This window comes from Thermaerobacter sp. FW80 (assembly GCF_004634385.1).
In the GTDB taxonomy this organism is placed as follows: Bacteria; Bacillota; Sulfobacillia; order Thermaerobacterales; family Thermaerobacteraceae; genus Thermaerobacter; species Thermaerobacter composti.
The window spans coordinates 576,714-692,056 of record NZ_CP037895.1 but is presented as its reverse complement, the minus strand read 5'-3'; the positions used below and the strand labels follow the sequence as shown (position 1 = coordinate 692,056).

Below are 115,343 nucleotides of genomic sequence, written 5' to 3'. Positions count from 1 at the left end.
CGATGCGGCCTTCGTGGAGATCGACGCCACCACGGCGCGCTTCGACGAGCGCGGCATCGCCGACCCGCTGATCGGCTCGGTCCACGACCCCATCTACCAGGGGGCCGGGCCGCTGGGGGTGGCGGGCATCCCGCAACCCAAGCCCGGGGCGGTCACGCGGGCCCACGGCGGCATCCTGTTCATCGACGAGATCGGCGAGCTGCACCCGGTCCAGATGAACAAGCTGCTCAAGGTGCTCGAGGACCGCAAGGTGATCCTGGAGAGCGCCTACTACAACCCCGACGACCCCAACCTGCCGCCCCACATCAAGGACGTCTTCGAGAACGGGCTGCCGGCCGACTTCCGGCTGGTGGGCGCCACCACCCGGATGCCCGACGAGATCCCGCCGGCCATCCGCTCCCGCTGCGTGGAGATCTTCTTCCGGCCGCTGACGCCGGAGGAGGTGGGGCTCATCGCCCGGCGGGCGGCGGCGCGCCTCGACATGCCGATGGACGAGGGCGCCGTGCGGGTCATCGAGCGCTACGCCCGCAACGGCCGCGAGGCGGTGAACATCGTCCAGATCGCCGCGGGGCTGGCGGACACCGAGGGGCGGCGCCGGGTGACCGCGGCCGACGTGGAGTGGGTGGTCAACACCGGTCAGTATGTGCCGCGGCCGGAGCGGCGCATCGCGGACCGGCCGCAGGTGGGCGTGGCCCACGGCCTGGCGGTGTACGGGCCCAACCTGGGCACGCTGATCGAGATCGAGGCGGTGGCCTCCCCGGCGGCCGCCCCGGGTCAGGGCCGCATCACCCTGACGGGCGTCATCGACGAGGAGGAGTTCGGCGGCGGGGGCCGCCCCTTGAAGCGGCGCAAGAGCACGGCCCGCGGCTCGGTGGACAACGTGCTGACGGCGCTGCGGCGGCTCTTGCCGGTCCACCCCGCCGACTACGACCTGCACGTCAACTTCCCCGGCGGCATCCCGCTGGACGGGCCCTCGGCCGGCGCCTGCCTGGCCGCCGCCCTCTACTCCGCCCTGACCGGCCTGCCCGTGGACAACCAGGTGGCCATCACCGGCGAGGTCACGGCCCGCGGGCTGGTGCGGGCCGTGGGCGGCATCCAGGCCAAGGTGGCCGCCGCGCGGCAGGCGGGGGCGCGACGGGTGATCCTGCCCCGGGAGAACTGGCAGGAGTCCCTGGACCGCTGCGGCCTCGAGATCGTGCCGGTGAGCACCGTCGAAGAGGTGCTCCGGGCCGCCCTGGTCCAGGACGAACCGGCCCGGCACGGTGGCCGGGAGGAGCTGCCGGCCGCGGTGCTGACGGCGGCGGCGCGGGGCCTCACGACCTGAGGGCGGCCGCGCCGCCCGCGGCGTCGCGGCGGGCCGTGGCTGCGTCGCGCCGCCCGCTCCGGGCGCGCCCGGCCGACCCTGGCGCCGGCGCCGTCGGCGTTCCCTGGCCCGGGCGCGCCGCCCGGGCCGGTTCGTCCCCGTCGCCGGGCCGGTCCGTCCCGGGCCGGCGTCCCCTGACGGTCCTTCCGCAAACTGCTTGTGCCCGTCCGGCAGGAAGGTCGCCCCCCGGTCCCGAACCCAGGCCGCCGCGAGATGCGGCGGCGAGGGGGCTCCCCCGCCGCCGCGGCCCTTGGGAACGAGGGGAACCGGGTCGTGGCGAGCGGCATGCCGATCCGGGGGCGGCGGGTCGCCCTCACCCCGCTGGCCCCCTCCGATCTGCCGTGGCTGGTGGGCTGGGAAGCGGACCCCGAGGTGACCCGCTTCGCCGGACGGCGCTTCCGCGACACGGCGGAGGCGCTGGCCTGGTGGCGGGCGGTGCAGGCCGATCCCCGGCGGGCGGCGCTGGCCATCCGCACCGCGGCGGGCCGCCTGATCGGCGACGTGGAGCTGGTGGAGATCAACTGGGTGCGCCGGGAGGCGGAGGTGCGCATCCGCATCGGCGACCGCGCCCATCGCGGCCAGGGGCTGGGGCGCGACGCCCTGGAGGCGGCCGCCCGCTACGCCGCCGATCTCGGCTTGCGGCAGCTCTTCCTGCGCGTCGACGTGCGCAACGTGGCCGCCCTCCGTTGCTATCGGGCGGCCGGCTTCCACCGTCGGGCGCGGTTGCGGGCCGGACGCCGCCGGGCGGAAGGCGTGGTGGACATGTACCTGATGGTGCGCCTGCTGCCGCCGGCGGCGAGGGAGCGACGGGCGGTCCACGGATGAGGGACGGCGCGGTCCGCGGGCCGGCGGGAGCGGACCCGTCGTCAACGGTCTTGTAAGCATCTCGTAAACCCCCCTCTACAGGATCGCGGCCCCCACGGCCCGTATGGTCCCTGGCGAGGACGATGCGGCGCCGCGCCGTGGCATCGGGCCGCGCGAGGGACCGTCGCATCCAGCGCGGGCGGAACCGCCCGGCCACGTCCCGGGGCGGCCGCGGCGGTCGTCCCGCCCCTGGCGGTGCGCCAGGCGTGGGAGAGGAGTGGGGACATGACGCTCGGGGTCCGCGACCTGCGCAAGCGCTTCGGCGCCGTCGAGGCCCTGCGCGGCGTCACCTTCCGCGTGCCGGAGGGGGCGACGTGGGGGCTCCTGGGGCCCAACGGGTCGGGGAAGACCACGACGATGCGCATCCTGCTGGGCATGGTGCCGCCGGATGCGGGGGAGGTGACGTGGCAGGGACGCCCCGTCGCCCGGTGGCCCCGGAGCCTGTGGGGCTACCTGCCCGAGGAGCGCGGGCTCTATCCGAAGCTGCCGGTGCGGGAACAGCTGGCGTACCTCGGCCGCCTGCAGGGGTTGTCCGCTCGGCAAGCCGCCGCCGGCGCCGACCGGTGGCTGCGCCGGCTGGGCATGGCGGACGCGGCCCGGCGGCGGCTGGAGCAGCTCTCGAAGGGCAATCAGCAGAAGGTCCAGTTCGCCGCGGCGGTGGTGCACGAGCCGGCGATCCTGCTGCTGGACGAGCCCTTCTCCGGCCTGGACCCGGGCAACGCCGCCACGCTGAAGGAGGTGCTGCAGGAGCTGCGCGGCGACGGCCGGACGATCCTGTTCTCCAGCCATCGCCTCGACCACGTGCGGGAGCTGTGCGACGGGATCACGCTGGTCCACGACGGCCGGGGGTCCTGCACGGGACCCTGGAGGAGGTGGTCGCCCCCTTCCGCGAGCCGCGGATCCGCGTCCGGCTGGCGCGGCCGCTGCCGGCCGACGCCCTGGCGCGGTTGCCGCTGTCGCCCCGGCCGGTGGAGAGCGAGGTCCTGGCCTTCGACCTGCGCGACGGAGCGGGGGCGCGGGGAGCGGGGGCGGCGGGGCCGGCCCCCTGGCAGGATCCCGCGCTGGCCGACCTGTGCTGGCGGCTGCTGGCCGCCATCCTCCAGCACGTCCCGGTGGTGCGGTTCGAGTGGGAAGAACCGGACCTGGAGGCGATCTACATCCGGCTGACGGGCCGGCGCCCCGGCGCGTCGGCCCCGCCGGACGGGGAGGGCGAGGCCGGTGTCGCGTGAGCGGGCGCCGGTCCCGGGGGTGCGGCGTCCCCGGCGGGCGCCACGGACCGCCGTCGTGGCGGCCCACGAGTTCCGCGCCATCGTGCGCAGCGGCGCGTTCCTGGTCGCCGCCCTGGCGGGCGTGGCGCTGATCGCCCTGATGAGCTTCGCGCCGGCGATCCTCGCCTTCTTCGACCGCAAGGGGGTCCGCGACGTGGCGGTGGTCGACCCGGGGGGCGCCACCTACGAGGCCTTGGCGGCCGCCGTGGCCACCGCGGGTCCCGAGGAGCTGGGCTTCCGGGTTCGTCGCGAACCGGGACCCGCCACCCCCGAGCGGGTGCGCCAGCTCTTGCGCGACGGCCACGTGGACGCGGTGCTCGCGGTGCGGCCGGGGGAGGGGCCCGCGGGGGAGGCGGCCTTCGTCCTAACGACCGCCACCGCGGACGACGCGCTGGCGCCGCTGTTGCAGCAGGCCCTGACCCCGGTGGTCGGGGCCTGGCGCAGCGCGCAGCTGGGCCTGTCCCCCGACCAGTGGCGGGCGCTGACGGCGGAGCCGGCGCTGCGGGTCGAGGTGCTCGACGGGGGTCCGCGGGCGGACGGCAACCCGGTGGTCCGGTTCTTCACCAGCTACGGGTTGCTGTTCCTCCTCTACGTCCAGGTGGCGGGGTACGGCGCGGTGCTGATGAACGGGATCGTCATGGAGAAGGCCAACCGCGTGATCGAGGTGCTCCTGGCCGCCGTGTCGCCCTCGACGCTGATCTTCGGCAAGCTGGCCGGCGTCGGGCTGGCAGGGCTGGTCCAGGTGCTGGGCTGGGCGCTGGCGGGGCTGGCCGTCGCCGCCTGGCCCGGCGCCCAGCGCTGGGGCGGTGGCGCGGACGGCGGGACGGGCGGGCTGCTGGTGGTGCCGCCGGAGGCGTGGATCGCCTTGCTGGCCGCCTTCCCCCTCGCCTTCCTGATCTACGGGGCGCTGTACGCCGTGGTGGGCGCCATGTCCGGCCGCACCGAGGACGCGGGGCAGCTGCAGATGCCGGTGACCCTGCTCCTGACGGTGGCGTTCTTCGCTGGGGTCAGCGGCCTGGGCAGCCCCGACGGCGCCGTGGTCCGCTGGGCCGCCTGGATCCCGCCCGCAGCGCCCATGGCCCTGCTGGTCCGACTGGTCCAGGGGCGGGCGGCGTGGTGGGAGGTGGCCGGCGCCACGGCGTGGACGGTGGCGGTGGCGGTCCTGCTGCTCCTCTTGGCCGGTCGCGTCTACGCCCGGACCGCCCTGCGCATGCAGCGCACCGGCTGGCTGGAGTTGCTCGGCCTCGCGCGACGGCGCGCGGTCTCCGTCGACCGGTGACGCGGCGATCCTGTGACAGAGCGCTTGGCAGGCCGTGTCCCGGGCACCCGGGCGGGGACGTGGAGGTGCCGTGGACGCTGCCCTGCGGCGGGCGCGGACCTTGACAGGGCCCGCTGCGCTCCCCCTACACTACAGTCAACGTCATGTCGTCGACGGGATGGGGCGTCGTCGCCCGGCGCTGCGGTTCGTCGCCGCGCCGCGGGGCCGGCGGTCGCCATCCGTCGACGGACCGGCGATGACGGGGAGGAGTAGGGGCCGCGCCCCGGCCAGAGAGGGGCGCCCGGGGGCTGGGAGGCGCCCTCCGCAGCGGCGGGCCCCGAAGTCGCCCCGGAGCTCCCGCGTCGATCCCGTCCGCCTGGGCGGTCCGACGACGGCGGCCGTCTCGGGCGGGCGGGGGTAGGCCGGGCGGGTGGCGCCCGTGAGCGCGCCAGCGAGCGCCTCGCCGGCGTCCGTCGCCCCGCACCGGGTCCACCGGGAGGCGGGCGGCTGGCGAGGCGGAAGAAGGGTGGTACCGCGAGAGGAGGGCCTCTCGCCCCTTGTGGCGAGGGGCCCTTTGACTTGGGCCGGAAAGGAGCGGGATCCATGCGGACTCGTGCCGACCGAGGGCCGGAGGCGGCCAGCGGCGGGACCGGCGGGAGCGCCGGGACCGGTGGGGAGTCCCGGGCCGGGTCCGAGGCGGCGGCCACGGCGGAGACGGTCGCCAGCCGGCCGGCCGAGGGGGCGGCGGGCGGGGCGAGAAAGGCCGCGGCGGCCGGCGGGGCGTCCGCTGCCACCCCGCAGGCCACGGCCGTGCTGCCGCCCCGGTATCGTCCCCAGGACTTCGAGGAGGCGATGTATCGCCTCTGGCTGGATCACCGGGCCTTCCACGCCGACCGGGATGCGCCGGGTCCCGTCTTCTCCATGGTGATCCCGCCGCCCAACGTGACGGGCAACCTCCACATCGGCCACGCCCTCAACAATACCCTCCAGGACATCCTGGCCCGCTGGCACCGCATGCAGGGGGACGTCACCCTCTGGGTGCCGGGCACCGACCACGCCGGCATCGCCACCCAGCACGTGGTCGAGGTGCGCCTGGCCAAGGAAGAGGGCCTGCGGCGCCAGGACCTGGGCCGGGAGCGGTTCCTGGAGCGCGTCTGGGCGTGGAAGAACCAGTACGAGGCCAACATCCTCGGCCAGCTCCGCCGCCTGGGCGCCTCGGTGGACTGGGACCGCCTGCGCTTCACCATGGACGAGGGCTGCAGCCGCGCCGTGCGCGAGGTCTTCGTGCGGCTCTACGAGAAGGGCCTGATCTACCGCGGGGACTACATCGTCAACTGGTGCCCCGTGTGCCACACGGCGCTGGCGGACATCGAGGTGGAGCACGAGGAGCGGGAGGGCCGGCTCTACCACCTGCGCTACCCGCTGGTGGACGGCGACGGCGCCATCCAGGTGGCTACGACCCGTCCGGAGACCATGCTGGGCGACACGGCCGTCGCCGTCCACCCCGACGACGACCGCTACCGCCACCTGGTGGGCCGGCGCGTGCGGCTGCCCCTGGTGGGGCGGGAGATCCCCATCATCGCCGACGAATCGGTGGACCCCGAGTTCGGCACCGGCGCCGTGAAGGTGACGCCGGCCCACGACCCCGACGACTTCGCGATGGGGCGTCGCCACGGCCTGGAACGGGTGCAGGTCATCGGCTTCGACGGGCGCATGACCGAGGCCGCCGGGTCGCGCTACGCGGGCCTGGATCGCCAGGAGGCGCGTCGCCGGGTGGTGGCGGATCTGGAGCAAGGCGGCTACCTGGTGAAGGTGGAGCCCCACCACCACAGCGTGGGCGTGTGCTACCGCTGCGGGACCGTCATCGAGCCGCTGGTGTCGCGGCAGTGGTTCATCCGCATGAAGCCGCTGGCCGAGCCGGCCATGGAGGCGGTGCGCACGGGCCGCACCCGCATCGTGCCCGAGCGGTTCACCCGGGTGTACCTCCACTGGCTCGAGAACGTCCGCGACTGGTGCATCTCCCGCCAGATCTGGTGGGGCCACCGCATCCCCGCCTGGTACTGCCAGCGGTGCGGGGAGACGGTGGTGGCGCGGGAGGACCCGGAACGGTGCCCGCGCTGCGGCGGCGCCGAGCTGCACCAGGACGAGGACGTGCTGGACACCTGGTTCAGCTCCGCCCTGTGGCCCTTCTCCACCCTGGGCTGGCCCGACGAGGACAGCCCGGACCTGCGCCGGTTCTACCCCACCTCGGTGCTGGTCACCGGGTACGACATCCTGTTCTTCTGGGTGGCGCGGATGATGGTCATGGGCCTGGAGTTCATGGGCGACGTGCCCTTCCGCACGGTGCTGCTCCACGGCCTGGTGCGCGACGCCAAGGGGCAGAAGATGTCGAAGTCCCGGGGCAACGTGGTCGACCCGCTGGAGGTGATCGACAGGTACGGCGCCGACGCCCTGCGCTTCACCCTGGTGACGGGGCTGGCGCCCGGCAACGACGCCCGCTTCGCGTGGGAGCGGGTCGAGGCCAGCCGCAACTTCGCCAACAAGCTCTGGAACGCCGCCCGGTTCGTCCTGATGAACCTCGCGGACTTCGATCCGGCGCAGGGCGAGCCGGCGCGGGACAACGCCGCCGACCGCTGGATCCTGGCGCGCCTCGACGCGGTGACGGCGGAGGTGCAGCGGCTGCTGGAGGCCTTCGAGCTCGGGGAGGCGGCCCGGGCGCTGTACGACTTCATCTGGGACGAGTTCTGCGACTGGTACATCGAGCTGGTCAAGCCGCGCCTGGCGGACACGGCGGGCGGCGGTCACAGGGCGGCGCCGGGGACGGAGCAGCCCGCGGCACCAGCAGCCGGTGCCGCGGCAGCGACCGGTGGCGCCGCGGCCGCGGTCCCGCCAGCAGCCGCAGCGGACCGGGCCGGGGTGCCCGCGGGATTTGCCACGGGTTCCGCGGCGGGCGCGCCGGCCGCGAGCCGGTACGCCGCCCAGTACACCCTGTGGCAGGTGCTGGAGCAGACCCTGCGCCTGCTCCACCCCTTCATGCCCTTCATCAGCGAGGCCATCTGGCAGCGGCTGCCGCGACCCCAGGGCGCCCCGGCGACCCTGGCGCTGGCGCCGTGGCCGCGCCCGCGGGGGAGGGCGGCAGACGGCGAGGAGGAGGCGGTGATCGCCCGCTTCCAGCGGGTGATCGACGCCATCCACGGCCTGCGCAGCATCCGGGCCGAGTTCCGCGTGCCGCCCGGCCGCAAGGCCCACGTCCTGATCTATGCGGACGAACCGGCCCAGGCGGAGGCCTTCGCCGAGCAGGCCGAGGCGATCCGGCGGCTGGCCGGCGTCGACCGCCTGGAGATCCACACGGGCCGCGGTCCGCGACCGGCCCAGGCGGCCGCCTACGTGGGGCCGGGGGTGGTGGCCTACATGCCCCTGGCGGGGCTGATCGACCTGGAGGCGGAGCGCCGGCGCCTGCGCCGGGAGCGGGAGCAGGTGGAGGCCGGGCTGGCGCGGGTGCGCGCGAAGCTCAGCAACGAGGGTTTCCTCCGCCACGCCCCGGCCGAGGTGGTGGAGCAGGAACGCCAGCGGGAGCGGGAGCTGGCCGCGCGGCTGGAGCTCCTGGGCCAGCGGCTGGCGGAGCTGGGCTAGCAGCGGGTCCGGGCCGAGGGTGCGCTCCAGGCGGCGATGCGGCGGCGGAGGCCACCGGCCTCCGCCGCCGCATCGCGTGCGGGGCCGTCCCGGGGTCGCCCTGGGGTCGCGCGGCGCACGGGCCCAGCCGCCCGCCCCGGGCCCGTCGACGGGTGGGAAGGCGGCACCCCCAGGCTTGTGGAAAACCCTGGAATATCGCAAGATAATGGTGGCCATCATCACTTTTCGACAACCGGGAGGCGACAGCGTGGGCGTACCGAAGAAAGGGACCGGCCTGAGGGCGACGGGAAGGGAGACGGATCGGCATGCGACGGCGGGGTGGCGGGTGGCGCGCGGTGGCCGCCGTGCTGATCGGCAACGGGTTGGGCAACCTGGTGGCCGACCATGCGGCCGGTCTCGGGCTGCCCTGGCTGAGCCAAGGGCTAGGGCCCGCCTTCGGCCCCGCGACGCTGCGCGTCCCCCATCTGGGGGCGGTCACCCTCGGCCTGCACCTGGACGTCACCGCTGGCGGCCTGTTGGGGATCGTGGCTGCCCTGCTCTGGTTGGGGCGACGGCGTTGAGCGCCGCCGGTCGGGCCGCCGGTCGCGAGGGGGTCGGCATGCACCGGCGGCCGTCGGCGCAGGGCCGGTTCGTCCGGAGTTCGGTCCCGGCTGCGTCCGTGGGGGGGTGGGGCCGGTGAGCGGGATCGGGCCCAGCCGACCGCTGGTCCTGGCGTCCGCTTCGCCGCGGCGGGTCCAGCTCATGCAGATGCTGGGGCTGCCCTTCACCCAGGACCCGTCGCACCAGGAGGAGCCCCTGCCGGAGGCCCTGCCCGGGGCGCTGGATCCCGCCGCCTGGGCGATGCGCCAGGCGGTGAGCAAGGCGCGGGACGTGGCCCGGCGCCACCCCGGCGCCCTGGTCATCGGCGCCGACACCGTGGTGGAGGTGGACGGGCGCCTGCTGGGCAAGCCACGGGACCGCTCCGACGCGGTGGCGATGCTGTCGACGCTGGCCGGGCGCGAGCACCGCGTGGCGTCGGGCGTCGCCGTCGTCGACGCCGCCACGGGGCGGGAGGCGACGGGCAGTCGTCTGACCCGGGTCTGGATTCGCCCCTTGGCCCAGGAGGAGATCGAGGCCTACGTGGCGACGGGGGAGCCGATGGACAAGGCCGGCGCCTACGCGATCCAGGGGCTCGGGGCGACCCTTGTTGCCCGCATCGACGGGTGTTACTTTAACGTCGTTGGCTTGCCCCTCCCCTTGCTGGCCGATCTCTTGGCCCAATTCGGCGTTCGCGTCCTGGCGGTCCGCGGTGCGGCGACGCTGCGGGGAGGCGGCAGCCGATGAGGCGGTCGCCCGGGGGACGAGCCCCCGCTGCCCACCGGCTCCGGCGGCCGCGCATCAAGGACCTGCCCCCGTCGGATCGTCCGCGGGAGCGGTTGCTGGCCGGCGGGGCACCGGCTCTGAGCACCGCCGACCTCTTGGCCATCCTGATCGGTTCGGGCACGGGCAGCGGCGAGTCCGCCCTCGACCTGGCCCGCCGGGTCCTGGCCTACGGCGTCGGCGGCTGGGATGGGCGGGTGGGCGAGCCCGCCGTCCCGCCGGGCGACGGGGGGCGGGCGGCGCGTGGGGTCGCGCCCCGCCGCCGCGCCCACCGGGTGGCAGGCGGCGGGAGGGCCGTCGAGGTGCGAGGTGCCGGCGGCGGAGCTCGGCCGGTGGGGGAGTTGGACGCCCTCCAGTGGCTGGCCGCGGTGCGAGCGGAGGAGCTCTGCCAGATCCCCGGCATCGGCCCGGCCCGCGCCGCCCGCATCGCGGCGGCCGTGGAGCTGGGCCGGCGGCTGGCCGCGGCGCCACCGGCGCGACCCCGCGTGCGGTGCCCGGAAGACGTGAGCCGGTTGCTGATGGCCGGCATGAAGGACCTGGACAGGGAACATTTATACGTGGTCCTCTTGAACACCAAACATTATGTACTAGGTGTGGACTTGATCTCGATCGGTACGCTCAACGGGTCCATGGTGCACCCGCGGGAGGTGTTCCGCGCCGCCATCCGGCGCGGAGCGGCCGCGCTGATCCTGGTGCACAACCACCCCAGCGGCGACCCGACGCCGAGCCCGGAGGACGTCCAGGTGACCCGTCGCCTGGTGGAAGCCGGGCGCATCGTCGGGATCGACGTGCTCGACCACGTGATCATCGGCAACCGGCGATACGCCAGCCTGCGCGAGGCAGGCCTGGTGGGGGAGACCTGAGGCGGGGCGGCGGGGGCCGTGCACCGGAACGGTCGGGGACCGGCGGCACGGCCGCCGGCGGCCGCTCCGCCGCGGGCGCGGCAACGCGGACCACGAGGCAGCACGGTCAGGGGGCGTTGGCGGTGCTGGAGTCGGTATACCGCTACTTCTCGCGGGACATGGGGATCGACCTGGGGACGGCCAACACGCTGGTCTACGTGCGGGGCCGGGGCATCGTGATCCACGAGCCGTCGGTGGTGGCCGTCCAGGCGGAGACCAAGCAGGTGCTGGCCGTCGGGGAAGAGGCCAAGCGCATGATCGGGCGCACGCCCGGCAACATCATCGCCGTGCGACCGATGAAGGACGGCGTCATCGCCGACTTCGAGATCACCCAGGCGATGCTGCGCCACTTCATCGCCAAGGCCCTGCGCGGTCGCCCGCTGCTACGGCCGCGGGTGGTCATCTGCCTGCCCTCCGGGGTCACCGAGGTGGAGAAGCGGGCGGTGGTCGACGCCACGGAACAGGCCGGCGCCCGCAAGGCATACCCCATCGAGGAGCCCATGGCCGCGGCCATCGGGGCGGGCCTGCCGGTCCACGAACCGACGGGGAACATGATCGTGGACATCGGCGGCGGCACCACCGAGGTGGCCATCATCTCCCTGGGCGGCATCGTCACCCACCGGTCGATCCGCATCGGCGGCGACGAGATGGACGAGGCCATCGTCAACTACGTCAAGCGCAACTACAACCTGCTGATCGGCGAGCGCACCGCGGAGGAGGTCAAGATCGCCATCGGGTCGGCCTACCCCATGGACGACGAGGGCTCGGTGGAGATCCGCGGTCGCGACCTGGTCACGGGCCTGCCCAAGACCATCGAGGTGACGGCGGCGGAGATCCGCGAGGCGCTGTCGGAGACGGTGGCGGCCATCGTCGACGCCATCAAGGTGACGCTGGAGCGGACGCCGCCGGAGCTGGCCTCCGACATCATGGACCGGGGCATCGTGATGACCGGCGGCGGCTCCCTGCTCCGGGGGCTGGATCGCCGGGTGGCCGAGGAGACGGGCATGCCCGTGCACATCGCCGAAGACCCGCTGTTGTCGGTGGCTCTCGGGGCGGGCAAGTACCTGGATGTGATCGACAACGTCCAGCGGAGCCTGGCCACCTCGCGCCGCCTGGCCTGATGCCGGCACCGCCGGCGACGGGAGAGAGGGGCGGAGAGCGCCATGGTGCCGTGGCTCCGCAGGTTGCTGGCCCTGGCCCTGGTGCTGGCCCTTGCGGCCGGCGTGATGGCCGCCACCCGCACCCTGCGGCCGCGGCCGACCTTCCTGGAGGGGGCGCTGCAGGAGGTGATGGCGCCCCTGGGCGGCGTGACCTCGCGCATTGCGCGGGGCGCCGGAGAGATGGCGCGGACCCTGGCGGTGCTGGGGCGCCTGGAGGCGGAGAACCAGCGGCTGCAGGCAGAGCTGCAGCGGCTGCATGGCGTCGAGGCCCAGATGCGGCAGCTGGAGCGGGAGAACCGGCAGCTGGAGGAGCTCCTCGGACTCAAGCAGGCGCGACCCGACGCCGCCCTGGCCGCCCGGGTGATCGGGCGCACCCCGGATCGGTGGTACCAGGAGGTCACCCTGGACCAGGGCGCGGCCGATGGCGTCCAGCCCGGCATGGTGGCGGTGGTGCCCGGTGGGGTGGTGGGGCGGGTGACGGCGGTCACGCCGCACACCGCACGGGTGCTGCTGATCACCGATCCGGAGAGCGGCGTCGGCGCCCTGGTCGGCCGCAGCGGCGAGGCGGGCGTGGTCTACGGCCGCGGCGGCGACGCCCCGGAGCTGCTGATGACGCTGTTCGCCCCCGACGCCGACGTCCGGGTGGGCGACGACGTGGTCACCTCGGGGCTGGGGCCGGTCTTCCCCCCGGGGTTGCCCATCGGCACCGTCACGTCGGTGGGCCGCGACCCCACCGGCCTGGGCGTCCAGGCGACCGTGCGGCCCAGCGCGCCCCTGAACCGCCTGGCGGCGGTGCTGCTGCTCCATCCCCTGCGACCGGAGGAGGCCGTGCCGGAGGGCGGCACGGCGTCGGGGCCCGGCCCCACCGGCCGGGGAGCGCTGGCGCGGACGGGGCGGCTGCCCGAGGTGGCCCGCGGAGGGGCGGCGCCATGAGGCGTCCGGCGCGGTGGGCCTTGCTCGCCCTGGTGGCGCTGTGGCTGGAGGCGACCGGGGTTCCGTCCCTGGGGCTGCCGCGGCTGCACCTGCCGCTGCTGCTGGGGGTGGCCGCGGGCCTCGTCTACGGGCCGCGGCAGGGCTTGGCCGTGGGGGGCATGGCCGGCCTGGCGCTGGATCTGTGGACGGGGAGGCTGGTCGGCTCCTGGTCCCTGTTGCACGCCCTGGCCGGGTGGGTGGGCGGCAAGGCGGGGGAGAGCCTCTACCGCGACGTGCCGGGCCTGTCCCCGGCGCTGGGGGTGACGGCCACCTGGCTCGCGGAGACGGTGCGCGGACTCCTGGTGGCGGGGGCGACGGGCATGCCGGTCACCGCTGTCGATCTCTGGGCCTGGTCCCGCACCCTGGTGCCTGAGCTGATCGCGGCTGCCGTGGTGGCGCCCCTGGTGTTCCGGTTCGTCCTCTGGCTGCAGCGCCGGGAACGGGAGGCGCGGGCTTTCGAGACCCTGGGCGGCTGGCGGGGAGGATGGCCATGAACCCGGAGGAACTGGCCCAACGGCGCCGCCTGCGCCGGCGCAACGTGCTGATGGGGCTCCTGCTGGCCTGGACGGTGCTGCTGCTCGGCCGCCTCTACGTCTTGCAGGTGGTCATGGGCGACGAGCTCAGCGAGTACGCCGCCGGCCAACGGCTGCGCAAGGTCTACGTGCCCGCGCCGCGGGGTCAGATCCTGGACCGGCGCGGCCAGGTGCTGGCCACCAGCCTGCCCGCCTATTCGGCGTACCTGGTGTACACCCGCCAGGGGCTGGACCCCGAGGCGCGGCGACTGCTGAGCGGCATCCTCGACATCCCGGTGGAGGCGATCGAAGACGCCGAGGCCCAGCTGCGCCTCAAGCCCGTGCCGGAGATCCCCGTGCGGCTGAAGGCTGAGCTGACGCCGGCGGAGATCACCGCCCTGGCCGAGAACCGCGAGCGGCTACCGGGGGTGATCGTCGAGGCGCAGCCCCTGCGACACTACCCCGGTGGGACGCTGGCCGCCCAGGTCCTGGGCTACGTGCGCGAGGGGCAGCGGCCCTGGCAGCTGCGAGGCGTTTCCGGCATCGAGGGGACCTACGACCAGGAGGTCCGGTTGCCGAGCGGGGGGGTGGTCCGCGGGCTGGCGGGCGTCGACGGCCAGCGCCTGGTGGAGGTGGACGCCCGCGGCCGGCCGCTGGCCGACGTCAGCCAGTACCTGCTGCTGGGGGCCGAGGCGGAGCGGTATGCCGTGCCGCCCCGGCCCGGCAACACCGTGGTCCTGACGCTGGACGCGCGGCTGCAGCGGGTCGCGGAGGAGGCCCTGGCCCAGCGCATCCAGGAGCTCCGCCGGCTGCGGTCCGACCCCTGTCCCTGCCCCGCCCGCAATGGCGCGGCCGTGGCCATCGACGTGCGCACCGGCGCGATCCTGGCCATGGCCTCCTACCCCGCCTTCGACCCCAACGACTTCGCGAGGCAGGCGTTCATGGAGCCCAGCGACCCGCGGTACCCCCAGGTGGCGCGCAGGGTCGGCGCGGTGGTCAACTGGGACGCCACGTACCGCGGGAAGCCGGTGCTGGGTCCCGCCATGAACCTGGCCATCCAGGCGGCGTTGCCGCCGGGGTCCACCTTCAAGCCCATCACGGCGCTGGCGGCCATGCTGCGCGGAGGACTGCCGCGTTCCGTCTCCTGCACCGGTTCGTTCGTCTTCGCGGGGAACGAATTCGGCGACTGGCGGTCCCACGGCCACGTGGACTTCGACGAGGCCATCGGGCGCTCGTGCAACGTGTACTTCTACCAGGCGGGGCTCAACGCCGGCATCGACGCCATCGTCCAGGTGGCGACCCAGTTCGGCCTGGGGCAGCCCACGGGGCTGCGCGACCTGGCGGACGAGGTCACGGGGTCGCTGGCGACCCCCGAGTTGAAGGCCAAGGTCAACGCCCGCGGCCGCCCCGAGGAGCGCCGGTGGTACGGGGGCGACACGCTCAACGCGGCCATCGGCCAGGGGCTGCACGCCTTCACGCCGCTGCAGATGGCCGTCTACACCGCCACCCTGGCCAACGGCGGCACCCGCTACCGTCCCTACCTGGTGCAGGAGATCCGCGACGGCCGCACCGGTCGCGTCCTGTGGAAGGCGCAGCCGGATCCGCTGGGCACCGTCGACCTCCCCACGGCGTACCTGGAACGGGTGCGGGAGGCCATGGTCACCGTGACGCGGGCCAACGGCGGGTGGTCCGGGACGGCCTACGGCGTCTTCCGCGACGCGCCCTACGTCGTCGCGGGGAAGACGGGAACGGCCGAGGTCGGTGCCAACGAGCCGGAATACGAGAACCACGGGTGGTTCATCGCCTTCGCCCCGGCCGGCGAGGGGGAGGAGCCGGAGATCGCGGTGGCGGTGGTGATCCACGCGGGCGGCGGCGGCGCCCTGGCGGCGGGACCGGTGGCCCGGGCGATCCTGGACGCCTACTTCGCCGGCCGCTACGGCCTGCCGGACGACCCCCGGGAGGCGGCGGAGCAGGGCCACGAGGATGCCGCCCAGCGCGCCACCAGCGTGCCGGCCGACTGACCCGCCGCCCGTCGGGGGCGGACGTCCCCGGGACGGCGGCGAGGTCGGCCGACCGGGGGCCATCCGCCGGGGTCCATCCAGCGGGACGGCGACGGGGGCGCATGGCCGGGGCCACCCGCCGGGACGGCGACGCGACCGGTCGGGGGCCACCCGCCGCAGGCCGCCGGGGTCCCGCGCGTGTCGGTGCGTGGCGGGCGCCTTGGCGATGCGGGGCGGAGTTTGCGCCGGCGGGCGCCGCCGTCCGACACCCTTCGCGGCAGGACTTGTCCCCCCCGGGGCGAAGGAGCGGGTCAGCGCCGGTTAGGAAGGGGGGGGCGGCGGTGAAGGGAGCGCCGCAGGTGACGCGGACGGGGGACGAGGTGGTCGTCACCCTGCCCGGCGACCTCGACTTCCCCAGCCTGTGCGCTGCGCTGGAGCGCATGCTGGCGGCCGACCCCGCCTTGCGGGAGGGCCGGGCGCTGGTGCTGGACACGGGCCGCCTCCAGCTCACCGCCGACCAGGTGATGGCCATCGAGGCCCTGGTCAGCCGGTTCGGCGGGGCGCGGCTGCTGCACGTGATCACGGAACACGTGGACGCACGGGTGGACGCGCGGGCCGTGGACGCGCGGTCGCCCCTGCCCCTGGACGGCGATCGGCGTCCGGCGTGGTGGGCCGCACCCGACCCCGGGGCGCACCGGGACGGGGCCCGGGAGGGACCGCCGGAGCCGGGGGCGCCAACCCCTGGGGGCGCTGCGCAGGCCGCCGGCCCGGCCCCGGAGCCGGGCCGGCGGCGGTCCCGGCGGCGGAACCGCCGGGAGACGGCGGCCCCGCCCGCCGCGGCCGGCCCGGCGGCGGAGGCGCCGGCCGTCGGCGCGGGCAGGGGAGCCGGTTCGTCCGCCGATGCCGGTCGGCCCCGGCCGGGGGTGGTGGTGCGCCGAACCCTGCGCTCCGGCCACCGCCTGGTCTACGACGGGGACGTGGTGATCCTGGGCGACGTCAACCCCGGGGCCGAGGTCCTGGCGGCCGGCGACGTGGTGGTGTTCGGCCGGCTGAGGGGCATCGTCCATGCCGGATTCCGGGGCGAGGCCGGCGCGGTGGTGGCGTCGCTGGCCATGGAGCCCATCCAGCTGCGCATCGCCCGCTGGATCGGCCGGGCCCCCGACGAGGAGCCGCCGGGGACCGGCGGACGGCCGTCCGTCGCGCCGGCGGCCGGGCCGGAGATCGCCTACGTGCGGGACGGGCGGGTGGTGATCGAGCCCTTCGACCCCGCCCGCTGGTTCTGGCAGCGGACGGCGGCGCGGCGAACCGCGGGGTAGCCCCCGCCGTCGGGCCGACGGCGGCCGTGCTGGGACGGCGCGCACCGACCCCGGCCGGCGCGGGGCGGCGCGGTGGCGGGGGTCGCAGGGTCCGTGGGGACGCCCGGGATCCCGCTGCGGCGGCTGGCCATCCGGGCCCCCGACGCGGACGAACCGGCGAGGGCAGAGGAGGGGACCCATGGGCACGACGCTGGTGGTGACGTCGGGCAAGGGCGGTGTCGGCAAGACCACCACCACCGCCAACCTGGGCACCGCGCTGGCGTTGATGGGCAAGCGCGTCGTGCTGGTGGACGCCGACATCGGCCTGCGCAACCTGGACGTGGTGATGGGCCTCGAGAACCGCATCGTCTACGACCTGGTCGACGTGGTCGAGGGCTACTGCCGGTTGCGCCAGGCGCTGATCAAGGACAAGCGGTTCGAGGGGCTCTTCCTGCTGCCGGCGGCCCAGACCAAGGACAAGACGGCCGTTCGCCCCGACCAGTTCAAGGCGCTCTGCGAGGAGCTGGCCCAGGAGTTCGACTTCGTGCTGGTCGACAGCCCGGCCGGCATCGAGCAGGGCTTCCGCAACGCCGTCGCCGGCGCCCAGGAGGCCCTTGTGGTCTGCACGCCCGACGTCTCGTCGGTGCGGGACGCGGACCGCGTCATCGGCCTGCTGGAGGCGGAGGGCATGCCCGCGCCCCGGCTCATCGTCAACCGGCTGCGACCGGAGATGGTCCAGCAGGGGCGGCAGATGGGCGTCGACGACGTCCTGGACGTGCTGGCCGTCGAGCTGATCGGCGTGGTGCCCGAGGACGAACAGGTGGTCGACGCGACCAACCGCGGCGAACCGGTGGCGGCCCACGACCGCAGCCGCGCCGGCCGCGCCTACCGCGACATCGGGCGCCGCCTGCTGGGCGAGCAGGTCCCCTTCCCCGACTTCAAGGAAGACCACGGCCTGTTCGGCCGCCTGCGGCGGCTGCTGGGCGGCGCGTGAACCGGCGGGGGAGGGATGGGCCATGCGCCAGCTGCTAGCGCGCGTCCTGGGGCGCGGGGGATCGGGCCTGCCCGGCGCGGAACACCGCGGGGCGGCGGATCGGCCTGCGGTCCCTGGATGGGGCGGCGGCCGGGCCGCCAGCAAGGACATCGCCCGGGAACGGCTGAAGCGCATGCTGGCCCACGACCGGGTGGACATGGAGCCCGAGCTGATGGAGGCCCTGAAGGAGGAGCTGCTCCGCACCGTGTCGCGCTACCTGGAGGTGGACCGGGCGGGGATGGAGGTCGGCCTGCACCGCCAGGCCGCGGCGGTGGCCCTGGTGGCCAGCATCCCGGTCCGGGCGGTGCGGCGGCCGACGGCCTCCGGCGAGGGGCAGGCGTGAGGGGGCGGGCGGACGTCCTCGAGGTGGTCGACAGGAGGACGCGGGCCCGCGTCCTCCGGCGAGGGGTCGCCGTGGGAGCGCCCGGCCGGAGTCGTCGGCCGTCGGGCGGCTTCGTGCGGGGGTGGGCCGTCTCCTCGTTCCCCGCGGCGGGTACGCCGGTCCGCCAGGTGCCGGTCGGCGGTCCGTCCCGGAGGAGGGTCCGGGCCGGCCGCGAGGGGCCCGGCGGGGGCTCGGGGCGCCCGGCGCGGGGTCGGGCACCGAAGCCCGGGGCCAGGGCGATGGGCCCGGGCGACGAGGGCGAGGAGGGAAGGCCCGTGGGCGTGCTGGATCGCCGCCTATTGAAGACCCTGGACCTGCCGTTGATCGCCCTGGTCATGGTGCTCATGGCCTGCGGGCTCGTGCTGATCGCCGTCGCCGTGCGGGCCCGCGGGATGATGGACCTGGTGGAGAAGCAGGCGATCTTCGCCGCGGTCGGGCTCGCCCTGATGCTGGCCCTCACCCTGTGGGTCGACTACCGCGTCCTGCCGCGCATCCAGTGGTACCTCTACGGCGCCGCGGTGGCGGGGCTCGCGGCCATGCTGGTGGTGGCGCCGGAGATCAACGGCTGCCGGTGCTGGATCCAGGCCGGGCCGGTCAGCATCCAGCCCGCGGAGTTCGTCAAGCCGATCCTGATCCTGGTGCTGGCGGACTGGCTGGCCCGGCGGGAGGACCGGCCGTGGACGTGGCTGGACCTGGTGCCCGTCGCGGCGATGGTGGCGCCGCCGGCGCTGCTGGTGCTCAAGCAACCCGACCTGGGGACGGTCCTGGTCTTCGCGGGCATCACCGGCGGCATGCTGCTGATGGCCGGCTACCCCCTCGGCCGTCTGGCGGCGCTGGCCGTCGGCGGGCTGGCTGCGGGGGTGGCGCTGGTGTGGGCGCAGCTCCGCTTCCCCGACAGGATCGCGCTGCTGGAGTCCCACCAGCTGATGCGCCTGGTGGTCTTCCTCAACCCGTACAACGACGGCCAGAACGGGTTGGGGGCCGGCTACCACGTGCTGCAGGCGCGCCTCGCCGTGGGGAACGGCCGGCTGTTCGGCCAGGGGCTGACGGGCCCGACCCAGACGACCACCAGCTTCCTGCCCGAGCCGCAGACGGACTTCATCTTCGCGGTGGCCGCGGAGACCCTGGGCTTCGTCGGCACCACCGTGCTGGTCCTCCTGTTGTTGACGCTGTTGCTGCGCGCCCTCCACGACGCCACCCAGGCGGCCGACACCTACGGCATGCTCCTGGGCGCCGGGGTGGTCGCCATGATGGCGACCCACTTCGTCATCAACGCGGGGATGACCGTCGGCCTGATGCCCATCACCGGCCTGCCGCTTCCCTTCATCAGCTACGGCGGCAGCAACCTGATGACCAACTGCATCGGGTTGGGCCTGCTGATGAGCGCCTACGCCCGCCGCCACAAGATCTTGTTCTGACGCCCCGGCAGCATAGGGGTGGTCGGGCCATCCATATACTGCGGCGGGAGGGACGGCGCATGGCGCGCCCGGACGCAGGCCGGCCGGCAGACGGGCGGGGCGGTGACGCCGCCCGGGCCCCAGGAGCCGCCGACCCCCGCCCCGGTGGTGGAACCGGCAGGGCGGACGACGCCGCGGCCCGCCGGTGGACCGGCCCCGCCGGCTCGGGACCGGCGCCCGCAGGGGAGGGGACCGTCGTCCTGGGCGCCGCGCCGGGCGGCGGCCCCGCGGAGGGCGGCGCGACGGTGGCGCCCCCACCGCCCGGTGGCTGGATGCCCGGCGCCCGCGGGACGGCGGGCTTCCTGGTCCCCGTCTTGCTGGCAGCGGCGCTGCTGGCCGGGCGGTGGCTCCCCGGCAGCGCGGGCGACGGCTGGGAGCGGGCGACCCAGGGCCTGGTGTCGGCGAACTGGCTGGACCGGCCCGCGGTGGCGCGGTGGCTGCAACGGGTGCCCGGCGGCCCGTGGCTGCGCACGGCCTTGCTCGGCCCGGCGGCCGGCGGCACGCCCACCGGCGCGGGGGGTGAGGCGGGCAGCCTGCCGGCGCTGGCCCCGTTGGCGCCGGCCCCGCCGGGGGCCGGCGCCAACGGGGCCAGCGGTGCCGAGGCGGGCGCCCCGCCCGGGGGTTCCGGCGCCGGCGGCGCCGGAACCCCCGGGCGGGGCGGGGCGGCGTCGCCGGGAGCCGGTGGCCAGGGTCCCGCGGTCCCAGGGGGTACGCCGACCCCAGGCGGTGGAGGTGCGGACGACGACGGCGCGGCGACCCTGGACGGGGCCGCCGGCGATGCGGGGGTCGACGCTGCGGGCGACGGGCGCGCCGGCGACGGCGGCCTGGCGCCTGCCGCCGGCCCGGTGCCCGGCGGCGGGCGCGCCCCGGATGCCGGCGGGGACGGCACGTCGGGCAGCGAGGGGGATGCGGCCCGTTCGTCCGCGAGGATGGCCGACGAGCCGCGATGGCGTTGGCCCGTGGAGGGCCGGGTCGCCGAGCCCTTCGGCTGGCGCCTGGACGAGGGGGATGCGCCGCGCTTCCACGAGGGGATCGACATCGCCGCCCGGGCCGGCACGGCGGTCCGGGCGGCGGCCGACGGCGTCGTGGTGCGGGTGTGGTACGACCGGGCGGGACTGGGCTGGCTGGTGGAGGTCGATCACGGCGGGGGGTGGGTGACGCGGTACGCCGTGGTCGACCACGTGGTGGTGCGCGACCGGGACCAGGTGGCCGCGGGCCAGGTCTTGGCGGCGGTGGCGGCCGAGGGGGAGGGCAGCGGCGCCCACCTTCACTTCGAGATGCGCCACCGCGGCCAGGCGGTGGATCCCGAGCTGCACCTCCCGCCGCGCGGCGGGCCGTGAGCCCTGCCAGGCGCCGCGGCGCGGAGCTCGCCGGCACCGCCGGCCACGGGTCGCGGGGCGGGCCGTGACGGCCCCGGAGTCGACGGCTGCCACGCCACCGCTCCGCCCGCCGGCGGCACCTCGCCGCAGCGGCTGCGGTCCGTCGCGCCGTCCGGGTGCCCTGGCCGCCAGCGCCTCGTCCGCCGCCGCGGCCCCTCCCCCTGCCCCGGCCTAGCCGGGCCGGCGCGGCCCGGCTAGGCCGGCAGGCCGCACCGGCGTGGAATCACCGCGGTGCGGGTCCCCTCGACCGCGCTACGCTCCCCAGTCCCCAGCGCGATGCCGGACCGCTCCCGGGCAGCCGGTGAGTGCCGGCCCCGCGCCGGGCTGCGCTCGCCGGCTCCCGGTCGGGGCCTTCGGCGCCGAGCCGCGCGCCGGTCGCCGGCCCCCAGGCGGCCCAAGCGGCTCCGGTCCCGACGCGGCCGCCGGGCCGTCGTCCCCGCGGTATGGCGGCCCCCGTGGTTCGCCGAGTCCGCGCCGCCGGCAACGGCCCACGGGTCGCGGTTGGCCGCCGGCGCCCGCCGCCGCGCGCACCCACCGAGGACGGCCGCAAGGAGGCGAGGGGCCCTGCACCTCGGCAGCATCCTGGGCGTGGCCGTGTTCGTCCATCCCCTGCTGCTGCTCCTGGTGGCCCTGGCGACGGTCCTCGGGCTGTCAGGGCAACTGCTCCTCCTGCTGGCCGTCCTGGCCACCCACGAGCTGGCCCACCTGGTGGCGGCGCGGCTCTGCGGCCTGGAGATCGCGCGCCTCGAGCTGCTCCCCTACGGCGCCGTGGCGGACATCCGCGGACCGGGCCGGCGCGAGCCGCTGGTGGAGGCCGTGGTGGCGCTGGCCGGACCGCTCAACAACCTCCTGCTGCTGGCCCTCAGCATCGCCCTGCAACAGGCGGGCTGGCTCGCCGGCCCGTGGGTCGCTCCCTTCCAGGCGGCGAACCTGGCCATGGCCCTGTTCAACCTGCTGCCCGCCCTGCCCCTGGACGGCGGCCGGATCCTGCTGGCCTTCCTCAGGCGCACTCGCGGCCCGCGTCCCGCCGTGGCGATCCTGGGACGGGTCGGCCGCGCCGTGGCCCTGGTCCTGGCTGGGGCCACCGGCGCGGCGCTCTACTGGCAGGTGCTGGCGCCGCACCTGCTGGCGGCGGCCGCCACCATCTGGGTCGGGACGGCGCGGGAGGAGCAGTGGGTCGGGGTCACCGCCCTGCGGGCCCTGTGGACCAAGCGGGGCCGCCTGCGGCGGGCCGGCCTGTTGCCGGTGCACCGCATGGTCGCCCTGGAGCACACCAGCCTGCAACAGGTGGCGGAGGCCCTGCGCCCGGGCGGCTACCACGAGATCGTCGTCCTGGACGATCGGGAGCGCCCCCTGGGCCAGCTGGACGAGGTGCACCTGCTCCATGGCATCCTGCGGCTCGGGCTCGACGCGCCGCTGCGGGAGCTGTTGGAACGCCGTCGGTGACCCGGGCGGCTGCACCCGGTACCGCCGGCCCGGCGGCGCCGCCTGGGCCGGTGCGCCGGCCGTCGGGCCGGCTCCCGCGGACGACGGGGAGGGATCGTCGCAGGGCGCCCCAGGAAGGCTTGTCCCCAGACAAGTCAGGGGGATCGTGCACCCCGCGCGCGCCGCTGGGGCCGTCCAGCTGGCGGCGACGTGCGCTCGTCGGCTGCTGGGCCGCGGCCATGCATGGGGCTCGACCGATGGATTACACTGAGTTTGTCGCCAGGTTTGGAGTGACTTTTGCATGCGCAAATCCATCCTGATCACGGTGGAGCCCGACGAGACGCGGGTCGCCGTGCTCGAAGACGACCGCCTGGTGGAGGTGTACCACGAGCGTCCCTCCACCCAGCGCGTGGCGGGCAACATCTACAAGGGCCGCGTGGAGAACGTGCTCCCCGGCATGCAGGCCGCGTTCGTCAACATCGGTCTCGAGCGCAACGCCTTCCTCTACGTCGCCGATGCCGTGCCCCGCGGCGAGGAGGCCGAGGACGACGACCTGCCCGACGACCTCCGCCACGCCTCCATCGCCGACGTCCTCCACCCCGGCCAGGAGATCATCGTCCAGGTCGCCAAGGAGCCGACGGGGACCAAGGGGGCGCGGGTGACGCGGCGCATCACCCTGCCGGGTCGGTTGCTGGTCCTGATGCCCGGGGTCCAGTACGTCGGCGTCTCCCGCCGCATCCACGACGAGCGCGAGCGCCAGCGCCTCAAGCAACTGGCCCAGCGCCTGCAGCCGCCGGGCGCCGGCCTGATCGTCCGCACGGCGGCCGAAGGGCGCAGCGAGGCGGAGCTGCGCAGCGACGTGGAGTACCTGACCCGGCTCTGGGCGGACATCCAGCGACGGGCGCGGCGGGAGCGCGCGCCGGTGCTGCTCTACCGCGACCTGGGTCTGGTCTTCCGCGTGGTCCGGGACATGCTGACGCCCGAGGTCGAGCGGGTGCTGATCGACGATCCCGACGAGTACCACCGGGTGCTGGAACTGGTCGGCGCCCTGGCCGCGCCGCTGCGCGACCGGATCCAGCTCTACCGGGACCGGGAGGTCGGCCTGTTCGAGCAGTTCGGCGTCAACGAGGAGATCGAGCGGGCCCTCAAGCGGCGGGTGTGGCTCAAGAGCGGCGGCTACCTGGTGATCGACCAGACCGAGGCGCTGACGGCCATCGACGTCAACACCGGCAAGTTCGTCGGGTCCAAGGATCTGGCGGACACCGTGTTCCGGACGAACATGGAGGCGGCGGCGGAGATCGCGCGCCAGCTGCGCCTGCGGGACATCGGCGGGATCATCGTCATCGACTTCATCGACATGGACGACCCGGCCCACCGCCGGCGGGTGGTGGAGGAGCTGGAGCGGCACCTGGCGCGGGACCCCACCAAGGCGACGGTGCTGGGCATCACCGGCCTCGGCTTGGTGGAGATGACCCGCAAGAAGGGGCGGCGCAGCCTGCTGGAACAGCTCACCCGCGAATGCCCCTATTGCGACGGGCGCGGGCGGGTCCTCAGCGAGGAGAGCGCGGCCCGCCGCATCCGGCGGGAGATCCAGCGGATCCTGCGCCACGCGGCCAGCGAGGCGATCCTGGTCGAGGTGCACCCCTCGGTGGCGTCGCTGCTGATTGGCGCCGGCGGGGCGAACCTGCGCGAGCTGGAGCGGCAGACGGGGCGCAGCGTGTTCATCCGCGGGCGGGAGGACGTCCACCTGGAGGGGATGAACCTGGTGGCCCTGGGCAGCCGCGCGGAGGTGGAGCGGCAGGCCCTGCCCGTCCACGCCGGCCAGCGCCTGGAGCTCGAGGTGGAGGAGCGCCACGCCCACAATCAGCAGGACGGCATCGCGCGGATCGAGGGCTACGTGATCGACATCCAGGGGGCGGGCGACCGGGTGGGCCAGCGGGTGCTGGTGGAGATCACCCGCGCCCACCGCACCTATGCCCGGGCCCGGGTGGTGTCGTGACCGTCGCGGGGCGCGGGCGGCCCGGTCCGCGGCCGCCGCGCCGTGCCGCGGCGCCGGCCCGGTCCCGGGGCCGCAGCGCCGGGCTCCGTCGCCTTGACACCCCCGGGCGGCGGCGACTAGAATACAACCGCCGTGGAGGCCCCGGCAGCGCGGGGTCCCTTTTTCTGCCTTCCTCCTGCCCGCCAGCTGCACGCACGACGCACCGACGCGACGAGGGTGGGCGATGGCGGACGGAGTCCGGTGGAGGCGGGGTGACGCGATGTACGCCATCATCGAGACGGGCGGCAAGCAATACCGGGTGCAGGAGGGCGACGTGCTGCTGATCGAGAAGCTGCCCGCCGCGGAGAACGAGACGGTGGTCTTCGACCGGGTGCTGGCGGTCAAGCAGGGCGACGAGTTCCGCGTCGGGACGCCGGTGGTGGAGGGCGCGCGGGTCACCGGCCACGTGCTGGGTCACGGCCGCAGCCGCAAGATCATCGTCTTCAAGTATCGCGCCAAGGTGAACTACCGGCGCAAGCGGGGGCACCGCCAGCCCTTCACCCGGGTGAAGATCGACCGCATCGAGGCGTGAACCGTGATCCGGGCCGTGTTCTACCGCGACGGCCAGGGCGCCATCACCCGGTTCGAGATCAGCGGGCATGCGGGCTTCGCCGAGCGGGGCGAGGACATCGTCTGTGCCGCCGTGTCCGCCCTGAGCCAGGCGGCGATCCTGGGGCTGGAAGAGGTGCTCGATCTGGTGCCCGAGGTAGAGCTGGACGAGGAGGGCCGCCTCGTCTGCCAGCTGCCGGCGGAGGTGCCGGCCGACGTGGCCCGGGCGGCCCAAGCCATCCTGGAGACGGCACGGGTGGGCATCCAGGCCATCGCCGGCGAGTACGACGACTACGTGCGCGTGGAGGAACGCCGCAGCGGAGGGAGGTGAGGGCCATGCGCCGGATCGACCTGCAGCTCTTCGCCCACAAGAAGGCGGGCGGAAGCAGCCGCAACGGCCGCGACAGCAACCCCAAGTACCTGGGCATCAAGCGGTACGGGGGCCAGGTGGTGCGCGCCGGAACCATCCTGGTGCGGCAGCGCGGGACGCGGTTCCACCCCGGCAAGAACGTGGGCCGGGGCGGTGACGACACGCTCTTCGCCCTGGTCGATGGGGTGGTGGAGTTCGGCACCCGCGGCGGCCGCCGGGTGGTTCACGTCAAGCCCCTGCCCGAGGACGCGACCGCACCCGTCGCCGCCGACTGACCGCCCCCCGCCCGAGGCGCCTCCGCTGCGGCCGGCACCGGTTCAGCGGGGGCCTTTTGCTATCTGGGGGCCGGGAGCGACGCCGGGCTTGGGCGAAGCCGCGAGCAGAGCCGGGGCCGGGTGCGGCGCGCGGGACGGACGCGGCGTCCGGGCGGGCGGCGGACGGCGCGCCGGGGACGGGAGCCAGGTGCCGATGCACCCCCGGGGTGCGACCCGTCGGCGACATCCGATGCCTGCCGCCGGCTGGGAGCCCGGCGCGGTGGCCGACGCGGGGTGCTGCGATCCGACGTGGGGGATCGCCATGACGGAGCGGGACGTGCCGCAGGCGGCTCCAGGGGGGCCGGGGGAGCCGGGGGAGGGGGCCGCCGAGGGGCTCGTGCGCGTGGTGCGGGCTTGGCGCCATGGCGCCGTCAACCGGCTGCAGGTCGCCCTGGGCTGGCTCCAGATGGGCCGCCCCGAGCGGGCGGCCGAGGCGCTGGACCGATGGTGCCGGCAGCTCCAGTGGGAGGGGGCCGCCCTGCGGCAGTGGCCGCCGGAGGTGGCGGCCCTGTATCTGATCTGGCGCGCCCGCTGCGAGGAGGCCGGCATCGAGGTGATGTGGCAGCCGCCCCTTCGCCAGGCGACCGGCTGCCGCCACCCGACCGGCCGCGGCGCGGGTCACGGCCGGTCGGGTGCGATCGCTGAGCCGGCAGGTGGCCGCGGCCGGGGTGAGGGCGCCCCCGCGGAGGCGGACCGTGGTGGAGGGGCACAGGCCGCAGCCCCGCCGTCCGTTGCCGGCGCCATCGACCGGGCCCCGGTCGCTCCGGCGGCGCGCGACGACCGCGCCGAGACGGAGGCCGGGATCGTCGCTCAGGTGGCCGCCGCCCTGGAGGCGGCCTGGGCGGCGGGGCGGACCGCCCCCGGCTCCCGCATCTGGCTTCGCTGGGACGGCTCCGCAGGGGTGTTGCGCTGGGGACTGGAAGCGGTGTCCGGCGCCGCCGGGCCGAGGTGAGACCGTTGCCCGAGTTCGTCGACGAGGCCGAGATCTACGTCGAGGGAGGAACCGGCGGCAACGGGGCCGTCAGCTTCCGCCGCGAGAAGTACGTGCCCCGCGGGGGGCCCGACGGCGGCGACGGCGGCCGCGGCGGCGACGTGGTGCTGGTGGTCGACCCGTCCCTGACCACCCTGGCCGATCTGCGCTACCGGCGGCACTACCGGGCCGGGCGCGGGGGCCACGGGGAGGGGGGCAACCGCCAGGGCCGACGCGGAGACGACTGCTACGTGCGGGTCCCTCCGGGCACGGTGGTGCGGGACCGCGACACCGGGGCCGTCCTGGCGGATCTGGCCGATCCGGGCCAGCGCGTGGTGGTGGCCCGCGGCGGGCGGGGCGGCCGGGGCAACGCCCGGTTCGCCACCCCGCAGCGGCAGGCGCCGCGGTTCGCCGAGCGGGGCGAGCCGGGCGAGCGGCGATGGCTGAAGCTGGAACTGCGGCTGCTGGCCGACGTGGGCCTCGTCGGCTGGCCCAACGCGGGCAAGTCGAGCCTCCTGGCTCGGATCTCCGCCGCGCGGCCGAAGGTGGCGGCGTATCCGTTCACCACCCTGGCGCCGAACCTGGGCGTGGTCCACCGCGGTCCGGGCCGCAGCTTCGTCGTGGCGGACATCCCGGGCCTGATCGAGGGCGCCCACCAGGGCGTGGGGCTCGGGCACGAGTTCCTGCGCCACATCCAGCGGACCCGGGTCCTGATCTACGTGGTCGACGCCGCCGCCACGGAGGGGCGCGACCCACGGCAGGACCTGGCCACCCTGCGGGACGAACTGCACGCCTATGAGCCTGCCCTGCTGGAGCGGCCGGGCGTGGTGGCGGCGAACAAGGTCGACCTGCCGACGGCGGCGGAGCACCTGTCCCGGCTGGAGGAGGCGGCGCGCCGCTGGGGACTCGAGATGCTGCCCGTCTCCGCCGCCACGGGCGAGGGCATCGATCGCCTGCTCGATCGGGTGGAGGCGCTCCTGGCGCGGGCGCCCGCCCCGCAGCCGCTGCCCGCCGAGGCACGCAAGGTCTACCGCGCCGGTCCCGATCCCCGGCGCATCGAGGTCCGCCGGGAGCCGGACGGTGCGTGGACGCTCCACGGGCCGTTGCTGGACCGCTGGGTGGCGATGACGGACTTCGCCAACGAGGAGGCCGTGCGCTGGCTCCTGCGGCGGATGGAGCGCCTTGGCGCCGAGGAGGCGCTGCGCGCAGCGGGGGCGCGCAACGGCGACACCGTGCGGCTGGGACCGATGGAGCTGCTCCTGGGCGACGAGCGCGGGGCCACGGAACCGGACGATGCCGACGGTGGGGACGCCCCGGCGGGCGCCCGGGGCGGGCCGGAGGCGCCCCGGCACGGCCGCTGACCGGTGCGCACGGGGGGGACGAACCGGCGCCGTCCGGTCCTGCGCGGCCCGAACCGGGACCGTCGGCGGCGGACCACCGGAGGCAGGCACGAGGAGGATGGCGGTGGCCAGAGGGCTCGAGGAGTGGCTGGCGCCCCGCCGGGACGGCCGGCCGCTGCAACTGGGCGTGCTGGGGGGGACCTTCGACCCCATCCACATCGGTCACCTCGTGGCGGCGGAGGCGGCCCGCACCCACTTCGGCCTGGATCGGGTCCTCTTCGTCCCCGCCGGCCGCCCACCCCACAAGGACCCGGCGGCGGTCACCGAGGCGGAGCACCGGTACCGCATGACGGTGCTGGCTACCGCCGGGAACCCTCACTTCTACACGACCCGCCTCGAGCTGGACCGCGAAGGGCCCTCGTACACCATCGACACGTTGCGGCAGCTCTCCGCCATGGCCGGCCCGCGTGCCACCGTCTACTTCATCGCCGGGGCCGACTCCGTGATCACCTTGCCCTCCTGGCGCGGCGGGCTCAGCCTGCTGGACGTCTGTCGGCTGATCGTGGTGACCCGGCCGGGTCTTCCCGGGGCGGCCCTGCAGCGGTTCCTCGATGCCCTGCCGGCGGCGCGGCGTTCGCGCGTCCACGTGCTGCCCATCCCCGAGATCGGCATCTCGTCCACGGAGCTGCGCGAGCGGGTGGCGGCGGGCCGTTCCATCCGGTACCTGGTGCCGGCGGCCGTCGAGGACTACGTCTACAAATATGGGCTCTACCGGGCCTCCGCACCGGGCGCGGCGGAGGGGCGCGCCCCCGGGCCGGGGGGACCCGACGACGCACCGGCGGGCGGCTCACCCCCGCCCGGTCCCGGCGGCGCGGCGGACGGGAACGGTGCGGCGCCGGCCGCGGGGTGGGCCGCGGGCGGTGACGACCCCGGTGCGGCGCAGGCCGGAGGGGGCGCGGTCCGGACATGACCGAGAGGGACCGGGGCGCCGCGGAGACCTTCGGGGGCGGGATCGCGCCGGCGGACCTGGAGCGGGCCCGCCGCGCCGCCGCGGCCGCCCTCAGTCCGCGGCGCTTCGAGCACGTCGTCCGCGTCGTGGAGACGGCGCGAGGGCTGGCCCTGCGGCACGGCGTCGATCCGCTGCGGGTCGAGCTGGCGGCCTGGTTGCACGACCTGGCGCGGGAGCGGCCCGCCGAGGAGCTCGTGGCCGCGGCCCGCCGGGGGGGCTGGGTCCTGGACGCGGCGGAACGCGCCGACCCGCTGCTGCTGCACGGTCCCGTGGCGGCCTGGGAGGCCGCCCGCAAGGGCCTGGCCCGGGATCCCGACGTGCTGGAGGCCGTGCGCTGGCACACCACGGCGCGTCCGGGCCTCGGTCCGGTGGGCTGCATCGTCTTCCTGGCGGACAAGCTGGAGCCGGCGCGCGACTACCCGGGCGTCGACGCGCTGCGCCGCCTGGCGGCCCAGGACGTGGACGGCGCCATGGCCGCCGTGCTGGACGACCTGATCCGCCATTGCCTGGATCGCGGGTACTGGCTGCCTGCGGTCACGGTGGCGGCGCGCAACCACTGGCGGCAGCGGCGACCGCTGTCCGGGACGTCGGCAGGGGCGGGAACCGGTCCCCCGATGCCGAAGTCCTAGACGGGAGGAGTCCGGCCGCCGGCAGCGCGGTGCCGCGCAGAGCGCGTCCGCCGACGGCGGACGCCCGCGGCCATCCCGCCGGGAGCCTGGTATCTTTCGCCTCGCACGGCGAGGGCGCGGCCGGTACCATGGCAGCGCGTGGACGAGGAAGGGAAGAGGGGCATCGGATCGTGAGCATGCCGCTGATCGATCCCCTGGCGGGGGAGCCGAAGCGTCGGCGCCGCAAGGCCGGCCGCGTCTTGCTGGTGCTGGTGGCGCTCCTGGCCGCGGGCGGGGTGGCGGCCGCCGGTTGGCTGGGTTCGACCCTCTACACGTTCTTTCACAGCGTGCAACAGGTACCCACCGAGTCGGCGTCCCAGCAGCCGCCCGGGTTGATCGTGGATCGACCGCTGAACATCCTGATCCTGGGTGTCGACGCGGGCGCCGGCGCGGGCGAGCCGGCGGCACCGCAGCGGTCCGACACGATCATGTTGGCCCGGGTCGATCCCCACACCGGCCGGGTGGGGCTGCTGTCCATCCCCCGCGACACCCGGGTCCCGATCCCCGGCCGACCCCATCCCGAGAAGATCGCCCACGCCCACGCCTACGGCCAGGCGGAGGGGGGCCCGGGGGCAGGGGCGCGCAGGGTCGCCGAGACCCTGGAGGACTTCCTCGGCATCCCGATCGACCACTTCGTCGAGGTGGACTTCGACGCCTTCCGCGCGGTGGTCGACGCGGTGGGCGGCGTCGAGGTGTGCATCGACAAGCCGATGCGCTACACGGCACGAAGCCAGAACCTGCGCATCGACCTCGAGCCCGGCTGCCAGGTGCTCGACGGCGAGAAGGCGCTGCAGTACGTCCGGTATCGACAGGACGGGGACATCTTCCGGATCCAACGGCAGCAGCGCTTCCTGCGGGCGCTGGCGGAGAAGGTGCTCAGCATGCGCGGGGTGCTGAAGCTGCCCCAGCTGGCCAGCACCCTCGGGCGCCAGGTCACCACGGACATGCCGACCAGCCGGATGCTGGGGCTCGCCGCCCTGCTGCCCAAGTTCGACACGGCCAAGCTGGAGATGGGGATCCTGCCGGGAGAGCCGGGATACGTGGATGGGATCAGCTACTGGCTGGTGGACGCGGAGGATGCCCGCCGCGAGGCGTTGAAGATCCTGGCAGGGGTCGACGTGGAGGGGAACGAGGCGGTCCGCGTCGAGGTCCTCAACGGCAACGGGCGCCGGGGGGCGGCGGGCAGCATGGCCGAGGTGCTGCGCCAGCTGGGCTTCCGGGTGGTGACGGTGGGCAACGCCGACCGGTTCGACGTGGCGGCCACCACCGTCCTGGTGCGGCCGGGGGATGAGGACGTCGGCCGGCGTTTGCGGGATGCCCTGGCGGGCGCGGGCGCGCCGGTACGCCTGGAGACGGTGGACGACCTCCCGGAGGACGTGGACGCGCGGGTCCTGGTGGGGCGAGACTTCACCGACAGCCTCGCCGCCCGCGGGGCCGGCGGCTGACGGCGCATTCCCGCGCAACCCGAAGAGACCAGGGCGCGGCGGGGAGGGATGGGACGGTTGACCAGCCGGGAGAAGGCGGTGGCCATCGCGCGCGCGGCCGAGGCCAAGAAGGCGGCGGACGTGGTCATCCTCGACATGCAGGGCCTGACCCTGATCGCCGACTACTTCGTCATCTGCCATGGCCAGAACCCGATCCACGTGCGCGCCATCGCCGACGGCGTGGAGGAGGAGGTCGGGGAGCAAGGATGGGCGCCCTCCCACCGGGAGGGCTACGATTCGGCGCGCTGGGTGTTGCTGGACTTCGACGACGTGGTGCTGCACATCTTCCTGGCGGCGGAGCGCGAGTACTACGGCCTCGAGCGGCTCTGGGCCGACGCGCGCCGGCTGGAGCTGGAGTCGCTGCCGGAGAGCTGAGGGCAGGGGTGGCCGTGCGGCGGCGGGGGTGGTCGCCTTGACACCCCCGGCGGGCCCTCCCTATAATGGGCTACGCGGTTCGACAAGTCGATCCGGCAAAGGCGTGGAACGGGAGCAGTACCCTGCCGGCGGCCCGCAGAGAGCCGGTGGTGGTGCGAACCGGCGGTGCGCAGCAGGGGAACTCGCCCGGGAGCCGCGCCGGCGAAGGCGGAGGCCCACGGGCCGACGCCGGAGCCGGCGACGTGACCCGCGTTAAGGGTTCGAGGGGATCGGTACGTGGGGCGGTAGCTCAGTTGGGAGAGCGCGTCAATGGCATTGACGAGGTCGTGGGTTCGAGTCCCATCCGCTCCACACTGATCAAGAAGGGTGGTACCGCGGGAGCCTCCCGTCCCTTGGGACGGGAGGCTCCCGGCGTTATGGCGCCGAGGCGGTCGCCATCGGACCGCGCCCCGGCGCCGGGGCGGGGCGCCGTGCCGGACCCACGGCCCCGGGGACGCGGGACCCCGTCGGCAGAGGAGGCAGCGGCCATGGCCGTCGACGACCGGTACAACTTCCATGCCGTGGAGAAGAAGTGGCGGCGACGCTGGGCGGAGGAGGGCCTCTACCACGCGGAGGTCGATCCGTCCCGGCCGAAGTTCTACTGCCTCGAGATGTACCCGTACCCGTCGGGCAGGCTCCACATGGGCCACGTGCGCAACTACTCCATCGGCGACGCCACGGCCCGGTTCCACCGCATGCGCGGCTACAACGTCCTCTACCCGATGGGTTGGGACTCCTTCGGGTTGCCCGCGGAGAACGCCGCCATCGCCAACAAGACCCACCCGGCCGAGTGGACCAACGCCAACATCGCCGCCATGCGCGAGCAGATGCAGCGGCTCGGGCTGAGCTACGACTGGCGGCGGGAGATCGCCTGCTCCCACCCGGGCTACTACAAGTGGACCCAGTGGCTGTTCCTGCTGCTCTACCGCCGCGGCTTGGCGGAGCGCAAGAAGGCGCCGGTCAACTGGTGTCCGCGCTGCGCCACGGTGCTGGCCAACGAGCAGGTGGAGGACGGTTCCTGCTGGCGCTGCGGCACGCCCGTGGAGAAGCGGGAGCTGGAGCAGTGGTTCTTCAAGATCACCGCCTACGCCGACCGCCTGCTCCGCGACCTGGATCTCTTGGAGGGCTGGCCGGAGCGGGTCAAGCTCATGCAGCGCAACTGGATCGGCCGGAGCGAGGGCATGGAGCTGGACTTCCCCATCGTGGGCCGGGACCAGAAGCTGACGGTCTTCACCACGCGCCACGACACGATCTACGGCGCGACCTTCATGGTGCTGGCGCCGGACCACCCGCTGACGCTGGAGCTGGCCCGGGGGACGGAGCAGGAGGAGGCGGTGCGCGCCTTCGTCCAGCGGGTCACGCGCCTGACGGTCCGCGATCGCGCCGAGGCGGTGGACGCCAAGGAGGGCGTCTTCACCGGCGCGTACGCCAAGAACCCGGTCACCGGCGAGACGATCCCCATCTGGACGGCGAACTACGTGTTGATGGACTACGGCACCGGGGCGATCCAGGCCGTGCCCGCCCACGACGAGCGCGACTTCGCCTTCGCCCGTCAATACGGGCTGCCCGTCCGGGTGGTGATCCAGGGCGAGGGGGTGCCGGCCGACGGCGACCGACTGTCCCAGGCGTACACGGGCCCCGGCCGCATGATCCACTCCGGACCCTACGACGGCATGGACAGCCGCGAGGCGTACCGTCGGATGGCCGAGGACTTCGAGCGCCAGGGCATCGGTCGCCGCACCGTCAACTACCGGCTGCGGGACTGGCTGATCTCCCGCCAGCGGTACTGGGGCGCGCCGATCCCCATCGTCTACTGCGATCGCTGCGGCACCGTGCCGGTGCCCGAGGATCAGCTCCCGGTCCTGTTGCCGGACGACGTGCGCTTCGAGGTGGGGGCGTCGCCGCTGGCGACCTCCGAGTCCTTCGTCCGCACCCGCTGCCCCTCCTGCGGGGGGCCGGCGCGGCGGGAGACGGACACCATGGACACCTTCGTGGATTCGTCGTGGTACTACTACCGCTACACGTCGCCTCGGGACGAACACCAGCCCTTCGACCGGGAGAAGGTGTTCTACTGGCTGCCGGTCGACCAGTACATCGGCGGCATCGAGCACGCCGTGCTGCACCTGCTCTACTCCCGGTTCATCACCAAGGTGCTCTACGACGAGGGGTTGGTGCCGAGCCCCGAGCCCTTCAAGCGCCTCCTGACCCAGGGCATGGTGATCAAGGACGGCGCCAAGATGTCGAAGTCCAAGGGGAACGTGGTCAGCCCCGAGGACATCCTCGAGGAGTACGGCGCCGACGCCACGCGCCTCTTCATCCTGTTCGCGGCGCCGCCCGAGCGCGACCTGGAGTGGTCGGAGCACGGCATCGAGGGCGCGGCCCGGTTCGTCCAGCGCGTCTGGCGTCTGGTGGCGGGCTGCGCGGATGCGATCCGGAGCGCGGCCGGCCAGGTGGCCGCGGCCCGCGAGGGGGCGGTGGCGACGACCGGACCGGCGCCCGGGGACGGCGGGGCGGCCGCCGGCGCCGGGGGCGATCGGCCGGCGCAGCAGGGGCCGTCCGCCCCCGGGGCGCCCGCGGGCGAGATCCAGCCGACCATGGACGGCTGGGGCGAGGCCGAGCGGAGCCTGTGGCGGGAGGTGCACCGGGCCGTCGCCCGCGTGACCACGGACATCGCCGAGCGGATGCAGTACAACACGGCGGTGGCGGCCTTGATGGAGCTGGTCAACGCCATCTACGGCTACCGGGACCGGGTCGAACCGGCCGCGCAGCGGCCCGATCTGCTGGCGGCGGCCCTGGACCGACTGCTGCGCATGCTGGCGCCCTTCGCCCCCTTCCTGGCCGAGGAGGCGTGGGAGGTGCTGGGCTGGCGCGCCGCGCGGGGCAGCGTGCACCGGCAGCCCTGGCCGACCTGGGATCCTGCGGTGCTACAAGCGGGGACGGTGGAGATCGTCGTCCAGGTCAACGGCAAGGTGCGCGATCGGCTGCGCGTGCCCGCCGATCTGGACGAGGAGGCCCTTCGCCAGCGGGCGCTGGCGAGCCCGCGCGTCAAGGAGTGGATCGACGGCAAGGTCGTCGCTCGGGTGATCACGGTGCCCGGACGCCTGGTCAACGTGGTGGTGCGCTGAGGGGTGGACGGACGAACGAGCCCATGACGGCTGGGCGGCGGCGAAGGAAGGGGAGGCGATCCCGAGCGAGGGCGCGGGGCGCCGGCTGCAGGCCGGCGCCCCGCGGCGTCAGGGGTCCGCACGGATTCGCCCGGATTGACAACATTTGGTTGTTCATGTAAGATCATTCCAGGACGGCGGGTCCCGCCTTCCGACTCCGTCGCTCGGACCACCAGCGGGGGCGAGGGCGGGGCTGCGGTCCGGCCGGACGGTGCGAGGTGGCGAGGTCGATGGGAACCGGCCAGGATTGGCCCCCGGCCGCGGTCCGCCGGCGCGACGGGGCGGGGTACCGCCTTGGCGGGGGCCGCCGGGAGGAGACCTGGGTCGCGGGTGCGGACGGGTGGGCCCCGGCGGCCGTGGGGGGTGGCGGGGGAGGCGCCTCCCAGGTCGCGGGGACGGCCGGGACCGCCCGGCGGGCGGTCGCGACGCAGCCTCGCGACGGGCCGGCCCTCGACCTCCCACCGGCACCGCCCCTGCCCGCCGTCGCCCCGGCCCGCGGCCGCGCCGCCGGCTGGCTCGCCCCCTTGGTGGGCCTCGGCCTTCTAGCCGGCATCTGGTCGTGGCGCGCCATCGCCGGGGGAGGTAGCCCCCCGCTGGTCCTCGAGGCCAGCGGGCCCGCCGGGGCGCCGATGGCCGCGGCACCGGGGGCCGACGGGGATGGGGGGAGCGGGGAGGACGCCCGCGCCCTCGATCCCGACGTCGCCCGGGCGCCGTCCAACGGCGGCGGAGGGTCGCAGGTCGACGCGCCCGAAGGGGGCGGGGCCGCCGCCGTCCAGGCGTCCGCGCAGCCGGCGTCCGAGGCCGCGGTGGCGTGGGCGGTGCCGTATGGCGGTGTGGCCAAGGGCGGTGCCCCGCTGGACGCGGGACCGGGGGCCGGCGGGTCGGCGGCGAGCCCGGGGGCGGCGGCCGACGGGGCGGGGACAGGGAGCGGCGCCCCGCCGTTGGTCGTCCACGTGACCGGGGCCGTGGCCCACCCCGGTGTCTACGTGTTGTCTCCCGGGGCCCGGGTCGCGGACGCGGTCACGGCGGCGGGGGGACCGGCGGCGGGCGCGGCGCTGCACGCCCTGAATCTGGCCGCACCCCTGGCGGACGGCATGCGCATCCAGGTGCCGACCCAGAAGGAGGTGGAAGCCGGCCGCTTCGTCCCCGGGCAGGACGGCGCCAGCGCGCCGGCTGGGACGGATGGGACCGGCGGCGCGGGCCCGGCGACGGGAAGCGCCAGGGCCGGCACGCCGACCCGCCGGGTCGACGTCAATCGCGCCAGCGCGGCGGAGCTGGAGGCGCTGCCCGGCATCGGCCCGGCGCTGGCCCAGCGCATCGTGGCGGACCGCGAGGTCAACGGCCCCTTTCGTCGCCCCCAGGACCTCCGTCGCGTCGCGGGCATCGGCGAGAAGACCGTGGCGAAGCTCCTCCCGTACATCACCACGGGGCCGTGAGGTTGGACGCGGTCCCGGCCGACCCGTGGGCGCGGGGCGAAGGCATCCGGGGCGGATCGGGCGGCGGTGCGGACCGCCGCCCCGCCCGGGCCCGCAGCCGGGCGTCCCGGGCCGCGGGGGGTGAGCGGCATGGCGGTCGGGCCCGCGTGGGCCATGGCCTACGGGGCGGCGATCGGCCTCTGGGCGTTGCTGCGCTGGCCCCTCTATCACGCCGGGCCGCCCCCCGGGAGCCCATCGCCGCTGCGGACGGTGGCGGAGGCGCTCGGCGTGGGTCTGGCCCTGGTGGCGGCGCGAGCGGCGTGGGGGGTGGCGACGGGTCGCGCGGCGGCACCGCGGGTGGCGACGGGTCGCGCGGGCGACGATCGCCCGCGGCGGCGTGCCCCCTGGACTCGGGTGCCACCGGTGCCCCGGGCGGTGGCCGGGTTCGGTCGCCTTCTCGGGATGGCCGGGTCCGGTGCGGGCTTGGTCGGCCTGGCCGCGGCGTGCGGGTGGCTGGCGGCCGAGACGTGGGCCCTCGCCGCATGGCGGCCCGTTCCCTGGGAGGGCCGTGCGATCCGGGTGACCGGCCGCCTCGGACACCCCGAGGTGCTGACCGTCACCGCCATCGAGGGGGTGTCCGTGAGCACGCGGCTGCGGGTCGATTGGGCCGCCGGGCGGCGGGCCGGTGCCGGCCCCGCGGCTCACGCCGCGGACGGCCGATCCCAGCCAGGCTCGCGGGCCGGCCCCCCGTCGCCGGGGGCCGGTCAGGTCGTCGAGGTCTGGGGACAGCTGCGCCGCCTGCGTCCGGCCACGAACCCGGGGGGCTACGACGAGCGGGCCGCCGGCCTGCGCAGCGGGTTCGCCTACGAGCTGGACGTGACCCGGTGGCGGCCGCTGACCCCCGAGGGCGCGGCCGGGCTGGCGGGCGCACCGGACGGCGTCGGCAGGTGGGTGCGGCTCGGCACGGTGGTCGACGCAGCCCTCGCCAGGTTGCGCGGCTTCCTGCTCGACGGCCTGGCGGTGACCCTGCCCCCCGGTCCCCGGGGCGTCGCCGCCGCCCTGCTCCTGGACGAGCGCCAGGGCCTGTCGGCCACGGCGCGGGAGGCCCTGGCCTCGACGGGGCTGATCCATGCGCTGGCGGTATCCGGCCAGCACGTGGCCATGGCCGCTGCGCTGGCCACGTGGCTGACCACGAGGGCCCGGTGGCTGCCCGGCCGGCGCCGTCTCGCGGCCGCCCTCCTCGTCGTCCTCTACGCCGGCCTGACCGGGGGGCCGCCCTCGGTGTTGCGCGCCACGGCGACCTATCTGCTGGCGGAGGCGGCTCGCGGTGCCGGCCGCGCCGTGGCCCCGGTGGAGATGCTGGTCTGGGCCGGCTTCCTCCAGGCGGCGTGGCGGCCCCTGGTGCTGCTCGACCCCGGCTTCCAGCTGTCCTTCGCCGCGACGGCCGGCCTGCTGGTGCTGGGAGGCCCCCTGCAGCGGGCATGGCGCGGGCGGTGGCATCGATGGCTGGGCCGGCGGGGAGGGGAGCGGCAGCCCCTGCGCCTCGTCGGCTGGGCCGGCGACGCGCTGGCCGTCACCCTGGCCGCCCAGGTGGCGGTCCTGCCCGTCCAGGTGGCGCTGTTCGGCCGCCTGCCCCTTTCGGCCCTCGTTGCCAACCTACTGGTGATCCCGCTTTCTGCCCTGGGATTGGGGGCGGCGGCGGTCGCCGCAACGGCCGGGGCGGTCCTCGCCGCCTTGCCCGTGTCCCCCGGGTGGGAGGGCCGCGTGGCCACCCTGGCCGGCCTCCTCGGGTGGCCGGCGACGGCCAGCTTGACGGCGATGGTGCGGGTGGCCATGGCCGCGGGGGCGCTGCCCGCCGCCTCGGCCCAGCTGGCGCCTGCCGCGGCGGGATGGTTGGCCGTCGGCGCCCTGTGGGTGTTGGTCCAGGTGGGGGACGCGCGTCCCCGCTATGCCCGGCGTCTGCGCCCGCGCCGCCTGCCCCGGGCTCGGGGGCTGGCGCCGGCCGGGGTGGCCGTCGTCGCCGCCCTGGCGTGCTCGGCGCTCTCCTTGCGACCGCCGGCGCCGGGGACGTGGGTGGCATGGTTCCTTGACGTCGGTCAGGGCGATGCCATCCTCCTGCGGTTTCCCACGGGGCGCAGCGCCCTGGTGGACGCCGGCGGGCGGGCCCTCGTCGCCGGGGCCACGCGATACTGGCCCGGGTCACCGCCGTCGATCCCCGACGCCGTCGGCGAGGGGACCACCGTCCCGGTGGTGCGGCGGCTGTTGGGGCGGGGGCCGGATCTCCTGGTGGTCACCCATGCCGATCGCGACCACGCCGGCGGTGCGGGCGCCGTGATGGAGCGGCTCGGCACCGGCGCGATGTGGCTGGGCGGCCTGCCCGGTGTCCCCTTGGATCGAGCCCTGGTCGACCTGGCGCGGCAGCGGGGCGTCCCGATCCAGCGGCCGGAGGCGGGTTGGGCGTGGCATCCGGCCCCGGGTTGCCGGGTGGACGTGCTCCATCCCGACCCGGCCGCAGGGGAGCCGCGCGGCGCGGCGCCCGACGCCGGGGCGGGGGCGCGGCCCCCGGGTCCGACCACGGCCGATGCCACCGGTTGGGGGAAGGAGAACGACTGGTCCCTGGTCCTGCGGGTGGGGTGCGGCGGCCCCCGGCTGCTGCTCATGGGCGACCTCGAGCAGGCCGGTGAGGAGGCGCTGCTGGCGCGGGGAACCGACCTGGCTGCCGAGGTGCTCAAGGTGTCCCACCACGGGTCCCGGGGCGCCACCACCGCGGCCTTCCTGGCGGCCGTGCGGCCGCGCATCGCCGTGGTGTCGGTGGGACCGAATCCGTACGGGCTGCCGCACGTGGAGACGCTGGCCCGCCTGCGACGCGCGGGCATCCCCGTGGTGCGCACGGACCGCGCCGGGGCGGTGGCGATCCGGGCGGGCCCGGGGCCGCAGCTGGTGGTGCGGGCGATGGTCCCCGGCTCCCTCGCAGGACTGGATGGGGCCGCCCGGCCCCGGTAGCGGACCCGCCAGGCCGAGGTCCGGGAAGCCCGGGGGGAGCGGGTGGGGCGCGGCGCCGGCGGGGGCGGTCCAGGGGTGCGGAGCCGTCGGCGCGGGGGCAGGCATCGCCCCGGCGGGGGGCCGGGGTCGTCGTGTCCTCCTCCGGCCCGCCGCCCTTCCTGGGCGGACTTGGGACCGGGTGCCGACGGGGCGGGCGGGAGACCGGGCGCCCATGGGGCGGACCGGGCCGACCGGCGCGGACCCGGATCGGATAGGATGCTGCTGGGCGTCGCAACCCGGTGGTCGTGTCGACCGGCCGTCCGGCGTCCGCGTTGGAGGGAAGGACCGCGACCGCGACTCGGGGAGGGCGAAGAGGGTGGAGTCCAAGCCGGCTGCTGCGGCCGTGGAGGCGATCCGCCGCGGAAGCATCGAACCGGTGTACCTGCTCCACGGGGGCGAGACCTACTGGCACGACACCATCGTCAAGGCCGTGCGCGACGCGCTGCTGCCCCCCGATGACCTCTTGAACTTCGTCCAGGTGGACGGGCGCACGGTGGGCGTGGAGGAGGCGGTGGAACAGGCGCGCACCGTCCCGCTGCTGGCGGAGCGCCGGCTGGTCGTGGTCCGCGACGCCGCCTGGCTGGCGCCCCGGGCCCCCGGCGCCGAGAGGGGGACGTTCCATCGCGCCGAGGGTCGCGGTGCTCCGCGCCAGCCCGCCACCGCCGACCGACGGTCCCCGGCTTCCGCCGCCTCCGCGTCCGGGACCGCGGAGGGTGCCGACCGCTCCGTGACATCCACGGCCTCGGGGACGGCGGATGCCGGCCGCCGGCGCGCGACCGGAGGCGATGGCCGGGGGGCGGCCGATCCGGAGGAGGCGGCGCTGATCGCCTATCTCGAGGACCCGGCGGCCACGACCGTGCTGGTGATCTGCCATCCGGGGGACGTGGACGGGCGCCGGGCGGCGGTCCGCCTCCTGCGCCAACGGGGCTGGGCGGTGGCCTGCGAGCCCCTGCGGGATGAGGCCCTGGCGAGCTGGCTGGCGGAGCAGGCCGCAGCATGGGGGAAGGAGCTGGAGCCCGAGGCCGTGGCCTGGCTGTTGGAATCCGGGGAGCCCGACCTGCAGCGGCTGGCGCGCGAGATCGCCAAGGTGGCGACCTACGTCGGGGAGCGCCGGCGCATCACCGCCGCCGACCTCCGGGCCGTCGGCGTCGCCGTCGCCACCGCCGGCGTGTTCGAGCTGATCGACGCGATCCTGGCCGGTCGTCGACGCCAGGCCATGGAGCTGCTGGGCCGCCTGCTGGACGCCGACGAGCCACCCCTGCGGCTCCTCGGCCTGATCGCCCGCCAGTACCGCATCCTCGCCTACGCCTGCGGCCTGCGGGCCGAGGGGGGCGACGTCCACCGCTTGCAGCAGGCGCTGCGGCTGCATCCCTTCGTCGCTCGCAAGGCCTGGCGCCAGGCCCAGGCGGTGTCCCCCGAATGGGCGCTGGCGGCCCTGGAGGCGGTGCTGGAGACGGACGTCGGGATCAAGCAGGGGCGGTGGCCCGCCCGCATCGGCCTGGAGCGGCTGGTGTGGCGGCTGAGCGGGGCCGGCTCGACCCACGGCGTGGCGATGCCCCGGAGCTGAACCGTTACCTGAAATATCGTCATCTGTTTCAGGCAGTCGATCCTCACGGATCGACGGTGCCGGTCTTACCCAGCGATGAGCCGGCGCCGGCTTCCCGCTTCCTCCGGGACCGCCTGCCGGAGGGCAGGTCTTCCGTCCCGTCCACGGGCGTTTAACGTCTCCGGGCCACTCCCGGCGACGGCGGCAACCAGCGTCGCGAGATTTCGGGCCGCGTTTTCGTCCCGGTCGAGCACGAGCCCGCATTCCTCACAGCGGAAAACACGCTGTGAAAGCGGCAGCGACGGCTTGACCGCGCCGCACCGGGAACAACGTTTGCTGCTGGGATAGAAGGGCGGTGCTTCGACTAGGACCGCGCCGTGCCAGGGACACTTATACCTGAGCTGGCGGCGGATCTCCGCCAGGGCCGCATCGGCCAGCGCCCGGGCAAGCCGCCGGTTCTTCAGCATGCCCGCCGCGTTCAGTTGTTCGACGACCACCACGCCATAGGTGCTCGCTAGGTGGTGCGTCAGCTTGTGAAGCGCGTCCTGGCGGATGTTCCGGACCCGCCCATGGAGCCGGGCCAGCCGGCGGCGGGCCTTTTGCCACCCCCGCCTGCCCTTCTGCCGGCGGGCCAGGGCGCGGTTCCACCGGGCCAGTTGTTTCAGGTTCTTCTCCAGCGCTCGGGGATTGGGGCAGACCTCACCGGTGGAGAGCACCGCCAGGTGCTTGACGCCCGCATCGACGCCGACGACCCTCCAGGGGAACCGGGGGCGGCCCGTCTGCCGCTCCACCTCGCAGGTAAAGCTGACGAACCAGCGGCCCCCTTCCCGGGTAACCGTGGCGGATAGGATGCGGGCCGTCCCTGTCTGGATGCGCCGGAGCAGGGCCGTGGTCGGCTCGTGGGTCTTCACCCGCCCAATCCGGGGCAGGACGACGTGGCTCTTGTCGTCCACCCGGATCGCGCCGGTGGTGAACCGCACCGATTCCCTCCCTCGGCCCTTCTTCCGGAACCGGGGGAACCCCACCCGGCGGCCCTTGCGTTGCCCCTTGTGACTTTTTGACCAGTTCTGAAGCGCCCGGGCCAGCCCGTTCAGGCCGGAGGAGTAGGCTTCCTTCGAGTTCTCCCGCCACCAGGGGGCGATGAGGTGCTTTTGCCGGTTCCACTCCCGACGCAAGTCCGGAAGCGTCCACGGCACCTCCACATCCTCGCCCCGGGCACGGGCTTCCAGGCGCTCCTTCACCAGGGCGAGCCCCCAGTTGAAGGCAAAGCGGCGGGCGCCCACGTGGGAGGCCAGCGCCCGCTGCTGGCGGGGCGTGGGGTCGAGGGCGAAGCGGTACGCCTGCAACACACGCATGGGGAAGCCCCCCAAAATCATCCAAGGACAGCGTATCAGAACATCTGTTCTGAGACAACAAGCCGGCCGAGGAGGGGAGGTGATGCCAAGATTTGATGACGTTGGGCGAGAAACGATAAGAAACGCGCTAGCTGTTCTCAGCCCTCCCGGAGCTGCGCGGGGAGGCTCCGGTGGTGGCCAACCGCCATCCCCCGTGGAGATGGGCGGCGTGGGGGTGGCGGGACCGAGGGAAGCCGCTGCGGCGTCGTGGTCCGGGAGGGGCATCGGCGGCATCCGGCATCGGCCCGCGCAGAGCACCCGGGCCAAGCCCCCGCAGCAAAGCACCCGCAGCAAGCACCCGCAGCAAAGCAAAAGCCGCTTCCTGGCGAAGCGGCTCCGAACGGACCGTGCCGGCTGCGGGCGTCGGGGATGGCCACGGCCGCCGCCGTCGTCGACCCGGTGGGCGACCTCAGGCGACGACCCCCAGCTTCTTCAGCCGCTGCATCAGGCGCGACTTCTTCCGCGCCGCGGTGTTGCGGTGGATGGCGCCCCGCACGGCGGCCCGGTCGATGGCGCTCACGGCGCGGCGCAACGCCTCCTGGATGGCGGTCGGGTCGCCGCCGGTGAGCGCCTCCTCCAGGCGGCGGATCGCGGTCTTGATGCGGGTCTTGTACATCTTGTTGCGCAGGCGGTTCCGCTCCGCCTGCCGGACGCGCTTGCGCGCCGAACGGGTGTTGGGCACCGTCTTCACCTCCGTGCCAGACTCTCATGTTACGCCACGGGGCCGGGTGGAGCAAGGCCAAGGGAGGCCTCTTCTCCTTGCCTCGCCCCTCACCTGCCGAAACGTCCCGCCGTCGAGGCCCCCGGCGAGGACTCCTGGCCCACCCCCGCCCGCCGCACCCCGGGGGGACTAGCCTCCGGATAGCCGCCGCTGCTGCGCCCGGCGCATCGCCCCATGGGCATCCAGAGCATGGGGTTCGGGCGGGGATGGGGCGCACCGGCACGGATGCGCCCCCTTCGCCAGGGGTGCCAGGATCCATGCCTCCGGCGGCCGGGAGACCGCGGGTTCGGCGACCGCGGTTCGGGGGCCGCGGGTGCGGCGGCCGTGGGGTCCGCCGAGGGCGAGCCGGCCACGGGGGCCACCGAGGGGCGAACCCCGGAATGGCAGCCGCGGAACCCCGGAATAGCGGCCGCGACCCGAGGTTAGCCTACAGCTGGCGAGGCAGGCGAGCGACTGGAAGGAGTGACCCGCGTGGTGATAGGGGCGATCATCCGGTTCATCGTCTCCGCCATCGTGCTCTTGCTGGTGGGCTTCCTCGTGCCCGGCTTCCGGATCATGGGCTTCGTCAACGCGCTGCTGGCCGCGGTCGCGATCGCCGCCATCGGATGGCTCATCGAGGCGCTGCTCGGCCGCAACATCTCTCCCCAGGCCCGCGGGCTGGTGGGCTTCCTCACGGCCGCGGTGGTGATCTACGCCGTGCAGTTCATCGTCCCCGGGATGAGCGTCTCCATCCTGGGTGCCTTGTTGGCCTCGTTGATCATCGGCATCATCGACGCCTTCGTCCCGACGGAGCTGCGATAGGATCGCCGCCGGCCCCGCGCTTGCGGGCCGCGGCGCTGGCGTGTCCGTGACCTGAGACCGCGTCGTCGATGGCCGGGAGCCGATCCCTGTCGGTTGCGGGCAGCCGATCCTCGCGGATCGGCCGCGCCGGTCTTACCCGTCCGGGAGTCGGTGCCGGCTTCCCGCTTCCTCGGGGAGCGCCTGCCGGGCTGCAGGACGTCCGGCCCGTCCACGGGCGTTCTCCGTCTCCGGGCCCCTGCCGGCGACGGCGGCCCGACGGCGGCCGCCGGGGCTGGCCATCAGGATCGGAGATGCCGGCCACGTCGCGTCCCAGTCGAGCACGAGCCCCCTTCTTCGTACCAGACGGTGCACTGCGAAAGCCGAGGCGAGGGAAGGCGGGGACTCGATCGCGCCGCCCCCGCAGCGACCCTTGCCGTTCGGTTGCCTCGCCCGAGGCTCCCGTCGCCGAACCCGCCAGCGGACCCATCGGCCGAGGCCCGCGTACGAGGCCCAGGGCCGCCCGGCCCCCTCCGGCTCGCCTGCTGGGCCCGAACTCCGCCGCGCCCAGGCGCCACCCATTCCCGCCACGCTGGGCCATGCCCGGCCCTCGCGCCTCCGCGGCCCGGCTCCCTTCACCGCCGCCCCGGCATGACCCCGTCCACCGGCGCATAGGTGTGCAAGCGGAGGCGAATGGGGGGACAGCCATGCCCGCGCATCGCCCTCCGGCAAGCCAGCCCCCGTCGGCCGGTGCGCCGCGTCCCGAGACGACGCCTACGGGCGGTCCGGCGCGCCCCTCCCCTGCGGTGCCGGCGCCCGCGGCCGGCACCGCGCCCCAGCGACGACCGCGGCCCGCCGCCGACCCGACGCCCGGTGCATCGCGACCCGAGACCCCGGACGAACCGGCCCCGGGCGACGGGGATGCATCGATCGGGGCGGCAGGCGACGAACGGTCCCCCGCCGGGATGGGCGGAGCGGCTCCGCCGAAGGCATCCCACGCCGTCCTGGCGCCCGGGGACGGTGCGGCGTCCCGGGCGGCGAGCGAGGCGACGGGCGGGGGGCTGGCCGCGCCGCCGGCTGCGGCGCCGACCGCGCCGGCCTCCCGGGTGGGGCCGCGGGCCACTGGGCCATCGCCTGCCGTCGGTGCCCACGCCCCGGGCGCGCTCGGAGCCCCGGCCACCCCCCGCGGTGGCCGGGGCATCCGGGGCGCTCCGGCGACCAAGGCGGGGGAGGCCCTGCCGAGGGCCGCCTCGCGGGCAGCGGGAGCGAGCACGCGGCATCGCCCGGCGCGGGAGGGGACCGGGGGCGCGGCGGGTTCCCCGGTGAGCCCGCGGCGGCGCCGGCGGGCGACCATGGGCAGCGGCGCGGCCGGGGAGGGGCGGTCGGCCCGCCCGCCTGCGGCCGGCCGGCACCGGCTGGGCCGTTGGGGCGTGGCGATGGGGTGCAGGCCGGTCCGGGCGCCGGTGGGCCCGAGGGCTCGACGGCGGGGGCCGCCACCCTTCCCGCCGGGCGGTCCCGACGGCGCGCCGTCGGGACCGCCGACGACGGCGGCCGAAGCCTCGCCCGGAGGGCGCCGACGGCGCCAAGGGGCGACGCGGGCCGCCTGCAGGCGATGGCCGGCGCCCCGCCGCTGGGGCCCGGCGGCCTCGGCTCCGAAGAGGGCCCGGGCGAGCAGGCCGCCGTACCCGCCGACGCCGCAGGCCCCGCGGGCACCGGCCCGGCCCCCGCCGGGCCGGCGCCCGCGGGCAAGGCAGCCCCCGACCCGTGGCCCGCCGTGGCTGCGTACGCCGGGGTGGTCGTCGCCGTCTTCCTCTTCCTGGCCGGCCTGGGCGGGGGGCTGCCGTGGGATCGCTCCCCGGTCGGGGGGCCGGGGGTGCCGGCAGCGGGCGGCGCACCGGTGGCGGGTGCCGCCCCGTCTTTCGGCGCCGCCTCCTCCGCGGCGCGCCAGGGGGCGGACGAACCCGCCGTGCCCGCCCTGAGCCCGCGGTTCCCCGCCACCGCCGGCGAGACCGGCCCCGCAGCGCCCCCTCGGTCCCCGGCCGGGGAGGCGTCCGCCGACCGCCGCGGCACCGGGGACGGGAGCGGGGAGGGCGCCGGGGCCGGCGGCAGCCGCGACCCCGGCCCGGCCGCGGGACCCGGAGGCGAGGGCGCGCCCGCGGCAGGCGCCGGCTTCGCCCCCGCCGCGGGCGGGGGGCAGACCGCTGCCGGTGAGGCCTCCGACCCGGCCTCGCGATCCGACGCGAGGGGTCCCGGGGGCGACGGCGGTGCCGAGGCGCAGCCCGACCTCTGGCAGGCCCTGGCGGAGCGGCTCTGGGGCTGGCGGGCGGTCCTCGACGCGATGTGGCCCGGTTCGGCCCCGTCCCCCCACCCGGGGCCCAGGGCGCGTCGGACGGGGCGGCGGGATCCCCGGCCGGCGGCCGCGGCTCCGCCACCGGCCCCCTGGGGCGACGCCTGGCCGACCTGCTGACGGAGAGGATCGCCGGCGTTCGCCTGGACGAGCCGGTGACCCTGGTCGCCAGCCAGTTCCCCGGGGCCCATCCCCTGGAGATCTTCGAGGAGGAGGGAGGGCCGGTGGTGGGGCGGCTGGCTCCGCCGGACGTCCTGGCCGGTGGGCTGCCCCGCTTCCGCCCCGAGGCGGCGGACGACGGCGAGGTGGCCGTCGCGGGCGACCGGCCGCGGGTGTTGATCTACCACACCCACACCAGCGAGGCCTACGTGGGCGCGGTGCCGGCGGGGACGGGGTTCGACCCGGCGGTGGAGGCCTTCACCAGCGACCCCGGGGCCAGCGTGGTCGGCGTGGGGACGGTGGTGCAGCAGGTGCTGGAGGAACGCGGCATCGGCACCGTCCACCTGCGCCAGGTCTTCGACCGGGACGGGGAGCGGGTGACGCGCATCGGCAACTATCAGCGGTCCCTGGCAGCCTTGGTCGGCGACGGGGACCGGCCCGGCCTCCTGGACGCGTACCCGACGGTGGACGTGGTGCTGGACATCCACCGCGACGGGGTGGGACGGGACGCCACCCTGACGCGGGTCGGGGGCCAGCCGGCGGCCAGCATCCTGTTCGTGGTGGGCACCGACCGGCGGCTCGAGCATCCCCAGTGGCACAAGAACTACTGCTTCGTGCAGTGGCTGGTGGCCGAGCTCGAGCGGCGCCATCCGGGGTTGGTCAAGGGCGTGCTGGTCTCGGAGAACCGCTACAACCAGCATGTGCGGCCCGGGGCGGTGCTGGTCGAGATCGGCGGCTACGGGAACACGCCCGCGGAGGCCGAGCGCAGCGCGCGGATGTTCGGCGAGGCCCTCGCGGCGGTGATCGAGGCCGGCAGGGTCCCCCAGGCCGACCGGCCCTTCCAGTGCCCACCCGGCGTCAAGCCGCCGGGGTAGGGCGCGACGCCCCGTCCCGCTCCCGCGCGGCGTCCACCTCCAAGGCCCGCCCGGCGTCAAGCCGCCGGGCCCCGGGGGCGAGGCTTGTGGCCGCGGGCCCGCGCCGCTATGCTCAACGGTAGCGGCGGTTCCCGGCCGGGCGACCGGGAACCGCCGCGGCAGGGAGGCGATGGGTCCGTGGCGATCCTGACGGAGTCCCAGCGGCAGGCCGTCGCCCAGCAGCTCCAGGGCGTGACGGCGCCGGTGGAGGTCGAGCTCTTCGTCCGCGACACCCGCCTGATCATCCCGGGCCGGGAGTGCCCGCGGTGCGAGGAGACGGTCCAGCTCCTCGAGGAGGTCTGCGCGCTCAGCCCCCACCTTCGCCTCACGGTGCGCGACCTCGACCGGGAGGCCGAGCGGGGGCGGGAACTGGGGGTGGAGCGGACGCCCACCCTGGTGATCCATGGGCGGGCCGCGGGCCGGGTGCGCTTCGTCGGGGCGCCGCTGGGCTACGAGTTCGCCAGCCTCCTGGAGGCGCTGGTCGAGGCGGGACGCCCTGCCTCGACGCCGGAAGCGGGCGCCGACGCCGGCCGGGCCGGCGCCGGCGCGGAAGCCACGGCCCCGCGACCCCCGGCGGCACATCCCGGCGATGCCGGGGCCGCGGCCGGTTCGCGGCCGGACGGTGCCGGCCCCGAGGAGGGGGAGGCGTCCCCCACGCCCACCGGTCCCCTGGACCCCCGCCGGTTGGCGCGGCTGGAGGAGGCCGGGGAAACCGTCCACCTGCGGGTGTTCTTCACCCCGACGTGACCCCACTGCCCGCGGGCCGTGCGCTCCGCGATGCAACTCGCCCTGGCCAGCCCGCGGGTGGTGGCGGAGGCCGTGGAGGCCAGCTCCTTCCCGCAGCTGGCGCGTCAGTACCAGGTCTGGGCCGTGCCGAAGACGGTGATCAACGACCGGGTCGCCCTGGACGGGGCCGTGCCCGACGAGGCGCTGTGGTCCGCCATCGCGCAGGCGTTGGGCATCCCGCCCGATTGACGGTCGCGATCGCGAGGTCCGCCGACGGATGAGTGACCAGCGAGCACGGGGCCACCAGGCCCGCATCCGCAACTTCTGCATCATCGCCCACATCGACCACGGCAAGTCCACCCTGGCCGACCGCCTGCTGGAGTCCACCGGCACCATCGGCGACCGCGAGCGGCGCGACCAGGTGCTGGACATGATGGACCTGGAACGGGAGCGGGGCATCACCATCAAGGCCCAGGCGGTGCGCATGTTCTACCGCGCGGCCGATGGCCAGGAGTACATGCTGCACCTGATCGACACCCCCGGCCACGTGGACTTCAGCTACGAGGTCTCCCGCGCCCTGGCCGCCTGCGAGGGCGCGATCCTGCTGGTCGACGCCACCCAGGGCGTGGAGGCCCAGACCGTGGCCAACCTGTATCTCGCCCTGGACGCCAACCTGACCCTGATCCCCGTCATCAACAAGATCGACCTGCCCGCCGCCCGGCCCGACGAGGTGCGCCAGCAGCTGGCGGACCTGGGGTTCGACCCGGCGGAGGTGCTACTGGTGTCCGCCAAGGAGGGCACCGGCGTGGACGACCTCCTGGAGGCCGTCGTGCGGCGGATCCCGCCGCCCTCCGGCGACCCCGAGGCGCCGCTGCGGGCGCTGGTGTTCGACAGCCACTACGATGCCTACCGCGGCGTCATCGCCTACGTGCGGGTGCGGGACGGGCGGGTGCGGCCGGGCGACCGGATCCGGCTGATGGCCTCGGGCGCCGAGTTCGAGGTCGACCAGCTGGGCACCTTCCGCCCCTTCCTGGTCCCGGTGGACGAGCTGGCCGCCGGGGAGGTGGGCTTCGTCGCCGCCGGCATCAAGAACGTGCGGGACTGCCGGGTGGGCGACACCATCACCCTGGTCGACCGCCCTGCCCGGGAGCCGCTCCCGGGCTATCAGCCGGCCAAGCCGATGGTGTTCACGGGGCTCTACCCCGTCGACCCGGGCGACTACGAGCGGCTGCGGGAGGCGCTGGAGAAGCTGCGCCTGAACGACGCCGCGCTGGTGTTCGAGCCGGAGACCTCCGAGGCGCTGGGGTTCGGCTTCCGCTGCGGCTTCCTGGGCCTGCTGCACATGGAGATCGTCCAGGAACGCCTGGAGCGGGAGTACGACCTGGACCTGATCACCACCGCGCCCAGCGTGGTCTATCGCGTGCGGCTGCGGGACGGCAGCGAGCGGGAGATCCAGAACCCCGCCGACCTGCCCCCGCGCGACCGCATCGAAGCGCTGCTGGAGCCCTTCGTCCGGGCGTCGATCTTCACGCCCAAGGAGCACGTGGGCGCGCTGATGGAGCTCTGCCAGGAGCGGCGCGGCGAGTTCGTCACCATGGAATACCTGGATCCGCGCCGCGTGCGGCTGGAGTACCGCCTCCCCCTGGCCGAGATCATGTACGACTTCTTCGACCAGCTGAAGTCGCGGTCCAAGGGCTACGCCACCCTGGACTACCAGCTGGAGGGCTATCGCGAGTCGGACCTGGTGCGCCTCGACGTCCTGGTGGCGGGGGAGCCGGTGGACGCCCTGTCGGTCATCGTCCACCGGGACAAGGCCTACGCCCGCGGCCGCGCCCTGGTGGAGCGGCTGAAGGAGCTGATCCCGCGCCAGCTCTTCGACGTGCCGATCCAGGCGGCGGTGGGGTCGCGGGTCATCGCCCGCGAGACCATCCGCGCCCTGAAGAAGAACGTGCTGGCCAAGTGCTACGGCGGCGACGTCACCCGCAAGCGCAAGCTGCTGGAGAAGCAGAAAGAGGGCAAGAAGCGGATGAAGCAGGTGGGCCGGGTGGAGATCCCGCAAGAGGCCTTCATGGCCGTGCTGCGGGTGGACGAGCCCCGCGGCGGGGGGCGGTGAGCGCGGTGCCGGCACGAGCGGGTCGCGTGGGTGCAGCGCAGGCGCGAGAGGCGCGCCCGGTGCCCGCCCAGGCGCCACGGCCGACCCCCCAGGCCGCGGGAGCGCCGGCAGGCCGGGGGCCTCAGGCCGCGCCGTCCGGGTCCGGGCCGGCAGGAGGAACCGGCCGGGCCGCCGCGGCGACCCCCACGGCGGCACCGGCGGACCGCCGTCGGGCCTCGCCCCCCGCTGGGCCCGCGGCTTCCGGGACGAACGCGTCGACGGGGCCGGCGCCCTCGATCGGCGCCGGCCCCGCGGACGCCACGGCCCGGGGCGCCCTTGTCCGTCCCGATGGCGGCGCCGGGCAGGGGCGGGAACGGTGCCGGGAGGCCCAGTCCCGGGCGGAGGGCGGCGCGCCCTGGCCCGCGTGGGACGCGGGGCCGGCCCTGTACGTGCACGTGCCCTACTGCCGCCAGCGCTGCCACTACTGCGACTTCAACACCTATCTCCTCGACCCCGCGGGCAAGGTCCGCTACCTGGGCGCCCTCGAACGGGAGTTGGCCCTGCTGGCGGCCGACCCGGCCCTGACGCGGCCCCTGGTCTCGGTCTACGTGGGCGGCGGCACCCCCTCGATCCTGGAGCCGGCGGAACTGGAGCGGCTGCTGGCGGCGGTGCGCCGCGCCTTCCGTCTCGCGCCGGACGCCGAGGTCACCGTGGAGTGCAACCCCGGCACCCTGGACGAGGAGCGGTTGGCCGTCCTGCGGGACGGGGGCGTCAACCGCCTCAGCCTGGGCCTGCAGGCCGTGCAGGACGAGCTGTTGCGGGCCATCGGTCGCGACCACACCTGGGCCGACTTCTGCGCCACCTACCGGCGGGTGCGGCGGGCCGGGTTCGACAACGTGAACGTCGACCTGATCTTCGGCCTGCCGGGCCAGAGCCTGGAGCAGTGGGAGGCGTCGTTGCGGGCGGTGGTCGACCTGGGACCCGAGCACGTCTCCTGCTACGGGCTCGAGCTCCATCCCGGCACGCCCTTCTACCGGGAGTGGGAGGCGGGCCGGCTCCAGCTGCCCGGCGAGGACGCCGAGCGGGCCATGTTCGATCGCGCGTACGAGGTGCTGGGCGAGGCCGGGTTCGTCCGGTACGAGATCTCCAACTACGCCCGACCGGGGAGGGAGTCGGTGCACAACCGGGTGTACTGGCTCAACGGCTCCTACCTGGGGGCGGGGCCGGGGGCCTGGTCCTGCTGGCGCGGCGAGCGGCGGCGCAACCGGCTCCACCCCATGGCCTACGCGGCCGCCCTGGCCGAGGGCCGGCTGCCGGTGGACGTCACGGAGCGGGTGGATCGGCGACGGGCGATGGAGGACACCATGATCCTCGGCCTGCGGCTGGCGGAGGGGGTCGACGAGGGCCGGTTCGCGCGCCGCTTCGGGTTGACCCCGGAGGAGGCCTTCCCCAGGGCGATCCGGCGGCTGCTGGAGGAGGGGTGGCTGGTTCGCGAGGGGGGACGGATCCGGCTCAGCCCGGCGGCGGTGCCGGTGGCCAACAGCGTGCTGGTCGCCTTCGTCGACACCGATGACATCCGGACGGGTGCGGGCGGCGGGCCGGGCGGCGTCGACGCGGCGGCGCCGACGCGTTGACGGGATCCCGCGCCGGTGCTACCTTGTAAGGAGGATCGTTAGCACTCTCTGTCATCGAGTGCTAAGCGGAGGGACGCGTCGACCCGCAGGTCGCCGGAGGCCGCCACGGCGGCACCCCGTGCCCGGCCGGAACCGGCCGGGCGGGCTCCGGGGCCGAGGGGGGATCAGCCGATGGACCGCCGCAAGCAACAGGTCCTCAAGGCGGTGGTCGAGGACTACGTCGACACGGCGGAGCCGGTCGGATCCCGCACCCTGGCCCGCAAGTACGGTCTGGGCGTGAGCCCGGCCACCATCCGCAACGAGATGGCGGACCTGGAGGAGATGGGCTTCCTCGAGCAGCCCCACACCTCCGCCGGGCGGATCCCTTCCGACCGGGGCTACCGCTTCTTCGTCGACATGCTGATGGACGCGGTCACCCCGCCGCCCGAACTGGTGGAGCGCCTGCGGCGCATGTACGCGGAGCGGGTCGACCACGTCAGCCGGTTGCTGCGGCAGACGGCCCAGGTGCTCAGCGAGACCACGGACTGCCTGGCCCTGGTGGAGTCGCCGCGGGTGGAACCGGTGACCTTCCGGCACCTGCAGGTGCTCCCGCTCAGCGAGCGGCGGGCCGTGCTGGTCCTGGTCACGGACGAGGGGCTGGTGCAGCAGCGGCTGGTGGAGCTGCCCGAGCCCGCCAGCGAGGCGGATCTGCAGCGCATCTCCGCCGTGCTGACGCGCAGGCTGGCCGGGCTCACCCTGGATCAGGTGGGCCGCACGGCGTTGCGCGAGTTGCACGACGAACTGGCGGCGTGCGGCGCCCTGCTCGAGGCGGCGCTGGAGGCCTTGCGGCCGCCGGCGTCCGAAGACGACCACCCGGTGTTCGTCCTCGGCACGCGGCGGTTGTTCCGCCAGCCCGAGTTCCAGGACGTCCAGCGGGCCCAGGCCGTCCTGGGCCTGGTGGAGCAGCAGGAGCTGGTCCGCGACCTGCTGGGCCGGCAGGGCGGCGACGAGCTGGTGATCACCATCGGTCACGAGAACCCGTACCCGGACCTCTACGACTGCAGCGTGATCAGCGCCACCTACCGGCTTGGGGGTGAGGCGGCGGGCCGCATCGCCGTCCTCGGGCCGAAGCGCATGCACTACGCCCGCATCACCAGCGTGATGGAGCTGTTGGCCCAGCTGCTGACGGAGGCGATGGAACGCACGGTGCGTTGATGGGGCCCGCCGCCGGACGGGATCCGCGTCCCTGCCACCGGTGGCGGGGCTTTTTTGTCCGGGTGCGGGCCGGAGGCCGGAAGGAGGCGGAGCCCGATCGTGGGTGAGTCGAGGGTCGAGGGGGAACCGCGGGTGGAGGCGACGCGCCCCACGGCGGCATCGGCTCCGGAGGGCGCCGGCGGCGGCGAGCCCTCCGCGGTCCGGGGCGAGGGAGGGACCGCCGCGGCGCGGACCGCCCCGCCGGGCGCGGCCTCCGCGCCCCCGCGGAAGGAGGCGGACGAGGGGCCGGCTGCGCCCGCTGCGGAAGGGGGCGGGAGCCCTCCGGCGGCCACGGCTGCGTCCTCCGCGGACGAGGCCGAGGGTCCGGCGGCGGCCACGGCCGCGGAGCCGGGGGAGGCGGCGGATCCGGCCGCCCGGTCGAGCGCCGGCGGGTCCGCACCCGCCGAGGCCCAGGCCGCGCCCAGGGACCTCGCCCAGGCCCTGGCGGCGCTGGAGGCGGCCCGCCGGGAGGCGGCCGAGGCCCGCGCCGCGGCCGACGCGGCCCGTGCCGAAGCCGCGGCCGCCCGCTCGGAAGCGGAGGCGGCTCGCCGCCAGGCCCAGGAGTACCTGGACCAGCTGCGCCGGCTGCAGGCCGACTTCACCAACTACCGGCGCCGCATGATGGAAGAGCAGCGCCGCTGGCGGCAGGACGCCGAGGCGGAGCTGGTCCGGGCGCTGCTGCCCGTGCTGGACAACCTGGAGCGGGCGCTGGCGGCGGGGGGCGACGCCGGGCACCCCGTGGTGCAGGGCGTGGCCATGATCCACCGGCAGTTCCTCGACGTGCTCCGGCAGGTCGGCGTCGAACCCATGGAGGCCGAGGGCCAGCCCTTCGATCCCCACCGCCACGAGGCGGTGGCGCGCGTGGAGACCGCCGACCGTCCCGACGGCACGGTGATAGAAGTGTTCCAGCGGGGCTACCTATACCGGGGACGAACCCTGCGCCCCGCCATGGTCAAGGTCGCGGTGGCACCCGCGGGAACCCCGGCCGCGACCGCGCCGCCGTCGGCCGACGCCGCCGGCCAGGCGGGGGCCGACCCCGCCCGGGGCGAGACCGGTGCCGATGGCGCCGGGGGCGCCGCGGCGCAGGACGGCGGCCGGTGACCGGGGAACGCCGCGGCCACCGGCAAGGCGACGCATGCGCGGAGGAGGGGAAGCGGGCATGGGCAAGGTGGTGGGCATCGACCTGGGCACCACCAACTCCGTGGTGGCGGTGCTGGAGGGTGGCGAGCCCACGGTGATCACCAACGCCGAGGGCAGCCGCCTCACCCCTTCGGTGGTGGGTTGGTCCAAGGACGGCGAGCTGCTGGTCGGCCAGGTGGCCAAGCGACAGGCCGTCACCAACCCCGAGCGCACCATCTTCTCGATCAAGCGCTTCATGGGGCGCCGCTTCAGCGAGGTGCGGGACGAGGCCGCCCGGGTGCCCTACAAGGTGGTCGAGGGACCCAACGGGGACGCCCGGGTGGAGGTGGACGGCAAGCTCTACTCGCCCGAGGAGATCTCGGCCATGATCCTGCGGAAGCTCAAGCAGGACGCCGAGGCCTACCTGGGCGAGCCGGTGACGCAGGCGGTGATCACCGTCCCCGCCTACTTCAACGACGCCCAGCGCCAGGCGACCAAGAACGCGGGCCGCATCGCGGGCCTCGAGGTGCTGCGCATCATCAACGAGCCGACGGCGGCCGCCCTGGCCTACGGCCTGGACAAGGAGGAAGACCAGAAGATCCTGGTCTTCGACCTGGGCGGCGGCACCTTCGACGTCTCCATCCTCGAGCTGGGGGACGGCGTCTTCGAGGTCCGGGCCACCAGCGGCAACAACCACCTGGGCGGCGACGACTTCGACCAGCGGATCATCGACTGGCTGGCCGAGGAGTTCAAGAAGGAGCACGGCATCGACCTGCGCCAGGACCGCATGGCCTTGCAGCGGCTCAAGGAGGCGGCGGAGAAGGCGAAGATCGAGCTGTCGTCGACCCTGAGCACGAACATCAACCTGCCCTTCATCACCGCCGACGCCAGCGGCCCGAAGCACCTGGACATGACGCTGACGCGGGCGAAGTTCGAGGAGCTGACGGCCGACCTGGTGGAGGCGACCATGGGGCCCACCCGCCGCGCCCTGGAGGACGCGGGGCTCAAGCCGGAGGACATCGACAAGATCATCCTGGTGGGCGGCTCCACCCGCATCCCCGCGGTGCAGCGGGCGATCCGGGAGTTCTTTGGCAAGGAGCCCCACAAGGGGGTCAACCCCGATGAGGTGGTGGCCATGGGCGCCGCCATCCAGGCCGGGGTGCTGGCCGGCGAGGTCAAGGACCTGGTGCTGGTCGACGTCACGCCCCTGACCCTGGGCGTCGAGGTCCTGGGCGGCGTGGTCGAGCCCATGATCCCGCGCAACACCGCGATCCCGACGTCCAAGTCGAAGATCTTCTCCACCGCCGCCGACGGGCAGACCCAGGTGGAGATCCACGTCGTCCAGGGCGAGCGGCCGCTGGCCAAGGACAACAAGACGCTGGGCCGGTTCATCCTGGACGGGATCCCGCCGGCGCCCCGGGGGGTGCCGCAGATCGAGGTCACCTTCGACATCGACGTCAACGGCATCGTCCACGTGCGCGCCAAGGACCTGGGCACCGGGCGGGAGCAGAAGATCACCATCAAGTCCCAGGGCGGGCTGACCGAGGAAGAGATCCAGCGCATGATCAAGGAGGCCGAGCAGCACGCCGAGGAGGACCGCAAGCGCAAGGAGCTCATCGAGGCGCGCAACCAGGCGGACGCCACGCTCTACCAGGCGCGCAAGACCCTGAAGGAGCACGAGGGCAAGCTGGACGCGGGGGTCAAGCAGCGCATCGAGGAGCGCATCAAGGCGCTGGAGGAGGCCGCCCGGGGCGACGACACCGCGGCCATCCGGCGCCGCATCGAGGAGCTCTCCGAGGCCCTGCTCGAAGCCGGCCGCAAGATCTACGAGCAGCAGGCGGCCGCGGCCGGCGGGGGCTCGGCGAGCGGGGCGGCGGGCGAGACCGGGGGCGCGGGTTCCTCCGCCTCCGGGGGGACCGGCGACGTCTACGATGCCGGGTACCGGGCCAAGGACGAGCGCACCGGGACGGGCGGCGACTGAGACCGCCCGTCCCGGCCGGGCCGGTCGCCGCGGCCGGACGCCGCCGGCGCCATGAGGGGGGAGGTGCGGCGTGGCGAAGGACTACTACGAGATCCTGGGGGTCTCGCGCGACGCGTCCCCGGAGGAGATCAAGAAGGCGTATCGGCGGCTGGCCCGCCGCTACCACCCGGACGCCAACCCGGGCGACCCCGAGGCGGAGCGCCGGTTCAAGGAGATCAACGAGGCGTACCAGGTCCTGAGCGACCCGGAGAAGCGGGCGGCCTACGACCGCTTCGGCACGGCCGAAGGCGCCGGGGCCGGACCGTGGACGGCCGGGGGCCCGGGCGGAGCCGGCGGCGCCGACGGCGGGTTTGGTCCCTTCGGCGGCTTCGAGGGGTTCGAGGGATTCGGCGATTTCGGCTTCGGCGACCTCTTCGACGCCGTCTTCGGGGGTGGCCGGGCGTCCCGGCGCGGCGGCCCCGTGCGGGGCGCGGACCTGGAGACGGAGCTGGAGCTGACGCTGGAGGAGGCCGCCCGCGGCGGGCGCCGGGAGATCCGCATCGAACGCCCGGAGCCGTGTGCCGCCTGCCGCGGCACCGGCGCCGAGGGCGGGCGCCTGGTGGCCTGCCCCCAGTGCGGCGGCACCGGCCAGATCCGCTCGGCGCGGGCGACCCCCTTCGGCCAGTTCGTCACCGTGCAGACGTGCCCGCGCTGCGGCGGCGCGGGGCGCATGGCGGCCGCCGCCTGCCGCACCTGTGGCGGCCGCGGTCAGGTGCGCCGCCCGCGCACCCTGGAGGTCGAGATCCCCGCGGGCGTCGACGACGGCATGCGGCTGCGGCTGCGCGGGCAGGGCCAGCCGGGCCGCCGCGGCGGGCCGCCCGGCGACCTCTACGTGCGGATCCGCATCAAGCCGCACCCGGTGTTCCGGCGAGAGGGCGACGACATCGTCACCGAGGTCGGCCTCGGCATCGCCCAGGCCGCCTTGGGCGCCCGGTTGCGGGTCCCGACCCTGGAGGGGGAGGAGGAGCTGCTCATCCCGCCCGGCACCCAGCCCGGCCAGGTGATCCGCCTCAAGGGCAAGGGGATGCCCCGCCTGCGGGGCGGCGGCCGCGGCGACCAGCTGGTGCGGGTGCGGGTGGAGGTCCCGCGCCGCCTCACCGAGCGGGAGCGCGAGCTGCTGCTGGAGCTGGCCCGCCTGCGGGGCGAGGCCGTGGTGGAGGAACGCGGCCTCTTCCAGCGGATGCGGGACGCCTTCAACCTGTAGCAGCCCCCACGGGGTGAACGGGCGCCGAAGGAGCCGCCGAGGCCAGTCCATGCCCTCGGCGGGAGGCACCCCGGAGGCACCCCGGATCCCGGGGGCGGGTGCCCGCACCGGGCCGGGCCCGCTGCGGGCTTCGCTGCCGAGGGGTGGGCGCGGACGGCGCGGGCCGGGACCGAGGGGCTGCGGTCCGGGCGGCGCGGCGTGCCAACGGGGGGTCGGCCGTGCGCTGGCTGGAGATGGTCATCGACGTGCCCGCCCAGGCGGCCGAGGCGGCGGCCGCCGCGGTGCTGGAGGTGGTGGATGCCGGCTTCGCCTGGGAGGAACGGGGCGGCACCGTGCGCATCCGGGCCTACCTGCCGGAAGAGGGGTTCGAGGAGCGCTATCGCCGGCTGGGCGAGCGCTGGCGGCGCGTGCGGCAGGTCTTCCCGGCGGTGGGGCCGTGGGCGCCGGCGGTCCGGGCGCGGGCCGTGGACGAGTGGGCCGAGGCGTGGAAGGCCCACTTCCGTCCCCTCCCCGTCGGCCGGCGGTTGCTGGTGGTGCCCAGCTGGGAGCGCCATCGGGTCGACCCCGGCCCCCGCATCCCGCTGGTGCTGGACCCCGGCATGGCCTTCGGCACCGGTCAGCACGCCTCCACCCGGCTGGCCCTCGAGCTCCTCGAGGAGGAGCTCGAGGGCCAGCCGGAGCCGCGGCCGGTGCTGGACGTGGGCACCGGCTCGGGCATCCTGGCCATCGCCGCCGCCCTGCTGGGGGCGCGGCCGGTGCTGGCCGTGGACATCGACCCGGGGGCCGTCCGCGTGGCTCAGGACAACGCCTCGGCCAATGGGGTGGACGACCGGGTGCGGGTGGCTGCGGGGACCGCGGCGGCGGTGCGGCGCCAGCCCCCGCCGGGATGGGCCGTCCACCTGCCCGCCGCGGTCACGGTGGCCAACATCACCGCCGCGGTGCTCGCCGAGACCCTGGACGACCTGGTGCACCTGACGCGGCCGGGGGGCGCCCTGGTCCTCTCCGGTCTCGTCAGCGAGGCGACGGACACCCGGGATCTGGAGGAACGCTGCCGCGCCAGGGGGCTGGAGATCCGCCGGCGCCGCCGGGCCGAGGGCTGGGAGGCGTGGCGGCTCGCCGTCCCGAACTAGTCGCGAACCAGGGTCGACGGGAGAGGCAGCATGTTCGTCCCGCACGTCTTCGTCGAGGAGGAGCTGGCCGTCGGCGGGCAGGCGACCCTGGCCCCGGACGACGCCCACCACCTGCTGCGGGTGTTGCGTCGCAGGCCGGGGGACCGGGTGGTGGCCGTGACCCCGGCGGGCCGCCGCTGGCTGAGCCAGCTGGCGGCCGGGACGCCGCCGCGGGTGCGGGCGGTGGCGCCGCTGCCGGGCAGCGAGCCGCCCGTGCACGTCACCCTCGGCCAGGGCCTGCCCAAGGGGGCCAAGATGGAGGAGGTCGTCCGCCACGGCACGGAGGTCGGCGTGAGCCGGTTCGTCCCGGTGTGGGCCGCCCGCTCCATCAGCCGGCCGCGGGACGCCGCCGTGGCGCGGCGGGTCGAGCGCTGGCGGCGGATCGCCCGGGAGGCGGCGCGCCAGGCCCAGCGCTCGGCGGTGCCGCGCGTCGATCCACCCGCGACCCTGGAGGCCCTGCTGGCGGAGGCGGCCTGGGACCTGATCCTGATGCCCTGGGAGGAAGAGGAGGCCCGGGGCCTGCGGCAGGAGCTGGAGGCCCGGGCTGCCGCCTGGGGGCGGCCCGCCGCGGGGCGGCGGGTGCTGATCCTGATCGGACCCGAGGGCGGCTGGGAGGCCGAGGAGGTGGAGGCAGCCCGGCACGCCGGGGCGCGGGTGGTCACCCTGGGGCCGCGGATCCTGCGCACCGAGACGGCCGGGGTGCTGGTGGCCGGCCTGGTGCTCCACGCCCTCGGCGATCTGGGATGAGGCTGCGCGGTGCCACCGCGCGGGGCGAGGGCGGGGGACGGCGGCGGTCGCCGGGTCGGCACCCGGCGATGGCCCTCGCCCAGGGGCGGCTGGCCGACGGCGCGGCGTGCCACCCGGCGCGAGCGGAGGGGCCCCGCCGGCCCAGGCCCGGCGGGGCGGGGAGGGGGGCCGGGGGTGTGCGTCGCGCGGGGGGCCGGGGGCTCGTCCGCGGGAGCCCGGGTGCCCGGGCCGGGGTCCCCCGACGGGGAGGGGCGCGGCCGGGGTCCTGCTGCCGAGGCCAGCGGCGGGCTCCTCCTGCATAGGTAGCCATGGGAGTGGTGCGCCGCCCGCCGCGGCCGGCGCCGGCGCGGCGGAGGGGGTCGGCGGTCCCCGGCGGAAGCGGGTGCCGCCGGCGGCGCCGCCTCCGGCGAAGGGCCCCGAGGCGCAGGGAAAGGCGGGAGAGACGTGGTGCAGCACGCGGCGGGCGGGCGGCGGTTGCGGGTGGGGATCCTCTTCGGCGGCCGCTCGGGGGAGCACGAGGTCTCGCTGATGTCGGCGCGGTCGGTGTTCCGGGCCATCGACCGCCAGCGGTTCGAACCGGTACCCATCGGCATCACCCGATCCGGGCAGTGGATCCTGCCCCACGACGCCGAGGCGCTGCTCGGGGCGGGCCGCGGGGTCGAACCGGCCGACGGCGACCCCCTGGCGGTGGTGCCCGGCCCCGGCGGGCGCCGACTGCTGGTGCTGGCGGCCGGCGGCGCGGGCCGGTGGCTGGAGCCGCTGGACGTGGTCTTCCCCGTGCTGCACGGCACCTACGGCGAGGACGGCACGGTCCAGGGCTTGCTGGAGCTCCTGGACGTCCCCTACGTGGGCGCGGGGGTCATGGCCTCGGCGGTGGGGATGGACAAGGCGGTGATGAAGGAGCTCTTCCGCGCCCGCGGGTTGCCGGTGGTGCCCTTCGTGGTGGTGACGGCGACCCGCTGGCGCCGGGAGCCGGCGGCCGTGATCGAGGGGATCGAGGGTACCCTCGGCTACCCGTGCTTCACCAAGCCCGCCAACCTCGGGTCCAGCGTGGCGATCCGCAAGTGCCGGGACCGTCGGCAGCTGGCCGACGGCCTGGAGGAGGCCCTGGCCTATGACCGCAAGGCCGTGGTGGAGCGCGGCGTGGACGCCCGGGAGCTGGAGATCAGCGTCCTGGGCAACGACGAGCCCATGGCCTCGCTGCCCGGCGAGATCCGGCCGCGGGCGGAGTTCTACACCTACGAGGCCAAGTACACCGAGGGTGGCGCCGAGTTGATCGTGCCCGCGCCCGTGCCGCCGCGGGTCGTCGAGGCGATGCAGCGCCTCGCCATCGCGGCGTTCCAGGCGGTCGACGCCGCCGGCATGGCGCGGGTCGACTTCTTCCTCGAGCGGGCCACCGGGCGGCTGCTGGTCAACGAGATCAACACCATCCCCGGCTTCACCGCCTACAGCATGTATCCCCGGCTCTGGGAGGCGGCGGGCCTGCCCTATCGCGACCTGATCACCCGGTTGATCGAGCTGGCCCTGGAACGCCATGGTGAACGGGCCCGCCTGCGGACAACCTATGGGGACGGGGGCGGTGGCGACGCGCAGGGGGGCGGCGACGGCGCAGGGACGGGCAGCGACGGGCAGGGATAGGCCCGCGGGGTGCCTCCGCCGAGGGCCCCGGAGGCTCGCCGCGGCCGAAGGAGGGGCGGGGCCGATCCGCCCCGTCGCCGACGGTGGGTGGCGTCGGGCGGGGCAGGACCGGGCCGTGCCGGTGGCGAAACCAGGGACGACCGCGTCCGCGCGCTTCGACGTCCCACGCCGGGGGTGGCAGCCGTGGCGGACTGCCTGTTCTGCCGGATCGTCGCGGGCGAGCTGCCCGCCGACAAGGTCTACGAGGACGAACACGTGCTGGCCTTCCGCGACATCAATCCCCAGGCGCCGCAGCACGTCCTGGTGATCCCCAAGCGGCACATCGCCTCCCTCAACGAGGCCCGGGAGGAGGACGTCCCGGTGCTGGGACACCTGCAGCGGGTGATCCCCGAGGTGGCCCGCCGCGTGGGCGTGGCCGACAGCGGCTACCGCGTGGTGGTCAACACCGGGCGGGACGCGCTGCAGACGGTCTTCCACGTGCACTACCACGTGCTGGGCGGCCGGGCCCTGCAGTGGCCGCCCGGCTGATGGCAGCCTGCGGCCACCCCGGTGGCCGAGGGTCCGTGGTCGGGAAGGAGGGATCCGGGGTGGCCGAGGTCAGGCGCCGGGAGAACGAGTCCCTCGACGAGGCGCTGCGCCGGTTCCGGCAGGCCATGCGCAAGGCCGGCATCCTCAGCGAGGTACGGCGCCGCGCGCACTACGACAAGCCCAGCGTCCGCCGCAAGAGGAAGAGCGACGCCGCGCGGCGCCGCCGCCGGGGCCGCTAGCCGCGGTCGTCCGGGCGGCGGACGGGGAGGGTCGCACCATGTCCCTCAAGGAACGGCTGGAGCAGGACATGAAGGAGGCGCTGAAGGCGCGGGAGGCGGGAAGGACCCGCCTCTCCGTCATTCGCATGGTCCGCGCCGCCATCAAGAACGAGGAGATCGAGCGGGGCCACCCGCTGAGCGACGACGAGGTCGTGCAGGTGCTGGCGCGGGAGCGGCGCCAGCGCCAGGAGGCGCTGGAGGAGTACCGCCGGGCCGGGCGGGAGGACCTGGTCCAGCAGATGGAGGCGGAGATCGAGGTCCTGGCGTCCTACCTGCCCGAGCCCTTGAGCGAGGCGGAGCTCACGCGGTTGGCCGAGGAGGTCATCGCGGAGGTGGGGGCCCGGGGGCCCCAGGACATGGGCAAGGTCATGGGCCGGCTGATGCCGCGCATCCGGGGCCGGGCCGAGGGCAGCGAGGCCAGCCGGATCGTCCGCGACCTGCTCGCCCGCCAGGCGCAACAGGGCTCGCCGCGCTGAGACCAGCACCGCCCGGGGGAGGATGGGCCGGGGTGGATCGGCGGTTCCGGTGTGCGATGGGCGGCCTAGGGGCGCTGGTCCGGGGGATGGCGGCCCTCGCCCTCGCCCTGGCCGTCGCCGTTGGTGCGTCGGCGCCGGGTCGCGGGCCCTCGCCGCCGGCCGCCGCCTCCTCCGCCAGCGGCACGCCGCCCCAGCGGGTGCTGGTGATCCCCGTGCGCGGCAACATCGAACCGGGCCTGGCCCGCTTCGTGATGCGGGGCCTTGCCCAGGCCCAGCGGGAGCGGGCCGCGGTGCTGCTGGAGATCAGCACCTTCGGCGGCCGGGTGGACGGCGCCACGGAGATCCGCGGCGCCATCGACGCGGCCGTCGACGCCGGGGTGCCGCTGGCCGCCTGGGTGCCCGACCGGGCCATCTCCGCGGGAGCCCTGATCGCCATCGCCGCCCCTGCGCTCTACATGGCACCCGACGCCACCCTGGGCGCGGCGGAGCCGCGTCCGGCCGACGAGAAGACCATCTCCTTCGTCCGCGCCGAGTTCGAGGCCGCCGCCCGGAGCCGCGGCCGTGACCCCCAGGTGGCCGCGGCCATGGTCGACAAGGACGTGGCGATCCCCCAGCTGGTGGAGAGGGGGCACATCCTCACCCTCACCGGCGAGCGGGCCCACGCCATCGGCTTCATCGAGGGCCTGGCCGACAGCCGCCAGGAGGCCCTGGCCCGCGCCGGGTGGGCGGGATTGCCGGTGGACGAACTGGCCCCGACGGCCGGCGAGCGCCTGGCCCGCTTCGTCACCGACCCCGTGGTGGCGCCCATCCTGCTCTCCATCGGCATGGCCGGGCTGGTGGCCGAGTTCTACGTCCCCGGCTTCGGCTTCCCCGGCATCGTGGGGCTCGCGAGCCTCGCCCTGTTCTTCGGCGGCCACCTGCTGGCGGGCGTGGCCGGCTGGGAGGCGGCGCTGCTCTTCCTGGTCGGCGTGGTCCTGATGGCGGTGGAGCTGGTCATGCCCGGCTTCGGCATCTTCGGGATGGCCGGCCTGCTGGCCATGGGCGCCGCCATCGTGCTGGTCACCGGTGACGTCAGGCGGGGGCTCGAGGCCCTGTTGGCCGGGATCGTGGTCACGCTGGCGGTGGTCGTGGCCCTGGGACGGGTGGCGGGCCGCCGCGGCCTGTGGCGGCGGCTGGCGCTGCCCACCCGCCTAGGCGAGGCCGAGGGCGTCCGGTCGACGGCGGCCGATCCGACCCTGGTCGGGCAGCGGGGCCGGGCGCTCACGCCCCTGCGGCCGGCGGGGACGGCGGCCGTGGGCGGGCGCCGCGTGGACGTGGTGACCGAGGGGGAGTATCTGCCCGCCGGCACCGCCGTGGAGGTCATCCGCGTGGAGGGACGCCGCGTGGTGGTGCGAGCGGTGGCCGGCGACGGGATGGACCGCCCCGGTGCGGACGGAGGCGAGGGGCCCGGGCCCCGGACCGGCGAACGAGCGTAGGCCCGTCCGCCCCGCGGGGTGCGGGCCCGCGGGCCGGTGGCGACCGTCCCGGGATGGGTGGCGGCAGCGAATGGCGCGGGTGGGGGCGGCGGCGGTCCGTGTCCGCCTCTCCCACCCCCGTCCGGGATAAGGGAGGGGTGGACGTTGGCCGACCTCTCGTGGCCGATCCTGCTGGTGGCCATCGGCCTGATCCTGGTGGCCCTGGCGGTGGTGTTCAGCTTCATCCCCGTGGGCCTCTGGATCTCGGCCCTGGCGGCGGGGGTGCGGGTGCCCATCATCACCCTGATCGGCATGCGCCTGCGCCGCGTGCCCCCGCACCGGATCATCAACCCGCTCATCAAGGCGGACAAGGCGGGCATCGACGTCAGCCTGGACAAGCTGGAGGCGCACTACCTGGCCGGCGGCAACGTGGACCGCGTGGTGGACGCCCTGATCGCGGCCCAGCGGGCGGAGATCCCGCTGACCTTCGAGCGGGCGGCGGCCATCGACCTGGCCGGGCGCGACGTGCTGCAGGCGGTGCAGGTCAGCGTCAACCCGCGGGTGGTGGAGACGCCGGTGGTGGCGGCGGTGGCCAAGGACGGCATCGAGCTGCGGGTCAAGGCCCGGGTGACGGTGCGGGCCAACATCGACCGGCTGGTGGGCGGCGCCGGCGAGGAGACCATCATCGCCCGGGTGGGCGAGGGCATCGTCACCACCGTCGGCTCCGCCGAAGACCACAAGGCGGTGCTGGAGAACCCCGACTCCATCTCGCGGGTCGTGCTCAACAAGGGCCTGGACGCCGGCACCGCCTTCGAGATCCTCTCCATCGACATCGCGGACGTGGACGTCGGCCGCAACATCGGCGCCCAGCTGCAGATGGACCGGGCGGAGGCCGACAAGAACATCGCCCAGGCCAAGGCGGAGGAGCGGCGGGCCATGGCGGTGGCGGCGGAGCACGAGATGCGGGCGCGGGTCCAGGAGATGCGCGCCAAGGTGGTGGAGGCCGAGGCCCAGATCCCCCTGGCCATCGCCGAGGCCTTCCGCCAGGGCCGGCTCGGCGTCTTCGACTACTACGCCCTGCGCAACCTGCAGGCGGACACGGAGATGCGGGCGTCCCTGGCCGGGGGTGGGGGACGCGAGGAGCCCCCGTCCGGGCAGCCCACCGAGCGGGGGAGCTGAGCCCGCGCAGGGAGCGGGGATCGCCCAGGGGGGTTGACGATGCCGGGCTGGTTCCAGTGGCTGGCCGACGCGGGGGTGGAGCTCGTCCTCCTGTTGGGCGTCCTGGCCAGCATCCTGCGCGGATTGGCCGACTTCTACCGCAACCGCCCGCGGCGGGGGCGGCCGCCGGCACGGCAGGGGGACCGCCCCCCGCGCCCCGCGCCCGCCCGGCCGCCGCTGCCGCCGACCTTGCCCCACGAGACGCCGACCCGGCGCCCTGCGCCCGCCGGCAGCCCCAGGAGCGCGACGGTGGGGCGGCATCCGGCCGAGGGGGCCGGTCCCGGCGCCGACGGCGGACGGGTGCCGGACGCCGCGGCGCCCCCCGCTGCCCCGCGGGAGCGGCCGCCCGCCCGGCCGGGGCGGCCGCCGCGCCCCGCGCCCGAGCCCACCGCCGGTCCGTGGGGCGACGTCTGGGGCGAGCTGATGCGCCAGCTCGAGGATCTCCTGGGGGACGGGATGGAAGGGGAGGCCGATGGCCGCGGCCGGCGTCCCCCGACGGCCCCGGGGGGCGGGCCGGCGGCCCCCATGCCCAGGTCCCGGCGACAGCCCTTCGCCCCCGGCGAGGGCGCGCCGGGCGAGGAGGGCACGCCGGGCGTCGAGGGGCAACCCGGGCCCGACGAAACCGCAGGACCCCGGGGACGGCAGCGGCCGCGGCCGCCGCACCGGGCGCCGGCGGCGGGCGCGGCGTCGACGCCGGATGGCGGTCCCGCCGCCGGCTCCCCCGCCGGGGAGACGGCCGCCGTCCCCTCCCCCGCAGTTGAGGACGCCTTCCCCGGCGCCGCTGCGGCGGCGAGCCGCGTCCTTCTGCCCGTGGCGGCGCGGACCGCTCCCGACCAGCGCCGGGCGGCCCTGGTGGCCGGCTGGCTGTGGCTCGAGGTCGTGTCCCCACCCCGTGCCCTGCGCCCCTGGCATCCCGGGCCGGATCTTTTGCGGCGTCGCTGACCGCGCGGCCGCGGCGCCGCCATCATATCGCCCCGTGCGCCGCCGTAACCTTCAGCGGAGGCTTGTGCACGCAAAGGAGGCGGCGCCTTGGCGCGGGATGGGCGCAGGGGCGGCGAGGGTTGGCGTCGCTGGCTGGGCGGCGTGGAGGACGCCCTGGCCGAGGCCCTGGAACTGCCGCGGGATGCGGTGCGCAACCTGCCTCGCATCACCCTGCTGGGCCCGCTGGAAGTGGTGGTGGAGAACCATCGGGGCGTGCTGCGCTTCGACGCCGCCCACCTGCTGGTGGCGGTGCCCGGCGGCCGGCTGGAGGTCACGGGGGACCGCCTGGCCATCGGGCGCATCGACCGGGAGGAACTGCGGGTCCAGGGGCGCATCGACCAGGTCCGCTTCCTGCCCGGGCCGGCGGGTGAGGGACCTTGAACCGGGGGCTATGGCGCCTGCTGGCCGGGGCGGTGGAGATCGCCGTGGCGCCGTCGCCCCGGCGTCGCCCCGTCGCGCCCCCACAGGGGGTGCGACGGGGCCGCGGCGGCCGGGAGCCGGCGGTGGCGTCGCCCCTCCCGGAGACGGGGCCGGAGGCCCTGGTCAACCGGCTGGCCGCCGCCGGAGCGGTGCTGTGGCGGGTCCGCCGCGAGCCGGATGGCGGCCTCCGCGCCTGGATCGCCCTGGATCAGATCGGGACCCTGCGCGCCGTGGCGCGCCAGACCCGGTGCCGGGTGCGCTTCCGTCGCCGGGCGGGGTGGCCCTTCCTGTGGCGCCGAATGGCGCGCCGACGGGTCCTGCTGGCGGGCACCCTGGCGACCGCCCTGCTGGTCTACGTCCTGTCCGGGCGCATCTGGTTCATCGAGATCCGCGGGCTGGAGCACCTGTCCGAGGCCGCCGTGCGCCAGGAACTGGCGCGGGTCGGCCTGCGGCCCGGCGTGCCGAAGGCCGCCGTCGACCTGCGCCGCCTGGCCCAGCGGCTGCCCCTGGAGGTCCCCGGCATCGCGTGGGTGGGCATCACCCACTACGGCGTCAAGGTCGTGCTGGACGTGGTGGAGAAGGAGCCCGCACCCGCGGTGCCCGCCCACCGGCCGGCCCACGTGGTGGCCCGGCGGCCGGGCGTGATCGTCCAGGTCTTGGCGCTGCGCGGGGAGCCGCTGGTGCAGCCGGGGCAGGTGGTGAAGGCCGGGCAGATCCTGATCCGCGGGGAGTACGCGGCGCCACCGCCGCCGCGGGATGGGCGGTCCCCGGGGACGCCGCCACCCGCGGGCAAGCCCGTGGCCGCGCTGGGTCGCGTGTGGGCGCGCACCTGGTACAGCCAATACCGGGAGGTACCCCTGGAACGGACGCAGCCGGTGCGCACGGGCCGGGCGTGGCAGCAGGTGGTCCTGCGTATCGGGCCCTGGCGCGTGCCGGTATACTGGCAGCGGGGGCAGCCGGGCCGTTACGAGGTGGAACGGCGTCCCCTGCTGGCCTTGCCGGGGTGGAGGGATGGTCCGCCCCCCGTCGAACTGGTGAGGGAAGTCCGCCACGAGGTCGTGCTGGCGCGGCGGACGGTGACCGCAGAGCAGGCGGTCCGCAGCGTCGAACGGCAGGCGGTGGCCCAGGTGGCCGCCGCCCTCCCGCCAGGCGGCCGGGTGGTGGCGGTGGGCAGCGAAGTGGTCCAGCGGGGCGCCGGGTTCGTCGGCGTCCGCACCACAGTGGAAGCCATCGAGGACATCGGCGTGCAGCGCCCGTTCACGGTCCGGTGAGCGGTCACCGGGGACGCAAAGGAGGGCGATGGGGTCCTTGCCCGAAGCGCGGCAGCCCAACGGCACGGCGCCGCCGGCCGGCGAGGGCTACGTGGCGGTCATCGACCTGGCGGATCACGACGAGGCGCTTCAGCTGTTCGGGCGCGGCGACCAGCACCTGCGCCTGATCCAGGACAGCTTCCCGGTCCAGATCGTGTCGCGGGGCGACCACATCCGCGTCCGCGGCGAGCCGGACGAGGTGCGCCAGGTCGCCACGCTGTTCCAGGGCCTGCTGGAACAGGTGCGGCGCGGGGTGGCGCTGGGGCCGGAGGACGTCCGCTACGCGATCCAGCTGACCCGGGAGGGCCGGGCCGAGCGCATCGCCGAGGTGGCCGACGACGTCATCGTGACCACGGCGCGGGGCAAGCCGATCCGGCCCAAGACCCTGGGGCAGCGCCGCTACGTGGAGGCGATCCGCAAGAACGGCATCGTGTTCGGCATCGGGCCGGCCGGCACCGGCAAGACCTACCTGGCCATGGCGGTGGCCATCGCCAGCCTCAAGGCCCACCAGGTCGCCCGCATCATCCTCACCCGCCCAGCGGTGGAGGCCGGCGAGAAGCTGGGCTTCTTGCCCGGCGACCTGCAGGAGAAGGTCGACCCCTACCTGCGGCCCCTCTACGACGCGCTGTGGGACATGCTGGGGGTGGAGACCTTCCAGAAGTACATGAACCGGGGCCTGATCGAGGTGGCGCCGCTGGCGTACATGCGCGGCCGCACGCTGGACGACTCCTTCATCATCCTGGACGAGGCGCAGAACACCACGCCGGAGCAGATGAAGATGTTCCTGACCCGGCTCGGGTTCGGGTCGAAGGCGGTGGTGACGGGTGACGTCACCCAAGTCGACCTCCCCCGCGGTCGGCACTCGGGGCTGACCCACGTGCAGCACGTCTTGCGCGGGATCGAGGGCATCGAGTTCATCTACCTGACGGAACAGGATGTGGTGAGACACCCGCTGGTCCAGCGGATCATCCGGGCGTACGAGGCCTACGAGCGGCAGGAGCAGGGGGACGCCGTCGCCCGTGGCGACGGAGAGGTGGCGGCCGAGCCCGGGGCCGACCGGGCGGGGGATGCCCACGGGGGCGAGCCGGCCCGGCCCGGCAGCGGCGCGGAGCGGCGACCGAGGCGGGGCCTGGGATCGATCCGGGGCAACAGCCGGCGGCGGTAGCGGCGGTGCCCGCGGGCCGGTGACCGTGGCCCGGGCCCGCGGGAACTCCGCCGGGGCCGAGGGGGGGAACGGGGCATCGCCCCCGCGGCGGGGTCGGCGCGGCCCCGCCCGCCGCAACGCCGACCCGCACCGGGAGTGGACGCGATGGGTGGAGGATTTGCCGGCCTGGGCCACTGGCTCGACCGTCACCTGGGGGGACAGTGGCGTGAGCCCCAAGTGCGGCGCCTGATGTGGGGCGGCCTGTTCTTCCTGTGCTTCACCCTGCTGCTGGCCACGGCGGTGGCCCCCTCCCAGGTCCGCGTGCGACCCGGCCAGGCCGCACCCCGCGACCTGGTGGCGCCCAAGCAGCTGGTGGATCGGCCCACCACGGAACGCCTGCGCCAGGAGGCCGCGCAGGCCGTGCCCGACCAGTACCAGGAGGACGACGGCGCCGTCCGGCAGGTGCGCACCCAGGTCGAGGCGGCCTTCGCCGCGGTGGCGGAGGTCCGCCAGGCCATGGCGCGGCGCGCCCGCGAGGGGCAGGACGCCGGCGCCGAGGGGGGCACCGCGGGCGCGGCGCGATCCGCCGGGTCGGACGCCGCCGTGGGGCAGGGCGCCGGCGCAGGCGGGGGTGCCGACGGCGCGTCCCTGCCGCCCCCGGCGGCGGGCGACCGTCGCGAGCTGGAGCGCAGGCTGGGCTTCGCCCTGCCCGCCGAGGTGGCCGACGCCGTCCTCACGGTGGACGACGCCACCCTGGCCGCTATGCGGCGGGACCTGCTGGGCCTGCTGGAACGCCTGCTGGAGCAGGGCATCAAGGAGGACCAGCTGGCGGCCACGCGGCTGCGGCTGGGGGAGGAGATCGACGGCCTGGACTACCCCCGGCCGCTGCGGGACTTCCTGCGGCTGGTGGGGGGCCGGGCCCTGCGCCCGAACCTGATCTTCGACCGCGAGGGCACCGAGGAGGCCCGCCGCCGGGCGATGGAGCAGGTGGACCCGGTGATCATCGTGCCCGGCGAGGTCATCGTCGAGGCGGGCGAGAAGATCACGGAGGAGGACATGGTCCGCCTGCGGGACGCCGGCCTCCTGCAGGAGAGCCCGTGGAGCCTGGCCGGGATCTGGGCCGGGACGGCGCTGCTGGTCCTGCTCGGGATGGCGGCGGGCGGCTTCTACCTGGCCACCTTCGACCGCCGCGTCTACGAGGACGAGCCCCGCTTCGTCCTCTTCGGCCTGGTGCCGCTGATCACGCTGGTCTTCGCCCGGCTGCTGCAGCCGGTGTCACCCTACCTGATGCCCGTCGCCACCGGGCCGATGCTGCTGGCCGTGCTGCTCAACCCGCGCACGGCACTGGTGGCGGCGATGCTGCTGGCCGTGGCGGTGGGGGCGATGGCGGGAGACGGGTTGCGCTTCGGCACCGTCGCCTGGTTCGGCAGCGCGGCGGCCGCCTTCGCCGTCTCGCGTCTCGGCCATCGCTCCGACTTCATCCGGGCCGGAGCCATCACCGCCGCGGTCAACGCCCTGGCGACCCTGGCCCTGGCCCTGATGTTCGGCAGCCCGCCCCTGGTCGACCTCGCGGTGTGGAAGCAGGTGGGCTGGGCCGCCTTCGGCGGGCTGCTGGCGGCCGTCCTCACCCTGGGCCTGCTGCCCTTCCTGGAGAGCTTCTTCGGCCTCGTGACGCCGGTGCGCCTGATCGAGCTGGCCAACCCCAACCAGCCCCTGCTGCGCCGGCTGCTGGTGGAGGCGCCGGGCACCTACCACCACAGCCTGATGGTGGCCAACCTGGCCGAGGCCGCCGTCGAAGAGGTGGGCGGCAACTCGCTGCTGGCCCGGGTGGGCGCCTACTACCACGACGTCGGCAAGGTGAAGCGGCCCTACTTCTTCATCGAGAACCAGTTCGGCGGCGAGAACCCCCACGACAAGCTCTCCCCGAACCTCAGCGCGTTGATCATCACCGCCCACGTCAAGGACGGCATCGAGCTAGCGCGCCAGCACGGCCTGCCGGAGGAGATCATCCGCTTCATCCGCGAGCACCACGGCACGACGCGGGTCGAGTACTTCCTGCGCCGGGCCCAGGAACGGGGCGAGCCCGAGGTCCTGGAGGGCAACTTCCGCTACGACGGGCCGCCGCCCACCACCCGGGAGACCGCCGTGGTCATGCTGGCGGACGCCGTCGAGGCGACGATCCGCTCGCTGGGGCACCTCACCCCCGGCCGCATCGAGCAGGTGGTGCGCAAGATCATCAAGGACCGCCTCAACGACGGCCAGCTCGACCGCGCCGATCTGACGCTGCGCGACCTGGACCGCATCGCCGACACCTTCGTGCGGGTGCTGACCGGTGTGTTCCACCACCGCATCGAGTACCCCGAGGCGGTGCTCAAGGAGATGGAGCGGTCCCGCCGCAAGGAGGCCGCCGCCAAGGAGGGCGCGGGCAAGGAGGGGGCCGCCAGGGAGGGCGGCGGGGCCGGCGCCGGCAAGGGCGCCGGCCCGAAGGACGGCCAGGGGGAGCGCGGTGCCCGGCCGGGCCGGCCGGCCCGCGCCGGCCCGGCCGCTGAAGGCCCCGGCAGGGGCCCGGTCGACGGACGCGGCGGCGCGGGAACGGCGGCTGGGGCGGCGGAGGCGCCGCCGGCCATCCGGGCGGGCGGCGCGGGGGACGACGATCCCGGTGCCGCATCCGCCCCCGGGGAAGGAGGCGACGGACGCCCATGGCAGGGAGCCGGGAACGGCGAGGGCCGGAACCCGTGCTGAGCATCGGGAACCGGCAGGAGCGCCTGGCGGTTCCCGGCCACTGGCAGACGCTCCTGCCCGGGCTGGTGCGGCGCCTCCTCGAGGCGGAGGGCCTCGCGCTCCCGGTGGAGGTCGCCCTGACCTTCGTCGACGACGCGGCCATCCGCCAGCTCAACCGGCGCTACCGCGGCAAGGATGCGCCGACGGACGTCCTCTCCTTTCCCCAGCTCGAACCCGCGGAGATCCAACGGCTCAAGGCCGGCGCCCGCGGGTCCGGGGGCGCCGGTGCCGGGGACGAACCGGCCCCCGAGCCCGAGCCCGTGCCCCTGGGCGACGTGGTGATCTCCCTGGAGCGGGCGGCGACCCAGGCCCAGGCGTACGGCCACTCGCTGGACCGGGAGGTGGGCTACCTGCTGGCCCACGGTGTCCTGCACCTCCTGGGCTACGACCATCCTGACGCGGAGGGCGAGCGGCTGATGCACCGGAAGGCGGAGGCGGCCCTGGCCGCGTGCGGCCTGAGCCGGCCATGAGGCGCCGGGGCCACGGATCCGCCGGCGGCACGGGCGAGGCGGCGCACCCCGGTGCCGGCCGCACCGGCTCCCGCCCGCCCTCCCGCCCCGGACCCGGCCGCGCGGGCAGCCTGGCCGAGTCGTTCCGCTGCGCCTGGGCGGGCTTCCTCTGGATCTGGCGCACCGAGGCCAACATGCGCCTGCACCTCGCCGCCGCCACGCTGCTCTTCACGGCCGCCTGGTGGCTGGGCGCCACGCCGGAGGAGTGGGCGTTGCTGCTGCTGGCCGCGGGCCTGGTGGTGCTGCTGGAGTGGATCAACACGGCCATCGAGGGGGCGGTCGACCTGGCGACCGAGGGGTTCCGCCCCTTGGCCGGCCGGGTCAAGGACGTGGCGGCCGGCGCCGTCCTGGTGGCGGCGCTGCTGGCCACCGTCACCGGTCTGGTGGTGCTCGGCGCGGAGCTGCGCCGGCTACCGGGCCTCCTCCTGGTCCACGCCAGGGACCAGCCCTGGCGGCTCGGGCCCCTGCTGGTGGCCCTGTACCTCGTCATAAGTTCGCGCGCGGTGCGCCAGGCCGCCCGCCAGGGACCCGCCAGCGGGGACGAACCGGCCGGCGGCCGCGGTCCCCGGCCCCGCAACGAGGAGGGAGAAGGTTGACGACCCCGACCCCGGCGACCTCCCCACCCCCAGCGGTGACGCGGGGCGCTGGCCCCGGCCCCGCCCGGCGGCCCGGTCCCGCCCCGAGCTCCGGCCCGGGCGCCGGCCGGTCCCCGCGGCCTGCGGCCCTCACCCCATCCGTCGCGGACCCGACGTCCCGCCCCCGCAGCGCCCGGCGCCTGGTCGTCGCCGCGCTGCTGGCCGCGTCGGCGCTACTGGGGGCCTGCGGCCCCTTCGGCCCCGCGACGGCCCCGGCCCCAACGCCCGGGAGCGGCGCGCCCCCGGCGGAACCGCCGGCGCCCGCCCCGCCGCCGGTGAATCCGCTGACTGGCCTGCCGATGTCCCGCCCCGACCTGCTCCGACAGCGTCCCGTGCTGGTCAGCATCGACAACCATCCCGACGCGCGGCCCCAGGCGGGGCTGACCGCCGCCGACCTGGTCTACGAGGTGCCCGCCGAGGGCGGCATCACCCGGCTGCTGGCGCTGTTCGTCACCCAGCGCCCCGAGCGGGTCGGCCCCGTGCGCAGCTCGCGCCACTACTTCCTCGACCTCGCCCTGGAGTGGGACGCGATCTACGTGCACGCCGGCGGCAGTCCCCAGCACTACGCCCGCATCGTCCGCACCGGCCTCGACGACCTGGACGGGGTCCGGGCCGATCCCCGGGGCGGGGGGCGCCGGGTCTTCACCCGCGACGCGCGGCGGAAGATGCCCCATAATCTTTATGCGTCGCTGCCCGTCGCCCTGACGGCGGCGGAGGAGCGGGGCTGGGCGCTCACCGCGCCGCCCCGTCCGTCCCCCTTCGCATTCCGCAGCGCGGGCGAGGAGCCGACGGGCGAACGGGTGGACCGCTTGGTGATCCACTGGCCCGGGTGGCGCCGGGGCTGGGTTCGCTATCGTTGGACGGGCGCCGGTTACCTGCGGGAGACCGCCTTCGGCCCCCACGTGGCCGAGGAGACCGGCGACCCCCTGACGCCGGCCAACCTGCTGATCCAGCTGGTGCCCGCCCGGACCATCGCCGGCGACGCCGAGGGACGCCTGGAGGTCGAGCTCGCGGGGGAGGGCCGCCTGCTCATCGCCAGCGGCGGCCGGCTGCGGGAGGGCCGCTGGCAGAAGGCGAGCCCGACGGCGCCGACCCGGTGGCTGGAGGCCGACGGCCGGCCGGTCCGCCTGGCGTCGGGCCCAACCTGGGTGCACCTGGTGCCGGCGTCGGCCCGCATCGAGGCGTCGGGCCCGCCGTCGTCCCAGGGCTCGGGGGAGGAACCGGCGGAGGGGGCGGAGGGTCTCGAGGGGACCGGGGGGCGGTGACGGGGGCGCCGCCGGCCGGCCGGGGGACGGCAGGCCTCCGGACCGCGGGCGCGGCCGGGGCCGCGGCCTGCGGGTGCGCCGAAGGCGCGGAGGAGGGGAGGAGCGGTGCGATGACGGGGACCGGGCCGCATCCCGGCGGCGAGCCGGCACGATCCGGGGCGGAGGCCGGCGGACGGGCCGCCGGCGCCGCGGCGGGGGGCGGGGAGGGCGAGACGCCCTTCCGCTCGGGGTTCGTCGCCCTGATCGGCCGGCCCAACGTCGGCAAGTCGACGCTGCTCAACCAGCTGATCGGGCGCAAGATCGCCATCATGTCCGACAAGCCGCAGACCACCCGCACCCGCATCCTCGGGGTGCTGAACCGGCCCGGCGCCCAGCTGATCTTCGTCGACACGCCGGGCATCCACAAGCCCCAGCACCTGCTGGGCCAGCACATGGTGCGCATCGCCCGCCGCACCCTCCAGGAGGTGGAGGTGATCTGCTGGCTGGTGGAGGCGTCGGACCGGGAGCCCGGCCCCGGCGACCGCTACATCGCCGAGCAGCTGGCGGAGGTGGCGACGCCCAAGATCCTGGTGGTCAACAAGATCGACCAGGTGGCCCCGGGCGAGGTGTCGGCCATCGCGGAGCGCTTCCGCCAGCTGGGCGCCTTCGTCGCCGTCCACTGCATCTCCGCCCTCCAGGGCGTCGGCGTCCCGGAGCTGGTGGCGGCCATCGAGGGGCTGCTGCCCGAGGGGCCGCGGTTCTTCCCGGAGGACATGATCACCGACCAGCCCGAGGCCCAGATCATGGCGGAGCTGATCCGGGAGCAGATCCTCCACCTGACCCGGGAGGAGGTGCCCCACGCGGTGGCGGTGCAGATCGAGCGGGTCGAGCGCCGCCCCAACGGCGTGGTCTACGTCCCGGCGACGATCTACGTCGAGCGGGAGGGGCAGAAGCGCATCCTGATCGGGGAGCGGGGCCGCATGCTCAAGGAGATCGGGCGGCGGGCGCGGATGGAGATGGAGGCGCTGCTGGGCTCGAAGATCTACCTCGACCTGTGGGTCAAGGTCAAGCCGGACTGGCGCAACAAGCAGGGCGCGCTGAGCAACTTCGGCTTCCGGGACTGACGGGGCCGTCGCCGCGGGCAGGGCCTCGCGGTGCCGCGGCCCCGGGCCCCGGAGCGGGTCCGGGGGCCACCCGGGCCGAGGGGGTGGGACCATGGCCGGCGGGATGGAGAGGGAGCGCACCGGCGGGTCCCCGGGGCCCGTCGGCCCGGGGGCCGGTGGGGCCCGGGGGGACGAACCGGCCCCGGCCGGCTCCGGCTCCGAGGCCGCGCCCGCCCACGGCGCGGCAGCGGCCAAGGGATGGGAGGAGCAGCTAGCGCGGGCGGTGGCGGCCGGGGAAGCCGAGGCCGCGGTGCGCCTGGCCGCCGAGGTCCATCCCGCCGACCTGGCCGAGTTCGTCCTGAAGATGCCAGCCGAGGCTCGCTCCCGCCTGCTCGCGTGGCTTCCGCCCGAGCAGGCGGCCCAGGTGGTGGAGGAGCTACCCGCGGCCGTCCAGTCCGAGGTCCTGGCCGTCCTCGGTCGCCGCCGGGCGGGCGCCGTGCTGGAGGAGATGTCCAGCGACGAGGTGGCCGACCTGCTGGGCGAGCTGCCGCCGCAACGGGCCGTGGACCTGCTGGGCCTGCTGCAGGAGGACGAGGCCGCCGACGTGCGGTCGCTGCTTGCGTACCTGGACGACACCGCCGGCGGCCTCATGACCACCGAGTTCGTCGCCCTGCAGGACGACCTGACGGCCGCCGAGGCCATCGACGCCCTCCGCCGGCTGGCTCCCGACGCCGAGACCATCTACTACGTCTACGTGGTGGACCGCGAGGAGCGGCTGCAGGGGGTCCTCTCCCTGCGGGAGCTCATCGTGGCGCCGCCCGAGACGCCGATCCGCCAGATCATGCGCACCCGGGTGGTGACGGTGCCGCCCGACATGGACCAGGAAGAGGTGGCCCGGGTGGTGGCCAAGTACGACCTGCTGGCGGTGCCCGTGGTCGACGGCGCGGGCCGCATCCTCGGCATCGTCACCGTCGACGACGTGGTGGACGTCCTGGAGGAGGAGGCCAGCGAGGACATCTACCGCTTGACGGCCACCCCCCACGGCGTCGCGGCGGCGGGGAGCCCCTGGCTGCGGGCCCGGCTGCGGCTGCCCTGGCTGGTGGGCCTGCTCCTGGGCGAGCTGGTGGTGGCCAAGGTGATCCAGGGCTTCGAGGGGACGCTGGAGCGGGTGGCGCAGCTGGCCTACTTCATCCCCCTGCTGGCGGCGACCGCCGGCAACGTGGGCACCCAGTCGCTGGCCACGGCGGTGCGGGGCCTGGCCACCGGGGAGATCGCCCGCGGGCAGGCGCCGCGGGTGCTGCTGCGGGAGCTGCAGGTGGGGCTGCTGCTGGCCGTGGCCCTGGCGGCCACCAGCGCCGTGCTGGTCTACGCCGTGCTGGGCGACGGGCCGGTGGCCGTGACGGTGGGGGTGGCCATGGGCGTCAACACGCTGGTGGCGGCGGCCATCGGCGTGCTGGTGCCCCTGGCCCTCCACTGGCTCCGGGTGGACCCGGCGGTGGCGTCGGGACCCTTCGTCACCACCACCCTGGACGTGGTGGGGACGCTGGTGTACTTTCTGACCGCGACGTGGCTGCTGTTCCGGGCGGCGGGGTGAACCGGCGCCGGGCGGCAAGACCGAGGGGTGACCGGGAGGTCGGCCCGTGCCGCTGTACACCGTCGAGGGCGTCGTGCTGCGAACCCGGGAATACGGGGAGCGGGATCGCCTGGTCACGCTGCTGGACCGGGAGGGGGTGCGCCGCACCGTCCTGGCCAAGGGGGTGCGGCGTCCCAAGAGCTCCCTGGCCGCCGGGGTCCAGCCCTACACCCACAGCCGGTTCCTCCTCTGGAAGGGGCGCTCGCTGGACGGCGTCAGCCAGGTCCAGGTGCTGGAGGCGCTGACCGGGCTGCGGGCGAGCCTCGAGGCCCTGGCCGCCGCGGCCTACGTGGCCGAGCTGGCCGAGGCCTTCACCCAGGAGGGGGCCGCCAGCCCCGGCGTCTTCCCGGTGGTGCTGGCGGTCCTGCGCCGGCTGGACGCGGCGCCCGCCGACGGCCGTGTCCACGCCCTGTGGCTGCGCCACGCCGAGCTCAGGCTCCTGGACCTGGCCGGGTTGGGCATGCAGCTGGACGCCTGCCAGGGCTGCGGGCGACCGCTGGCGGCGGAAGCGGCCCCGACCGCGGCGGCGGGCGACCCGCGGCCGCTCCCCGGCGCGGGCCGCCCGGCGGCCTACAGCGCCGAGGCGGGGGGCGTCCTCTGTGAGCGATGCGCCCCGGAGCGCCCGGCGGCCCTCCCCCTGGACCCGGCCACCTGGCAGGTGCTGCGGCGGGTGCGCCGCCTGACGCCGACCCTGGCCGCCCGCCTGCGGCCGGGCGACACGGTCCTGGCCCGGGCGGCGGAGGTGGTGCAGACCCACCTGGTCTACCACCTCGGTCGGCCCTTTCGGTCCCACGGCTTTCTGGCCATACTGGAGGAAGCACGGTGGTCGTCGGGGGCGCCGCGCTAGCTCGCTCGCCCAAGGCGGGGGACGGGCCCGGAGCGGGTGGGGCGCCCGCGGCGGCGTCCAGCGGGACGGGACGCCGGCGCCGTGGCTCCCATGGGCGGGCGTCGGCGACCCCGTGCCGGATCCGGCGGCCGGGCCGGAGGGGGTGAAGCGGGTGACGGAGCTGGAGAAGATCGACATCCTGCGGGAACGGGCGGGGGTCAGCTACCGGCGCGCCAAGGAGATCCTGGATGCGTGCGGCGGCGACGTGGTCCAGGCGCTGATCCGGCTCGAGGACGAGGCCCGTCGCAACACCTGGCAGGAGCGCATCCAGGTGCAGGGGGCCGAGCTGGTCGACCGGGTGCGGCAGCTGATCAACGAGGGCAACGTGCGGCGCATCGTGATCCGCAACCAGGACGGCCAGACCCTGGTGGAGCTGCCGGTCACCGTGGGGGCGCTCGGCGCCCTGCTGGCGCCGATGCTCGCCGTGGTCGGCGTCATCGCGGCCCTGGTCACGCGGGCGACCATCGTGGTCGAACGCCGCAGCGACAGCGACGGGCAGGGGCCGGGTCAGGGCACCGGCGCCGCCGCCGGCGGCGCCGGCCAACCGCCGTCGGGCGGCGCGGCCGGGGGCTCGGGGGCGGAGCCCGGGCGCGGTGGCGACGACGAGGGCGCCCTCGGGTAGGCCGCGCCCCACCGGTCGGCGACGGCGGCCGCAGGCGGGCGCGGGCGGCGACGGGTCGGCGGACGAGGCGGCGCGCCGGCGCACGGCACGCGTCGGCGCACGACGGCCCAGGGTGACCTTGACAACGGCAGCGGCGGGCCGGGCGCGCCCGGCCCGCCGTCCGAAGGCGGCGAGGATGGGGAGGAGTACCCCGGTGCACCCGGATCAGCGAGCCGGCGGCGGTGGGAGGCCGGCCCGGGAGCCGGGCGAAGGCGCCCCGGAGCCGGTGGGAGGAAAGGCGGGCCGGCTGCGACAGCCCCGAGCGTCCCCCACCGGGGGGCCGAGGCGGGCCATGGGGCCGCCGGGCGGTGGCCGGTCCGACCGAGTAAAGCCCACGTGGACGAGGTGGGTCCTCCCGCCACCCCGGCGGGGGACCAAGCAGGGTGGAACCGCGGGCGGCACGGGCCGCCCGTCCCTGAGGGGACGGGCGGCCCGTGCCGTTGTGGCCCGCGCAGGCGGTCCGTCACGAGGAGGGACGAGCCCCGTGGACTTCCAAGCGATGATCCTCCGGCTCAACCGCTACTGGGCCGAGCAGGGCTGCGTGCTGGCCATGCCCTACGACGTGGAGACGGGCGCCGGCACCATGAACCCCCTGACCTTCTTTCGCGCCCTCGGCCCCGAGCCGTGGCGGGTGGCGTACGTGGAGCCGTCCCGCCGGCCGGCCGACGGCCGCTACGGCGAGAACCCCAACCGGCTCTACCAGCACTGGCAGTACCAGGTGATCCTCAAGCCGTCGCCGCCCGACGTGCAGGAGCTCTACCTGGGCAGCCTGGAGGCCCTGGGCATCCGGCCCGAGGAGCACGACATCCGCTTCGTCGAGGACAACTGGGAGTGGCCCAGCGGCGGCGCCTGGGGCCTGGGCTGGGAGGTGTGGCTGGACGGGATGGAGATCACCCAGTTCACCTACTTCCAGCAGGTGGCGGGCTTCGAGTGCAAGCCGGTCTCGGTCGAGCTGACCTACGGCCTGGAGCGCATCGCCACCTACCTGCAGGGCGTGGACACCGTCTTCGACATCCGTTGGGTCGACGGCGTCACGTACGGCGAGATGTTCCGCATGGCGGAGTACGAGCACTCCGCCTACAGCTTCGAGCGCGCCGACGTGGACATGCTGCGCCGCTGGTTCGACGACGCGGCCCGCGAGGCGGCCCGGGCCCTGGAGCGGGGCCTGGTCCTGCCCGGCTACGACTACGTGCTCAAGTGCTCCCATCTGTTCAACGTGTTGGAGGCCCGCAACGCCGTCAGCGCCAACGAGCGCACGGCGCTGCTGGGCCGGGTGCGGGGGCTCGCCCGCAAGGCGGCGGAGGTCTACCTGGCCCAGCGGGAGCGGCTCGGCTACCCGCTGCTCGAGGTGGGCGCGTGGGCGGCCGGTTCGTCCCGGTCGGACGAACCGGCCGTGCGGGTCGCCGAGGGCTAGCCCGCGCGGCCGGCCGGCGTCCCACCCCGCGGCCGGGGTGGGACGACGATCGGGCGGCCCACCCACGGTGGGCCCGGCCGAGCGGCCCCGGGCCACCGGGCGGGATGCGGCCGACGGCCCTCCCGATGGGCGCCTCCGCGCCCCGACGGGATCGGGACGGGAGGGACGGGATCGGAGGGGATGGGGTCCCGGGGCCGGGCGGCCCCGGCCCGACGGCGCCGGGGCGGGCCGCGGGTCTCGCCCCATCCCGGGAAGGAGCGGAAGCCATGGAGGAGCGGCTGGATCTGCTGGTGGAGGTCGGTTGCGAGGAGATCCCGGCGGCCGACTGCGCCGAGGCCCGCCGCCAGCTGGCGGAGCGGGCGGGCACCGTGCTGGCGGAGGCCGGCCTGCCCTACGAGCTGGTGCGGGCGCTGGGCACGCCGCGCCGGCTGACCCTGGTGGTCAAGGGGCTGGCCGCGCGCCAGGCGTCGCGGGAGTCGTGGGTCCGGGGCCCGGCGCGGGCCGTCGCCTACGGACCCGATGGGCAGCCCACCCGCGCCGCCCTGGGCTTCGCCCGGGCCCAGGGCGTGGCGGTCGACGACCTGGTCGTCCGGGAGACGCCGCAGGGCGAGTACGTGTTCGCGCGCAAGGTGGAGGAGGGGCGGCCCGCGGCGGCGGTGCTGGCGGAGACGCTGCCCGGCATCCTCGGCGGCCTGGAGTTCCGCCGCACCATGCGCTGGGGGGCGGGGGAGCACCGGTTCGTCCGGCCGGTCCACTGGCTCGTGGCCCTGCTGGGCGAGGAGGTCCTGCCCTTCGCCTTCGCCGGGGTGCAGGCGGGCCGGGTGAGCTACGGGCACCGCTTCCTCCACCCCGGGCCGGTGGAGCTGGCCTCGGCCTCGGAGGAGGAGTACCGGCGCCGCCTGGCCGACGCCTACGTGGTGGTCGACCCGGAGGAGCGTCGGGAGCGCATCGTCGAGCAGGCCCGGGCGGCGGCCGCGGCCGTGGGCGGCGAGGTGGAGGTCGACCCGGAGCTCCTGGCCGAGGTGGTCGACCTGGTGGAGTACCCGACGGCCTTCGTCGGATCCTTCGCCGAGGGGATGCTGGAGCTGCCGCGGGACGTGCTGGTGACCACCATGAAGGTCCACCAGCGCTACTTCCCCGTGCGCCGGCCTGGCGAGAGCCGGCTGCTGCCCCACTTCGTCGCCGTCCGCAACGGGGACGAGCGGCACCTGGACACCGTCCGGCGGGGCAACGAGCGGGTGATCGGCGCCCGCCTGGCCGACGCCCGGTTCTTCTTCCAGCAGGACCTGCGGCGGCGCCTGGCGGATCGGGTGCCCGACCTGGAGCGGGTCTCCTTCCTGCCCGACCTCGGCACCCTGCTCGACAAGACGCGGCGCCTTGAGCGGCTGGTCGCCTGGCTGGCGGAGCGGCTCGGCCTGCCGGCGGCGGAGCGCGAGCACGCCGTCCGGGCGGCCCGGCTGGCCAAGGCCGACCTGGTCACCGCCATGGTCTACGAGTTCCCCGAGCTGGCGGGCCGGATGGGCCGGGAGTACGCGCTCCGCGACGGCGAGCCGCCGGCGGTGGCCGAGGCCCTGGCCGAGCAGTACCTGCCGCGGGGCGGGGACGACGACGAGCTGCCGTCCACCTGGCCGGGCCTGTTGCTGGCCATCGCCGACCGGGCGGACACCCTGGCCGGCTGCTTCGCCGCGGGCCTCGAGCCCACGGGCTCCCAGGACCCCTACGGCCTGCGCCGGGCGGCCGTCGGCCTGCTCCGGCTGCTGGCCGGAGACGCCGCCCGGGGCGCGGATGCCCCGCAGCAGGGCGGCGCGCAGGCCGTGGACCCGGCGGGCGGGCAGGCGCCGGCCGGCGACCCCGCGCCCGGGTCGGATCCGGTGCGGCACGCCCCGTCGCGCGACGAACCGGTGGCGTCTCGCGGCGTCCCAGGGACCGGTCGCGGTGGCCCGGACCGCACCGCTGCCATGGGGGTGGGGCGAGGGCTCGTCTTGCCGCCGGGGGCCGCCATGCCGGCGCTGGACGCCGTGCTGGACGAGGCCCTGGCCGGTTACCGGCCGCCCGTGGCGCCGCCCACGGTGGAGGTCCGGTTCGACCCGGCGGCGGTCCGGGACCGGTTGCTGGACTTCCTGGCGGCGCGGCTGCGGGTCTTGCTCGCCGAGGCGGGCTATGCCCATGACGTGATCCAAGCGGTGCTGGCGGTGGACCGCACCGACGTGGCCGGCGTCTGGGCGCGGGCCCGGGCGGTGACGGAGCTCCTGGCGTCGCCCCTGGCCGCCGACGTGCTGACCGTACACCGGCGGGCGGCCAACCTGGCCGGGCGGGCCGAAGGTGGTCCCATCGATCCGGCCCTGTTCCGGGAACCCGAGGAGGGCGAGCTGCACGCGGCGTTGCAGTCCGCGGCCGAGGCCGCCGGGCGGGCGCTGGACGCCGGCGACTACACGGCCTATTTCCAGGCCGTCGCCCGCCTGCGTCCAGCGGTGGACGCGTTCCTGGACCGGGTGCTGGTCATGGCGGAGGAACCGGCCCTGCGGGCCAACCGCCTCGCTCTGCTCAAGGGTGTGGCGGACCTGGCAGGCCGGGTAGCCGCTCTCGGGGAGCTGGCGGTGACCCGTTCTTAGCTTTCGGGAAGCCTGTGACGGAACCTGGCTGTCCGTCTCGACCCGTGGGTGGTCGTGCAGGAAGAGGTGGAACCTGCGCGAAAAATATTTACAGAAAGTCTGTTCGCGAGGGGTCTTTTGTGTTGAGCCTGCATCTCGTACCTGATGACATTCGTCAGGACTATGAGATCCATGAATGGCGAAATGCTCTGGCCGTACTTCGAGGAGCTCATGAAACGGAGTGGAACGATCTCCTTGAAGTGCTGAGGGAATTCCATTTCACAGCGAAAGAAGTCTTAGAGGGTGGCGGCAGCAAGTCAAAAATGGCTAGGCGACTCGATGAGGGATTCGGTGCTCGTGGCTGGAAGGAGAAGTCCTTCGATGTACAGATAATGGTGGATGGCAAGGTATACGAAGCACCCACTCATAAAGTGGACTTTTACAAGAATCGCGTCGCTGTAGAGGTTGAATGGTCCAACAAGGATCCGTTCTTTGATCGAGACCTTAATAACTTCAGGTTGCTGTTCGACTTAAGGGCAATCGATGTCGGCATAATTATCACAAAATCAGACGAACTAGCAGAGATATTTAGAGAACTCGACGTCTGGGATAAGTATGGATGGTCTACTACGTGGATGAGAAAATTACTGCCACGTCTTAATGGGGGAGGTGGCGGGGGATGTCCGATCCTCGTAATCGGGATTCGCAAGAGCCGGTTTATAGACAATCGATAAGACCTGCCCATGAGTTCTTCCTAGAAAACCGGCCCTTGAAGTCTGTTGGTGAAGAACTCTTAGAACGATTTGGTGGTCAGAAGTTTGGAACCATATTGGCTGATCCTCCGTGGCGATTTTCGAATCGGACGGGCAAGGTGGCGCCTGAACACCGCCGCTTATCCCGCTATCATACAATGGACCTGCAAGAGATATTGGAGCTTCCTATAGCACAGTTAGCTCTACCTCAAAGTCATCTTTATCTTTGGGTACCAAACGCTTTGCTAGCAGAAGGGCTTGAGGTTATGCGACGGTGGGGGTTTACCTATAAGACAAATATTATCTGGTACAAAGTCAGAAAGGATGGTGGCCCCGACCGCCGTGGTGTTGGATTTTACTTTCGCAACGTGACAGAAATGGTACTCTTTGGGGTTCGGGGTGGGCTTCGTACGTTCAAGCCAGGGCGACGCCAAGAAAACATTATTGTGGCTCGTAAGCGTGAACATTCACGTAAGCCCGATGAATTATACGACATCATTGAAGCCTGTAGCCCTGGCCCGTATTTGGAGTTATTTGCTCGTACAGAGCGTCCAGGGTGGTATCAATTCGGAGATGAGCTAGGTCGCTACCAGCCCCCTGATTACCCGGCGTATACCCGTAGATCGGGTGATGAGCGGCAACAGATTGCGCTTCCGCTTGTCCGGGACCGTAGAGGTTGCAAAGACAGAGAGGGGAAGGATTCGTGGGTACGGTATTGATGCACTGCCTGAATGAAGCAGACCACCGGCATCTGCCTCGGGACGTCCGCGTAAACATGAGGCCACCAGCAGATGCGCCTGTAATTGCGGCGCTATGGACTAGGACCGGGCGGTGGCGAACTTACTGGCGTCGCCGCTGGCAGCCGACGTCCTCACCGTCCACAGGCGGGCGGCCAACCTGGCCGGACGGGCCGAAGGTGGTCGCATCGATCCGGCCCTGTTCCGGGAACCCGAGGAGGGCGAGCTCCACGCGGCGCTGCAGTCCGCGGCCGAGGCCGCCGGGCGGGCGCTGGCCGCCGGGGACTACACGGCCTATTTCCAGGCCGTCGCCCGCCTGCGTCCCGCTGTCGACGCGTTCCTGGACCGGGTGCTGGTCATGGCGGAGGAACCGGCCCTGCGGGCCAACCGCCTCGCTCTGCTCAAGGGTGTGGCGGACCTGGCAGGCCAGGTAGCTGCCCTCGGTGAGCTGAACAGCAACGTGTAGCAAGAGGGGCCGGGCTTATCCCGGCCCCTCTTGCCATCCGCCTCAAGGGCTACCCACCGTCCTTGGTCCCGGGCGGGCCAGGCCTACCTAGCGGTCCAGGCCTACCTACCTGATTCGGATTGCAGCCGGTGTTTAAGGATGGGGCGATCCGGCTTACGCGTTGTTCGTCCCGGATGAAGTGGATCGTAAACAGGTTACCTGCCCTGGCATTGCGGGGCACTAAGTGACTTCCCGCCGGCGCCGGCCGTCCAGGACTTCCTGACGCCATTCCTGCTCGCAGACCGCGGCCCGGGTAGCCCGGCTACGGGTCGTCAGGGGACACGGCCAGGGGTTTCGCCTTCCATGTCGAAAAGTTTCCAAGGAGCCCCATTGCACCCGGCGAACGGCGCCATTGCAGGCGCGTGTTTATCGGGGACGATCGCAGCGGCGGCAGTTCGAATCATCCACAACGAGGGGTCCGCCGGGAGAGGAGCCGGGAACCTTGATCCGCCGCCTGAACGAAGCAGATCGCCAGCCGGTGTTCGACTTCCTGGCCGAGGAGAGCGCCTTTAACCTGTTCATCCTGGCGGACATCCAGAACTACGGCTTCGAAACCGACTTCCAGGCCGTCTGGGGAGACTTTGATGAATGCGGCCGGCTCCGGGCCGTGTTGCTGCGCTACTTTCGCAGCTTCATCCCTTACGGGCGGGGTGACTTCGACGCCGAGGGTCTGGCCCGCATCATCGCCCGCCATGCCGCCGAGCCCGCCCGGGGCGGAGCCGAGCTCGCAGGAAAAGGCGAGGTGGTGGCCCGGCTGCGACCGTACACCCAGGCCGTCCTGGACTGGTCACGAAGGCGGTCCCTTCACTTCGCGGAGTTGAGTGATGCCGGGCGGCTCGCCGCCCTGAGCGGGAATCTGCCTGTCGACGTCCGCCCACACCGGATGACACCGGCCGACGCACCCGTAATCGCCGCGCTGTACAGTCGAATCGTTGAGTTTCACAGCTTCGACGACCAGCGGAAGCGGGAGCTGCGGCACTCGCTGGAGACGGGGGCCGCCCGCGGCTACTGGCTGGAATACGACGGCCGCGCCGTGGCCGCCGTCAAGACAGCGGCGGAGAACCCGTTTTCCGCCATGATCGTGGGTGTGGCCACCGACCCCGGCTTCCGGCGCCGGGGCTTCGCCACGCAGCTCATGGTGCGGCTGTGCTCCGAGGTGCTGGCCGAGGGGAAGCGGCTCTGCCTGTTCTACGACAACCCGGAGGCCGGCGCCATCTACAAGCGCCTCGGCTTCCGCGACATCGGCCGCTGGGACATGGTGCCGCAGCGGTAGGGTGAGGGGGTCATAGCGGGGTGGGTGAACCGGTCGTCTTCATCGTCTCCGACTCCCTGGGCGAGACCGCCGAGCTGGTGGCGCGGGCGGCGGCCAGCCAGTTCAACGGCCACCGCGCCACCTTCCACCGGTTTCCCTACGTCGACCGGATGGAGACCATCGAGACCATCGTCCGGCGGGCGCGCGAGGAGCCCCGCAGCCTGATCGTCCACACCCTGATCCTGGAGGACCTGCGCCGGGCCCTGAACGAGAAGGCCCAGGCGGCGGGGATCCCCGTGGTCGACATCATGGGGCCGATGATGGCCGCGTGGATGCGGGTGGCGGAGCGCCCGCCGCGGCTGCAGCCCGGCCTGCGCCACCGCCTGGACGAGGAGTACTTCCGGCGGGTCGAGGCCGTCGAGTTCGCGGTCAAGTACGACGACGGCAAGGACCCCCGCGGCCTGCTGCAGGCGGACATCGTCCTCCTGGGCGTCTCCCGGACCTCCAAGACGCCCGTCAGCATGTACCTGGCCCACCGCATGTACAAGGTGGCCAACGTGCCGCTGATCCCGGAGGTGGAGCCGCCCCCCGAACTGTACAAGGTGCCGCGGAACCGGTTGGTCGGCCTGATCATCCGGCCGGAGGCCCTGCAGCGCATCCGCCGCGAGCGGCTCAAGGCCATCGGCCTCGACGAAGACGCCAGCTACGGCAGCATGCAACGCATCCAGGAGGAGCTGGCCTACGCCCAGCGGATCTTCCGGGAGCTGGGCTGCCCCGTCATCGACGTGACCAACAAGGCCGTGGAGGAGACGGCCAACCAGGTGCTGGAGATCCTGGCGAGGGGGGAGCGCCGTGAGCACGGGGATCGCTGAGAGCGCGGCCCGTCCCCAGGCGGCGCCGCGGCGGTGGGTCTACTTCTTCGACGAGGGATCGGGCGCGGACCGCAACCTGCTGGGCGGCAAGGGGGCCAACCTGGCGGAGATGACCCGCATCGGCCTGCCCGTCCCGCCGGGCTTCACCATCACCACCGAGGCCTGCAAGGCCTACCTGGCCGCCGGCGGCCGGTTCCCGGCCGGGCTGATGGAGCAGGTCGAGCAGCAGCTCGAGCGGCTGGAGCGGGAGATCGGGCGCCGCTTCGGCGACCCCGGGCGGCCCCTGTTGGTCTCGGTCCGTTCGGGGGCCCCCGTCTCCATGCCGGGGATGATGGACACCATCCTCAACCTGGGCCTGAACGACGAGGCGGTTCGGGGACTGGCGCGGGAGACGGGGGACGCCCGCTTCGCCTTCGACTGCTACCGGCGGCTGATCCAGATGTTCGGCGACGTGGTCCTGCGGGTGCCCGCCGGGCGCTTCGAGCACGCCCTGGAGGCGGCCCGCCAGCGGCGGGGGGTCCGATTCGACCACGAGCTGCCGGCGGAGGAGCTGGAGCGCCTGGTGGAGACCTTCAAGGGCATCGTCCGGGAGGAGGCCGGCCGCGACTTCCCCCAGGACCCGCGGGAGCAGCTGGAGCTGGCCATCCGGGCGGTGTTCGACTCCTGGAACAACGAGCGGGCCAAGGTCTACCGCCGCATCCACAAGATCCCCGACGACCTGGGCACCGGCGTCAACGTCCAGGCCATGGTCTTCGGCAACACGGGGCCGGACTCGGGCACCGGCGTGATGTTCACCCGCAACCCCTCCACGGGCGCCCGCGAGCTCTACGGCGAGTACCTGCCCAACGCCCAGGGCGAGGACGTGGTGGCCGGCATCCGGACGCCGGAGCCCATCGCCCGGCTCAAGGAGGAGCGGCCCGAGCTCTACCGCCAGCTGGAGCAGGTGGCCCAGCGGCTGGAGCGCCACTACCGCGACATGCAGGACATCGAGTTCACCGTCGACCGCGGCCGGCTCTTCCTCCTGCAGACCCGCAGCGGCAAGCGGACGGCGGCGGCGGCGGTGCGCATCGCCTGCGACATGGTGCGGGAGGGCCTGATCGACCGGGAGACGGCGCTCTTGCGGGTCGACCCGGACCAGGTGGCGCGCCTGCTGCACAAGCAGGTGGACCCGAAGGCCGACGTGGAGCCGCTGGCCCAGGGGCTGCCGGCGTCGCCGGGGGCCGCGGTGGGGGCGGTGGTCTTCGATCCCGACGAGGCGGAGCGGCTGGGGCGGGAGGGCCAGGCCGTGATCCTGGTCCGTCCCGAGACGACGCCCGACGACATCCACGGCATCGTCGCCGCCCAGGGCGTGCTGACGAGCCGCGGCGGCATGACCAGCCACGCCGCCGTGGTGGCCCGCGGCATGGGCAAGCCCGCCGTCTGCGGCTGCGAGGCGCTGCGCATCGACCTCGAGCGCGAGGAGTTCCAGGTCGCCGGCCGGGTCTTCCGCAAGGGCGACGTGATCACCATCGACGGGGCCACCGGCCGGGTCTTCGCCGGCGAGGTGCCCCTGGTGGAGCCGGAGCTGTCGCCCGAGTTCCGGCAGCTGCTGGAGTGGGCGGACCAGGCGCGGCGCCTCCGGGTGCTGGCCAACGCCGACACGCCGGACGACGCCCGCCGGGCCCGGGAGTTCGGCGCCGAGGGCATCGGCCTCTGCCGCACCGAGCACATGTTCATGGGACCCGAACGCCTGCCCGCCGTCCAGCGCATGATCCTGGCGGAGACCCGGGAGGAGCGGGAGGCCGCCCTGGCCGAGCTGGCGGTGATGCAGCAGCGGGACTTCGAGGGCATCCTCGAGGCCATGGCCGGGCTCCCGGTGACCATCCGGCTCTTGGACCCGCCGCTCCACGAGTTCCTGCCCTCCCTGGAGGAGCTGGTGGTGGAGGTGACGCGCCTGGAGCTCGAGGGCGGCGATCCGGCCCGGCTCGCAGAGCGTCGCGAGCTCCTGCGCAAGGTGCGGGCGCTGCACGAGGCCAGTCCGATGTTGGGCCATCGCGGCTGCCGCCTGGGCATCACCTTCCCCGAGGTGTACGCGATGCAGGCGCGGGCCATCTTCCGCGCGACGGCCAACCTGCGCCGCCGCGGCGTGGACGCGCGGCCGGAGATCATGATCCCGCTGGTGGCCCACGTGCGGGAGCTGGCCTTCCTGCGGGAGCGGATCGAGGCGGTGCGCCGGGAGGTGGAGGCCGAGACGGGCCTGGACCTCGAGGTCCGCATCGGCACCATGATCGAGGTGCCGCGGGCCGCCCTGACGGCGGGCGAGATCGCCCAGGTGGCGGAGTTCTTCTCCTTCGGCACCAACGACCTCACCCAGACCACCTTCGGGTTCAGCCGCGACGACGCCGAGGGCAAGTTCCTCCACCACTACCTGGCGGAGAAGATCCTGCCCGAGAACCCCTTCGTCACGCTGGATGCGGCCGGCGTGGGCCGGCTCATCGAGCTGGCCGTGGCCGAGGGCCGGCGAACGCGACCCGATCTGAAGGTGGGGATCTGCGGCGAGCACGGCGGGGACCCGGCCTCCATCGCCTTCTGCCACCGGGCGGGGCTCGACTACGTCAGCTGCTCGCCCTTCCGCGTGCTCATCGCCCGGCTGGCGGCAGGACGGGCGGCGGTGGAGGAACGCGGCCGCTGAGCGGCCGGAAGACCCGTCGCGCCGGGGAAGGGTTCGTAAGCTGCCCCAGGGCCCTCGGTCGACACCGGGGTTGGCGCCGACGCGCCACCGTGGTACGGTGGCGCACGGGGGTGGGAGGGAGGGGGATGGGGCGTCGGTCGCGTCGCGACCTGCGCGGCGGTTGCCATGCCCTCTCCCACCGTCAATCCGTGGGCTCGAGGGGGTCGACCATGTCCGACATCCGGGAGTCGGACCTGCCGGGCATCGGGCGCAAGTTCCAGATCGAGACCCGGGCAGGGGACCGGCTGGCCATCATCGTCCACGACGACGGCCGACGGGAGATCTTCCACGTGGATCCCGACGATCCGGACAACTGGGTGTCCGTGGTGACCCTGGACGACGACGAGGCGCGCCAGGTGGCCGGGATCATCGGGGGCCTCGCGTACCGGCCCAAGGGCCTGGAATCCGTCGAGGTGGTGTTGAACCGCCTCGTGATCGAGTGGTACAAGGTCGAACGCGGCGCCCCCTGCGTCGGCCGCACCATCGGCGAGCTGGAGATCCGGCGCCGTTCGGGGGCGACGGTCATCGCGGTCATCGAGAAGGACCAGAGGCGGGTGATCAACCCCGGGCCGGACTACCGCATCCCCGCGGAGGCCACCTTGGTGGTGATGGGTGACCGGCAGCAGATCCGCGCCTTCCGGGAGCTGGTGGAGGGTGGGACGGGCCCGGCGGCCGAGGGGGGTCGGTGATGGAGCACGTGGTGTGGGAGATCGGCCTCGCCCTCGCCATCATGGCCCTGGCCGGCTACGTCGCCAACCGACTCCATGTGCCCATCGTCCCCCTCCTCATCCTGGCCGGTATGGCCGTGGGCCCGCACCTCCCGGACACCGGGTTCCTCGACCTCCGCTTCGAGGCGAGCAAGCCCCTGATCGACTTCATGGGGCGCATCGGGGTCCTCTTCCTGCTGTTCTACCTGGGCCTGGAGTTCTCGTTGAACCGCCTGATCCGGGCCGGCCGCAAGATCCTGGTGGGCGGCAGCATCTACATCGGGATCAACTTCACGCTGGGCCTTCTCTACGGGTGGCTGGCCGGCTTCCCCCCGCGGGAGGCGCTGGCCATCGCCGGCATCACCACCATCACCTCGACGGCCATCGTGGCCAAGGTGCTGGTGGACTTGAAGCGCACCGCCAACCCCGAGACCGAGATGATCCTCGGCATGATCATGTTCGACGACGTGTTCCTGGCGGTGTACCTGGCGGTGTTGTCGGGCCTGGTCCTCAGCGGCGCCACGTCCGTGGGCGGGGTGGTGCTGGCCGGCTTGACCGCCGTCGGCTTCATCGCGGTGGTGCTGGTGCTGGGTCGGCTGGTTCGGCCCTGGCTGAACCGCCTCCTGGACATCCCGTCCGCCGACGTGTTCCGGCTGGTGGTGTTCACGGCGCTGTTCCTCCTGGCGGGCTTCGGCGAGACGGTGCACGTCGCCGAGGCGGTGTGTGCCCTGCTGTTGGGCCTGGTCCTGGCCGACACCGAGCACCGCCAGCGGATCGAGCACGTCGTCGTCCCCTTCCGGGACTTCTTCGGATCCGTCTTCTTCTTCAGCTTCGGGTTGGGACTCGACCCCACGGCCCTGGGCGGCGCCGTCGGGATCGTCCTGGGCGCCGTGTTGCTGACGCTGGTCGGCAACATGGTGGCCGGCCAATTGGCCGGTCGCACCGCCGGCCTCTCCCCGCGGGCCGCGACCAACATCGGCGTGACCATCACGGCCCGCGGCGAGCTGTCCATCGTCATCGCCAACGTGGCCAAGGCCGGCGGGCTCTCGCCGGCGGTGCAGTCCTTCACCGCCCTCTACGTGCTGGTCCTGGCGATCCTCGGTCCCCTGCTGACCCGAGAGTCCCGCGCGGTATACCGGGCGCTCAACGCCGTGTTCAAGTGGGAGCCGGTCCAGCCCGGCCGCTCCCGGCGGGCCCTCGCGGGCGAGGCCTCGCCGTCGCCCGCCAGGCCCGCCCGGACCGCGGAACCGGGCGGATCGCCGGTGGCGCGCCCGGCGGACGGAAGGGGCCACCGGGGGGACGGGCACGATCCGGGGACGTGACGTCCCTGGCGGATCCGTCGCCCGCCCCCAAAGACCCTCGCCCTCGGCCCGGCCGCGGCGCGCCGAGGGCGCGGGGTCGCGGCCGCGCCGGGGGGCGCGGTGGCTCAGGAGGGCGAGGTCACCTTCAGGCCCACGATCCCCGCCACGATCAACAGGATGCACCCGAGGCGGATCGCGTCGCGGGATTCCCCGAACAGCACCATGCCCAGCACCGCCGTTCCCACGGCGCCGATCCCCGTCCACACGGCATAGGCCGTTCCCACCGGGAGCTCCCGGAGGGCCAAGGCGAGGCACAGGAAGCTGGCGATCATGAAAGCCACGGTGGTGACGCTGGGCCAGAGGCGCGTGAAGCCCTCCGACAGCTTCATGCTGACGGCCCAGACCACCTCCAGCAAGCCCGCGATGACGAGGAACGTCCAGGCCACCCGGGATCACCCCTCGCTCCTGGGTTATCGTCCAAGGCGGTTTGGACCCCGCTTTCGTCAAGTTGCGTCAGGGCCGGAGGAGGTCCGATCCCTCCTCGTCGGTCGCCGCCGGGACGGTCGCCGCCGGGGCGGTCACCGCCGGGGCCGCGCCGTCGCCCTCAGCGGCCGGGGACGCCGGCGGGACCGGCCGTGGTTGCGGCGGTCGCCCGGCGCAACACCGCGAGACCGCTGAGCCCCGCCAGGGTCGAGGCGGAGAGCACGCCGATCTTGGCCTGGTCCAGGTGCGGCGTCCCTTCGAAGGCCAGACCGGCGATGAACAGCGACATGGTGAAACCGATCCCCGCCAGCAGGCCGACGCCGGCCATGGCGGCCCAGTTCACCCCCGCGGGCAGCGAGGCCCAGCCCAGGCGTACGGCCAGCGCGCTGGCCGCCAACAAGCCCGTCGGCTTCCCCAACAGGAGACCCAAGCCAACCCCGGCGGTCACCCGGTTGGGGACGGCGGCGTCCAAGGACACGCCCGCCGTGAGGAGGGCGAACAACGGCAGGATGGCGTAGGTCACCCAGGGCTGGAGCAGGTGCTCCAGCCGATGGAGCGGGCTGTCGGACCGCTCCGTCCCGGCGGAGGGGCCGTGGTGGGGGCCGCCGGCCCGAGGGGTCATGGGCACGGTGAAGGCCAGCAACACGGCGGCCACCGACGGGCTGATGCCGCCCTCGAGGGACCCGTACCAGGCGACCAGGCCGAGGACGGCATAGACGAGCAGGTGGCGGCCGCCCCCCAGGGTCCCGTAGGCCAGCGCGGCAGCCAAGGCGATGCCCATCAGGAGCAACGGCCCGGCCTGCAGGCCGCCGCTGTAGAACAAGGCGATGACCAGGACCGCCCCGAGGTCGTCGACGATGGCCACCGCGGTGAGGAACACCTTCAGCCCGACGGGGACCCGGCGGCCCAGCAGGCTCAGGACGCCCAGGGCGAAGGCGATGTCGGTGGCCATGGGGATGCCCCAGCCGGGCGCGCCGGGCCCGCCGGCGTTGAGCAGGGCGTAGATGACCGCCGGGGCCACCATTCCCCCGACGGCGGCGAAGATCGCCAGGGCGGCGCGCCGGGGATCCGCCAGTTCGCCTGCCCGCAGCTCCCGCTTGATCTCGAGCCCAACCAAGAGGAAGAACACGGACATCAGGCCGTGCTTGACCCAGTCGGCCAGCGGCATGGCGAGCGCCACGGGGCCGACGGTCACGGCCAGCGGCAGCTTCTTGAGCGTCTCGTAGCCGTGGCGGGCGGGGGAGTTGGCCCATGCCATGGCCAGGACCGCACAGGCGATGAGCAGGGTCCCGGCTCCCGCCTCGCTGGCCAGGAACGCTCGCCACGGCCGGCGGCGGGACGCGGTCTCGCGGCTGCTGGTCGGCATCGAGGCCCTCACCTCCGGGCGGGTTTGCGGTGGGGACCGAGGGGCTGGCGGGCGCGGTGGCGCTGGAAGCCCCCGTTGCCGGCTGGCAGGGCGGACGACCTCCCCGGAAGCGCCACGACCGGCCTCTACAACCGGCGCGGCGGGGGTCGCCCCCCGCAGGATACCACAGGCGGCATCCCCGCGGCAGGCGCGTCACAGGGTGACGGACGTCCCGGCCCGCGGGAGACCCGGGCCGGCCCTGCCCCCACCACGCGGACCGACCGTCCTCCACCCCGCGGGCCGCCACGCCCGCCCGTCACGCCGCCGTGCCGGCGGGGACGCCGGGACATCCGTCCAGCACCTCCGGCGCGGCCATGGCACGGATGGGAGGGGAGGGACCACCCGTGTTCGTGGACCTGGGGAGCTTCGCCAGTCTTCGGGACGTGGAGTGGGTGCAGCGGGGGTTGGCTCTGCTTCCCCCGGAAGACGCGCGTCTCTTGGCACGCCGCTGGGGGCTGGCGGGTCGCCCGCCCCAATCCATCGCCGAGCTGGCGCGCCAGGAGGGGATTCCACCCATCGCCATGGCGCGGCGGCTGCAGGAGGCCGAACGCCGCCTGCTCCGCATGCTGGGGGCGGCCCAGCGGCCCCGGTCCGCCACCGGCTCGCCTGCTCCCCGGCGGGCGAATCCGGGCCGCGGGACAGCGGGATCCTCAGCCGGGTCCGAGTAGTCGTAGTGGAGCCGCCGATCGGGGTTCGCCACAGGCGCCCGGCTCCCGGGTCGCGCCCGGCTCCCGGGTCGCCCCGCTCCGCGCCGCGGCGCCTCCGTAGCCTGCGGGGCCCCCCGCCTCACCCGCGGCGGAAGGCGGCCACCGGGTCGGCCACCGGGACCGCATCGGCCAGGAAGGCCTCGCCGTAGCGGACGCCGATGCGCAGGCCGTAGTGCCGCGCCCGGACCACCGTGGCCTCGAGGTAGTCCTCGACGCCGAAGTACTTGTGGTCGATGGGGGCGGTGGGCTCGACGAACTGGCTGGCGAAGGCGCGCATCGCCTCGAGCTTGGCGTCGAAGGTCGCGGTGACGTCCACCACGAAGCTGGGTTCGACCCACTCGTTGACGGGGAAGAACAGCAGGGCGTCCACCACGTGGTGCGGTTCGCCCAGGTCCAGGTTGCGCAGGGCGGCCTGGAACACCGCGCGGCGGACCAGCGCCGAGGCGCCCCGATGATCGGGGTGGCGGTCGTCGCCGTGGTGGGTGAACACGACCCGCGGCCGACAGCGGCGGATCAGGGCGGCCACCTTGCGCCCCAGGGCAGGCGAGTCCTCGACGCGGTTGTCGCCCAGGTTGAGGTTGAACCGGAACCGCGCACCGTACACCCGGGCGGCGAGGGCTGCCTCCTGGGCCCGCCGCTCCGGGGTCCCCTTGCTGCCCAGCTCGCCGCGGGTGAGGTCGATCACCCCGATGCGGTACCCCAACCGGTGCAGCTTGACCAGGGTGCCGCCCATGCCGATCTCGGCGTCGTCGGGGTGGGCGCCGATGACCAGCACGTCGACGGGTTCCAGCTCCCCTTCGGCGGTGGGGACGGCAGCCGGGGTCGCCGCCGGCCGGCCCCCGGTCGCTCCGGGACGCCCGGGCAGGGGGGACCCCGTCGGGCCGGTGCCAGGGTGAGGCCGTCCGCCTTCGCGCTCGCCATCGCCTCGGGTCGGCTCGATCTCCTTCACGTCCTCCAGCCTCCTCCGTCCTCCAAGGCCTTGCGACGGACTCCCGCGGCCGTGCCCCGGTGCGGCGGTCCATGCGCCGCCCGCCGCCAGGGCGGCCTCGCCCAGGCCGACCCGCGCCGCCACCGGCGCACGCTGTCCGGGCGGGGCGGGCGGCCCGACGGGCCGCGGCACCGGACCCTGTGCAGGCGCCCGCCTCGACAGGGCGGGCCGGACGGAGCCGGTTCGTCCGCCAGGGGCCGAGGCGAGACCCGCGTGGCCCGCAGGGCCGGGGCGCCCCGGCCGGGCAAGCCGTCAGGGTCCGGGGGTGCCGGTGTCCTGCCCGCGGCCGTGCGGCGATCCTTCGCCGCGGTCGGGCTCCCGGCCCAGGGACTCCAGCGCCACCAGCGCCGCCCAGCTGACGAACCCGGCGCAGGTGGCGAAGGCCGGCCCCGTCCGGACTTCGCCCGTCGCGGCGTCCACGGTTTCGCACGCCCAGCCGCCGTCCATGGGCGCCCGGGCAAGCCAGGCCAGGTACTCGGGTCGGCCCGCCAGCAACCCTGCGGCGACGCTGAGCAACCAGGGGTGGCGGGCGTGGGGGCAGGTGGGCGTCGCAAAGGGCCCGGGCGGCGGCCCAAAGGGATTGTGCTGCGAGTAGATCCACCGCACCGTGTTGGCGTACACCGCCTCCACGTCCACCGGGTCGTCGGGCTGGCGGCGGGCGAAGCCGTAGGGCCCCAGGAGCTCCAGGGTGCCCGGCGGCTCGTCGTACAGGACCGCGTCCGCCCCCTCGGGCCCCGCCACCGCCCAGGCGAACTGCGGCCCCCAGGGACCCGGGACCACGCAATGGCGCAGGACGGCATGCCGGGTCAGCCGGGCCCGCGCCTCGAGCCACGCGGCCCAGGAGGGGTCGCACCGGACCGCGGCCGGGGCGGGGTGGGGGGTGGCCTCGGCAGCCGCAGGGCGCTGGGCCGTCGACGTCGAGAGGACCCGGGCGAGTTCGGCCAGGGCCTGGGCGTACAGGGCGTTGGCGTAGGTGAGGAAGGGCCGCGGGGCCGGGTCGTCGGACGGCATGAGGAACGTGGCGACGAGCCCCGTGGCCGGATCCCGCCGCGCCTCGGCGGCCTGGAGGGCGGCGGCGACCCCGCGGGCCACGGCCGGTTCGTCCAGGACGGAGGCGTCACCGGTGGCCCGCACGTAGCGGGCCAGGCTCAAGGGCCACGCGGCCGCCTGGTCGAGCTCCCAGCCCGGGTAGAGCACCGTGCCGTCCAGGTACTGGCTGTGCTCGCCGGGGTAGAGGGTGTAGCGGTCGAAGGCCGCCACCAGGAGCTGGCGGGCCAGCTGGCGATCCGCCGCCAGCACGGCGGGGAACGCCCAGAGCAGGCTGTCGCGGGTCCAGTGGGCGCCGCTGACGTAGTACCGGGGACTGCGAGAGGTCAGGTGGACCCAGCCCTCCCGGTCCACGGTGCGGGCGTGGGCGAAGAAGACGGCGAACCACAGGTTGCGGCGCACGCGCTCGGCCAGCTCGTCGGCCTCCCCCTCGTCCAGCAGGCCTGCCGCCACGGCCCGCGCCAGGCCGGACCGTCGGCGGGCGGCCCGCTCGGTGGCGTCGCCGGCGGGCGGCGCATCCGCGGCCGGGGTCGCGCCGGGGACGGCCGGGGCGTAGGGCGTGGTCGGGGGCACCGCCGCGGGACGGGCAAGGGATGGAAGGGGTGCTCCCGGCGGTCGATGGCGCGGGGACGGTGTGGCCGGGGGCGCCCCCGGCCAATGGGCGAGGGGGGCGTGCGGCCCGCTGCCGGCCTCGGGGACGGCCTGGGACCGGAACGGGTCCCGGGCCGCCAGCCATCCCACGGTCTGGCCGAAGAGCACGTCCCACCCCACCCGGGCGAGGTGGACGGCCGTGGCCGCGGCGCCGTCGCCCTCGGGCGCGACGCCGCCATACACCACCAGCTCGCCGTCGCCCGGCCGCGCCCAGAAGACCCATGTCCCCGCGGCGCCGCCGGCCGCCGGTTCGTCCCCCGGCCCCGACCGCAACGCCAGGGCGCCCAGGGGGGCCGCTCCGGGTGCCTCCCAGACCAGGGTGCGGGTCCACCGGTGCGGACGGGGTCCCTGCGATCCGGGCAGGGGCCGCCGATGGTAGACCGTCCGGAACACCGCACCCGGACGAACCAGCAGGCCCAGTCGCAGCGCCGGCGGCACGGGTTCTGCCGCCGCAGGTCGCAGGCCGATGAGAGCCGGCGCCGGGGGGCGGTCGCCGGCCCCCGGCGGTGCCAGTGGCGCCTCGGGCCCGCGCTGCGCGCCGCGGGATGCCTGCGACGCGCCGGGCGGCGACGCGGGATGGAGGATCAGCCGCGCACGGACGGCAAACCCCCGCTGGTCCACCGGGGCCAGCCAGGTCAGCTCGAGAAGCAACCCGGGCATGACGGGCAAGGGGATGAACCAGCGCGGGATCCAGCCGGCCATGTAGTGGGGCGCCCGTCGCGGTGGGCGGACTCCCGGCCCCTCGGCCTCCGCCGGGGGGCGCGTCGGGGTCCCCGGCGAGGGGGCGGGCTCGGGCGGCCAGATCCGCCGACCCTCCCACGTGACCACGGGGACCAGCAACGGTCCCGTCGGCCCGTCGGGCTCGCCGACGGGTGGGCCGCTGGGGCGGTCGCCGCGCGGTCGGGCATGGGGTCCCTCACCATGGGTGGCGCGGTCGGTCGTCGACTCCGGTTCGGGGGCGCCGGTGAACTCGATCAGTCCCCGGGCCGTCTCGCTGACGATCCCCACGGAGCGGGCCGCGCCGGTGGCGGGATCGAGGTCGGGCAGCGAGACCCAGAAGTTGCCCGTGAGGGCCACGGGCTCGACGTCGGCCAGCTCGTCCGGCACGGTGAGGATGGGTGCATGGCGTCGCCCCGGCGCCACGCGCCCATGGGGACCCTGGGGTTCAGGGGATCCACGGGTCGGGACGGATGCCTCCGCGATGTCGCGCTCCACCGCTTCTGCCTCCCGCTGGCGGGACCCGGCGCCGGAGCCGGCCCGGCGTCCTGCCCGGTCCCGCCCGCTTCTGCCCCGTCCCCGCGGCCTCCCGCCGCATCCGCGACGGGGGCGGGAACGCGCCGCCGCCAGGTCCGGGTCGAGCCCGTCGTGACCCAAGTTCGCCTCGCCCGGGGCGCGTCCTCCCCACCGCGGGGGCGGGCCGGCCGGGGGACCGGGACGGCGGGGGTTCGCGGCACAGGAGGTCGGCCGGTCCGCGGCGAACCGAGAGGCAGCCCGATGGGCGGGCCAGTCCGCGAGAGGGGGATGGGGCGTGGTCAAGTTGGTCGCCCTCTATCGGCAGCCCCAGGACCGGGAGGCCTTCGACCGCCACTACCGCGAGGTTCACCTGCCCCTGGCCCGGCGCATGCCCGGTCTGCGCCGGGTCGAGGTGGCGCGCATCACCGGCGCCCCCGGCGGCTCGTCGCCCTACTACCTGATGGCGGAGATGTACTTCGACGACGCCGCCAGCCTCGAGGCGGCCCTGCGGTCGCCGGAGGGACGGGCCGCCGGCAAGGACCTCATGGGTTTCGCCGGCGAGATCGTCAGCCTGCATATCGCCGAGGTGGTCCAAGAAAGCTAATCCGGTGCATCGGTTGGGGGCCTGGAATCCGAAGGCCAGCAACGGGCGCCCCGCCGCTGGGAGGCCGTCGCACGGCCGCGCGGCCGCGGGCGCGGCGGTCCCCGCCGCCCGCCGGGCGGGCGGCGGCGGACACGGAGGTGGGGGGCAGGGTTGATCCGGGCGTGGCGATGGTCCGAGCGCGGTCTGGTGGCGGTGCCCTTGCCCGACGGCGCCGCGGGCCAGGCCGCGCCGGGATCGCAGGGCAAGGGGGCGGCCGGGGACGCCCCGGTTCCGGACCCGGGCGAGGAGCCGCCGTCCGAAGCCGGGCCGGATCCGGCGGCTGTCGCGGCCCCTCCGTCGGAGGGGACCGCCTCGGCGTCCGCCGTCTTGTGGCTCGACGTGCGAGCCCCCACCGACGACGACTGGGCCGTGCTCCGTCGGCGGCGGGCGCTGGCCCCCTTCCTGTGGAGTCGCCTCCAGGCTGGCGCCGCACCCTACGGCGTCGAGGCCGCCGGCGGCACCCTGGTCTTCCAGGCGCTGCTGCCCAGCGGGCGACCCTGCCTGGTGATGCTGGCCCCCGGCGAGGTGACCACCGTCTGCGACGGCGAGGCGGACGAGTGGCAGCGGCTGCGGGAGCGGCTGGCGACCGGGCCCGCCACCGTGCCGCGCACGGCGCCGTGGTTGCTCTACTTCCTGCTGGAGGACGTCCTCCATGCCTATGGCGATCACGTGCAGCGCCTGGAGCACCGCCTGGAGCCCGTGGAGGCGCGCTTCCTGCGGGACGAACCCGGCCCGCGCGAGGGCGCCTTCGGGCCGGGCCGCGCCCGGCCCGAAGGCGCCCCGCGGGCGGGCGAGGGCCCCGACGGCCGCGGCCGGCGCCGCAGCCGCGACCCCGACGGGGTGGCGCTCCTCAGCATGCTCCACCGGCGGGCGGGACAGCTCCAGCGGCGGCTCAACGGCCTGAGCGAGGTCCTCGACCGCCTGCTGGAGAGCGGCTACGAGGGATCGGGCGAGGGGCTGGGGGGGCGACCGCTGCGCCCGTACCTGCGGGTCCTCCGCGACCACGCCGGCCGCCTCAGCAGCCGCCTGGAGAACGTCCGGGAGCTGGTGGCCACCCTGATGAACCTGCGCCTCGCCCTGGCGGCGGAGCGGACGAACCGGCTGATCCTGCGCCTGACGGTGCTCTCCACCATCTTCCTGCCGCTGACGTTCCTGACCGGCATCTACGGCATGAACTTCGAGCACATGCCCGAGCTGAAGCTGCCCTGGGCGTACCCCGCGCTGCTGGTCTTCATGCTGGTGCTCGGCGTGGGGCTGTGGTGGTTCCTCCGGCGCGAGTACGAGGGGTGAGGTCCGCCGCCTGCTGGGCCGGTTCGTCCCAGATCGGCGTGCCGTGGGTGCGGGCGTACTCGCGGAAGTCGGCCATCAGCTGGCGGGTGATGGGCCCGGGCCGGCCGTCCCCCACCTTGCGGCCGTCCACCTCCACCACCGGGCACACCTCGGCGGCCGTGCCGGTGATGAAGCACTCCTCCGCCACGTAGAGGTCGTGGCGGGTGAAGACGGCCTCCTCCACCGGGATGCCCCGGCGCCGGGCCAGCTCCATCACCGTGTCGCGGGTGATGCCCTGGAGGATGCCGAGGTGCGGCGGCGGGGTGAGCAGCCGCCCGTGGCGGACGATGAAGATGTTGTCGCCGGTGCACTCCGCCACGTAGCCCTCGTCGTTGAGCAAGACCACCTCGGCGAAGCCGGCCAGGTTGGCCTCCAGCCGCGCCAGGATGTTGTTCAGGTAGTTCAGGGACTTGACCCGCGGGTTGAGGGCGGCCGGCGAGGTGCGGCGGGTGGCCACGGTCATCACCCGCATGCCCTGCTCGTAGAGCTCGGCGGGGTACAGGGCCAGGCGGTCCGCGATGATCACCACCGTGGGCCGGGGGCACTTGCGCGGGTCGATGCCCAGGTCGCCGGGACCGCGGGAGACCACCACGCGGATGTAGGCCTCCGACAGCTGGTTGCGCCGGCAGGTCTCGACCACGGCGGCGGCCATCTCCTCGGGGGACAGGGGGATCTGGAGCAGGATCGCGTGGGCGGACTCGTAGAGGCGCGTGATGTGCTCGTCCAACTTGAAGACCCGGCCGTTGTAGGCGCGGATGCCCTCGAACACGCCGTCGCCGTAGAGGTAGCCGTGGTCGAAGACGGACACGGTCGCCTCCTCCTTGGGGACGAAGCGACCGTTCACGTACACCAGCATACCGTTCGGACCCCCTCCGTACCGCGGGCGCCTCGAATATGTTAGCGTCGAAATTACCACGCATCGCCACCGCGGTCAAGCAAGAAGGGGCACCCCTTGTGACGAACTTCACATGAAAAGCAGGAAAAGGGCGAACAGAAAGGGGAAGCGGGGACGGGCGAGGCGGGTGGGGGTGCCCATCGGCGGGCGTCGGAGGGGGTGTCGCCGTGACGGCCGAGTGGACCTTCCTCGACCACACCTTCCGCATCGGCGAGGAGACCCTGCCCTACGTGCGGCAGGGGCTGAACGAGGAGACGGCCCAGAAGATCTGCGAGATCATCCGCGACATCGCCGAGGTCGACGCCGTGGCCGTCACGGACCGGCAGACCATCCTGGGCTACGCGGGGCTGGGTTGCCCCTTCATGGTGCGCCACCAGCCCATCCTCACCCAGGCCACGCGCAACGTGCTGGCCACCGGGCAGCTGCGGCTGGTGACCTCCAAGGCCGACTTCGAGTGCCCCATCGCCAGCTGTCCGTGCCCGCTGCAGGCGGCGGTCATCGCGCCGCTGAAGGTGCGGGACCAGGTGGTGGGGACGCTGAAGCTCTACCGCACGGATCGCAACGACATCCCCGGGCTGATCCACCGGCTGGGGGCGGGGATCGCCCAGCTGCTCAGCCTGCAGATGGAGCTGGCCGAGGCCGAGCGGCTGCGGGAGCTGGCGGCGAGGGCGCGGCTGGAGGCGCTGCAGGCCCAGATCCGGCCCCACTTCCTCTTCAACACCCTGAACACGGTGCTGATGTTCAGCCGCACCGACCCCGACCGGGCCCGCGGCCTGCTGGTCAAGCTGGCCGAGTTCCTCCGGCGGGCGCTGACGGTGCGGGACGAGTTCATCCGGCTGGAGGACGAGCTGGAGTACGTGCAGATGTACCTGGAGATCGAGCAGGCCCGCTTCGGGGAGAACCTGCGCTTCCGCGTGCGCATCGACCCGCGGGCCTTCGGCTGTCTGGTGCCCGTGCTGACCATCCAGCCCCTGGTGGAGAACGCCGTGGTGCACGGGCTGGCCCCGCGGGAGGGCGGCGGCCGCCTGACCGTCGCCGCCCGGGTCCGGGGCGGGCACCTGCACGTGGTGGTGGCGGACTCGGGGGTGGGGATCCCGCCCGAGGTCCGCCAGGAGATCTTCCGGCCGGGGGTCGGCAAGGGCATGGGGCTGGGGCTCTCCAACGTCAACCAGCGCCTGGTGGGGCTGTACGGGGAGGCGTACGGGCTGCGGGTGCGGAGCCGGCCGGGGCGGGGGACGCTGGTGCGGCTGGTGGTGCCGGTGCAGCGCCAGGCGGCCGGGGCCACCGGCACGCCCACCCCGGCGGCCGAGGGAACCGGCGGGGCTCCCGCTCGCCCGGTCGCCGGGGAGGCGGGGGATGGGACGGCCGCCGGGCACGGGCGGGGCCGGGGCGATCCGCCGGCGGGCGGCGCCTCCCCGGCGGGATGGGGGAGCGACGGCGCCTCCCCAGCGGCGCGGGGCGTCGGGGCGGGTTGACGGTCGACCGGGGCGCGACGAGGGGGCGTGAAGGAGGAGCCGGTGTCATGACGGGATCCCTCAGGGAAAGGGAACGAGAGGGCCACGGGGGCGACCCCGGCACCCCGGCGGGCCCGGGCGGTTCGCCAAGCCGACGCGGGGCCGGGGCGGAGCCGACGTCCGGTTCCCCGGGGGCGGTCGACGCGGGTCCCGAGACCCGGGCCGGGGGCGGTGGTGGCGGGGAGCCCTCCTGGGATGGAGAGGGCGACCCTGCCCTGGGTCGACCGATCCGGGTGCTCATCGTCGACGACGAGTACCCGGCGCGCGCCGAGTTGCGCTACCGCCTGAGTCGCGAGCCGGGGGTGGAGATCACCGGCGAGGCGGCCACCGCCCGGGAGGCCCTGCGGCTGATCGAGGCCCTGGAGTACGACGTGGTGTTCCTCGACATCGCCATGCCGGGGCTGTCGGGCCTGGAGTTGGCCGAGCGACTCAAGCAGCGGCCCAGCGCCCCCTACGTGGTCTTCACCACCGCATACGACGAGTACGCGGTCAAAGCCTTCGAGGCGCGGGCCCTGGACTACCTGCTCAAGCCCTACAGCGACGAGCGCCTGCGGGAAGCCCTGAGCCGGGTGCGAGAGCGCCTGGCTATGGCGGGGGGCGGTGGCGCCGCACCCGGGACGAACGCGGCCGCGGCAGGGTCCGGGAACGCGGCCCCAGCAGCCTCTGGAGGGGTGGCTGCCCCGCCCGCGGCGACATCGGCGGCCGGCCCCGCGGGCGGCGACCGCGCGGGAACAGGCATTGCGGGAGGCGGCCGGACCCGACCCCGGCCCCGGTGGGTCATGGGCGTGCGCGACGAGGCGGCGGTCCCCATCCCGGTGGAAGAGGTGGTGTACGCCGAGGCGGACGACGATCAGGTCTTCGTCTACACCGCCAGCCAGCGGTACCCCACCCGCCACACGCTGCGGGAGCTGGAGGAGCTGCTGCCGCCGGACCGCTTCTTCCGCTGCCACCGCGGCTACATCGTGAACCTGCGCAAGGTGCGGGAGATCAGCCCGTTCTTCAACGGGACCTACAACCTCACCGTGATCCACGCGGGGCAGCCGGTGACCATCCCCGTCGCCCGCAGCCGGGTGCCGGAGCTCAAGCGCCACTTCTGGCCGGACGCCGGCTGAGGGCCCGGCGGCGGTCCGCAGTCCCTTTAGTCCCTTGCGCCGCCGGCCTGCAGCCCCTTGCGCCGGCGGCGGCCTGCGATCCCCTCCGCTCCCCGCGGCCCCGTCCCGGGCGGCGGGGCGGCGCTCCCGGCGGGCCGGGGCGGCCGCGAGTGCCGGCCCGCCGGGGCCTTGTCGCGTTGGGATGGGTGCAATACCATCGCATCGGATCGGTGATCGGTGGGCGCGGGCCGCGCCCCGCTGCCCGGACGGGAAGGCGTGAGGACCATCGACCCCGTCTTCGTCATCGCCGCCGTCAACGCCGCCATCAACGCGACGAGCGCCGTGGTGATCGCCCGGGCCTACCGGCGCATCCGCCGCGGCGACGTGGCCGGCCACCGCCGCGGCATGCTGCTGGCCACGGGCCTGCAGGCCGCGTTCCTCGTGCTGTACCTGACCAAGGCCACGCTCTACGGCACCACGCCCTTCGTCGGGGACCCGGTGATCCGGGCGACGTACCTGGTGCTGCTGGGGGCCCACAGCCTGGCGGCCACCCTGACGGCCCCCCTGGTCCTGGTGGCCCTGGTGTGGGGGCTGCGCGGGCGCTACGACCGGCATCGGCGGGTGGCCCGCTGGGCCTATCCCATCTGGTTCTTCACCTCGGTCACCGGCCCGCTGACCTTCTTGATGCTATACGGCTTCGGCCGTCCGGGCTACGGCATCCAGGCCTTCGGCGCCTGGGGCGGAGGGGCGGCGGCGGTCCAGCTGGCGGCGCAGGCGGGTGCCCTGGGGATGGTCGGATGAACGCGGCGAGCCCGCCGGCCATCGAGGTCGAGCACCTCTCCCGCCGCTTCGGGGCGGTGGAGGCCGTGCGCGACGTCAGCTTCCGCGTGGAGCGGGGGGAGATCTTCGGGCTGCTGGGCCCCAACGGGGCGGGCAAGACCACGACCATCAAGGTGCTGCTGTCGCTGCTCAAGCCGTCGGCCGGCCGGGTCCGCATCCTGGGCGTCGACGTGGCGCGGGATCCCGACCGGGCGCGCCGCCACATCGGGTGGGTGCCCCAGGAGACGGCCGTCGACCCGCTGTTGACGGGGCGGGAGAACCTGCTGCTGGTCGCCGGGATGTACCACCTGCCGCCAGCCGCGGCGGCCCGCCGGGCGCAGGAGCTGCTGGAGCGGGTCGAACTGGCCGGTGCCGCGGACCGGGTGGTGCGGGAGTACTCCGGCGGCATGCGCAAGCGGCTGGACCTGGCCATGGGCCTGGTCCACCGGCCGGCGGTGCTGTTCCTGGACGAGCCCACCCTGGGCCTGGACATCCACACGCGCCGGCGGCTGTGGGAGTACATCCGCGCCTTTCGCGAACAGGGCACGACGATCCTGCTCACCACCCACTACCTGGAGGAGGCCGATCGCCTCTGCGACCGGGTGGCGATCATCGACGCCGGCCGGATCCGGGCGCTGGACACGCCCGCGCGGCTCAAGGCCCGGTACGGCCGGGAGCGGCTGGAGCTGCGGCTTGCCCCGGGCCTGGCCCCCCAGGCGGTGGCGCGGCTCGTGCGGCGCCTCGAGGCGTTGCCCCAGGTGGTCGCGGTCGAAGGGGCCGGCGCCGGTGGGGCGGGCGGCCCGGATCCGCAGCTCTGGCTGACGGTGCGCGACCCGGTGGCGGCCCTCGAGCCGGTGCTGGCGGCATGCCGCGCCGAGGCGGTCGCCGTGGAGTCCCTGGAGGCCCGCCGCGCCACCCTGGACGACGTGTTCATCCAGTTGACGGGCCGGGCGCTGCGGGACGCGCCGGAGGCGGCGATGGCATGACGAACGGCAGGCGTGGGCGGCCGCCGGCGGCGGGGAAGGGGGTGGGTGAGGGTGGGCGCGTTCTGGCTGGAGAACCGGATCCTCCTGCTGCGGTGGTGGTTCCGCCTGCGGCGCGAGCCCCTGACCCTGCTCTCCACCTTGGCGCAGCCGGTGCTCTGGCTCCTGCTCTTCGGCCACCTGCTGGCGCGCATGGCCGCGGGGGAGGTGCCCGGGGGCGACTACCTCCGGTTCATGACGGCCGGCGCCATGGTGATGACGGTCTTCAACGGCGCCGTCAACGGCGGCGTCGAGCTGCTCTTCGACCGGGAGACCGGCTTCCTGCAGCGCCTGCTGGCGGCGCCGATCCGGCGGCTGTCCATCGTCACCAGCCGGTTCGCCTACATCGTGGCGGTGACGGCGGTCCAGAACCTGCTGATCACCCTGACCGCGTTCCTGATGGGCGTTCGCTTCGCCACGGGCCTGGGCGGGGTGGTGGCGGCCCTGGCCATCGGCGCCCTGTTCGGCGCCGGGGTGGCCACCCTGTCCATCGCCCTGGCCTTCGCGGTCCCGCGCCACCCGGAGTTCTTCACCATCACCGGCTTCTTGAGCCTGCCCCTGCTGTTCTTGAGCTCCGCCCTGGCGCCGCTGGAGTTGATGCCGGGCTGGATGCAGGTCCTCGCCCGGGTCAACCCCATGACCTACGCCATCGAGGCGACGCGGGTCCTGGTGCTGCGGGGGTGGGATCCGGCGGGGGTGACGTCGATGCTGGCCGCCCTGCTGGCCTTCGACCTGCTGGCCCTGGCGGTGGCCGCCCGGGTGTTGCGGCGGGGCTTGGCGTAGCGCCGCCGCGGCGCGGCATGGGGGGATGGGGGATGCGCTTCGTGGTCTTCGGCGGGGGCGGCGACATGGGTCGCCGCGCGGTGGAGGAACTGGCGCGCACGCCCGGGGTGACCCGGGTCACCGTCGCCGATCGGGACCTCGAGGCCGCGCGGGGGGCGGCCAACAGGGCGGGCGCCGTCGCCGTCCCCGGCTGCCGGGTCGAGGCGGTGGCGGTGGACGTGCTGCGGCCCGGTGCCGCGGCGGCGCAGATGGCGCAGCACGACGTGGCCGTCGGCGCGGCGGGCCCCTTCTACCTGCTGGAAGAGCCGCTGGTGCGGGCGGCCATCGAGGCGCGCCGGCCCTACGTCAGCCTGTGCGACGACCACGACGCCGCCCGCCGCGTCCTCGACCTGGACGAACGGGCCCGGGCCGCGGGGGTCACCGTCCTCACCGGCCTCGGCTGGACGCCGGGCCTGACGAACCTGTGCGTCCGGCACGCCGCCGACCGCATGGAACGGGTGGAGGCCGCCCACATCGCCTGGGCGGGCAGCTCCGCCGACGCCCGCGGGTGGGCGGTGGTCCTGCACACCATGCACATCTTCAGCGGCAAGGTGACCAGCTTCGCCGCGGGCCGGTGGGAGGAGGTCCCCGCCGGCAGCGGCGCGGAGCCGGTGCGCTTCCCCCCGCCGTTGGGCCTGGTCACGGTGTTCCACGTCGGCCACCCCGAGCCCGTGACCCTGCCGCGGTTCCTCCCCGATCTCCAGGAGGTGCGGCTCAAGGGCGGGCTGACGGAGCCGGTCCTGAACCGCCTGGCGGTGGCGTTCGGCCGCTGGGGACTCATGGCCACCCATCGCCGGCGGAGGCTGGTGGGCGCGGTGCTCAGACCGCTGCTTCCGCTGCTGGAGCGGGTCGGGGCGCCGTCCCAGCCGGCCTCGGGCCTCGTGGTCCGGGTGCGGGGGCGGCGGGAGGGGCGGCCGGTGGAGCGGGTCTACCGGGCGGCGGCGCCCATGGCCCGCCTGACGGCGGTGCCCCTGGCCGTCGGCGCGCTGTGGATGGCCCAGGGGAAGATCCAGGGCCCGGGCGTCCTGGCTCCCGAGGCGCCCGGCGGACCGGAGCCGGAGGCCTTCTTCCGGGAGCTGGAGTCGCGGGGGGTGCGGATCGAGCGGACCCCATGAGGCGGCGTCGCCCAGCTGGGGCCCGGCCCCTGCCCGTCCTCCGGACTCGACGCCCCCAGGTCGACGCCTCGAGGCGCGTTCCCGACCCCCAGGTCGACGTCTCGAGGCGCGTTGACGGCGCCGCGGGGCCCCTGCTATGCTGAAACCAAACGACCGTTTGTTGGTTTACCAGGAGGAACCATGCCCCGCTCCACCGCCCGCCGCGAAGAGATCCTGACCGTGGCCGGCGAGCTCTTCCGCCAGAAGGGCTACCACGCCACCTCCATGCAGGACATCGCCGACCGGCTGCAGCTCCAGCGGGGGAGCCTCTACGCCCACATCGACAGCAAGGAGGAGCTGCTGTTCGAGATCGTCGACCGGGCGGCGGACCGGTTCCTGGAGGGCATCGAGCGGGCGTGGCGGGAGGGGCGGACGGCGCGGGAGCGGCTGCGGCGGGCGCTGGCGGCCCACATGTCCGTCATCGCGGACCACCGGGACACCGCCAGCGTCTTCTTCCACGAGTGGCGGTTCCTGCGGGACGACCTGCGCCGGCGGATCCAGGTCAAGCGGGACCGCTACGAAGCCCGCTGGCGCGAGCTCATCGCCGACGGCGTGCGGCGGGGCGAGTTCCGCGCCGTCGATCCCCGGTTCGCGGCGCTGCTGGCCCTTTCCGCCGTCAACTGGGCGTACCAGTGGTACTCGCCCGAGGGTCCGCTGAGCCCCGCCGAGGTCGCGGAGGCCTTCGCCGACCTGATCCTGCAGGGGCTTGAGGGGCGCGGGGCCCCGGCGACGGCGGAGCTGGCGGCGAGGGCCGGGGCTGCGGCGAGTCCGGGATCCGCGCCCCCCGGCGCCGCGGGGGCCGACGACGGTGCCGGCAGCCGGTAGCCGGCCGGTTCGTCCGCCGAAGCGGCGCGGAGGGCGTCCGGACCCCGTCCGCTTCCGACCCCGGCCAGGGGTCCAGGGTTCGATCGGCGCCGCGACGGCATCGACGGCATGCAGGGTTGGACCAGGGTTTCGACGCTCTTCAGGTCGGTTTTGGCGGGTTTGCGTTCTTGGGGACGCGTCACCCGGGGGAGCGAATCGAGCGTCGGCCGCCAGCGGGTGCGGTGCCGGCCGCCCAGGGAGGGGAGATCATGGCCGATGGCGGGCTGCGCGGCGCGGGGATGGCGTCGGCGCGAGCCGATGGCCCCCGCGACTGGCGCGAGGAGGAGCGCCTGGCCGAGTTCACCGCCCGCATCGAGCGGGGGGAGAAGGTCGAGGCCGACGACTGGATGCCCGACGCATACCGGCGCCAGTGCCTGCGGCTCATCCAGACCCACGCCAACAGCGAGATCATGGGCGCCCTGCCCGAGCGGGAGTGGATCCCGCGGGCGCCCACCCTGCGTCGCAAGCTGGCGCTGATGGCCAAGGTCCAGGACGAGGTGGGCCACGCCCAGCTGATCTACCGCGTGGCGGAAGACCTGGCCGCGCCCCTGGGCGTCACCCGCGAGGACATGATGGACGCCCTGGTGGCGGGCAAGGCCAAGTTCCACAACGTCTTCAGCTATCCGGCGCCCACGTGGGCCGACGCGGGGATCATCGCCTGGCTGGTCGACGGGGCGGCGCTGATCACCCAGGCGGCCCTGCTGCAGACCAGCTACGCCCCCTACGCCCGCATCCTGCGCCGCATCTGCGCGGAAGAGGCCATCCACCTCAAGCATGGCGAGGACATCATCCTGACGCTGATGAGCGGCACCCGGGCCCAGCAGCGGATGGTCCAGGACGCCCTGAACCGCTGGTGGCGCCCGCTGCTGCACTTCTTCGGCCCGCCCGACGAGATGTCGCCCAACCTGGAGCAGGCCATGCGGTGGCGCATCAAGGTGCGCACCAACGAGGAGCTGCGCCAGGAGTTCCTCAGCAAGTACGTGCCCCAGATCCGCGCCCTGGGCCTCGAGATCCCCGATCCCGAGCTGCGCTACGACGAGGAGCGGGGCCGCTGGGTCTACGGCGACCCCGACTGGGACGAGTTCTGGCGCGTGGTCAAGGGCAAGGGGCCGAGGACCGCGGCCCGCCTGGCGATCCGCCGGCTGTCCCACGAGGAGGGCCGCTGGGTGCGGGAGGCCCTGGCCCGGGCGGCCGCGGCGGCATGACCGCTCCCGCGGACCCGCCGGCGCACCCACCGCCGGGAGCCGCCGGTGGCGCGCCGTCCGACGCGGGCGGCCGGCGGCGCGGTCGGGCCGCAGCCGGGGAATGGCGGCGGTCGGCGACCCGCGGCCGGGGAGCCGCGGGGACCGGCCACCCCCGGCACCCCGGGCGCCGGGGAGGCGCCGCGGGGGGGCCGCGGGCGGGGTCCGACGGGGGCGCGTTGCCACGGGGTACCATGGACGGCGCCTCCCAGCCCGGTGGGGGTCGCGGGCCGGGGGCGGTCCGGGGTGCGCGGCGGGCCCGTGGGCGACGGGTCCGGGACGGGGTGACGGGGAGGAACCGGCCATGGAGGGCACGATGCGGGTCTACGAGGTCTTCGGCCAGCCGCGGCGCGGCGAGCCCTACCTGCACTGCGGCAGCCTGCTGGCGGGGGATCGCCGCAGCGCCCGGCTCCTGGCCCTGCAGCTCTTCTGCCGGCGGCAGGAGTACGTGAGCCTGTGGGTCGTCCCGCGGGCGTGCATCGAGGCCGTGGGCGAGGGCGACGACGACTGGTGGCAGCCTGCCACCGACAAGACCTACCGCCTCGGCGAGGGGTTCGCCCGCACGCGGGAGCTGTGGCGGCGCTTCGGCCGCGGGGCCGGCGGCGGGGGTCCGACGCCGCGGCCGGCTGCCGCGGCGGCGCCGGGCGGGCGGGCCGGTTCCTCCGGCCCGGAGACCATCCCGGGCCCCACGGCGGCCGCCGCGGCGGACGAACCCGGCGCGGCGTCCGCTGCCGGCGGGCTCGGCGCCAGCCTCAACCGCCGGGGCCACGTGCGGGTGCGCCGGGGGCCGCGGCGGCAGGATCGGCGAGCGGGCATGGAAGGCACGGGAGGCACGGAAGGGAAGGGTGGCCGATGAGGGAGCCGGGCGACGCCAAGGCGTCTCCGCCATCGCCGCCGGCCGGGGCCGAGCCGTCCAGGGCGACCGTCGCCGCCGGGGGTGGGCCGGTGCCGCAACCACCCGCGACCGATGCCGCCCTCTCTGCCCTGCTCCTGGCCCTGGCCGACGACGAGCTCATCGCGGGCCATCGGGCGTCGGAGTGGACGGGGGTCGCGCCCTTCCTCGAAGAGGACGTGGCCTTCTCGTCCATCGCCCAGGACGAGGTGGGCCACGCCGCCCTGCTGTACCGGCTGCTGGCCGATCTCGGCCACGGCGGCGGCGACCCCGACGCCCTGGCCTTCGGCCGCGGGCCCGAGGCCTTCCGCAACGCGGTCCTGCTGGAGGCTCCCAACGGCGACTGGGCGGCGGAGATCGCCCGCCACTTCCTGTACAGCGAGTACGAAGCCGTGCTCTGGCCCGCCCTGGCGGACTCCCCCTATCCGCCGTTGGCGGCGGCCGCGACCCGCATCGCCCGCGAGGAGGCGTACCATTGCGCCCACTTCCGGCAGTGGGTGGTGGCGCTGGGGCGGGCGGGCGGGGAGGCGCGGGACCGGCTCCGCAGGGCGCTGGCCCGGGCCCTGCCCCTGGCGGCCGGCTTCTTCGAGCCGCTGGAAGACGAGGACCGGGCGGCCTACTGGCGGGGCATCACCCTGGCCGAGCTGGAGGCGCGATGGCGGGCGGGGGTCCACCAGGTGCTGAAGCAGGCCGGCCTCGCGGAGGACGGCTCCGACGGGTCCGATGGGCGCCGCGGCCCGGGGACCGAACCGGTGGGTGCCGGACCGGGGTCCGCGGGCGGCCTCGCGGGTCCTGGGGCCGCAACATCGGAGGGGGCGCCCGTCCCGCAGGCTACCGACGGGAAGGTGGCCGGTCCGCCAGCCGGCGCGGCGGAGGGGGGCGGACCGGGGGCGGGTCGGCCCGGGTTCGGCGGCCGCCGAGGCCAGCATTCGCCGGCCCTGGCGCAGCTGCTGGAGGAGATGACTTCCGTCTACCGGTCGGAGCCGGGCGCGGCATGGTAGGCGGCGGACGCGGCGTCGGGAGGGGGTGGACGGGATGGCGACGGGGGCGCCTTCGCCGGCGAAGGGCGGAGGACTCGTGGAGGCGCTCTGGGCGGCGCTGGCCGAGGTGCCGGACCCCGAGATCCCCGTGGTCAGCGTGGTCGACCTGGGCATGGTGGAGCGGCTCGAGGCCGATGGGAATGGCACGGTGCGGGTCACGCTGCTTCCGACCTTCGTCGGCTGTCCGGCGCTCGAGCTGATCCGCCAGGGCGTGGCGCGGCGGCTGGCGGCGGTCCCGGGCGTGCACCGGGTGGAGGTGCGCGTCGCGTACAGCCCGCCCTGGTCGACGGATCGAATCACTCCTGCAGGCCGGCGCAAGCTGGCCGCCTTCGGCATCGCGCCGCCGGCGGCCGCACCCGCGGCCGCCGGCGGCGCGTGCCGGGCGGCGCAGCGCATCGCAGCCCCGGTCCCGCCGCCCGTGCCCGGCGGCAGCCTTGCCGCGCTGGGGGAGGGGCGCTCTGCGCCCGGCGGTGCGCCGCGGACCGGGGTCGACGGCGTGCCCTGTCCCCTCTGCGGCTCCCGCCGCACCCGCATGGAGAACGCCTTCGGCCCGACGCCGTGTCGCAGCCTGTGGTACTGCCTGGATTGCCGGAATCCCTTCGAGCAGATGAAGGCCCTCTGAGCGAGGCTCGGGGAAGGCGGCCACGCGGGACCGCGGAGCCCCTCCGGGTAGCGGCCCCGGCCACGCCGACGAGGCCGGCGACCCGGCGGTTGGGCCAGGGGCCTTCCAGCACGGGTTCGTCCCACCAACGACGTCGATCCCGACCCCACCCCTCACGGCCGTCCATGGCGCGCCACCCCCGGCAGCCCAGGCCGGCAGAACGGGGCGCCCCCGCCGCAGCCTGCGACGCCCTGCGCCCGGCGGAAGCGAAACGTCGGCCGATGCGCGGCATCCCCAGTTTGACCCATCCCGGGAGGGGCTGGAAGCCGGGCTCCCGCCCCTTCCACCAGCTGGTGCCATCGGGCCCCGTGCCGCGGATGCACCGCCGAAGCGGGCTGCCCGGGCCGCCCGGCCACCCCGGGGCGGACGGGCTGGCCGGGCGGCCCGGGATCGCCAGTGGCCGCGGGACTGCGGGCGTGCCCGGGGCGTCGCGGAGGCCCCCCGATGCCGCGGAAGCCCGGAGGGACCGGGACGGCCGGGACCAGGGTGCAAGGAATCGGGGCCCCCGCCGGCCAATGCCTTACAGCGCGGCCGCGCTTGCAGCGCAGCGGCCGGTGCGGGACCCATCGGGAGGGGATGGCCGACATGGCCAGCGGCGACGGGCGCTACACCACCATTCTGGCCGCGCGGGAGGGGGGCGTCCTCACCCTCACCCTGAACCGGCCCGAGGTGCTCAACGCCTTCAACCGGACGATGACGTCGGAGCTTTTGGATGCCCTGCGCCAGGCGGAGCGGGATCCCGAGGTCCGCTGCGTGGTGATCACCGGCGCCGGGCGAGCCTTCTCCGCCGGGGAAGACCTCAAGAGCCGTCAGGAGGGCGGCGAGCGGTCGTTCATCGCATCGCTGCGGGAACGGTACAACCCCCTGATCTTGCGCCTGCGGACCATGGAGAAGCCCGTCATCGCGGCCGTCAACGGGGTGGCGGCGGGGGCCGGCCTCGGCCTGGCCCTGGCCTGCGACCTGCGCATCGCCTCCGAGCAGGCCCGCTTCGGGCAGGTGTTCGTCAAGGTGGGCCTGGCCCCCGACTCGGGGACGAGCCTCTTCCTCCTGCAGCTCGTCGGCCTTGGCAAAGCCCTGGAGATGGCCTTCTTCGGCGACCTGGTCCCCGCCGACGAGGCCCTGCGCCTCGGCCTGGTCAACCGGGTGGTGCCCCACGAGGAGCTGGCGGCCGCCACCCGCGAGTGGGCCCAGCGGCTGGCGGCGGGCGCCACCCGGGCCATGGGCCTGGCCAAGCGGGCCTTCAACTTCGCCGCCGGGGCCGCCCTCGCCCAGGTGCTGGAGTACGAGGCCTACCTGCAGGAGATCGCCGGCCACACCGAGGATCACCGCGAGGGCGTCCGGGCCTTCTTGGAGAAGCGGGAGCCCCGCTTCCAGGGGCGATAGCATGGCACGGCGCCACCCGCCAGGCGCACGGCACCGCCCCCCTGGCCGGGCGGCGGGCACCGGACGCCCCGGCTCGCTCGCGCAAGGCCCCCAGGGCGTGGGGCGGGCAGAGCGGTCCGGTCGCGGCAGGGCGGGAAGCCGGTCGGGATCGGGGCAGGGGATCGAGGAGGACTGGCTCGCGATGCTGCGTTCCTTCGCCGACGAACCGGCGGCGCGCCGCCGCACGCCCAACGACGGCGGCGATGGGGAGCCGCCCCCGGGCCCGCGGCCCGCCGGGGGCGACGGTCCCGGTGGCTCCGGCTCCGACCGCGCGCCCGGCAGGGCGGCAGCACCTCCGGCGGGACGGACCGGCCCCGCCGCGGTCCTCGCCGTCCTCGGCGCCGGCACCATGGGCAGCGGCATCGCCCGGGTGGCGGTCGAAGCCGGCTACGAAGTGGTCCTCTACGACGTCGCTCCGGCCGCCCTGGAGCGGACGCGCGAGCGCCTGGCCGCCGCCTGGGAGCGGCACGAGCGGGAGGGCCGGGTTCCTCCCGGCACGGCGGCCGCGCGCCTCGGGCGGCTGCGTCCCGTCACGGACCTGGACGCCCTGGCCCCGGCCGCCGTGGTGATCGAGGCGGTGCCGGAGGACCTCGGGCTCAAGCGGGAGCTGCTGGCCGCCGTGGGCCGCCGGGTGGCGAGCGATGCCCTCATCGCCAGCAACACCTCGTCCCTGTCCATCACCGCCCTCGCCCAGCCGGTGCCGGAGCCGGCGCGGGTCATCGGCCTGCACTTCTTCAACCCGGTGCCCGCCATGCGGCTGGTGGAGGTGGTGGCCGGCGCCCTCAGCGCCCCCGCGGCCGTCGCCCGCGGCATCGAGGTGGCACGGCGGCTGGGCAAGGAGCCCGTGCTCTGCGCCGACACGCCGGGGTTCGTGGTCAATCGGGTGGCCCGCCCCTTCTATGGCGAGGCCCTGCGCCTCCTGGGCGAGGGGCTGGCCGACGTGGCGACCATCGACGCCCTGGTGCGGGCGGCCGGGTTCCCCATGGGGCCGTTCCAGCTGATGGACCTCGTCGGCATCGACGTCAACCTGGCCGTGACCCGCTCGGTGTTCGAGGGATTCGGCGGCGAGCCCCGCTACCGCCCCCATCCGATCCAGCAGCAGCTGGTGGCGGCGGGCTGGCTGGGGCGCAAGACCGGCCGCGGCTTCTACCACTACGACGAGGCGGGGCGGCCTCGCGGCGTGGCCTGGCGGGGCTGGCGGCAGGCGGTAGCCCTGGCGGACGAACCGGCAGGCGGGGGCACCGCCCCGGCGGAGCCGGTCCCGACCGCCCCCAACCGCGCCGCGGCCCCGGCCGGGACGGGCGGCGCGGGCGATGGCGGGCCGGCTGCGGCGGCTCCGGCGACCGCCGAGGCCCCTGGGCGGGAGCGCGACCCCCGGCCCCTCTGGGTGGTCGGTGACGGCCCGCTGGCCTCGGAGCTGGCGCGCCGCTGGACGGAGGCGGGGATCGGCGTCATTCAGCTGGCCAGCACCGCCGTGGCCGCCGCCATGGCAGAGGGCGCGGACGGTGCCGCGGCTGCGGCGCCGGCCCCCGCACCCGCCCGAGGATGCGCCCCCGGACCCGCCGCGACGCGCGCCGCAGCCGACGTGCGGACGCCCGCCGCCGTCGCGGTCACCTGGGAGGAGCTCGATCCCCTGGATCCCGGCCACTGGTCCGCGGCCCTCTCCCGGTTGGGCCGGCTGGCGCGTGCGCTGCCCGCCGAGGTGCCGATCCTCGTGAGCATCCTGCCCGGCTCCGCAGCGGAGCAGGCCCGGGCCGTGGCGAACCCGCAGCGGCTGGTGGGATGGGCTGCGGTGCCGCCGCTGGGATCGGCGGTGGAACTGGCCGGGGGCCCGGCGACCGCCGAGGCGACGCGGCAGGCGGCCCGGCGCTGGCTGGGGGCGGCCGGCCTCCAGGTCTTCGCGGTCGGCGACGCGCCCGCCGGCGTCGCGGCGCGGGTGGTCGCCATGCTGGCGCAGGAGGCGGCCGTGGCCGAGGCCGAGGGCATCGCCGCCGGCCCGGCCGTCGACCGGGCGATGCGCCTGGGAACGGGGTATCCGCGGGGTCCCCTGGAGTGGGGGGCCCTGTGGGGCTGGCGGCGGGTGCTGGCGGTGCTGGAGGGGTTGTGGCGCCACTATCGCGAGGAGCGCTACCGGCCGGCGCCCGCCGTTCGCCGCCGGGCGGGGGATGCGTGACCCGCACGCCGCCCGCAGCGGGCCGGCGCAGGCGCCGGGTTGCGGTGCGACCTCGGCCCCACGGCGGCGCAACCCTGGCCCGCCCGGGAGCCGGTGGTGCCGAGGCATCCCTCTCGGCGCCCGGGAGCGCCGCGGACGGGAGGGGTTTCCGCACCCCGCGCTCCACCAGGGGGTCCCGGCGCCGTCGGGCCACGGGCGCGCGGGCTTGCCGGGATGGACGATCGGGCTTGCCCGGTTGTACGGGCTGACGGTCGCCGGGGCCGGGGTGGCCTGGCGGACGGCGCGGTCCGGTCCAGCGAGCAGCCTTGGGCGAGGGAGGGGACGGCGGTGGCAGAGCCGGTGATCGTCGCGGCGGTGCGCACGCCCATCGGTCGGCACGGCGGCGCCCTGGCGCCGGTTCGTCCCGATGACCTGGCGGCGCTGGTGATCCGCGCCGCGGTGGAGCGGGCGGGCATCGACCCGGATGCCGTGGAGGACGTGATCCTCGGTTGCGCCAACCAGGCCGGCGAGGACAATCGCAACGTGGCGCGCATGGCCGCCTTGCTGGCCGGGCTGCCCCAGCACGTGGCCGGGGTGACGGTCAACCGCCTGTGCGGATCCGGACTCGAGGCGGTGCTGCAGGCGGCGCGGGCGATCCGGAGCGGCGAGGGCGAGGTCTTCGTCGCC

General features: G+C 75.1%; 96 protein-coding genes and 1 tRNA gene (2 of these 97 cut by a window edge). 90 read left to right on the top strand and 7 right to left on the bottom strand.

Annotated features, from left to right (window positions below; translation table 11 throughout):
* From lonB to holA, 33 genes are all read left to right on the top strand, one after another.
* A protein-coding gene (gene lonB / locus E1B22_RS02825; RefSeq protein WP_135224479.1) for an ATP-dependent protease LonB crosses the window boundary here: on the top strand, nt 1-1,324 show its 3' portion. It extends 371 nt beyond the left edge of the window; the window shows 1,324 of its 1,695 coding nt (coding positions 372-1,695); its start codon lies beyond the left edge, outside the window; it ends in the stop codon at nt 1,322-1,324.
* Between the two features lie 312 nt (nt 1,325-1,636).
* On the top strand, nt 1,637-2,188 hold the full coding sequence (locus tag E1B22_RS02820; RefSeq protein WP_243123661.1) for a GNAT family N-acetyltransferase: 552 nt from the start codon (nt 1,637-1,639) through the stop codon (nt 2,186-2,188).
* 264 nt (nt 2,189-2,452) lie between these two features.
* On the top strand, nt 2,453-3,394 hold the full coding sequence (locus E1B22_RS02815; RefSeq protein ID WP_135224478.1) for an ABC transporter ATP-binding protein: 942 nt from the start codon (nt 2,453-2,455) through the stop codon (nt 3,392-3,394).
* 51 nt (nt 3,395-3,445) lie between these two features.
* Nucleotides 3,446-4,774 carry an ABC transporter permease gene (locus E1B22_RS02810; protein WP_135224477.1) on the top strand — a complete coding sequence of 443 codons (1,329 nt, stop codon included), beginning with the start codon at nt 3,446-3,448 and terminating at the stop codon, nt 4,772-4,774.
* 582 nt (nt 4,775-5,356) lie between these two features.
* Entirely contained in the window at nt 5,357-8,386 is a 3,030-nt protein-coding gene (locus E1B22_RS02805) for a valine--tRNA ligase (RefSeq protein WP_256369295.1), read from the top strand.
* A 305-nt stretch (nt 8,387-8,691) separates the two neighbouring features.
* Nucleotides 8,692-8,946 (top strand): 2-keto-3-deoxygluconate permease, encoded by a 255-nt coding sequence (locus tag E1B22_RS02800; protein WP_135224476.1) that lies wholly within the window; start codon nt 8,692-8,694, stop codon nt 8,944-8,946.
* Between the two features lie 115 nt (nt 8,947-9,061).
* Nucleotides 9,062-9,709, top strand: coding sequence for a nucleoside triphosphate pyrophosphatase (locus E1B22_RS02795; RefSeq protein WP_135224475.1), 648 nt, complete (start codon nt 9,062-9,064; stop codon nt 9,707-9,709).
* Entirely contained in the window at nt 9,706-10,608 is a 903-nt protein-coding gene (gene radC, locus E1B22_RS02790; RefSeq protein WP_135224474.1) for a DNA repair protein RadC, read from the top strand. Before E1B22_RS02795 ends, radC begins: the two co-directional genes overlap by 4 nt.
* Nucleotides 10,609-10,730: 122 nt before the next feature.
* Nucleotides 10,731-11,768 carry a rod shape-determining protein gene (locus tag E1B22_RS02785; RefSeq protein ID WP_256369294.1) on the top strand — a complete coding sequence of 346 codons (1,038 nt, stop codon included), beginning with the start codon at nt 10,731-10,733 and terminating at the stop codon, nt 11,766-11,768.
* Nucleotides 11,769-11,810: 42 nt separating this feature from the next.
* Nucleotides 11,811-12,740 carry a rod shape-determining protein MreC gene (gene mreC / locus E1B22_RS02780; RefSeq protein ID WP_135224473.1) on the top strand — a complete coding sequence of 310 codons (930 nt, stop codon included), beginning with the start codon at nt 11,811-11,813 and terminating at the stop codon, nt 12,738-12,740.
* Nucleotides 12,737-13,273 carry a hypothetical protein gene (locus E1B22_RS02775; RefSeq protein WP_135224472.1) on the top strand — a complete coding sequence of 179 codons (537 nt, stop codon included), beginning with the start codon at nt 12,737-12,739 and terminating at the stop codon, nt 13,271-13,273. The genes mreC and E1B22_RS02775 overlap by 4 nt, the downstream gene beginning before the upstream one ends.
* On the top strand, nt 13,270-15,312 hold the full coding sequence (gene mrdA / locus E1B22_RS02770) for a penicillin-binding protein 2 (RefSeq protein ID WP_135224471.1): 2,043 nt from the start codon (nt 13,270-13,272) through the stop codon (nt 15,310-15,312). Before E1B22_RS02775 ends, mrdA begins: the two co-directional genes overlap by 4 nt.
* A 320-nt stretch (nt 15,313-15,632) precedes the next feature.
* On the top strand, nt 15,633-16,607 hold the full coding sequence (gene minC, locus E1B22_RS02765) for a septum site-determining protein MinC (RefSeq protein WP_135224470.1): 975 nt from the start codon (nt 15,633-15,635) through the stop codon (nt 16,605-16,607).
* Between the two features lie 178 nt (nt 16,608-16,785).
* Nucleotides 16,786-17,580 carry a septum site-determining protein MinD gene (minD, locus tag E1B22_RS02760; protein ID WP_135224469.1) on the top strand — a complete coding sequence of 265 codons (795 nt, stop codon included), beginning with the start codon at nt 16,786-16,788 and terminating at the stop codon, nt 17,578-17,580.
* Nucleotides 17,581-17,602: 22 nt separating this feature from the next.
* Entirely contained in the window at nt 17,603-17,962 is a 360-nt protein-coding gene (minE, locus tag E1B22_RS02755; RefSeq protein ID WP_135224468.1) for a cell division topological specificity factor MinE, read from the top strand.
* A 314-nt stretch (nt 17,963-18,276) separates the two neighbouring features.
* Nucleotides 18,277-19,419, top strand: a complete 1,143-nt coding sequence (locus E1B22_RS02750) for an FtsW/RodA/SpoVE family cell cycle protein (protein ID WP_135224467.1) — start codon at nt 18,277-18,279, stop codon at nt 19,417-19,419.
* Nucleotides 19,420-19,478: 59 nt separating this feature from the next.
* On the top strand, nt 19,479-20,798 hold the full coding sequence (locus E1B22_RS02745) for a murein hydrolase activator EnvC (protein ID WP_135224466.1): 1,320 nt from the start codon (nt 19,479-19,481) through the stop codon (nt 20,796-20,798).
* A 627-nt stretch (nt 20,799-21,425) separates the two neighbouring features.
* Entirely contained in the window at nt 21,426-22,283 is an 858-nt protein-coding gene (locus E1B22_RS02740) for a site-2 protease family protein (RefSeq protein ID WP_135224465.1), read from the top strand.
* 280 nt (nt 22,284-22,563) lie between these two features.
* Nucleotides 22,564-24,261: an Rne/Rng family ribonuclease gene (locus tag E1B22_RS02735; RefSeq protein WP_135224464.1), complete on the top strand. Its 1,698-nt coding sequence runs from the start codon at nt 22,564-22,566 to the stop codon at nt 24,259-24,261.
* Nucleotides 24,262-24,520: 259 nt separating this feature from the next.
* A complete protein-coding gene (gene rplU / locus E1B22_RS02730) occupies nt 24,521-24,832 on the top strand; it encodes a 50S ribosomal protein L21 (RefSeq protein ID WP_135225915.1) in 312 nt (103 codons plus the stop codon).
* A 3-nt stretch (nt 24,833-24,835) separates the two neighbouring features.
* Nucleotides 24,836-25,180, top strand: coding sequence for a ribosomal-processing cysteine protease Prp (locus E1B22_RS02725; protein WP_135224463.1), 345 nt, complete (start codon nt 24,836-24,838; stop codon nt 25,178-25,180).
* Between the two features lie 5 nt (nt 25,181-25,185).
* The gene (gene rpmA / locus E1B22_RS02720) at nt 25,186-25,494 is read left to right on the top strand and encodes a 50S ribosomal protein L27 (protein ID WP_135224462.1); all 309 of its coding nucleotides are present in this window, start codon (nt 25,186-25,188) and stop codon (nt 25,492-25,494) included.
* A gap of 259 nt (nt 25,495-25,753) precedes the next feature.
* Complete coding sequence (locus E1B22_RS02715; RefSeq protein WP_243123659.1) at nt 25,754-26,485, top strand: Spo0B domain-containing protein; 732 nt, start codon at nt 25,754-25,756, stop codon at nt 26,483-26,485.
* A complete protein-coding gene (gene obgE, locus E1B22_RS02710; RefSeq protein ID WP_135224461.1) occupies nt 26,482-27,864 on the top strand; it encodes a GTPase ObgE in 1,383 nt (460 codons plus the stop codon). The genes E1B22_RS02715 and obgE overlap by 4 nt, the downstream gene beginning before the upstream one ends.
* 103 nt (nt 27,865-27,967) lie before the next feature.
* Entirely contained in the window at nt 27,968-28,813 is an 846-nt protein-coding gene (gene nadD, locus E1B22_RS02705; protein WP_135224460.1) for a nicotinate-nucleotide adenylyltransferase, read from the top strand.
* Nucleotides 28,810-29,481: a bis(5'-nucleosyl)-tetraphosphatase (symmetrical) YqeK gene (gene yqeK, locus E1B22_RS02700; RefSeq protein ID WP_135224459.1), complete on the top strand. Its 672-nt coding sequence runs from the start codon at nt 28,810-28,812 to the stop codon at nt 29,479-29,481. The genes nadD and yqeK overlap by 4 nt, the downstream gene beginning before the upstream one ends.
* Nucleotides 29,482-29,657: 176 nt before the next feature.
* The gene (locus tag E1B22_RS02695; RefSeq protein WP_243123815.1) at nt 29,658-30,965 is read left to right on the top strand and encodes an LCP family protein; all 1,308 of its coding nucleotides are present in this window, start codon (nt 29,658-29,660) and stop codon (nt 30,963-30,965) included.
* 57 nt (nt 30,966-31,022) lie between these two features.
* Nucleotides 31,023-31,379: a ribosome silencing factor gene (gene rsfS / locus E1B22_RS02690; protein WP_135224457.1), complete on the top strand. Its 357-nt coding sequence runs from the start codon at nt 31,023-31,025 to the stop codon at nt 31,377-31,379.
* A 278-nt stretch (nt 31,380-31,657) separates the two neighbouring features.
* Nucleotides 31,658-31,730, top strand: a tRNA-Ala gene (locus tag E1B22_RS02685).
* A gap of 176 nt (nt 31,731-31,906) precedes the next feature.
* Nucleotides 31,907-34,543, top strand: a complete 2,637-nt coding sequence (leuS, locus tag E1B22_RS02680; RefSeq protein ID WP_135224456.1) for a leucine--tRNA ligase — start codon at nt 31,907-31,909, stop codon at nt 34,541-34,543.
* 269 nt (nt 34,544-34,812) lie between these two features.
* A complete protein-coding gene (locus E1B22_RS02675) occupies nt 34,813-36,018 on the top strand; it encodes a helix-hairpin-helix domain-containing protein (protein ID WP_135224455.1) in 1,206 nt (401 codons plus the stop codon).
* Between the two features lie 129 nt (nt 36,019-36,147).
* On the top strand, nt 36,148-39,000 hold the full coding sequence (locus E1B22_RS02670; protein ID WP_135224454.1) for a ComEC/Rec2 family competence protein: 2,853 nt from the start codon (nt 36,148-36,150) through the stop codon (nt 38,998-39,000).
* A gap of 355 nt (nt 39,001-39,355) precedes the next feature.
* Nucleotides 39,356-40,606 (top strand): DNA polymerase III subunit delta, encoded by a 1,251-nt coding sequence (holA, locus tag E1B22_RS02665; RefSeq protein WP_135224453.1) that lies wholly within the window; start codon nt 39,356-39,358, stop codon nt 40,604-40,606.
* Between the two features lie 65 nt (nt 40,607-40,671).
* Here holA and tnpB read toward each other — a convergent pair whose 3' ends face one another.
* Both tnpB and rpsT read right to left on the bottom strand, forming a co-directional pair.
* The gene (gene tnpB / locus E1B22_RS02660; protein WP_135224452.1) at nt 40,672-41,940 is read right to left on the bottom strand and encodes an IS607 family element RNA-guided endonuclease TnpB; all 1,269 of its coding nucleotides are present in this window, start codon (nt 41,938-41,940) and stop codon (nt 40,672-40,674) included.
* A 448-nt stretch (nt 41,941-42,388) separates the two neighbouring features.
* Nucleotides 42,389-42,661: a 30S ribosomal protein S20 gene (gene rpsT / locus E1B22_RS02655; protein WP_135224451.1), complete on the bottom strand. Its 273-nt coding sequence runs from the start codon at nt 42,659-42,661 to the stop codon at nt 42,389-42,391.
* A gap of 510 nt (nt 42,662-43,171) precedes the next feature.
* Here rpsT and E1B22_RS02650 point away from each other — a divergent pair.
* The 40 genes from E1B22_RS02650 to E1B22_RS02455 all read left to right on the top strand — a co-directional run bounded on the left by E1B22_RS02650 (nt 43,172) and on the right by E1B22_RS02455 (nt 90,602).
* A complete protein-coding gene (locus tag E1B22_RS02650) occupies nt 43,172-43,501 on the top strand; it encodes a phage holin family protein (protein ID WP_135224450.1) in 330 nt (109 codons plus the stop codon).
* 1,588 nt (nt 43,502-45,089) lie between these two features.
* On the top strand, nt 45,090-45,944 hold the full coding sequence (locus E1B22_RS13825; protein ID WP_305791210.1) for a hypothetical protein: 855 nt from the start codon (nt 45,090-45,092) through the stop codon (nt 45,942-45,944).
* Nucleotides 45,945-45,979: 35 nt separating this feature from the next.
* The gene (gene spoIIP / locus E1B22_RS02645; protein ID WP_371413492.1) at nt 45,980-46,858 is read left to right on the top strand and encodes a stage II sporulation protein P; all 879 of its coding nucleotides are present in this window, start codon (nt 45,980-45,982) and stop codon (nt 46,856-46,858) included.
* A gap of 177 nt (nt 46,859-47,035) precedes the next feature.
* Nucleotides 47,036-47,872: a thioredoxin family protein gene (locus E1B22_RS02640; RefSeq protein ID WP_135224448.1), complete on the top strand. Its 837-nt coding sequence runs from the start codon at nt 47,036-47,038 to the stop codon at nt 47,870-47,872.
* Between the two features lie 28 nt (nt 47,873-47,900).
* Nucleotides 47,901-49,736, top strand: a complete 1,836-nt coding sequence (gene lepA / locus E1B22_RS02635; protein ID WP_135224447.1) for a translation elongation factor 4 — start codon at nt 47,901-47,903, stop codon at nt 49,734-49,736.
* 428 nt (nt 49,737-50,164) lie between these two features.
* Nucleotides 50,165-51,349 carry a radical SAM family heme chaperone HemW gene (hemW, locus tag E1B22_RS02630; protein WP_243123658.1) on the top strand — a complete coding sequence of 395 codons (1,185 nt, stop codon included), beginning with the start codon at nt 50,165-50,167 and terminating at the stop codon, nt 51,347-51,349.
* A gap of 171 nt (nt 51,350-51,520) precedes the next feature.
* Nucleotides 51,521-52,543, top strand: a complete 1,023-nt coding sequence (gene hrcA, locus E1B22_RS02625; RefSeq protein ID WP_135224446.1) for a heat-inducible transcriptional repressor HrcA — start codon at nt 51,521-51,523, stop codon at nt 52,541-52,543.
* Between the two features lie 99 nt (nt 52,544-52,642).
* Nucleotides 52,643-53,683: a nucleotide exchange factor GrpE gene (gene grpE / locus E1B22_RS02620; RefSeq protein WP_135224445.1), complete on the top strand. Its 1,041-nt coding sequence runs from the start codon at nt 52,643-52,645 to the stop codon at nt 53,681-53,683.
* A gap of 58 nt (nt 53,684-53,741) precedes the next feature.
* Nucleotides 53,742-55,682, top strand: a complete 1,941-nt coding sequence (gene dnaK, locus E1B22_RS02615) for a molecular chaperone DnaK (RefSeq protein WP_135224444.1) — start codon at nt 53,742-53,744, stop codon at nt 55,680-55,682.
* A gap of 70 nt (nt 55,683-55,752) precedes the next feature.
* Complete coding sequence (gene dnaJ, locus E1B22_RS02610) at nt 55,753-56,925, top strand: molecular chaperone DnaJ (RefSeq protein WP_135224443.1); 1,173 nt, start codon at nt 55,753-55,755, stop codon at nt 56,923-56,925.
* A gap of 218 nt (nt 56,926-57,143) precedes the next feature.
* Nucleotides 57,144-58,055 (top strand): 50S ribosomal protein L11 methyltransferase, encoded by a 912-nt coding sequence (locus E1B22_RS02600; RefSeq protein ID WP_135224442.1) that lies wholly within the window; start codon nt 57,144-57,146, stop codon nt 58,053-58,055.
* 30 nt (nt 58,056-58,085) lie between these two features.
* On the top strand, nt 58,086-58,841 hold the full coding sequence (locus tag E1B22_RS02595; protein WP_135224441.1) for a 16S rRNA (uracil(1498)-N(3))-methyltransferase: 756 nt from the start codon (nt 58,086-58,088) through the stop codon (nt 58,839-58,841).
* A 444-nt stretch (nt 58,842-59,285) separates the two neighbouring features.
* Nucleotides 59,286-60,479: a D-alanine--D-alanine ligase family protein gene (locus E1B22_RS02590; RefSeq protein WP_135224440.1), complete on the top strand. Its 1,194-nt coding sequence runs from the start codon at nt 59,286-59,288 to the stop codon at nt 60,477-60,479.
* 183 nt (nt 60,480-60,662) lie between these two features.
* Nucleotides 60,663-61,007 (top strand): histidine triad nucleotide-binding protein, encoded by a 345-nt coding sequence (locus E1B22_RS02585; protein ID WP_135224439.1) that lies wholly within the window; start codon nt 60,663-60,665, stop codon nt 61,005-61,007.
* A 59-nt stretch (nt 61,008-61,066) separates the two neighbouring features.
* Nucleotides 61,067-61,246, top strand: coding sequence for a 30S ribosomal protein S21 (rpsU, locus tag E1B22_RS02580; protein ID WP_135224438.1), 180 nt, complete (start codon nt 61,067-61,069; stop codon nt 61,244-61,246).
* 38 nt (nt 61,247-61,284) lie between these two features.
* Nucleotides 61,285-61,761, top strand: a complete 477-nt coding sequence (locus E1B22_RS02575) for a GatB/YqeY domain-containing protein (protein WP_135224437.1) — start codon at nt 61,285-61,287, stop codon at nt 61,759-61,761.
* Between the two features lie 32 nt (nt 61,762-61,793).
* Nucleotides 61,794-63,236 carry a nodulation protein NfeD gene (locus tag E1B22_RS02570; RefSeq protein WP_243123657.1) on the top strand — a complete coding sequence of 481 codons (1,443 nt, stop codon included), beginning with the start codon at nt 61,794-61,796 and terminating at the stop codon, nt 63,234-63,236.
* A 144-nt stretch (nt 63,237-63,380) separates the two neighbouring features.
* Nucleotides 63,381-64,394, top strand: coding sequence for a flotillin-like protein FloA (gene floA, locus E1B22_RS02565; RefSeq protein ID WP_135224436.1), 1,014 nt, complete (start codon nt 63,381-63,383; stop codon nt 64,392-64,394).
* A 39-nt stretch (nt 64,395-64,433) separates the two neighbouring features.
* Nucleotides 64,434-65,375 carry a hypothetical protein gene (locus tag E1B22_RS02560; protein WP_135224435.1) on the top strand — a complete coding sequence of 314 codons (942 nt, stop codon included), beginning with the start codon at nt 64,434-64,436 and terminating at the stop codon, nt 65,373-65,375.
* A gap of 87 nt (nt 65,376-65,462) precedes the next feature.
* Nucleotides 65,463-65,795, top strand: a complete 333-nt coding sequence (locus tag E1B22_RS02555) for a YabP/YqfC family sporulation protein (RefSeq protein WP_135224434.1) — start codon at nt 65,463-65,465, stop codon at nt 65,793-65,795.
* On the top strand, nt 65,792-67,105 hold the full coding sequence (yqfD, locus tag E1B22_RS02550; RefSeq protein WP_135224433.1) for a sporulation protein YqfD: 1,314 nt from the start codon (nt 65,792-65,794) through the stop codon (nt 67,103-67,105). Before E1B22_RS02555 ends, yqfD begins: the two co-directional genes overlap by 4 nt.
* Nucleotides 67,106-67,142: 37 nt before the next feature.
* On the top strand, nt 67,143-68,309 hold the full coding sequence (locus tag E1B22_RS02545; RefSeq protein ID WP_243123656.1) for a PhoH family protein: 1,167 nt from the start codon (nt 67,143-67,145) through the stop codon (nt 68,307-68,309).
* 144 nt (nt 68,310-68,453) lie between these two features.
* Entirely contained in the window at nt 68,454-71,030 is a 2,577-nt protein-coding gene (locus E1B22_RS02540) for an HD family phosphohydrolase (protein ID WP_243123655.1), read from the top strand.
* A complete protein-coding gene (gene ybeY / locus E1B22_RS02535) occupies nt 71,024-71,539 on the top strand; it encodes an rRNA maturation RNase YbeY (RefSeq protein ID WP_243123653.1) in 516 nt (171 codons plus the stop codon). Before E1B22_RS02540 ends, ybeY begins: the two co-directional genes overlap by 7 nt.
* Nucleotides 71,536-72,174 carry a diacylglycerol kinase family protein gene (locus E1B22_RS02530; RefSeq protein ID WP_135224431.1) on the top strand — a complete coding sequence of 213 codons (639 nt, stop codon included), beginning with the start codon at nt 71,536-71,538 and terminating at the stop codon, nt 72,172-72,174. Before ybeY ends, E1B22_RS02530 begins: the two co-directional genes overlap by 4 nt.
* A gap of 35 nt (nt 72,175-72,209) precedes the next feature.
* The gene (locus E1B22_RS13100; protein WP_167758939.1) at nt 72,210-73,478 is read left to right on the top strand and encodes a DUF3048 domain-containing protein; all 1,269 of its coding nucleotides are present in this window, start codon (nt 72,210-72,212) and stop codon (nt 73,476-73,478) included.
* Nucleotides 73,479-73,588: 110 nt separating this feature from the next.
* Nucleotides 73,589-74,581 carry a GTPase Era gene (era, locus tag E1B22_RS02520; protein WP_135224429.1) on the top strand — a complete coding sequence of 331 codons (993 nt, stop codon included), beginning with the start codon at nt 73,589-73,591 and terminating at the stop codon, nt 74,579-74,581.
* Nucleotides 74,582-74,672: 91 nt separating this feature from the next.
* Nucleotides 74,673-76,154, top strand: coding sequence for a magnesium transporter (gene mgtE, locus E1B22_RS02515; RefSeq protein WP_243123652.1), 1,482 nt, complete (start codon nt 74,673-74,675; stop codon nt 76,152-76,154).
* Between the two features lie 46 nt (nt 76,155-76,200).
* Nucleotides 76,201-77,040: a DNA repair protein RecO gene (gene recO, locus E1B22_RS02510; RefSeq protein ID WP_135224428.1), complete on the top strand. Its 840-nt coding sequence runs from the start codon at nt 76,201-76,203 to the stop codon at nt 77,038-77,040.
* Between the two features lie 142 nt (nt 77,041-77,182).
* The gene (locus E1B22_RS02505) at nt 77,183-77,701 is read left to right on the top strand and encodes a DUF4342 domain-containing protein (RefSeq protein ID WP_243123650.1); all 519 of its coding nucleotides are present in this window, start codon (nt 77,183-77,185) and stop codon (nt 77,699-77,701) included.
* A gap of 523 nt (nt 77,702-78,224) precedes the next feature.
* Nucleotides 78,225-79,154, top strand: coding sequence for a glycine--tRNA ligase subunit alpha (gene glyQ / locus E1B22_RS02500; protein ID WP_135224427.1), 930 nt, complete (start codon nt 78,225-78,227; stop codon nt 79,152-79,154).
* Nucleotides 79,155-79,420: 266 nt separating this feature from the next.
* Nucleotides 79,421-81,766: a glycine--tRNA ligase subunit beta gene (gene glyS / locus E1B22_RS02495; protein ID WP_135224426.1), complete on the top strand. Its 2,346-nt coding sequence runs from the start codon at nt 79,421-79,423 to the stop codon at nt 81,764-81,766.
* Between the two features lie 122 nt (nt 81,767-81,888).
* A complete protein-coding gene (locus tag E1B22_RS02490; protein ID WP_135224425.1) occupies nt 81,889-82,479 on the top strand; it encodes a BglII/BstYI family type II restriction endonuclease in 591 nt (196 codons plus the stop codon).
* Nucleotides 82,425-83,216, top strand: a complete 792-nt coding sequence (locus tag E1B22_RS02485) for an MT-A70 family methyltransferase (protein ID WP_135224424.1) — start codon at nt 82,425-82,427, stop codon at nt 83,214-83,216. Before E1B22_RS02490 ends, E1B22_RS02485 begins: the two co-directional genes overlap by 55 nt.
* Nucleotides 83,217-83,328: 112 nt before the next feature.
* A complete protein-coding gene (locus E1B22_RS02480; protein ID WP_243123647.1) occupies nt 83,329-83,700 on the top strand; it encodes a DALR anticodon-binding domain-containing protein in 372 nt (123 codons plus the stop codon).
* 481 nt (nt 83,701-84,181) lie between these two features.
* On the top strand, nt 84,182-85,012 hold the full coding sequence (locus E1B22_RS02475) for a GNAT family N-acetyltransferase (protein WP_135224423.1): 831 nt from the start codon (nt 84,182-84,184) through the stop codon (nt 85,010-85,012).
* A 20-nt stretch (nt 85,013-85,032) separates the two neighbouring features.
* Nucleotides 85,033-85,863: a pyruvate, water dikinase regulatory protein gene (locus tag E1B22_RS02470; RefSeq protein ID WP_135224422.1), complete on the top strand. Its 831-nt coding sequence runs from the start codon at nt 85,033-85,035 to the stop codon at nt 85,861-85,863.
* Entirely contained in the window at nt 85,844-88,534 is a 2,691-nt protein-coding gene (gene ppdK / locus E1B22_RS02465) for a pyruvate, phosphate dikinase (protein ID WP_135224421.1), read from the top strand. The genes E1B22_RS02470 and ppdK overlap by 20 nt, the downstream gene beginning before the upstream one ends.
* A gap of 209 nt (nt 88,535-88,743) precedes the next feature.
* A complete protein-coding gene (locus E1B22_RS02460) occupies nt 88,744-89,262 on the top strand; it encodes a cation:proton antiporter regulatory subunit (RefSeq protein WP_135224420.1) in 519 nt (172 codons plus the stop codon).
* Nucleotides 89,262-90,602 (top strand): cation:proton antiporter, encoded by a 1,341-nt coding sequence (locus E1B22_RS02455; protein ID WP_135224419.1) that lies wholly within the window; start codon nt 89,262-89,264, stop codon nt 90,600-90,602. The genes E1B22_RS02460 and E1B22_RS02455 overlap by 1 nt, the downstream gene beginning before the upstream one ends.
* A 104-nt stretch (nt 90,603-90,706) precedes the next feature.
* On the opposite strand, the gene sugE is transcribed toward E1B22_RS02455, so the two are convergent.
* Nucleotides 90,707-91,027 (bottom strand): quaternary ammonium compound efflux SMR transporter SugE, encoded by a 321-nt coding sequence (sugE, locus tag E1B22_RS02450; protein WP_135224418.1) that lies wholly within the window; start codon nt 91,025-91,027, stop codon nt 90,707-90,709.
* A 158-nt stretch (nt 91,028-91,185) separates the two neighbouring features.
* Nucleotides 91,186-92,430, bottom strand: coding sequence for a Na+/H+ antiporter NhaA (gene nhaA, locus E1B22_RS02445; protein WP_135224417.1), 1,245 nt, complete (start codon nt 92,428-92,430; stop codon nt 91,186-91,188).
* Between the two features lie 383 nt (nt 92,431-92,813).
* On the opposite strand from nhaA, the gene E1B22_RS02440 reads away from it, so the two are divergent.
* On the top strand, nt 92,814-93,137 hold the full coding sequence (locus tag E1B22_RS02440; protein ID WP_135224416.1) for a hypothetical protein: 324 nt from the start codon (nt 92,814-92,816) through the stop codon (nt 93,135-93,137).
* A gap of 118 nt (nt 93,138-93,255) precedes the next feature.
* On the opposite strand, the gene bshB1 is transcribed toward E1B22_RS02440, so the two are convergent.
* On the bottom strand, nt 93,256-94,125 hold the full coding sequence (bshB1, locus tag E1B22_RS02435; RefSeq protein WP_243123646.1) for a bacillithiol biosynthesis deacetylase BshB1: 870 nt from the start codon (nt 94,123-94,125) through the stop codon (nt 93,256-93,258).
* A 291-nt stretch (nt 94,126-94,416) separates the two neighbouring features.
* Nucleotides 94,417-97,077 (bottom strand): glycoside hydrolase family 125 protein, encoded by a 2,661-nt coding sequence (locus E1B22_RS02430; protein WP_243123644.1) that lies wholly within the window; start codon nt 97,075-97,077, stop codon nt 94,417-94,419.
* A 313-nt stretch (nt 97,078-97,390) separates the two neighbouring features.
* On the opposite strand from E1B22_RS02430, the gene E1B22_RS02425 reads away from it, so the two are divergent.
* Together E1B22_RS02425 and E1B22_RS02420 are read left to right on the top strand one after the other, a co-directional pair.
* The gene (locus tag E1B22_RS02425) at nt 97,391-97,699 is read left to right on the top strand and encodes an EthD family reductase (RefSeq protein WP_135224415.1); all 309 of its coding nucleotides are present in this window, start codon (nt 97,391-97,393) and stop codon (nt 97,697-97,699) included.
* A gap of 150 nt (nt 97,700-97,849) precedes the next feature.
* Nucleotides 97,850-99,028: a magnesium transporter CorA family protein gene (locus E1B22_RS02420; protein ID WP_135224414.1), complete on the top strand. Its 1,179-nt coding sequence runs from the start codon at nt 97,850-97,852 to the stop codon at nt 99,026-99,028.
* Here the strand turns inward: E1B22_RS02420 and ilvE are convergent.
* A complete protein-coding gene (ilvE, locus tag E1B22_RS02415) occupies nt 98,970-99,923 on the bottom strand; it encodes a branched-chain-amino-acid transaminase (RefSeq protein WP_243123643.1) in 954 nt (317 codons plus the stop codon). The two genes, E1B22_RS02420 and ilvE, sit on opposite strands and share 59 nt — an antisense overlap.
* Nucleotides 99,924-100,129: 206 nt before the next feature.
* Here ilvE and E1B22_RS02410 point away from each other — a divergent pair, with 206 nt between their 5' ends.
* The 14 genes from E1B22_RS02410 to E1B22_RS02345 form a co-directional block, all read left to right on the top strand.
* Nucleotides 100,130-101,437 carry a histidine kinase gene (locus E1B22_RS02410; protein ID WP_243123641.1) on the top strand — a complete coding sequence of 436 codons (1,308 nt, stop codon included), beginning with the start codon at nt 100,130-100,132 and terminating at the stop codon, nt 101,435-101,437.
* Nucleotides 101,438-101,484: 47 nt separating this feature from the next.
* On the top strand, nt 101,485-102,588 hold the full coding sequence (locus E1B22_RS02405; RefSeq protein WP_243123640.1) for a LytTR family DNA-binding domain-containing protein: 1,104 nt from the start codon (nt 101,485-101,487) through the stop codon (nt 102,586-102,588).
* Between the two features lie 255 nt (nt 102,589-102,843).
* A complete protein-coding gene (locus tag E1B22_RS02400) occupies nt 102,844-103,368 on the top strand; it encodes a DUF420 domain-containing protein (RefSeq protein ID WP_167758835.1) in 525 nt (174 codons plus the stop codon).
* Entirely contained in the window at nt 103,365-104,372 is a 1,008-nt protein-coding gene (locus E1B22_RS02395; protein WP_135224412.1) for an ABC transporter ATP-binding protein, read from the top strand. Before E1B22_RS02400 ends, E1B22_RS02395 begins: the two co-directional genes overlap by 4 nt.
* Nucleotides 104,373-104,423: 51 nt before the next feature.
* Nucleotides 104,424-105,191, top strand: coding sequence for an ABC transporter permease (locus E1B22_RS02390; RefSeq protein ID WP_135224411.1), 768 nt, complete (start codon nt 104,424-104,426; stop codon nt 105,189-105,191).
* A 32-nt stretch (nt 105,192-105,223) separates the two neighbouring features.
* A complete protein-coding gene (locus E1B22_RS13820; protein WP_135224410.1) occupies nt 105,224-106,345 on the top strand; it encodes a saccharopine dehydrogenase family protein in 1,122 nt (373 codons plus the stop codon).
* Nucleotides 106,346-106,525: 180 nt separating this feature from the next.
* Nucleotides 106,526-107,209 (top strand): TetR/AcrR family transcriptional regulator, encoded by a 684-nt coding sequence (locus E1B22_RS02380; RefSeq protein ID WP_243123639.1) that lies wholly within the window; start codon nt 106,526-106,528, stop codon nt 107,207-107,209.
* A gap of 248 nt (nt 107,210-107,457) precedes the next feature.
* A complete protein-coding gene (paaA, locus tag E1B22_RS02375) occupies nt 107,458-108,453 on the top strand; it encodes a 1,2-phenylacetyl-CoA epoxidase subunit PaaA (RefSeq protein WP_371413482.1) in 996 nt (331 codons plus the stop codon).
* Nucleotides 108,454-108,793: 340 nt separating this feature from the next.
* Entirely contained in the window at nt 108,794-109,345 is a 552-nt protein-coding gene (locus E1B22_RS02370; protein ID WP_135224409.1) for a phenylacetic acid degradation protein PaaB, read from the top strand.
* On the top strand, nt 109,342-110,382 hold the full coding sequence (paaC, locus tag E1B22_RS02365) for a 1,2-phenylacetyl-CoA epoxidase subunit PaaC (protein WP_135224408.1): 1,041 nt from the start codon (nt 109,342-109,344) through the stop codon (nt 110,380-110,382). The genes E1B22_RS02370 and paaC overlap by 4 nt, the downstream gene beginning before the upstream one ends.
* Nucleotides 110,383-110,416: 34 nt before the next feature.
* Nucleotides 110,417-111,043 carry a 1,2-phenylacetyl-CoA epoxidase subunit PaaD gene (gene paaD, locus E1B22_RS02360; RefSeq protein WP_135225908.1) on the top strand — a complete coding sequence of 209 codons (627 nt, stop codon included), beginning with the start codon at nt 110,417-110,419 and terminating at the stop codon, nt 111,041-111,043.
* 624 nt (nt 111,044-111,667) lie between these two features.
* A complete protein-coding gene (locus E1B22_RS02355; RefSeq protein ID WP_135224407.1) occupies nt 111,668-112,465 on the top strand; it encodes an enoyl-CoA hydratase/isomerase family protein in 798 nt (265 codons plus the stop codon).
* Nucleotides 112,466-112,646: 181 nt separating this feature from the next.
* Nucleotides 112,647-114,677, top strand: coding sequence for a 3-hydroxyacyl-CoA dehydrogenase NAD-binding domain-containing protein (locus tag E1B22_RS02350; RefSeq protein ID WP_135224406.1), 2,031 nt, complete (start codon nt 112,647-112,649; stop codon nt 114,675-114,677).
* Nucleotides 114,678-115,004: 327 nt separating this feature from the next.
* Nucleotides 115,005-115,343, top strand: partial view of a thiolase family protein gene (locus tag E1B22_RS02345; RefSeq protein WP_135224405.1) — the 5' portion only. The gene runs 864 nt beyond the window's last position; the window shows 339 of its 1,203 coding nt (coding positions 1-339); the start codon lies at nt 115,005-115,007; its stop codon lies off the right edge, out of view.

Excerpts from the sequence above, each read along its gene's own strand:
- E1B22_RS02815 (WP_135224478.1), top strand. The coding sequence starts at position 2,453 with ATGACGCTCGGGGTCCGCGACCTGCGCAAGCGCTTCGGCGCCGTCGAG.
- E1B22_RS02805 (WP_256369295.1), top strand. The coding sequence starts at position 5,357 with ATGCGGACTCGTGCCGACCGAGGGCCGGAGGCGGCCAGCGGCGGGACC.
- E1B22_RS02800 (WP_135224476.1), top strand. The coding sequence starts at position 8,692 with ATGCGACGGCGGGGTGGCGGGTGGCGCGCGGTGGCCGCCGTGCTGATC.
- radC (WP_135224474.1), top strand. The coding sequence starts at position 9,706 with ATGAGGCGGTCGCCCGGGGGACGAGCCCCCGCTGCCCACCGGCTCCGG.
- mreC (WP_135224473.1), top strand. The coding sequence starts at position 11,811 with ATGGTGCCGTGGCTCCGCAGGTTGCTGGCCCTGGCCCTGGTGCTGGCC.
- E1B22_RS02775 (WP_135224472.1), top strand. The coding sequence starts at position 12,737 with ATGAGGCGTCCGGCGCGGTGGGCCTTGCTCGCCCTGGTGGCGCTGTGG.
- mrdA (WP_135224471.1), top strand. The coding sequence starts at position 13,270 with ATGAACCCGGAGGAACTGGCCCAACGGCGCCGCCTGCGCCGGCGCAAC.
- minD (WP_135224469.1), top strand. The coding sequence starts at position 16,786 with ATGGGCACGACGCTGGTGGTGACGTCGGGCAAGGGCGGTGTCGGCAAG.
- minE (WP_135224468.1), top strand. The coding sequence starts at position 17,603 with ATGCGCCAGCTGCTAGCGCGCGTCCTGGGGCGCGGGGGATCGGGCCTG.
- E1B22_RS02745 (WP_135224466.1), top strand. The coding sequence starts at position 19,479 with ATGGCGCGCCCGGACGCAGGCCGGCCGGCAGACGGGCGGGGCGGTGAC.
- E1B22_RS02735 (WP_135224464.1), top strand. The coding sequence starts at position 22,564 with ATGCGCAAATCCATCCTGATCACGGTGGAGCCCGACGAGACGCGGGTC.
- rplU (WP_135225915.1), top strand. The coding sequence starts at position 24,521 with ATGTACGCCATCATCGAGACGGGCGGCAAGCAATACCGGGTGCAGGAG.
- rpmA (WP_135224462.1), top strand. The coding sequence starts at position 25,186 with ATGCGCCGGATCGACCTGCAGCTCTTCGCCCACAAGAAGGCGGGCGGA.
- yqeK (WP_135224459.1), top strand. The coding sequence starts at position 28,810 with ATGACCGAGAGGGACCGGGGCGCCGCGGAGACCTTCGGGGGCGGGATC.
- E1B22_RS02695 (WP_243123815.1), top strand. The coding sequence starts at position 29,658 with ATGCCGCTGATCGATCCCCTGGCGGGGGAGCCGAAGCGTCGGCGCCGC.
- leuS (WP_135224456.1), top strand. The coding sequence starts at position 31,907 with ATGGCCGTCGACGACCGGTACAACTTCCATGCCGTGGAGAAGAAGTGG.
- E1B22_RS02675 (WP_135224455.1), top strand. The coding sequence starts at position 34,813 with ATGGGAACCGGCCAGGATTGGCCCCCGGCCGCGGTCCGCCGGCGCGAC.
- E1B22_RS02670 (WP_135224454.1), top strand. The coding sequence starts at position 36,148 with ATGGCGGTCGGGCCCGCGTGGGCCATGGCCTACGGGGCGGCGATCGGC.
- tnpB (WP_135224452.1), bottom strand. The coding sequence starts at position 41,940 with ATGCGTGTGTTGCAGGCGTACCGCTTCGCCCTCGACCCCACGCCCCGC.
- E1B22_RS13825 (WP_305791210.1), top strand. The coding sequence starts at position 45,090 with ATGGCCGGCGCCCCGCCGCTGGGGCCCGGCGGCCTCGGCTCCGAAGAG.
- lepA (WP_135224447.1), top strand. The coding sequence starts at position 47,901 with ATGAGTGACCAGCGAGCACGGGGCCACCAGGCCCGCATCCGCAACTTC.
- hrcA (WP_135224446.1), top strand. The coding sequence starts at position 51,521 with ATGGACCGCCGCAAGCAACAGGTCCTCAAGGCGGTGGTCGAGGACTAC.
- dnaK (WP_135224444.1), top strand. The coding sequence starts at position 53,742 with ATGGGCAAGGTGGTGGGCATCGACCTGGGCACCACCAACTCCGTGGTG.
- E1B22_RS02595 (WP_135224441.1), top strand. The coding sequence starts at position 58,086 with ATGTTCGTCCCGCACGTCTTCGTCGAGGAGGAGCTGGCCGTCGGCGGG.
- E1B22_RS02575 (WP_135224437.1), top strand. The coding sequence starts at position 61,285 with ATGTCCCTCAAGGAACGGCTGGAGCAGGACATGAAGGAGGCGCTGAAG.
- E1B22_RS02560 (WP_135224435.1), top strand. The coding sequence starts at position 64,434 with ATGCCGGGCTGGTTCCAGTGGCTGGCCGACGCGGGGGTGGAGCTCGTC.
- E1B22_RS02540 (WP_243123655.1), top strand. The coding sequence starts at position 68,454 with ATGGGTGGAGGATTTGCCGGCCTGGGCCACTGGCTCGACCGTCACCTG.
- E1B22_RS02530 (WP_135224431.1), top strand. The coding sequence starts at position 71,536 with ATGAGGCGCCGGGGCCACGGATCCGCCGGCGGCACGGGCGAGGCGGCG.
- era (WP_135224429.1), top strand. The coding sequence starts at position 73,589 with ATGACGGGGACCGGGCCGCATCCCGGCGGCGAGCCGGCACGATCCGGG.
- mgtE (WP_243123652.1), top strand. The coding sequence starts at position 74,673 with ATGGCCGGCGGGATGGAGAGGGAGCGCACCGGCGGGTCCCCGGGGCCC.
- glyS (WP_135224426.1), top strand. The coding sequence starts at position 79,421 with ATGGAGGAGCGGCTGGATCTGCTGGTGGAGGTCGGTTGCGAGGAGATC.
- E1B22_RS02485 (WP_135224424.1), top strand. The coding sequence starts at position 82,425 with ATGTCCGATCCTCGTAATCGGGATTCGCAAGAGCCGGTTTATAGACAA.
- E1B22_RS02460 (WP_135224420.1), top strand. The coding sequence starts at position 88,744 with ATGTCCGACATCCGGGAGTCGGACCTGCCGGGCATCGGGCGCAAGTTC.
- E1B22_RS02455 (WP_135224419.1), top strand. The coding sequence starts at position 89,262 with ATGGAGCACGTGGTGTGGGAGATCGGCCTCGCCCTCGCCATCATGGCC.
- nhaA (WP_135224417.1), bottom strand. The coding sequence starts at position 92,430 with ATGCCGACCAGCAGCCGCGAGACCGCGTCCCGCCGCCGGCCGTGGCGA.
- ilvE (WP_243123643.1), bottom strand. The coding sequence starts at position 99,923 with ATGCTGGTGTACGTGAACGGTCGCTTCGTCCCCAAGGAGGAGGCGACC.
- E1B22_RS02405 (WP_243123640.1), top strand. The coding sequence starts at position 101,485 with ATGACGGGATCCCTCAGGGAAAGGGAACGAGAGGGCCACGGGGGCGAC.
- E1B22_RS02395 (WP_135224412.1), top strand. The coding sequence starts at position 103,365 with ATGAACGCGGCGAGCCCGCCGGCCATCGAGGTCGAGCACCTCTCCCGC.
- E1B22_RS13820 (WP_135224410.1), top strand. The coding sequence starts at position 105,224 with ATGCGCTTCGTGGTCTTCGGCGGGGGCGGCGACATGGGTCGCCGCGCG.
- E1B22_RS02380 (WP_243123639.1), top strand. The coding sequence starts at position 106,526 with ATGCCCCGCTCCACCGCCCGCCGCGAAGAGATCCTGACCGTGGCCGGC.
- paaA (WP_371413482.1), top strand. The coding sequence starts at position 107,458 with ATGGCCGATGGCGGGCTGCGCGGCGCGGGGATGGCGTCGGCGCGAGCC.
- E1B22_RS02370 (WP_135224409.1), top strand. The coding sequence starts at position 108,794 with ATGGAGGGCACGATGCGGGTCTACGAGGTCTTCGGCCAGCCGCGGCGC.
- paaC (WP_135224408.1), top strand. The coding sequence starts at position 109,342 with ATGAGGGAGCCGGGCGACGCCAAGGCGTCTCCGCCATCGCCGCCGGCC.
- paaD (WP_135225908.1), top strand. The coding sequence starts at position 110,417 with ATGGCGACGGGGGCGCCTTCGCCGGCGAAGGGCGGAGGACTCGTGGAG.
- E1B22_RS02355 (WP_135224407.1), top strand. The coding sequence starts at position 111,668 with ATGGCCAGCGGCGACGGGCGCTACACCACCATTCTGGCCGCGCGGGAG.
- E1B22_RS02350 (WP_135224406.1), top strand. The coding sequence starts at position 112,647 with ATGCTGCGTTCCTTCGCCGACGAACCGGCGGCGCGCCGCCGCACGCCC.